The sequence below is a fragment of the Gordonia sp. NPDC058843 genome (assembly GCF_042743165.1).
Classification (GTDB): domain Bacteria; phylum Actinomycetota; class Actinomycetes; order Mycobacteriales; family Mycobacteriaceae; genus Gordonia.
The window spans coordinates 1-104,730 of the sequence record NZ_JBHYNC010000017.1; the positions used below are offsets into that span (position 1 = coordinate 1).

The 104,730-nt window shown below is 68.0% G+C and carries 87 protein-coding genes; 23 read left to right on the top strand and 64 right to left on the bottom strand.

Translation table 11 applies throughout. The features are described 5' to 3' along the window. Window positions 1–328: 328 nt before the first annotated feature. The 25 genes from ACFW3F_RS13290 to hisD form a co-directional block, all read right to left on the bottom strand. On the bottom strand, window positions 329–646 hold the full coding sequence (locus ACFW3F_RS13290; protein WP_388058002.1) for an SHOCT domain-containing protein: 318 nt from the start codon (window positions 644–646) through the stop codon (window positions 329–331). Between the two features lie 47 nt (window positions 647–693). Further along, complete coding sequence (locus ACFW3F_RS13295) at window positions 694–1,152, bottom strand: DUF6325 family protein (RefSeq protein WP_388058004.1); 459 nt, start codon at window positions 1,150–1,152, stop codon at window positions 694–696. 54 nt (window positions 1,153–1,206) lie between these two features. Next, window positions 1,207–3,036, bottom strand: coding sequence for an AMP-dependent synthetase/ligase (locus ACFW3F_RS13300; protein WP_388058006.1), 1,830 nt, complete (start codon window positions 3,034–3,036; stop codon window positions 1,207–1,209). A gap of 108 nt (window positions 3,037–3,144) precedes the next feature. Further along, window positions 3,145–5,130, bottom strand: coding sequence for an ABC transporter ATP-binding protein/permease (locus ACFW3F_RS13305; protein ID WP_388058008.1), 1,986 nt, complete (start codon window positions 5,128–5,130; stop codon window positions 3,145–3,147). Window positions 5,131–5,314: 184 nt separating this feature from the next. Further along, complete coding sequence (locus ACFW3F_RS13310; protein ID WP_388058010.1) at window positions 5,315–5,818, bottom strand: hypothetical protein; 504 nt, start codon at window positions 5,816–5,818, stop codon at window positions 5,315–5,317. Window positions 5,819–5,843: 25 nt separating this feature from the next. Next, entirely contained in the window at window positions 5,844–6,722 is an 879-nt protein-coding gene (locus ACFW3F_RS13315; protein ID WP_388058012.1) for an acyl-CoA thioesterase, read from the bottom strand. Between the two features lie 64 nt (window positions 6,723–6,786). Beyond that, entirely contained in the window at window positions 6,787–8,211 is a 1,425-nt protein-coding gene (gene pyk / locus ACFW3F_RS13320) for a pyruvate kinase (protein ID WP_388058014.1), read from the bottom strand. Window positions 8,212–8,382: 171 nt separating this feature from the next. Then, entirely contained in the window at window positions 8,383–9,888 is a 1,506-nt protein-coding gene (locus ACFW3F_RS13325; RefSeq protein ID WP_388058016.1) for a glutamate synthase subunit beta, read from the bottom strand. Then, the gene (gene gltB, locus ACFW3F_RS13330; protein ID WP_388058018.1) at window positions 9,881–14,452 is read right to left on the bottom strand and encodes a glutamate synthase large subunit; all 4,572 of its coding nucleotides are present in this window, start codon (window positions 14,450–14,452) and stop codon (window positions 9,881–9,883) included. The genes ACFW3F_RS13325 and gltB overlap by 8 nt, the downstream gene beginning before the upstream one ends. Before the next feature lie 295 nt (window positions 14,453–14,747). Then, window positions 14,748–16,427, bottom strand: a complete 1,680-nt coding sequence (gene lgt, locus ACFW3F_RS13335; RefSeq protein WP_388058020.1) for a prolipoprotein diacylglyceryl transferase — start codon at window positions 16,425–16,427, stop codon at window positions 14,748–14,750. A 79-nt stretch (window positions 16,428–16,506) separates the two neighbouring features. Next, complete coding sequence (gene trpA, locus ACFW3F_RS13340) at window positions 16,507–17,316, bottom strand: tryptophan synthase subunit alpha (protein WP_388058022.1); 810 nt, start codon at window positions 17,314–17,316, stop codon at window positions 16,507–16,509. Further along, a complete protein-coding gene (gene trpB, locus ACFW3F_RS13345; protein ID WP_388058024.1) occupies window positions 17,313–18,659 on the bottom strand; it encodes a tryptophan synthase subunit beta in 1,347 nt (448 codons plus the stop codon). The genes trpA and trpB overlap by 4 nt, the downstream gene beginning before the upstream one ends. A 62-nt stretch (window positions 18,660–18,721) precedes the next feature. Continuing rightward, window positions 18,722–19,540 carry an indole-3-glycerol phosphate synthase TrpC gene (gene trpC / locus ACFW3F_RS13350; protein ID WP_388058026.1) on the bottom strand — a complete coding sequence of 273 codons (819 nt, stop codon included), beginning with the start codon at window positions 19,538–19,540 and terminating at the stop codon, window positions 18,722–18,724. 163 nt (window positions 19,541–19,703) lie between these two features. After that, window positions 19,704–20,525 (bottom strand): TIGR02234 family membrane protein, encoded by an 822-nt coding sequence (locus ACFW3F_RS13355; protein ID WP_388058028.1) that lies wholly within the window; start codon window positions 20,523–20,525, stop codon window positions 19,704–19,706. Beyond that, complete coding sequence (locus ACFW3F_RS13360; RefSeq protein ID WP_388058030.1) at window positions 20,522–22,096, bottom strand: anthranilate synthase component I; 1,575 nt, start codon at window positions 22,094–22,096, stop codon at window positions 20,522–20,524. The genes ACFW3F_RS13355 and ACFW3F_RS13360 overlap by 4 nt, the downstream gene beginning before the upstream one ends. Next, window positions 22,093–22,272, bottom strand: coding sequence for a tautomerase family protein (locus tag ACFW3F_RS13365; RefSeq protein ID WP_004021167.1), 180 nt, complete (start codon window positions 22,270–22,272; stop codon window positions 22,093–22,095). Before ACFW3F_RS13365 ends, ACFW3F_RS13360 begins: the two co-directional genes overlap by 4 nt. Window positions 22,273–22,354: 82 nt before the next feature. After that, the gene (hisI, locus tag ACFW3F_RS13370; RefSeq protein WP_388058032.1) at window positions 22,355–22,756 is read right to left on the bottom strand and encodes a phosphoribosyl-AMP cyclohydrolase; all 402 of its coding nucleotides are present in this window, start codon (window positions 22,754–22,756) and stop codon (window positions 22,355–22,357) included. A gap of 43 nt (window positions 22,757–22,799) precedes the next feature. Next, window positions 22,800–23,573 carry an imidazole glycerol phosphate synthase subunit HisF gene (gene hisF / locus ACFW3F_RS13375; protein ID WP_388058034.1) on the bottom strand — a complete coding sequence of 258 codons (774 nt, stop codon included), beginning with the start codon at window positions 23,571–23,573 and terminating at the stop codon, window positions 22,800–22,802. Next, entirely contained in the window at window positions 23,570–24,436 is an 867-nt protein-coding gene (locus tag ACFW3F_RS13380; protein WP_388058036.1) for an inositol monophosphatase family protein, read from the bottom strand. Before ACFW3F_RS13380 ends, hisF begins: the two co-directional genes overlap by 4 nt. Then, window positions 24,436–25,179, bottom strand: coding sequence for a bifunctional 1-(5-phosphoribosyl)-5-((5-phosphoribosylamino)methylideneamino)imidazole-4-carboxamide isomerase/phosphoribosylanthranilate isomerase PriA (gene priA / locus ACFW3F_RS13385; RefSeq protein WP_388058038.1), 744 nt, complete (start codon window positions 25,177–25,179; stop codon window positions 24,436–24,438). The genes ACFW3F_RS13380 and priA overlap by 1 nt, the downstream gene beginning before the upstream one ends. An 85-nt stretch (window positions 25,180–25,264) precedes the next feature. Then, window positions 25,265–25,603 (bottom strand): hypothetical protein, encoded by a 339-nt coding sequence (locus ACFW3F_RS13390; protein WP_388058040.1) that lies wholly within the window; start codon window positions 25,601–25,603, stop codon window positions 25,265–25,267. Continuing rightward, window positions 25,600–26,238: an imidazole glycerol phosphate synthase subunit HisH gene (gene hisH, locus ACFW3F_RS13395; protein WP_388058042.1), complete on the bottom strand. Its 639-nt coding sequence runs from the start codon at window positions 26,236–26,238 to the stop codon at window positions 25,600–25,602. Before hisH ends, ACFW3F_RS13390 begins: the two co-directional genes overlap by 4 nt. Next, a complete protein-coding gene (gene hisB / locus ACFW3F_RS13400) occupies window positions 26,235–26,885 on the bottom strand; it encodes an imidazoleglycerol-phosphate dehydratase HisB (RefSeq protein ID WP_388058044.1) in 651 nt (216 codons plus the stop codon). Before hisB ends, hisH begins: the two co-directional genes overlap by 4 nt. Next, window positions 26,882–28,027, bottom strand: coding sequence for a histidinol-phosphate transaminase (locus ACFW3F_RS13405; RefSeq protein ID WP_388058046.1), 1,146 nt, complete (start codon window positions 28,025–28,027; stop codon window positions 26,882–26,884). The genes hisB and ACFW3F_RS13405 overlap by 4 nt, the downstream gene beginning before the upstream one ends. Then, a complete protein-coding gene (gene hisD, locus ACFW3F_RS13410) occupies window positions 28,024–29,367 on the bottom strand; it encodes a histidinol dehydrogenase (RefSeq protein ID WP_388058048.1) in 1,344 nt (447 codons plus the stop codon). Before hisD ends, ACFW3F_RS13405 begins: the two co-directional genes overlap by 4 nt. Before the next feature lie 40 nt (window positions 29,368–29,407). Between hisD and ACFW3F_RS13415 the strand changes: the two genes are divergently transcribed. The 3 genes from ACFW3F_RS13415 (at window position 29,408) to ACFW3F_RS13425 (ending at window position 32,440) form a co-directional block, all read left to right on the top strand. Beyond that, window positions 29,408–29,674, top strand: coding sequence for a hypothetical protein (locus tag ACFW3F_RS13415; RefSeq protein WP_388058050.1), 267 nt, complete (start codon window positions 29,408–29,410; stop codon window positions 29,672–29,674). Between the two features lie 284 nt (window positions 29,675–29,958). Further along, window positions 29,959–31,731 (top strand): DUF222 domain-containing protein, encoded by a 1,773-nt coding sequence (locus ACFW3F_RS13420; RefSeq protein ID WP_388058052.1) that lies wholly within the window; start codon window positions 29,959–29,961, stop codon window positions 31,729–31,731. A gap of 373 nt (window positions 31,732–32,104) precedes the next feature. Next, on the top strand, window positions 32,105–32,440 hold the full coding sequence (locus ACFW3F_RS13425; protein WP_388058054.1) for a hypothetical protein: 336 nt from the start codon (window positions 32,105–32,107) through the stop codon (window positions 32,438–32,440). 4 nt (window positions 32,441–32,444) lie between these two features. On the opposite strand, the gene nadC is transcribed toward ACFW3F_RS13425, so the two are convergent. From nadC to ACFW3F_RS13445, 4 genes are all read right to left on the bottom strand, one after another. After that, window positions 32,445–33,356 (bottom strand): carboxylating nicotinate-nucleotide diphosphorylase, encoded by a 912-nt coding sequence (gene nadC / locus ACFW3F_RS13430; RefSeq protein ID WP_388058056.1) that lies wholly within the window; start codon window positions 33,354–33,356, stop codon window positions 32,445–32,447. Further along, window positions 33,353–34,426 (bottom strand): quinolinate synthase NadA, encoded by a 1,074-nt coding sequence (nadA, locus tag ACFW3F_RS13435; RefSeq protein WP_388058058.1) that lies wholly within the window; start codon window positions 34,424–34,426, stop codon window positions 33,353–33,355. The genes nadC and nadA overlap by 4 nt, the downstream gene beginning before the upstream one ends. Before the next feature lie 208 nt (window positions 34,427–34,634). Beyond that, window positions 34,635–35,141, bottom strand: coding sequence for a DUF1990 family protein (locus tag ACFW3F_RS13440; protein ID WP_388058060.1), 507 nt, complete (start codon window positions 35,139–35,141; stop codon window positions 34,635–34,637). Further along, the gene (locus tag ACFW3F_RS13445) at window positions 35,138–35,398 is read right to left on the bottom strand and encodes a helix-turn-helix domain-containing protein (RefSeq protein ID WP_388058062.1); all 261 of its coding nucleotides are present in this window, start codon (window positions 35,396–35,398) and stop codon (window positions 35,138–35,140) included. The genes ACFW3F_RS13440 and ACFW3F_RS13445 overlap by 4 nt, the downstream gene beginning before the upstream one ends. An 81-nt stretch (window positions 35,399–35,479) precedes the next feature. Between ACFW3F_RS13445 and map the strand changes: the two genes are divergently transcribed. Both map and ACFW3F_RS13455 read left to right on the top strand, forming a co-directional pair. Then, window positions 35,480–36,253, top strand: a complete 774-nt coding sequence (map, locus tag ACFW3F_RS13450; RefSeq protein WP_388058063.1) for a type I methionyl aminopeptidase — start codon at window positions 35,480–35,482, stop codon at window positions 36,251–36,253. 87 nt (window positions 36,254–36,340) lie between these two features. Next, window positions 36,341–37,117 (top strand): NUDIX domain-containing protein, encoded by a 777-nt coding sequence (locus ACFW3F_RS13455; protein ID WP_388058065.1) that lies wholly within the window; start codon window positions 36,341–36,343, stop codon window positions 37,115–37,117. On the opposite strand, the gene ACFW3F_RS13460 is transcribed toward ACFW3F_RS13455, so the two are convergent. The 6 genes from ACFW3F_RS13460 to ACFW3F_RS13485 are packed head-to-tail and all read right to left on the bottom strand — an operon-like array spanning window position 37,080 to window position 42,262. Further along, window positions 37,080–37,676, bottom strand: coding sequence for a DUF2567 domain-containing protein (locus ACFW3F_RS13460; RefSeq protein WP_388058067.1), 597 nt, complete (start codon window positions 37,674–37,676; stop codon window positions 37,080–37,082). The genes ACFW3F_RS13455 and ACFW3F_RS13460 overlap by 38 nt on opposite strands. Continuing rightward, window positions 37,673–37,912: a hypothetical protein gene (locus ACFW3F_RS13465; RefSeq protein ID WP_388058069.1), complete on the bottom strand. Its 240-nt coding sequence runs from the start codon at window positions 37,910–37,912 to the stop codon at window positions 37,673–37,675. Before ACFW3F_RS13465 ends, ACFW3F_RS13460 begins: the two co-directional genes overlap by 4 nt. Before the next feature lie 33 nt (window positions 37,913–37,945). After that, the gene (bioB, locus tag ACFW3F_RS13470) at window positions 37,946–38,983 is read right to left on the bottom strand and encodes a biotin synthase BioB (RefSeq protein ID WP_388058071.1); all 1,038 of its coding nucleotides are present in this window, start codon (window positions 38,981–38,983) and stop codon (window positions 37,946–37,948) included. Continuing rightward, window positions 38,980–39,765 carry a dethiobiotin synthase gene (gene bioD / locus ACFW3F_RS13475; RefSeq protein ID WP_388058073.1) on the bottom strand — a complete coding sequence of 262 codons (786 nt, stop codon included), beginning with the start codon at window positions 39,763–39,765 and terminating at the stop codon, window positions 38,980–38,982. Before bioD ends, bioB begins: the two co-directional genes overlap by 4 nt. Further along, entirely contained in the window at window positions 39,762–40,943 is a 1,182-nt protein-coding gene (locus tag ACFW3F_RS13480; protein ID WP_388058075.1) for an 8-amino-7-oxononanoate synthase, read from the bottom strand. The genes bioD and ACFW3F_RS13480 overlap by 4 nt, the downstream gene beginning before the upstream one ends. Then, the gene (locus ACFW3F_RS13485; protein WP_388058077.1) at window positions 40,940–42,262 is read right to left on the bottom strand and encodes an adenosylmethionine--8-amino-7-oxononanoate transaminase; all 1,323 of its coding nucleotides are present in this window, start codon (window positions 42,260–42,262) and stop codon (window positions 40,940–40,942) included. The genes ACFW3F_RS13480 and ACFW3F_RS13485 overlap by 4 nt, the downstream gene beginning before the upstream one ends. Before the next feature lie 170 nt (window positions 42,263–42,432). Between ACFW3F_RS13485 and ACFW3F_RS13490 the strand changes: the two genes are divergently transcribed. From ACFW3F_RS13490 to treY, 4 genes are all read left to right on the top strand, one after another. Continuing rightward, on the top strand, window positions 42,433–42,990 hold the full coding sequence (locus ACFW3F_RS13490; RefSeq protein WP_388058079.1) for a TetR family transcriptional regulator: 558 nt from the start codon (window positions 42,433–42,435) through the stop codon (window positions 42,988–42,990). Between the two features lie 184 nt (window positions 42,991–43,174). After that, a complete protein-coding gene (locus tag ACFW3F_RS13495) occupies window positions 43,175–45,355 on the top strand; it encodes an acyltransferase family protein (RefSeq protein WP_388058160.1) in 2,181 nt (726 codons plus the stop codon). Window positions 45,356–45,486: 131 nt separating this feature from the next. Beyond that, window positions 45,487–48,069 carry a glycogen debranching protein GlgX gene (gene glgX / locus ACFW3F_RS13500; RefSeq protein ID WP_388058081.1) on the top strand — a complete coding sequence of 861 codons (2,583 nt, stop codon included), beginning with the start codon at window positions 45,487–45,489 and terminating at the stop codon, window positions 48,067–48,069. Between the two features lie 4 nt (window positions 48,070–48,073). Then, complete coding sequence (gene treY / locus ACFW3F_RS13505) at window positions 48,074–50,389, top strand: malto-oligosyltrehalose synthase (protein ID WP_388058083.1); 2,316 nt, start codon at window positions 48,074–48,076, stop codon at window positions 50,387–50,389. A 93-nt stretch (window positions 50,390–50,482) separates the two neighbouring features. Here the strand turns inward: treY and ACFW3F_RS13510 are convergent, their stop codons facing one another. The 9 genes from ACFW3F_RS13510 to ACFW3F_RS13550 are packed head-to-tail and all read right to left on the bottom strand — an operon-like array spanning window position 50,483 to window position 60,054. Further along, window positions 50,483–51,454, bottom strand: a complete 972-nt coding sequence (locus ACFW3F_RS13510) for a hypothetical protein (protein ID WP_388058084.1) — start codon at window positions 51,452–51,454, stop codon at window positions 50,483–50,485. A 59-nt stretch (window positions 51,455–51,513) separates the two neighbouring features. Beyond that, window positions 51,514–52,686: an MlaD family protein gene (locus tag ACFW3F_RS13515; protein ID WP_388058086.1), complete on the bottom strand. Its 1,173-nt coding sequence runs from the start codon at window positions 52,684–52,686 to the stop codon at window positions 51,514–51,516. Next, window positions 52,683–53,852, bottom strand: coding sequence for an MlaD family protein (locus ACFW3F_RS13520; protein ID WP_388058087.1), 1,170 nt, complete (start codon window positions 53,850–53,852; stop codon window positions 52,683–52,685). Before ACFW3F_RS13520 ends, ACFW3F_RS13515 begins: the two co-directional genes overlap by 4 nt. Continuing rightward, entirely contained in the window at window positions 53,849–54,949 is a 1,101-nt protein-coding gene (locus tag ACFW3F_RS13525) for an MCE family protein (RefSeq protein WP_388058162.1), read from the bottom strand. Before ACFW3F_RS13525 ends, ACFW3F_RS13520 begins: the two co-directional genes overlap by 4 nt. A gap of 14 nt (window positions 54,950–54,963) precedes the next feature. Next, a complete protein-coding gene (locus tag ACFW3F_RS13530) occupies window positions 54,964–55,953 on the bottom strand; it encodes an MCE family protein (protein WP_388058090.1) in 990 nt (329 codons plus the stop codon). Then, entirely contained in the window at window positions 55,950–56,984 is a 1,035-nt protein-coding gene (locus ACFW3F_RS13535; RefSeq protein ID WP_388058092.1) for an MCE family protein, read from the bottom strand. The genes ACFW3F_RS13530 and ACFW3F_RS13535 overlap by 4 nt, the downstream gene beginning before the upstream one ends. Next, window positions 56,981–58,318, bottom strand: coding sequence for an MlaD family protein (locus ACFW3F_RS13540; RefSeq protein WP_388058094.1), 1,338 nt, complete (start codon window positions 58,316–58,318; stop codon window positions 56,981–56,983). Before ACFW3F_RS13540 ends, ACFW3F_RS13535 begins: the two co-directional genes overlap by 4 nt. Before the next feature lie 10 nt (window positions 58,319–58,328). Further along, window positions 58,329–59,195 carry an MlaE family ABC transporter permease gene (locus ACFW3F_RS13545; RefSeq protein WP_388058096.1) on the bottom strand — a complete coding sequence of 289 codons (867 nt, stop codon included), beginning with the start codon at window positions 59,193–59,195 and terminating at the stop codon, window positions 58,329–58,331. Between the two features lies 1 nt (window position 59,196). After that, entirely contained in the window at window positions 59,197–60,054 is an 858-nt protein-coding gene (locus ACFW3F_RS13550; RefSeq protein ID WP_388058098.1) for an MlaE family ABC transporter permease, read from the bottom strand. Window positions 60,055–60,409: 355 nt separating this feature from the next. On the opposite strand from ACFW3F_RS13550, the gene treZ reads away from it, so the two are divergent. Beyond that, window positions 60,410–62,161, top strand: coding sequence for a malto-oligosyltrehalose trehalohydrolase (treZ, locus tag ACFW3F_RS13555; RefSeq protein WP_388058100.1), 1,752 nt, complete (start codon window positions 60,410–60,412; stop codon window positions 62,159–62,161). A gap of 48 nt (window positions 62,162–62,209) precedes the next feature. Here the strand turns inward: treZ and ACFW3F_RS13560 are convergent, their stop codons facing one another. After that, window positions 62,210–62,536: a hypothetical protein gene (locus ACFW3F_RS13560; protein ID WP_388058102.1), complete on the bottom strand. Its 327-nt coding sequence runs from the start codon at window positions 62,534–62,536 to the stop codon at window positions 62,210–62,212. Between the two features lie 218 nt (window positions 62,537–62,754). Between ACFW3F_RS13560 and ACFW3F_RS13565 the strand changes: the two genes are divergently transcribed. Genes ACFW3F_RS13565 through ACFW3F_RS13585 form a run of 5 tightly spaced genes read left to right on the top strand, consistent with a single transcriptional unit; the run spans window position 62,755 to window position 68,991 of the window. Then, a complete protein-coding gene (locus tag ACFW3F_RS13565) occupies window positions 62,755–64,290 on the top strand; it encodes an ABC transporter substrate-binding protein (RefSeq protein ID WP_388058104.1) in 1,536 nt (511 codons plus the stop codon). Between the two features lie 4 nt (window positions 64,291–64,294). Further along, a complete protein-coding gene (locus tag ACFW3F_RS13570) occupies window positions 64,295–65,272 on the top strand; it encodes an ABC transporter permease (RefSeq protein ID WP_388058106.1) in 978 nt (325 codons plus the stop codon). Beyond that, window positions 65,269–66,144 carry an ABC transporter permease gene (locus ACFW3F_RS13575; RefSeq protein ID WP_388058108.1) on the top strand — a complete coding sequence of 292 codons (876 nt, stop codon included), beginning with the start codon at window positions 65,269–65,271 and terminating at the stop codon, window positions 66,142–66,144. Before ACFW3F_RS13570 ends, ACFW3F_RS13575 begins: the two co-directional genes overlap by 4 nt. Before the next feature lie 50 nt (window positions 66,145–66,194). Next, window positions 66,195–67,739, top strand: a complete 1,545-nt coding sequence (locus ACFW3F_RS13580) for an ABC transporter ATP-binding protein (RefSeq protein ID WP_388058109.1) — start codon at window positions 66,195–66,197, stop codon at window positions 67,737–67,739. Beyond that, entirely contained in the window at window positions 67,729–68,991 is a 1,263-nt protein-coding gene (locus ACFW3F_RS13585; RefSeq protein WP_388058110.1) for an MFS transporter, read from the top strand. Before ACFW3F_RS13580 ends, ACFW3F_RS13585 begins: the two co-directional genes overlap by 11 nt. On the opposite strand, the gene ilvA is transcribed toward ACFW3F_RS13585, so the two are convergent. Continuing rightward, complete coding sequence (ilvA, locus tag ACFW3F_RS13590) at window positions 68,984–70,360, bottom strand: threonine ammonia-lyase IlvA (RefSeq protein ID WP_388058112.1); 1,377 nt, start codon at window positions 70,358–70,360, stop codon at window positions 68,984–68,986. The genes ACFW3F_RS13585 and ilvA overlap by 8 nt on opposite strands. Window positions 70,361–70,569: 209 nt before the next feature. On the opposite strand from ilvA, the gene ACFW3F_RS13595 reads away from it, so the two are divergent. Further along, entirely contained in the window at window positions 70,570–71,556 is a 987-nt protein-coding gene (locus ACFW3F_RS13595) for an SMP-30/gluconolactonase/LRE family protein (RefSeq protein WP_388058114.1), read from the top strand. On the opposite strand, the gene ACFW3F_RS13600 is transcribed toward ACFW3F_RS13595, so the two are convergent. From ACFW3F_RS13600 to lspA, 5 genes are all read right to left on the bottom strand, one after another. Next, window positions 71,499–71,768 (bottom strand): hypothetical protein, encoded by a 270-nt coding sequence (locus ACFW3F_RS13600; protein WP_388058116.1) that lies wholly within the window; start codon window positions 71,766–71,768, stop codon window positions 71,499–71,501. The two genes, ACFW3F_RS13595 and ACFW3F_RS13600, sit on opposite strands and share 58 nt — an antisense overlap. Window positions 71,769–71,900: 132 nt before the next feature. Then, complete coding sequence (dnaE, locus tag ACFW3F_RS13605) at window positions 71,901–75,443, bottom strand: DNA polymerase III subunit alpha (RefSeq protein WP_388058118.1); 3,543 nt, start codon at window positions 75,441–75,443, stop codon at window positions 71,901–71,903. Window positions 75,444–75,656: 213 nt separating this feature from the next. Then, window positions 75,657–77,231 (bottom strand): protein kinase, encoded by a 1,575-nt coding sequence (locus ACFW3F_RS13610; protein ID WP_388058120.1) that lies wholly within the window; start codon window positions 77,229–77,231, stop codon window positions 75,657–75,659. Window positions 77,232–77,371: 140 nt separating this feature from the next. Beyond that, window positions 77,372–78,298 carry an RluA family pseudouridine synthase gene (locus ACFW3F_RS13615; RefSeq protein ID WP_388058122.1) on the bottom strand — a complete coding sequence of 309 codons (927 nt, stop codon included), beginning with the start codon at window positions 78,296–78,298 and terminating at the stop codon, window positions 77,372–77,374. Continuing rightward, window positions 78,291–78,956 (bottom strand): signal peptidase II, encoded by a 666-nt coding sequence (gene lspA, locus ACFW3F_RS13620; RefSeq protein WP_388058124.1) that lies wholly within the window; start codon window positions 78,954–78,956, stop codon window positions 78,291–78,293. The genes ACFW3F_RS13615 and lspA overlap by 8 nt, the downstream gene beginning before the upstream one ends. A 40-nt stretch (window positions 78,957–78,996) precedes the next feature. Between lspA and ACFW3F_RS13625 the strand changes: the two genes are divergently transcribed. After that, window positions 78,997–79,944: a hypothetical protein gene (locus ACFW3F_RS13625; RefSeq protein WP_388058126.1), complete on the top strand. Its 948-nt coding sequence runs from the start codon at window positions 78,997–78,999 to the stop codon at window positions 79,942–79,944. A gap of 126 nt (window positions 79,945–80,070) precedes the next feature. Here ACFW3F_RS13625 and ACFW3F_RS13630 read toward each other — a convergent pair whose 3' ends face one another. Further along, complete coding sequence (locus ACFW3F_RS13630) at window positions 80,071–80,550, bottom strand: hypothetical protein (RefSeq protein WP_388058163.1); 480 nt, start codon at window positions 80,548–80,550, stop codon at window positions 80,071–80,073. A gap of 280 nt (window positions 80,551–80,830) precedes the next feature. Between ACFW3F_RS13630 and ACFW3F_RS13635 the strand changes: the two genes are divergently transcribed. After that, window positions 80,831–81,814, top strand: a complete 984-nt coding sequence (locus ACFW3F_RS13635; RefSeq protein ID WP_388058128.1) for an asparaginase — start codon at window positions 80,831–80,833, stop codon at window positions 81,812–81,814. Window positions 81,815–82,048: 234 nt separating this feature from the next. Here ACFW3F_RS13635 and ACFW3F_RS13640 read toward each other — a convergent pair whose 3' ends face one another. The 5 genes from ACFW3F_RS13640 to ACFW3F_RS13660 form a co-directional block, all read right to left on the bottom strand. Continuing rightward, complete coding sequence (locus tag ACFW3F_RS13640) at window positions 82,049–83,437, bottom strand: IS1380 family transposase (RefSeq protein WP_388058130.1); 1,389 nt, start codon at window positions 83,435–83,437, stop codon at window positions 82,049–82,051. A gap of 256 nt (window positions 83,438–83,693) precedes the next feature. Continuing rightward, window positions 83,694–84,170: a cupin domain-containing protein gene (locus ACFW3F_RS13645; protein WP_388058132.1), complete on the bottom strand. Its 477-nt coding sequence runs from the start codon at window positions 84,168–84,170 to the stop codon at window positions 83,694–83,696. Between the two features lie 150 nt (window positions 84,171–84,320). Next, window positions 84,321–86,546 carry a catalase/peroxidase HPI gene (katG, locus tag ACFW3F_RS13650; protein ID WP_388058134.1) on the bottom strand — a complete coding sequence of 742 codons (2,226 nt, stop codon included), beginning with the start codon at window positions 86,544–86,546 and terminating at the stop codon, window positions 84,321–84,323. Window positions 86,547–86,608: 62 nt separating this feature from the next. Further along, on the bottom strand, window positions 86,609–87,052 hold the full coding sequence (locus ACFW3F_RS13655; protein WP_388058136.1) for a Fur family transcriptional regulator: 444 nt from the start codon (window positions 87,050–87,052) through the stop codon (window positions 86,609–86,611). A 137-nt stretch (window positions 87,053–87,189) separates the two neighbouring features. Then, window positions 87,190–88,206, bottom strand: a complete 1,017-nt coding sequence (locus ACFW3F_RS13660) for a ferritin-like domain-containing protein (RefSeq protein WP_388058138.1) — start codon at window positions 88,204–88,206, stop codon at window positions 87,190–87,192. A gap of 279 nt (window positions 88,207–88,485) precedes the next feature. On the opposite strand from ACFW3F_RS13660, the gene ACFW3F_RS13665 reads away from it, so the two are divergent. Continuing rightward, window positions 88,486–90,003, top strand: coding sequence for a Mur ligase family protein (locus ACFW3F_RS13665; RefSeq protein ID WP_388058140.1), 1,518 nt, complete (start codon window positions 88,486–88,488; stop codon window positions 90,001–90,003). Between the two features lie 43 nt (window positions 90,004–90,046). On the opposite strand, the gene ACFW3F_RS13670 is transcribed toward ACFW3F_RS13665, so the two are convergent. The 3 genes from ACFW3F_RS13670 to ACFW3F_RS13680 form a co-directional block, all read right to left on the bottom strand. Then, window positions 90,047–91,513, bottom strand: coding sequence for a CHAD domain-containing protein (locus ACFW3F_RS13670; RefSeq protein ID WP_388058142.1), 1,467 nt, complete (start codon window positions 91,511–91,513; stop codon window positions 90,047–90,049). A 95-nt stretch (window positions 91,514–91,608) separates the two neighbouring features. Next, window positions 91,609–92,505, bottom strand: coding sequence for an MBL fold metallo-hydrolase (locus tag ACFW3F_RS13675; protein WP_388058165.1), 897 nt, complete (start codon window positions 92,503–92,505; stop codon window positions 91,609–91,611). A 156-nt stretch (window positions 92,506–92,661) separates the two neighbouring features. Beyond that, window positions 92,662–93,189, bottom strand: coding sequence for a hypothetical protein (locus tag ACFW3F_RS13680; RefSeq protein ID WP_388058144.1), 528 nt, complete (start codon window positions 93,187–93,189; stop codon window positions 92,662–92,664). A 67-nt stretch (window positions 93,190–93,256) separates the two neighbouring features. Here ACFW3F_RS13680 and ACFW3F_RS13685 point away from each other — a divergent pair, with 67 nt between their 5' ends. Together ACFW3F_RS13685 and ACFW3F_RS13690 are read left to right on the top strand one after the other, a co-directional pair. Beyond that, complete coding sequence (locus tag ACFW3F_RS13685) at window positions 93,257–94,045, top strand: DUF427 domain-containing protein (RefSeq protein WP_388058146.1); 789 nt, start codon at window positions 93,257–93,259, stop codon at window positions 94,043–94,045. A 79-nt stretch (window positions 94,046–94,124) separates the two neighbouring features. Then, complete coding sequence (locus tag ACFW3F_RS13690; protein WP_388058148.1) at window positions 94,125–95,843, top strand: VWA domain-containing protein; 1,719 nt, start codon at window positions 94,125–94,127, stop codon at window positions 95,841–95,843. 29 nt (window positions 95,844–95,872) lie between these two features. Here the strand turns inward: ACFW3F_RS13690 and ACFW3F_RS13695 are convergent, their stop codons facing one another. Continuing rightward, window positions 95,873–97,138 (bottom strand): cytochrome P450, encoded by a 1,266-nt coding sequence (locus tag ACFW3F_RS13695; protein ID WP_388058150.1) that lies wholly within the window; start codon window positions 97,136–97,138, stop codon window positions 95,873–95,875. A 159-nt stretch (window positions 97,139–97,297) separates the two neighbouring features. Here ACFW3F_RS13695 and ACFW3F_RS13700 point away from each other — a divergent pair, with 159 nt between their 5' ends. Further along, complete coding sequence (locus ACFW3F_RS13700) at window positions 97,298–99,199, top strand: glycoside hydrolase family 15 protein (RefSeq protein ID WP_388058152.1); 1,902 nt, start codon at window positions 97,298–97,300, stop codon at window positions 99,197–99,199. Between the two features lie 27 nt (window positions 99,200–99,226). Here ACFW3F_RS13700 and ACFW3F_RS13705 read toward each other — a convergent pair whose 3' ends face one another. Together ACFW3F_RS13705 and ACFW3F_RS13710 are read right to left on the bottom strand one after the other, a co-directional pair. Continuing rightward, window positions 99,227–100,600, bottom strand: coding sequence for a glucose-6-phosphate dehydrogenase (NADP(+)) (locus tag ACFW3F_RS13705; protein ID WP_388058167.1), 1,374 nt, complete (start codon window positions 100,598–100,600; stop codon window positions 99,227–99,229). Between the two features lie 158 nt (window positions 100,601–100,758). Further along, a complete protein-coding gene (locus tag ACFW3F_RS13710) occupies window positions 100,759–100,974 on the bottom strand; it encodes a hypothetical protein (RefSeq protein ID WP_388058154.1) in 216 nt (71 codons plus the stop codon). 171 nt (window positions 100,975–101,145) lie between these two features. Here ACFW3F_RS13710 and clpB point away from each other — a divergent pair, with 171 nt between their 5' ends. Then, window positions 101,146–103,698, top strand: coding sequence for an ATP-dependent chaperone ClpB (gene clpB / locus ACFW3F_RS13715; RefSeq protein WP_388058156.1), 2,553 nt, complete (start codon window positions 101,146–101,148; stop codon window positions 103,696–103,698). 231 nt (window positions 103,699–103,929) lie between these two features. Here the strand turns inward: clpB and ACFW3F_RS13720 are convergent. Further along, a partial coding sequence (locus tag ACFW3F_RS13720) for a DUF222 domain-containing protein (RefSeq protein ID WP_388058158.1) occupies window positions 103,930–104,730 on the bottom strand: 801 nt, incomplete at its 5' end.

Here is a 104,730-nt window from a genome sequence, read left to right on the forward strand (position 1 = left end):
CGGCCTGGCGGCCGTCGTGGACCACGAAAGAACACTCGTGAGTGTCTGAAATCCATGCTCCCTGAGGAGCGAGCTTGTGAGCGTCACGAAGGGTCTCTCGCTGACTCGGTCACCGGACCCTTCGTGACGCGCCCTCCGCAAGCTCCGGGCGCTCCTCAGGAGCAGAGGTGGGTCGCTTCTTTCGGATTAGGGACCAGCGGGCGCTCCTCAGGGAGCAAGGGGGTCGCTTCTTTCGCATTGGGACCAGCGGGCGCTCCTCACGGAGCAAGGGGGTCGGGGAGCAGGGGTCGACGAGCTTCGGGACCAGCAGTTGTGCAGTTCGATCGGATCAGGTCCCGAGGATCTTGGCCTTCTGTGCGGCGAACTCGGCTTCGGTGAGGATGCCCTGCTGATAGAGCGCTCCGAGTTCCTTCAACGCCGAGATCGTGTCCGTCGCGCTCGGTGGCGCGGGGGCCTGTTGGGCTGGCTGTGGCGGTGGCTGGGAGTACTGGGGTTGTGCGTACTGCTGCTGTGCCCGCGGATCCTGGGCGGCACCCCCCTGCTGTGCCCACCGGCTCGCCTGGCGTCGGGACACCCGGTTGCTCACCGCCGTCGCGGTGCCGGAGATGACGGCGGTGCGTGCAACGCCGCGGAGAAGTCCTGGCATGTTCTGTCCTCTCGAGAGTTTCGGGCCGACGATCGCCGGTGGGACTGCTACGCGGGCGTCGACTCGTCGGCGGCGTCGAGTTGCGCGAGCAGAGCGTCCACCGGTATCCGACCCGACGCCACGAGCCGCCCACCGTTGTTGCGGACGGCCGTGGCGAACGGTGCCGCCCACGCGTTCTCCCAGACGAGAACGGCCGCACTGGAACCCGGCTCGATGATCGTGGCCGCCTCCGCGAGATCGGTGTCGTCGAGCAATGAGGTCGCCGCCCCGTCGAAGATCGCGAATTCCGCGCCGAGCGAATTGATCTCGAGTCGCGCGACGGCACCGTCGGCGTCTTTGGTGAGGAAGACGATGTCGATCAGTCGCACGATCCCTCGATCGATCACATCGATCAGATGTGGAAGCGCCTCACCGGTCGGTTGCCGACCCGACCACTCGACCACGATGTAGTCGATGGGTCCGAGTTCTCGATCTGCCGCCTGGTCGACACCTGCTTGGTCGTCCAATGCCTTCTCCTGTCTCGTGCCGGTGGTGTGACCGTCGCGGACGTCCGCGCCCGGTCACGACCGCAGGTCCACCACCGACTGCCCCGGTTGCGTCTGGTACAGCTCGCCGATCTCGTTCGCGTACTTTGTCGCGATCGGCTTGCGGCGCAACTTCATCGTCGGGGTGAGCTCGTCGCCGCCGGGGTCCCAGGCGGTCGGCACGATGGTAAAACGCTTGACCTGCTCCACGCGGGACAGTGACCGATTCCCGGCACGAATTGCCACCGCCACTTCTTCCACCACATCCGGATGCGCGGACAACTCGGTCAGGTCGGCACCGGAGAGATCGAGTTTCTTGGCACGCGCTGCCGCCGCATCGGGATCGAGCACCACGAGTGCCGAGACGTACGGGCGGGCATCACCGATCGCGGCCACCTGGCCGATCAGCGACGATGCTGCCTTCATCGCGTTCTCGATATTGGTGGGCGACATGTTCTTTCCCGACTCGTTGATCATGAGTTCTTTCTTGCGATCGACGATGGTGACGTTGCCGTCATCGTCGATCGTCGCGATGTCACCGGTCGACAGCCATCCGTCGGCATCGATGGTCTCGGCGGTCTTGTCGGGTTGCTTACGGTAGCCACGCATCACCACCGGTCCGCGGACGAGCAACTCCCCGTCGTCGGCCAGTCTCACCTCCATGCCGCGCACCGGCTTGCCGACCGTACCGATCCGGAGATTGTCACTGGTCGTCATCGTCGAGACGCCGGTCGTCTCCGACATCCCCCACACCTCCAGTACCGGAATCCCGAGACCCAGGAAGAACTTCAGGACCTCGGGCGGGATCGCGGCCGCTCCCGAACCGGCGAAGGACACCTGGTCCAGCCCCAGCGCGGTACGGACCTTGTGCAGTACCAGACGGTCCGCGAGACCGTGCGTGATGCCGCCCGAACCCGCGCCGTCGACCTGGGCCTGAGCCGTCGACGCCCCGACGCGGAAAGCCCACCCCGCGAGCGCCTTCTTCACCGGGCTGGACTCCTCGGCGAGCTTCGCCTCGATGCCCGCACGGATCTTCTGCCAGACCCGCGGCACACCGAAGAAGAAGGTGGGATGTACATCGGGAAGGGCGGCGGCGATCTCGCGGGGGTCGGGCACCGTCGTGATCTGGATACCCCGCATCATGTTCGCCGCATGCGAGGACACACGGTCGGCGATGTGCGCGGCCGGCAGGTACGAGATGACCCGGTCGTCGAAGCCCGCCTGCACGATCTCGGCGAGCGCCGTCATCTCCGCGACGATGTTGCGGTGGGTGATCTCCACGCCCTTGGGGGGACCCGTGGTGCCCGAGGTGTAGATCAACGTCGCCAGGTCCTCGGGTTCGACCGCCTGCCAGGACGCGGTGAAGTCGAATCCCGCCGGCGCCGGTGTCTGTTCGACGTCGGCGAGCGAGATGGCGCCCGCCGCCACGCCGTCGACGATCACCGTGGTGGACACATCGGTCGCGGCGGCGGCGATCACCGGTAGGAACACCTGCTCGGTGACGACGACCGAGTTCTCGGCGTTGCCGAAGAGGTACTCGATCTGCTCGGGCGAGCTCGTGTTGTAGATCGAGAACGGAACCGCCCCCAGATGGAGCGCCGCGGCATCCACCAGATGGAATTCCGGACGGTTCGTCAGCATGATCCCGACGGTGTCACCCCGCCCGACACCCAACGCCGCGAGTCCGCCGGCGATGGCCTCCACACGACGGGCGTACTCGGCCCATGTGATCTCCTGCAGGCCGCCGACGGTACGAAGTGCGATGGCGTCTGGCCGTACGGTGACCGTCTGCTGGAACGCCGCGGGGAGAGTCGCGACCGCGACGCCGGTCTGATGAGGAAACGTGATGGTTTCTGCAGCGGTCATGGGAGTCCTCGACTTGCCGAAGTGAAGTGTTGCACGTCACAGTAGCGAGTGGAAGAGGGCGCCACCCCCAGATCCGGCGAATGGTAACCGGATGGCAAAACACACAGATCAGGACTGTTTGTCCAGCGAAGGACCCTCGGCGAGGGATTCGAGGTTCCACCCCCCGCCACCGGTCAGTTCGAGCAGATCGGTGTGGTGCTGATCGGTGGTGCTGCGGTGACTGACCGAGACCAGGATGGTCTCCGGCAACTCCGTGCGGATCAGCGAGTACAGCGAGTACTCGAGCCCTTCGTCGACGGCCGAGGTCGCCTCGTCCATGAACACCGCCTGCGGTCGGGTGAGCAGTATGCGCGCGAAGGCGATGCGTTGCTGTTCGCCTGGCGAGAGCACCTTGACCCAGTCCTCCTCGTCGGCGAGCCGATCCACGAGGTGCGGGAGGAACACCTTCTCGAGCGCCACCTTGATGGCCTCGTCACCGATGTCGTCGGGTAGCGCCGGGTAGGCGACCGCTGTGCGTAGATCCCCCAGCGGGATGTAGGGCATCTGGGAGAGGAAGAGGGTGTGTTCTCCCGGGGGCCGCGCGAACTCACCGTCGATGAACGGCCACAGACCTGCGAGACCTCGGAGGAGCGTCGTCTTACCCGAGCCCGACCGTCCCTTGACGACAAGAGCCGCTCCGGGGGCCAGCGAGAGAGTGAGCGCACTGATGAGATCGTCCCCGTTCGGCGTCTTCACGTCGATGTCCGAGAGGGCAACGGCACGTTCACGATCCACGGTCGTCACCTCGGCCAGAGTGCGCGAACGCGCATCCGCATCGGCGAGGCCGTCGAGACGGATGATCGAGGCTCGCAGAACGGTGAAGTCGTCGTAGGCGTTCCGGAAGAACGAGAGCGCATCGTGCATCTCGGCGAACGCCGACGATGTCTGCGACACGTCGCCGAGTTTGATCTGCCCGTCGAAGAACCGTGGCGCCTGGACTATGTACGGGAACACCACCGAGAGTTGGGTAACGCTGAAGTTCCAGCCGACGAACGCCAGCTGGACATGGATGATCTGCCAGAAATTTCGCACGACCGCACGGAATCTCGTCATGAGGTTCTTGTGTTCCACGCGCTCACCGCGGTAAATGGCGACGTTCTCGGCACCGTCGCGGATGCGGACCAGCGCGTAGCGGAAGTTCGCGGTCAGGCGTTCGCGCCAGAAGTTCAGCCGGATCAGCGGGCGGCCGATGGCGAACGCGACGACGCTGGCGACGAGCACGTACACCAGTACCAGCCACATCATCATGCGCGGGATCTCGACGCCGAACACGGTCAACGGTCCGGACAGATCCCAGAGGACCATCGAGAACGAGACGATCGAGACGCACGCCGGCAGGACGCCGTTCGTGGATGACCCGCCCCCGCCCCAGAACAAGGAGGAGCCCGACGACACGACCGTGGTGATGTCGGCTTCGATACGTTGATCGGGGTTGTCCACCCCGGGGTGTATGTCGACTTCTCTTCGCTGCGGATCGGACTTACCGCGCCCGAATCGTCTGCGCCGCAGCAGCCCTGCGCTGAGGTCGACAAAGCGGTTGCGGTAGAACGCGCGTCCGGCCATCCAGTCCGCGGTGGCGCCCTCGGTGAGCCAGTAACGCAGCCGGATCTCGAACGCCGCGCCCACGTAGATCTCGATCATCGTGCGAATCACATGGATTGTCGCGAGGATGCCGAACACTGCCATCGAATGCCAGAAGGCGTCTTTGCCCATCTCGAGCATTTCCGCGCCTTGGGGCCCTCCCGCGGCCAGGCCCTCGCCGGCTGTCTGGAGCGAGGTGAAGAGGTCGTTGCTCCAGTACGAGACCAAGACTGTCACCCGGACGCCGAACAGCGACAACAGGGTCAGTGCGATAACGAGACCCCAAGCCGCGACCCGCGTCTCACGCCCGGTGAAGAACCCGCCGATCACCCGCCACAGCGGTCCGCCCCACCGGCTGAACCGGGACAGCAGGTAACCGATGACGAGGACCGCCACGGCCGAGATCGCGAACGCGATGGCCAACCATTTGAGACTGGCCCACACCTCGTTGCCCCAGTCGATGCTGTACTCCACGCACACTCCTCGCTTCGGACATCACGACGGACATCCCGGTTCGCCATCTCGGGTGGTTGTCATCGAGGTTTCGGCCGCCACAACGGGTTCGGCCACACCGATGATGATCCGGCGCAGTTTAACCCGCCGTTCACCCGGTGTCCGGGCAACCGGGTCGACGCCGCGTCGCGCCACCCTGGAGGAGTCAGCCCAGCGGGCGGAGTACCGCGCCCTGCTGGAGTGCTGCCGTGGAGACCGACTCCGTAAATCGCCCGTCGGCGTCGCCGACGGCGACCAGATATCCGGCCTCGGTGTACTCCACACCGCTCACCTCGAAGGTGAGCTGACAACCGTCGTCGCCGCGGAGGAACACCGACAGCGTGGTGGTGGCCACCTCACCGCCGGCGGCGGCGTAGAGGACGACCCGGGCACCGCGGGCCACGGTGCCGCCGTCCGGCAGGGCCGCAACCTCGGTCAAGCAGTCCGCGACCACCCCGCCCTTGGCGGTGAACTCCGGCGTCGTCAGGAGTCCCGCGATGACTGCGACGCCCACGACGAGCGCGAAGACGATCATGGCGATCGAGGTCGTGACGATGACCGGCACCCGCGTGCGCCGCTGCCACGTCCGCCGCGGGAGCGGAGGGCCGGGTTCCAGCCACATCTCGTGGGCGGCTCCACGGTGCGCGTCCGCAGTTCTCCCCTGGTCCATCAGCTCCCCCTGCAGACCGCCGCGATCACTTCTTGGGCGGGAAGTACTTGATCAGTGCCTCCTGCACGACCGACGTCGCGAGAGTGCCGTCACGCATCCAGAATCGGCCCGAACCCATTCCGCGTGACCCGGTCGCGACCGGCGACCGCGTCGCGTAGAGCAGCCAGTCGTCGAACCGGAACTCGCGGTGGAACCACATCGAATGATTGACGGTCGCGGCGAACAACCGGTCCATCCCCCACGAGAGGCCGTGCGTGGTGATGATCGAGTCCAGCACCGTGGTGTCCGAGGCGTAACACATTGCGGCGACGTGCATCACGGGGTCGTCGGGCATCGTGCCGTCGGCCTTCATCCACACCCGGTTGTCGGTCAGCTTCTCCCCGGCGTCCTTCGCCTTCCAGCTCGGGTCGTTCGCGAAGCGGATGTCGATGGGATGCAACGCGTTGACAAAGGTCGCTATGCGGTCCTCGTAACCTTTGAAATGCTCACCGAGAGTGGGCAATTCCTCTGGATACGGCACCTGCGGGATCTCCACCGCGTGTTCGAGTCCGGACGTGTTGTCCTGGAAGGCGACCAGCATCGTGAAGATCTCTTCACCGTCCTGCTTGGCCGTCACCTGACGGTTCGCGAACGACCTGCCGTCGCGGAAGCGATCGACGTGGTACTCCATCGGCTTGGTGACGTCCCCGCCACGGATGAAGTGTGCGTGCAGGGCGTGGATGGGCGGGTTGCCCCGGCTCAGGCTCCGCGATGCCGCGACGACGCCCTGGCCGAGCAGCTGACCGCCGAACGTCCGGGCGGTGACCTGCTCGGGGTGGTGCCCGATGAACAGGTCGTCGTCCTGACGCTCGACGTCGAGCAAGGCGAGAAGTTTGCCGAGATCGCCGGCCTGTTCCACGGTCATGCCTCACACCCTAGAACTCCGACGGGTCGGCGTCGTCCACCGCCCCGAGCGGGAGCAGGCGTCGTCAGTGGTCCTGCTCGCCGATCCGGTGCACGTGGATCAGGTTGGTCGAACCGACCGTGCCGGGCGGGGCCCCGGCCACGATCACCACGACATCGCCCTCGCTGAGCCGGCCGATACGCAGCAGCTGATGGTCGACCTGGTCGATCATGTGGTCTGTCGTGTCGACGTGGTCGACGATGAACGTCTCGGTGCCCCAGCTCAGGGCGAGCTGGCTGCGCACCGCCTGGGTCGGGGTGAACGCCAGCAGCGGCAGTCGCGAGTGCAGGCGGGCCAGCCGGCGAACGGTGTCGCCGGACTGCGTGAACGCCACCAGGGCCTTCACCTCGAGGCGTTCGCCGATGTCGCGCGCCGCGTAGGAGATGACGCCGCGCTTGGTACGCGGCACGTGGGACAGCGGAGGCACATCGCGGGGGCCGGTCTCGACCGCGCGGCAGATGCGATCCATCGTGCGCACCGTCTCGAGCGGATGCTTGCCCACCGAGGTCTCCCCCGACAGCATGACCGCGTCGGCACCGTCGAGAACCGCGTTGGCGACGTCGGACGCCTCGGCCCGGGTCGGGCGCGAGTTCTCGATCATGGAGTCGAGCATCTGCGTGGCCACGATCACCGGCTTCGCGTTCTCGCGAGCCATCTGAATGGCCCGCTTCTGCACCAGCGGCACCTGCTCGAGCGGCAGTTCGACGCCGAGGTCACCGCGGGCGACCATGATCGCGTCGAAGGCGAGAACGATCGCCTCGAGGTTGTCGATCGCCTCGGGCTTCTCGAGCTTCGCGATCACCGGGACCCGACGCCCGACGCGATCCATCACCTCGTGGACCAGTTCGATGTCAGACGGGCTACGGACGAACGACAGCGCAACCATGTCGACGCCGAGGCCCAGCGCGAATTCGAGGTCGGCGATGTCCTTCTCCGACATGGCGGGCACCGAGACACTCATCCCGGGAAGCGACAGTCCCTTGTTGTTGCTCACCGGACCGCCCTCGGTCACGGTGCACACGACGTCGTTGCCCTCGACCGCGGACACCGCGAGGCCGACCTTGCCGTCGTCGACGAGCAGCCGGTCGCCGGGGCTCGCATCCTCGGCGAGTTGTTTGTAGGTGGTCGAGACGCGGTCGTGGTCGCCCACGACGTCGTCGACGGTGATGCGTACCTGCTCACCGGTCTCCCAGACGGTCGAACCGTCGCAACCGTCGAAACGGCCGAGCCGGATCTTGGGTCCCTGGAGATCGGCGAGGACGCCGACGGCCTTCTCGGTGGTGTCCGAGGCCTTGCGGACGCGCGCATAGACGGCCGCATGGTCCTCATGCGTACCGTGGCTGAAGTTCATTCGGGCCACGTCCATGCCGCTTTCGACGAGCTCTTTGAGACGCTCGTCGCTCGCGGTGGCCGGGCCCAGGGTGCAGACGATCTTGGTTCGGCGTGTCACAAGAACACCTTAGTCCTCCCGGGCGGTGCATCTCCATGTCGCCGGCGACTCGTCACCGGTACGCCACCAACTGTTACCGCTGGTGACGGCCCGCTACCGCCGAGTATGAAATTTACTTAACTTGTTGCGGCCGCGCGTGTTCGGCGAGGTACGTCGGGCAACCGCGTCGCCTCAGCGCACCGTCAGCGGTAGGGACGCCGGACGGACCGGCGAGGGCAGATCCGATTCGCCGACGAGGAACTCGTCCACCGCACGCGCGGTCGACCGGCCCTCCGCGATCGCCCACACCACCAGCGATGCGCCCCGATGAGCGTCGCCGCAGACGAACACGCCCGGGGCGTCGGTCTGCCAGTCACTCCCGCAGGAGATGACCCCGCGCCGGTTCGGTTCGAGCTCGAGACCGGTCAGCAGCGAGCCGCCGCGCACCCCGGCGAAGCCGATCGCGAACAGCGCCAGCTCACAAGGGATCTCGAACTCCTCGCCCACCGGCTTGATCTCTCGCCGACCGTCGGCATCCCGGGTGACCTCCACCTCCGCGAGCACCATCGTCGTGACGTTGCCGTCGTCGTCGCCCTCGAAGCGCTGGACCGCGACCTGATGCAACCGTTCGCCGCCCTCGTCATGCGCGCTCGAGGTCCGCATGATCAGCGGCCAGGTCGGCCACGGCGACCGCTCGTCGTCGCGCTCGCCGGGCAGTTCCGGGTTGTAGTCGAGTTGCACGACGGACGCCGCACCCTGACGGTGCGCCGTACCCAGGCAATCGGCTCCGGTGTCGCCGCCACCGATGATGACGACGTGCTTACCAGCCGCGGTGATCGGTGACGGCCCGTCGCCTTCGCACTCTTTGTTGGCGGGCACGAGATGCTCCATGGCCAGGTGGACGCCGTCGAGCTCCCGGCCGGGCACCGGATTGTCACGCGCCTCCATCGCACCGATGGCCAGAACCACGGCGTCGTGGGTAGCACGCAGGTCGGCGACCGACAGGTCGGTCCCCACGTCACAGTTCGTCACGAAGGTCGTTCCCTCGGCGCGCATCTGGGCGATGCGGCGATCGATGTCGGACTTCTGCAGCTTGTACTCGGGGATTCCGTAGCGCAGCAACCCGCCGAGGCGGTCGTCGCGCTCGTAGACGGTCACGTCGTGCCCTGCGCGGGTGAGCTGTTGTGCCGCAGCAAGTCCTGCCGGGCCCGAACCGACGACCCCGACCGATCTACCGGTGGTGGACTCGGGCGGCTCGGGCCCGATGACACCCTCGGCCCACGACTCGTAGGCGATCGTCTTCTCGATGCGCTTGATCGTCACACTGCCGCCGGTGGCCTGCTCGGAGATCGACAGCACGCAGGCGGCCTCGCACGGCGCCGGGCACACCATCCCGGTGAACTCCGGGAAGTTGTTGGTCGCGTGGAGTCTGCTGCTCGCCGCATCCCATCGGCCGCGGCGGACCAGGTCGTTCCATTCCGGGATGAGGTTGCCCAGTGGACATCCCGCGGTTCCGGAGTGGCAGAACGGGATACCGCAGTCCATACACCGGCGGGCCTGTGCGCTGACCTCGTCGAGGACCTCGATCGGATTGTCGGCGTGCTCGTACACGTCCTCCCAGTCGTGGACGCGTTCGGCGACCGGACGGTACTTCGCTTCTTTCTTCGGGACCTCCAGGAACCCGCGCGGATCAGCCACGTGCCGCCTCCATGATCGCTGAATCGACATCGCGCCCTTCGGCTTCGGCCATTCGGGCCGCGTCGAGGACACGCTTGTAATCGGTGGGCATCACCTTGGTGAACGCCAGGCATCGACGAGGCCAGTCCGACAGGATCGACGCGCCGATCGCCGACCCGGTCAGATCCGTGTGCGTGGCGATGGTCTGCTTGAGCCAGGCCAGGTCCTCCGGGTCGGGACGCAGCAGTTCGACCATGGCCATGTTCACCTTCGCGGGATCGAGATCGTGGACGAACGCCATACCGCCGGACATGCCGGCCGCGAGGTTGCGTCCGGTCGGCCCGAGGACGACCACCCGGCCGCCGGTCATGTACTCGCAGGCGTGATCGCCCACCCCTTCGACCACTGCCGTCGCGCCCGAATTGCGGACGGAGAAGCGTTCGCCCACACGGCCTCTGAGATAGACCTCACCCGCGGTCGCGCCATAGAGGATCGTGTTGCCCGCGATCACCTGGTCCTCGGCGACGAACAGGGAGTCGGGATTCGGGGTGACGACGATCTTGCCGCCGCACAGCCCCTTTCCGACGTAGTCGTTGGTGTCGCCGGTCAACCGGATCGTCACACCGGGCGGCAGGAACGCACCCAGCGACTGTCCGGCCGAGCCCTCGAGCCGGACAGTTATCGTGTCCTCGGCGAGGCCATCTGCGCCGTACCGACGGGTCACCTCCGAACCGAGAAGGGTGCCGACCGTCCGGTTCACGTTGCGCACCGGCAGTTCCAGCGTCACCGGATGTGCGTCCTCGAGTGCACCCTCGGCGAGCTGGATCAGGGTCTGGTCGAGCGCACGGTCGAGGCCGTGTTCCTGTCCCCGCACCCGACGGGTCGGGCCCTTGTCCTCGACCTTGCGGAAGATCGGACTGAGGTCGAGGCCCTTGGACTTCCAGTGCGCCACAGCGGTGTCGGTATGCAGGCGCTGCGACTGCCCGATGGCGTCGTCCAGCGTGCGATAACCCAGTTGCGCCAGGTACTCCCGGACATCTTCGGCGATGAACCGGAAGAAGTTGACCAGGTGGTCGACCTGTCCGGTGAAGCGCGACCGCAGCTGCGGGTTCTGGGTCGCGACGCCGACGGGGCAGGTGTCCAGATGACAGACACGCATCATGATGCAACCGGCGACTATCAGCGGAGCGGTGGAGAAACCGTACTCCTCGGCTCCGAGCAACGCCGCGGTGATGACGTCGCGCCCGGTGCGCAGGGCCCCGTCACACTGCACCGTGATGCGGTCGCGCAGGCCGTTCAGCATCAGTGTCTGCTGGGCGTCGGCCAGGCCGATCTCCCACGGCGTGCCCGCGTGTTTGAGCGAGGTGAGGGGCGACGCCCCGGTCCCGCCGTCGTGCCCGGAGATGAGGACGACGTCGGCGTGCGCCTTGGACACACCCGTCGCGACCGTCCCCACCCCGACCGCACTGACCAGCTTCACGTGGATCCGCGCCTGCGAGTTCGCGTTCTTCAGGTCGTGGATGAGCTGCGCGAGATCCTCGATCGAGTAGATGTCGTGGTGCGGCGGCGGCGATATCAACGCGACGCCCGGCGTCGAGTGCCGGGTCTTGGCGATCCACGGATACACCTTGTAGGCCGGGAGCTGACCGCCCTCACCGGGTTTGGCTCCCTGCGCCATCTTGATCTGGATGTCGGTGGCGTTGATCAGGTAGTCACTCGTCACACCGAACCGTCCCGAGGCGACCTGCTTGACCGCACTGCGGCGTTCCGGGTCATAGAGGCGCTCGACGTCCTCGCCGCCCTCCCCCGAATTCGAGCGGCCGCCGATTCTGTTCATCGCCATCGCGATGGTCTCGTGGGCCTCCGCGGAGATCGACCCGTAACTCATGGCGCCGGTGTTGAAGCGCTTCATGATCTCCTCGACCGGCTCCACCTCGTCGAGCGGGATCGGTTCGCGCGCATCGAGATCGAAGTCGAACAACCCGCGCAGGGTGCCTCCCTCGCGCGAGAGCCGATCGACTTCCTCGGAGTACTTCCGGAAGATCTCGGTCCGGCCGGTCTTGGTGGCGTGTTGCAGCAGGAAGATGGTCTCGGGAGAGAACAGGTGGAGTTCGCCCTCGCGGCGGTACTGGTACTCCCCGCCGACCTCGAGTCGACGGTAGACCTGCTCGGTGGGATTCTCCGGGAAGGCCCGATGGTGGCGGATGCGCACCTCTTCGGCCAGTTCGTCGAGTCCGACGCCCTCGATGCGCGACACCGTGCGCGTGAAGTACTCGCGCACCACCTCCGAGGACAACCCCACAGCCTCGAAAGCCTGTGCGGCAGTGTAGGAGCTGATGGTCGAGATACCCATCTTGCTCATCACCTTCAACACGCCCTTGCCGAGCGCCTCCAGGTAGTTGCCGATCGCCTTGGCTCTCGTCACGCCGGTCAGCTCGCCCTCGGCGATCAGGTCCTCGATCGTCTCCAGCGCCAGGTAGGGGTTGACCGCGGCCGCACCGAACCCGATGAGCGTGGCGATGTGATGGACCTCGCGGGCATCGCCGGACTCCACGACCAGCGCGACCCGCGTCCGCTCCTTGGTGCGGACCAGGTGATGGTGCACGGCCGAGGTGGCCAGCAGCGATGGGATCGGCGCGTGATCGGAGTCGGTCAGACGATCGGAGATCACCAGGGTGGTGTGCCCCTCTGCGATCGCCTGACTGGCCCGCAGGCGCAGGTCCTCGAGGGCCGCGGCGAGACCCGCACCGCCCTCGGACACCTCGTAGAGCGCGCGGAGGACCTTCGCCGACAGCCCGGGATTGTCGCCGTCGTCGTCGATGTGGACGAGCTTGGCCAGCTCGGCGTTGTCCAGCACCGGCCAATGCACCATGATCTGCCGGCACGACGCCGCGGTCGGGCGGAGCAGGTTCTGCTCCGGACCCATCACACGACTCATCGAGGTGACGATTTCCTCGCGGATCGCATCCAGCGGCGGGTTGGTGACCTGGGCGAACAGTTCGACGAAGTAGTCGTAGAGCAGCCGTGACCGCTGCGACAGGACGGCAACCGGGGTGTCGGTCCCCATCGACCCGAGCGGTTCGTAGCCCGACGCCGCCATCGGGGTCAGGAGCACCCGAAGGTCTTCCTCGGTGTAGCCGAAGGAGATCTGCCGGCGGACCACGGTGTCGTGGTTGGGTTGAAAGACCGGCCGGTCGGGCAGCCTCGCGATGTCGAGCAGACCGGCGTGCAGCCATTCGTCGTAGGCCTCGGCGTTCATCAGCTCGCTCTTGAGCTCCTCGTCCGGGATGATCCGGCCCTGCTCGGTGTCGATGAGGAACATCCGACCGGGTTCGAGCCTGCCCTTACTGATCACGTCGTCGACCGGGACGTCGAGGACTCCGGATTCGGAGGCGAGGATGATGCGGCCGTCGCGTGTCTGCCACCAGCGGCCCGGGCGCAGGCCGTTGCGGTCGAGGACCGCGCCGACGACCGTACCGTCGGTGAACGTGACACAGGCAGGTCCATCCCACGCTTCCATCAGCGAGGCGTTGAACTGCAGGAACGCCCGGCGGCGGGGGTCCATGTCGGGGACGTTCTCCCACGCTTCGGGCACCATCATCATCACCGCGTGGTGGACGTCGCGACCGCCGAGGTGCAGGAGTTCGAGCACTTCGTCGAGCGACGCCGAATCGGAGGCCTCCGGTGTGCAGATCGGGAACGCACGCTTGAGATCTCCCGGGATGAGATCGGTCTCGAGGAGGGCCTCCCGGGCACGCATCCGGTTCCGGTTGCCGCGCACGGTGTTGATCTCGCCGTTGTGGGCCACGAACCGGAACGGATGGGCGAGCGGCCACGACGGGAAGGTGTTGGTGGAGAAGCGCGAGTGCACGATGGCGATCGCGCTGAGGCAGCGGTCGTCGCGCAGATCCTCGTAGTACAGCGGCAGTTGCATCGTGGTGAGCATGCCCTTGTAGACCATCGTGCGACTCGACAGCGACGGGAAATACAGGCCGGTCCCCGCTTCTTCGATCTCCGGCGTCACCCGCTCGGCCTGTTTGCGGAACGGATAGATGAAGCGGTCGAGGGCCAAACCGGCGATGCGTTCGGCGCCGGGCGCCGGATCGACGGTGACGAACAGCTGCATCATGTACGGCATGCATGCGACCGCCGTCCCGCCGACGTCGGCGTGCTCGTGGTCGACGGGTAGATTACGCCAGCCGAGGACGGTGATGCCCTCGTCGGCGGCGAGCCCCTCGACCCGCCCGATCGCGGCCCGGCGCAGATCGGGATCCATCGGGAGGAAGCACGTTCCCGCGGCGTAACTGTTCGATCCGTTCGCGGCGGGCTCGGGAAGAGCAAAGTCGACGGTGGCGCGCAGCAACTCGTCGGGGAGCTGGATCAGTATTCCCGCGCCGTCGCCGCTGTTGGTCTCGGCTCCGGCCGCACCGCGGTGCTCGAGGTTCTCCAGTGCGAGCAGTCCATCGGCGACGATCGAATGCGAACGGCGACCGTGGATGTCGGTGACCATGGCCACCCCGCACGAGTCGACCTCGGCCTCCGGGTCGTACAGACCCTGCTTGGCCGGGAGCGCAGAAAACAGCATCACTACCTCCACTCGAACCGGAGACCGGTTCGCTGCTGAGTGTCCAATGGGACAGCACTGGCCCGTGGAGCATTGCGCGGCGTACGAATGACCGTGCCGAGATCGGTACCGGGCTGAGTCAGAACCGTTGAGCGCTCACGCGCTCTGGAACGGTCGGTACCGGGCGGAGGGATCGCGCACCGTGAGACCCGATCCTATCCGAACACCCCGGCAGCCGTCGTCGAGCGCGACCTGTGACGCCGGTGACCACGGCCATGGGGTGCCCGGCGCGGAGCCGGTGACCGGACCGGAGAATTCAGGACTTGTCCCCGGTGGACCCGGTACCCGAGTCCGACGGGGTGTCGTCGTCCGACGGGGTGTCGGCGTCCGACGGGGTGTCGGCGTCGTCGTCGACCTCAGGACTCGGTGAATCTGTCGTCTCGTCGGCAGTCGGTTCCTCGGGAGCCTGACCAGCAGTCTCCGGCCCCGGCTGTGTCCCCGGCTCTGTCCCCGGCTCTGTCCCCGGCTCGGCCTCGACCGGGTCCGCCGGTACCTCGTCGGCCTCGACCGGCTGATCCGCCCGAGTGTCGGATTCGGGAGTGTCGGCGTCGGTGATGTCGGCGTCGGGGGTGTCGGATTCGGTGGTGTCGGATTCGGTGGCGTCTGGCTTGCCCTCGCCTGATGCTTCGCCCTCGCCGAGAGGACTGTCGGACGATTGCTCCGGCTCCGGCGTCACGGGTGTCGTCGCGTCAGGATCAACAATCGCGTCAGGCTCCACAGTCGCATCGGGCTCACCGTCGTTCTCCGAAGCCACCGGCGCCGCAGCGGGGACGGGGTCGTCGGCGGAAGCATCGGGGTCGGCAGCAGCTGCGACCTCGTCGGTGTCGCCGTCGTCGCTGGCGCCGCTGGCGTCGCTGTCGCCACTGACGTCGAGCGCAGGGTCCCCTGCCGTTCGGTCCGTGTCGTCGGCGTCGAACAGGGACGAACCCGCCGCGCTCGGCGTGACCCCGGCGGCGATCACCGGACTCGACTGCGGTTCGACGTCCTCGTCGTACCAGTCGTCGACGTACCCGGCCACGCCCTGCTCAGCGAGTTCGGCGGCACGGTCGTCGTGGTACATCTCCAGACCCTGTTCGCGCCCCTTGGGCGCGACCACGAAGTAGATGATGGCGGCGAGGAACACCAGCGCCGCGGTGAAGAGGTTCGGTCGGATACCCGCGATGTCGTTGGCAACGGCAGCGCGGTCGTCGCGGAGCAGCTCCACGAAGAACCGGCCGAGGCAGTAGCCCGCGACGTACAGCGCGAACAGCCGACCGTGCCCGATGCGGAAGTAGCGGTCGACGACCACCAGCAGCACGACGATGAGCACATTCCACAGCAGCTCGTAGAGGAACGTCGGGTGGACCACCGCGACCACGACGCCGTTGGAGACCCCGTCGATCAGGCCGGGGTCGGAGAACCCGGCGGCGTTCTCGCGTTCGTAGATCTCCAGGCCCCACGGAAGCGTCGTCTCACGGCCGTAGAGTTCCTGGTTGAAGTAGTTGCCGACGCGACCGATGGCCTGCGCCAACAGGATCGGCGGTGCGATGGCATCGCCGAAGGCGGGCAACCGGATGCCGCGGCGACGAGCGCCGATCCACGCACCGACCGCACCGAGCGCGACCGCGCCCCAGATACCGAGACCGCCGTCCCAGATCTTCAGGGCGTCGATCGGTTCCTTCAGGGCGTCGGCACCGAAATATGTCTTCCAGTCGGTGATGAGGTGGTAGAGCCGACCACCGATGAGGCCGAACGGGACCGCCCAGATCGCGACGTCGAGAACCTCACCGTCCTGGCCGCCGCGCGCCATCCACCGTCGGTTGCCCCACCAGACGGCGACGACGATGCCGACGATGATGCACAGCGCGTACGCGCGGAGCGGAAACGGTCCGATGTCCCACACGCCCTGGGGCGGACTGGGGAGGTAGGCCAGCATCGTCGAGGTCGGCGCGGTCACGCTGCCACCCTAGCCGACCGGCCCCGCCGTCCCCCGCCTCGACCGGGACCGGCCGTGCCGATCAGACCGTGCGGTCGGGTCAGACCGACGCCCGGTGCGAGCGGACACCCTCGGCCAGCTCGGACACCAGGGAGGCCAGTCGATCCTGGCCGGCCTTCGCCGCGGTCACCAGCGCCGATCCCACGATCACTCCGTCGGCGTACGACGCGATCTGGGCCGCCTGTTCACGGTTGCGCACCCCGAGACCGACGCCGATCGGGATGTCGGAGTACTCCCGCACCCGCGCGCACAGCTCGGGAGCCATGTCCGACACCGCATCTCGAGCACCGGTCACGCCCATCGTGGATGCCGCGTAGAGGAATCCACGGGACGCGTCGACAGTGAGGGCGATTCGCTCGGTCGTCGACGATGGCGCGACGAGGTAGATGCGGTCGAGTCCGTGCCGGTCGGACGCCTCGTGCCACTGCGCCCCCTCTTCGGGGATCAGGTTCGGGGTGATCAGTCCTGCGCCGCCGGCCGCGGCCAGATCGCGGGCGAAGTTCTCGACCCCGTACTTGAGAACGGGGTTCCAGTAGCTCATGACAACGGCATTACCGCCGGCGGAGGTGATGGCCTCGACCGCGGTGAACACGTCGCGGACGCGTACGCCGTTCGTCAGGGCCAGGTCGGCGGCGTCCTGGATCGTCGGGCCGTCCATCACCGGGTCGGAATAGGGCACACCGACCTCGATGATGTCGCAGCCGGCTTCGACCATGGTCCGGAACGACGCCAGCGACTCCTCCACGGTCGGGTAACCGACCGGGAGATAACCGATCAGCGCGGCGCGGCCCTCCTCGCGGCAGCGGGCGAAGACGGGGCCGAGCTTCGACGGGGTTGGCTGTGCGCTCATGCCTGCTCTCCGGGTTTCTGGACGTCCGACGAGGCCGACAGGGTGGCCTCGTCCTGCGACGGCGGGGCGTCGAACAGCCCGAACCAGCGTGCGGCGGTGTCCACGTCCTTGTCGCCGCGTCCGGAGAGACTGACCACGATGATCGCGCCCTCGCCGAGTTCCTGCCCGAGTTTCAGTGCGCCGGCGACGGCATGTGCCGACTCGACCGCGGGGATGATGCCTTCGCGGCGGCTGAGCAGCGCGAGCGCGTCCATCGCCTCGGTGTCGGTGATCGGCCGGTACTCCGCGCGCCCGGTGTCCTTGAGGTACGCGTGCTCCGGGCCGACCCCTGGATAGTCCAGGCCCGCCGAGATCGAGTGGGATTCGATGGTCTGACCGTCGTCGTCCTGCAGCAGATAGGAGTACGCGCCCTGGAAGGCGCCGGGCGTCCCACCGGTGAAAGTCGCTGCGTGACGGCCGGTCTCGACACCATCGCCGGCGGCCTCGAACCCGACGAGCCGGACGTCCGCGTCGTCGATGAACGGATGGAAGATACCGATCGCGTTGGAACCGCCACCGACACAGGCGGTCACCGCGTCGGGTAGACGGCCGGCCTTGTCCAGGATCTGCACGCGTGCCTCGAGTCCGACGATGCGCTGCAGATCGCGGACCATGACCGGGAACGGGTGCGGGCCGGCGGCGGTACCGAAGCAGTAATACGTGTTGTGCGCGTTGGTGACCCAGTCGCGCATGGCCTCGTTGATCGCGTCCTTCAGCGTCGCCGAACCGTTGTCGACGGCGATCACCTCCGCGCCCAGCAGTCGCATGCGAGCGACGTTGAGCGCCTGCCGGTCCGTGTCGACCCGCCCCATGTAGATCACGCACTCGAGACCGAGGAGTGCGCAGGCGGTGGCAGTGGCGACGCCGTGCTGACCGGCGCCGGTCTCGGCGATGATGCGGTGCTTGCCCATCCGCTGGGCCAGGAGCGCTTGTCCGAGAACGTTGTTGATCTTGTGAGAGCCCGTGTGGTTCAGGTCCTCGCGCTTGAGGAAGAGCCGCGCGCCACCGGCGTGCTCGGAGAGTCGCCGGGCCTCGTACAGCGGAGACGGGCGACCGGCGTAATCGCGCTGCAGGCGGTCGAGTTCGGCCAGGAAGTCGTCGTCGGAGCGCACCTTCTGGAAGGTCGTGGTGACCTCGTCGATGACGGCCATCAACGCCTCGGGGACGTGACGCCCGCCGTAGACGCCGAAGTGCCCTTGCTCGTCCGGTTCGACGGAGGTGCGCGTCGTCAGACCGACGCTCGCGGTCGGGAGCGCGCTGGCCCCGGAGACATCGGTATGAGCGGGATCAGGACGAGCGGTCACTTCATCTCACAGACGATCGGGCCGACAGGATCACGTGGACCGAGACCGGCCCGGATGCATTGTCAGCGAACAGGTTTCGGGCACGACGGGTGAGTACCCGCGGTGACGAGCTCACGGACGGCGGCGCGCGGGTCACCGCTGGTGACGAGACCTTCGCCGACCAGCACCGCATCGGCACCCGCACCGGCGTAGGCCAGCAGATCCGCGGTACCGCGAACACCCGACTCCGCGATGCGGATGGTCTCTGTGGGCAGACCGGGCGCGATGCGCGAGAAGGTGTCGCGTTCGACCTGCAGGGTCTTGAGGTTGCGCGCGTTGACGCCGACGACGGAGGCACCGGCTTCGAGGGCGCGGTCGGCCTCCTCCTCGGTGTGCACCTCGACGAGGGCGGTCATGCCGAGGCTCTCGGTCCGGTCGAGAAGCGAGGCCAGGACGTTCTGCTCGAGGGCGGCGACGATCAGCAGGATGACGTCGGCTCCGTGGGCGCGGGCCTCGTGGATCTGGTAGGTGCCGACGATGAAGTCCTTGCGCAGGACCGGGATGTTCACCGCAGCGCGGACGGCGTCGAGGTCGGCGAGCGAGCCGCGGAAGCGGCGCTCCTCGGTGAGCACGCTGATGATCCGCGCACCACCGTTCTCATACGCGCGGGCGAGTTCGGCGGGGTCACCGATGCTGGCGAGCTCCCCCTTCGAGGGACTCGCGCGCTTGACCTCGGCGATGACACCGATGCCCGGCTGGCGCAGCGCGGCCAGCGCATCCTTGGGTGCGGGAGCCTTGGCCGAGGCCGCCTTGACCGACGCGAAGTCGACCACGGCCTCGCGAGCCGCGACGTCGGCTTTCACTCCCTCGATGATCGATTCGAGAACGTTGGGCACGCTCACAGCGACTTGCTCCCTTCCGCTCGAGGTGTGTTCTCAGGGTAGACGGGCCGTCCGGGCCTGCTGCGGCCGGGTTGGCCGATCTGTGACCTCATCGCGCCCGTGTGTGTGCGCCGGCGTCCGGAGCCGTGCTGTGAGCCCGCACACTTCGACATCCGCACGTGGGTCAGCGTCGGTCGGGATCGGTGGGGTCGGTCGGGTCGATACCGGTGTCGAGCGCGTCCCACATCATGCGCTCGTTCGCGCCGGGCGGCGTCGACCCCGCCGCCGACTCGGCATCGTCTGTGGACCCGGCATCGTCTGCGGACCCGGCGGGTTCGGGTTTCGCGGAACCGGACTCGGTCTCCCGCCTCTCGGCGGCCTTGCGACGCTCGTAGTCGGCGAAGATCTCGGTCTCGATCTCCTCGCGGCGGGCGGCGGGGGTGGTGTACTTCGACGACGGGGTCACCCCTTTCGCGACCCGTAGGAGCGCGACCGCGGCGCTCACCGCGCACAGGGTGCCGACGAGGACGACGAGTGCGGCCAGGGCGTTGGTGTCGACGAAGAGCACGACGTAGCGATCGGGAAGACTGCCCGCATCCGCGGCGTAGTCCGAATCGGCGCCGCCGGTGAGCAGCGAGATCGCCGGGAGGGCTGCCAGGACCCCGCCCACGGCGACGAGGATCGCGACGACGCGGAGAGCCCAGCCACGCACCGACAGCGCGGCGGCGATGCCCGCCAGATAGACCAGCGCGAGCGGGGTGAGCCAGGGACTCCAATCCCCGCCGTTGACCTCGAAGGCACGCTGCGGCGACAACCCGTCCTCGGCGGAGATGGTGGCCCAGGTCATCCGGCTCGCACCCCAGAAGGCGGCCGCGGCGGCCGCCATGAGCACGGCCGCGACGACCTGTAGCCGTCGGACGGACTTTCGGCGCAACGCCTCGACATCCAGCCCGGCGCCGGCTCCTGACCCTGGCTCGGCTCCTGCGCCTGACCCGGCAGCGGTCATAGGGTCTCACCCACCCGTCGCATCGTCGACGCGGCGGCGACCGCGTTGAGCACCGCGGTGGCCTTGTTTCGCGCCTCGTTGTACTCGTACTCCGGCTCACTGTCGGCCACCACACCGCCACCGGCCTGCACGAACGCCTTACCGCGTGCGAGCAGAGCAGTGCGGATGGCGATGGCGGTGTCGGCGTTGCCCGCGAAGTCGATGTAGCCGACGATGCCGCCGTAGAGACCGCGGCGGGTCATCTCGTGCTCGTCGATGAGCTCCATCGCACGCACCTTTGGTGCTCCGGTGAGGGTCCCGGCCGGGAAACAGGCCGTCACGGCGTCGAGGGCGTGCTTGTCGTCGCGGAGCGTCCCCGACACGGTGGAGACGAGGTGCATGACGTGGCTGTAGCGCTCGATGTGTCGATAGTCGCTGACCTTGACCGTGCCGGGCACGCACACGCGCCCGAGGTCGTTGCGTCCGAGGTCCACGAGCATCAGGTGTTCGGCGTTCTCTTTCTCGTCCTCGATCAGGTCCTTGCCGAGCAGCTGGTCTTCCTCCTCGGTCGCGCCGCGCCAGCGCGTCCCCGCGATCGGGTGCGTGGTCGCGACGCCATCCGCCACGGTGACCAGCGCCTCGGGGCTGCTGCCGACGATGGTGAACGGCTTGCGCGCGATCGCATCGGGCGAGCCGGAGTCGCTGTGCTCCTCGGTGCCAGGCATCCGCAGCAGGTACATGTACGGACTCGGGTTGGACGCGCGCAGCACCCGATAGACGTCGATCGGATCTGCATCGGAGTCCATCTCGAAGCGCATGGACGGTACGACCTGGAACGCCTCGCCCGCCTCGATCTCGCCGACCAGGTCGGTGACGATCTCGCCGTACTCCGCGAGGGACCGCTGCGCGGAGAACTCGGGGCGCGGCCGGTCGAAGGTCGACACCGTCGACGGCGCGGGTGCGGCGAGCGCCTCGGTCATCTGGTCGAGCCGGGCGAGGGCGTCGGCGTAGGCGTGCTCCACCCGGTCATCGGAACCGTCCCAGTTGACCGCGTTGGCGATCAGGGTGATCGTGCCCTCGTGATGATCGACCGCGGCCAGGTCGGTGGCCAGCACCATCATCATGTCGGGGAGACCGAGGTCGTCGACCGTGGTCTCGGGAAGACGTTCGAGCCGCCGGACCATGTCGTAGGCCATGAAGCCGACGAATCCACCGGTCAGCGGCGGCATCCCGGGCAGCGGGTCGGTCTGCAGGAGGCGCAGCGACTCCGCCAGCACCTCGAGTGCGTCGCCGCCCTCGGGCGCTCCGACGGGCACCGAGCCCCACCAGTGCGCCTGTCCGTCGACGACGGTCAGGGCCGACGGCGCACCGGCACCGATGAACGACCAGCGGGACCAGGACCGCCCGTTCTCGGCGGATTCCAGCAAGAAGGTCCCGGGACGGTCGCCCGCGAGTTTGCGGTAGGCCGACAGTGGCGTCTCGGAGTCGGCGAGGACCTTGCGGGTCACCGGCACCACGCGGTGATCACGCGCGAGGTCGAGGAACTCCGGAAGAGTCGTGGTGGCGGCCGCTCCGCCGGTCGTGGCGGTCATCCGAGCGGCTCGCCGCCGACGCCCCACTGATTGCGCGGCACCTCCGTGATCGTCACCCAGACCGAGTCGGGGTTCTTGCCGGTCGCCTTGGCGTAGGCCTCGGTGACCGCGGCAATCGTCTCGCGTTTCACGCGATCGGACAGTCCCGGCGTCTGCGAGATCTGGATGAGGGGCATGGACGCACCGCCTTTCGAAGGTCTCGAGCTGTGACGTGCTCCCGGGAGGTCTTCCCCGGGACTCGTGTCTGGAGGGTCCCACCTATTCTGCTGGGTCCGGCGAGCCCTGCCCGGTGTCGGCCCCGGAATCGGGCGCCGCGTCCATCCCGAACGTCAGCGACTCGGTGTCGAAGCAACTGTGGTTTCCGGTGTGACAGGCCGCGCCGACCTGGTCGACGACCAGCAGCACGGTGTCCCCGTCGCAGTCGATCCGGGCGTCGTGCACGTACTGCGTGTGCCCGCTGGTCTCCCCCTTCACCCAGTACTCCTGGCGTGACCGCGAGTAGTAGGTCCCCTTCCGGGTGGCCAGGGTGCGCTCGAGTGCGACGTCGTCCATCCAGGCGACCATCAGCACCGTCCCGGTGCTGCGCTCCTGGGCCACCGCGGTGAACAGGCCGTCGGCGTTGCGCTTGAGTCGCGCGGCGAGATCGGGGTCGAGTGCCATCAGCGACCTTTCTGATCGGTACGAGGTCGTGGGACGCCGCGAGTCATCGGACGGTGATCCCGGCGTCGCGCATGGCTGTCTTCACTTCGGCAACTGTGAGTTCGCCGAAGTGGAAGACCGAGGCGGCGAGAACGGCGTCGGCACCCGCCTCGACGGCCGGTGCGAAGTCCTCGATGCGTCCGGCGCCGCCGCTCGCGATGACCGGCACCGACACGGCCGCACGCACGGCACTCAGCATCCGCAGGTCGAAGCCCTGTTTGGTGCCGTCGGCGTCCATCGAGTTGAGGAGGATCTCGCCGACGCCGAGGTCCTGACCGCGGATCGCCCACTCGACGGCGTCGATACCGGTGCTCTTGCGGCCACCGTGTGTGGTGACCTCCCAGCCCGAGGGCGTGGGGTCCGACCCCTCCGGCACGGTCCGCGCATCCACCGAGAGCACGATGCACTGCGATCCGAAGCGACGGCTCATCTCGGCGAGCACCTCCGGCCGGGCGATGGCCGCGGTGTTGACACTGACCTTGTCCGCGCCGGCGCGCAGCATGGTGTCGACGTCGTCGACGGTCCGGATACCGCCGCCGACGGTGAGCGGGATGAAGACCTGATCGGCGGTGCGCTTGACGACGTCGATCATCGTCGACCGTCCCGAACTCGACGCGGTGACGTCGAGAAAGGTCAGCTCGTCCGCGCCTTCCCGGTCGTAGCGCTCGGCCAGTTCGACCGGATCGCCGGCGTCGCGCAGGTTGGCGAAGTTGACGCCCTTGACCACACGGCCGTCGTCGACGTCGAGGCACGGGATGACCCGGGTCGCCAGCGTCATCGTTGAACCTTCCTCGGGGTGGCGGATTCTGGGGTGTCGGAATCTGGGGTCCATTCCGGGACCGTCTCGCCGATGACACGCATCAGCCCGGCGTGCACCGTCGGGCTACCCGCGACCAGCGACGGTGAGGTCACCGTCCACGGGCGGCCCGCGATGTCGGTCGCCACACCGCCGGCGGCGCGGACCAGTGCCGCGCCCGCGGCGTTGTCCCACGGGTGCCGGCCGAAGGCGATCGCCCCGCCGAACACGCCCGCCGCGGTGAACGCCATGTCCACACCCGTCGAGCCCGTCATGCGGATCCGGGCGGCACGGGTACTCAGTTCGCGAAGCAGATCGGCCCGGCGCGCACCCGGGTATCTGCCGCCACCGCGGGCGTCGAACGGCCCGAAGGCGATGGCCGCCTCGGCGAGTTCCATGTCGGGAACCGGCGGGGCGGGCTCGCCGTCGACCAGCAGCGGGCCGTCGACGTGCGCGGCGTACCGGCGTCCCACGAGTGGCAGCCAGGTCATCCCGAGGGTGGCCTCACCGTCCACCACGAGACCGAGGAGGATGCCGGTGAGCGGCAGCCCCGCGGAGTAGTTGAAGGTGCCGTCGATCGGGTCGAGAACCCACACCGGTCCGTCGACGACGTCGGCGCCGCCGAACTCCTCACCATGGACCGGGATCTGGGTGCGGTCGGCGAGCTCGGCTCCGATGTGCCGTTCGAGATCCAGATCGATCTGGGTTGCGAAGTCGGTGCCGCCCTTGTTGATCGCACTCGGCGCACCCTGACCGTCGACGAAACGCTCGACGGCGGCGTCGAGGATCGACCCGGCGGTGTCGAGCAGCCGGGGCAGGTCGAGGCTGGTGTCCGCTGCGCTCATCAGACCCCGGCGACCGCGGTCAGCGCCTCCGGCAACGTGAAACGGCCCGCGTAGAGCGCCTTACCGACGATGGCGCCCTCCACACCCTGTCCGGTGAGGCCGGCGATCGCGACCAGATCGTCGATGGCCGAGACGCCACCCGAGGCGACGAGCGGGGCATCGGTCGCCGCGGCGACCTCGGCGAGCAACTCGAGGTTGGGGCCCTGCAGCGTGCCGTCCTTGGACACGTCGGTGACCACGTAGCGGGCGCAGCCATCGCGGTTCAGTCGCTCGAGGACCTCCCAGAGATCGCCCCCGTCGGTGACCCAGCCGCGTCCGCGCAACCGGTAGGAGCCCCCGTCGCGGATCACGTCCAGACCGACGGCGATGCGGTCGCCGTGCTCGGCGATCGCGCGGGCACACCACTCCGGGTTCTCCAACGCTGCGGTGCCGAGGTTCACGCGGGTACAACCGGTCGCGAGGGCGGCGGCCAGCGAGTCGTCGTCGCGGATGCCGCCGGACAGCTCCACCTTCACGTCGAGTTCGCCGACCACACCGGCCAGCAGTTCGCGGTTGTCACCGCGGCCGAACGCGGCGTCGAGGTCGACGAGATGGATCCACTCCGCGCCGTCGCGCTGCCACGCCAGCGCGGCGTCTCGCGGCGAGCCGTAGGAGGTCTCGGTACCGGCCGCGCCCTGGACCAGGCGGACCGCCTGCCCGTCGGCGACGTCGACGGCGGGAAGGAGTTCGAGGGTGCTACCCATGGGTGAATCTGTCCTGTCTGTGCTGGATCGGGCGTGTTCGGCTGTGTGGACGACGATCGGGTTCGGGGGCGAGGGTCAGGCCGGGTCAGGTGGGGCGGTGACCGTCGCGCGCAGCGATCAGGTCCGCCCGGGCGCGTTCGACCATGCGGTTGGCAACGGTACCGATCGCGGCGATCATCGCCGCCACCGCCACCAGCGCGGCGACGAGTCCGGCGATCGGCGACCAGCGTGCGCACAGCGCGATGATCGGGACGGACACGATCAGGACCAGCACGCCCGCACCGAGAGCGTAGAAGGCGAGTTTGGCGATCGAGAAACCGGTGGACGCCGGCGAGGCACCCGCCGGCACGGACTCGGACGGGCCCCCGCCGTGCCCGTAGCCGTACCCGTCGTCGTGGCCCGGGCGCGGCGTGCCGTCGGTCACGAGAGTCCCCGAACCCAGTTCTCCAGCAGGTGGGCCCCGGCGTCGCCGGACTTCTCGGGGTGGAACTGGGTCGCCGACAGCGGTCCGTTCTCGACCGCGGCGAGGAACCGGCCGCCGTGCTCGGCCCAGGTGAGCTTCGGTGCATGCAGTGGCGAACCGACGTTGTCCATCTCCCAGGTCTGTGCGGCGTAGGAGTGCACGAAGTAGAAGCGGGTGTCGGCGTCGAGCCCGTCGAACAGGACCGACCCCTCGGGTGCGTCGACCGTGTTCCACCCCATGTGTGGCAGCACCGGCGCGGGCAGCTGCGTGACGCTGCCCGGCCACTCGCCGCAGCCCTCCGCCTCGACACCGAACTCGACGCCGCGATCGAAGAGGATCTGCATGCCGACGCAGATGCCCAGAACCGGTCGGCCCCCGGCCAGTCGCCGACCGACGATCCGGTCGCCCTTGACGGCGCGCAGCCCGTCCATGCAGGCGGCGAATGCGCCGACACCGGGCACGACGAGTCCGGTGGCCTCCAGCGCAGTGGTGAAATCGGACGTGACGGTCACCTGTGCCCCGGTCCGTTCCAGCGCGCGCTGCGCCGACCGCAGGTTCCCCGATCCGTAGTCGAGGATGGTGACGTCGGCGCTCACAGCGCGCCCTTCGTCGAGGGCACGCCGGTGACACGTGCGTCGTATTCGGTTGCGGCACGCAGCGCGCGAGCCACCGCCTTGAACTCCGCCTCGGTGATGTGGTGCTGGTCGCGGCCGTAGAGCACCCGGACGTGCAACGCGATTCGGGCGTTGAGCGCGATGGACTCGAACACGTGCCGGTTGATGACGGTCGAATACGGCACACCCGGGTAGCCGCCGATCACCGCGGTGAGCATGTGCTCGGGCTCGCCGGTGTGGACGCAATACGGTCGGCCCGAGACGTCGACGACCGCCTGGGCCAGGGTCTCGTCCATCGGGATCCAGGAGTCACCGAAGCGACGGATGCCCTTTTTGTCGCCGAGCGCCTGACCCAGCGCCTGGCCGAGGACGATCGCGGTGTCCTCGATGGTGTGGTGACCCTCGACCTCGATGTCGCCCTTCGCCTCGACGGTCAGATCGAAGCTGCCGTGCTGACCGAATGCCGTGAGCATGTGGTCGAAGAACGCGATACCCGTCGAGATGTTGGTCACGCCCGTGCCGTCGAGGTTCAACTCGACGGAGATCGAGGACTCCCTGGTGGTCCGTTCGACCTTCGCGATGCGTGGTGCCGGGTTCCCGGAAGCGGTGCTCGCTGGGGCGTTGGTCACTGCGTGTTCTCCAGATCTGTGGTGGCGAGCGTGCGGCTGACGTCGAGGAAGGCGTCGTTCTCGGGCGCGAGCCCGATGGTCACCCGCAGATGGCCGGCGATGCCCACGTCGCGGATCAGGACGCCCTGGTCGAGGTAACGCTGCCACGACGCCGCAGCATCCCGGAACCCGCCGAACAGCACGAAGTTCGAGTCGGAGTCGACGACGCGATAGCCGAGGCCGGTCAGCTCCGCGACCACGCGGTCGCGTTCGGCGATGATCGCGGCGACCCCGGCGAGGGTGTCGTCGCTGTGACGTAGCGCCGCTCGCGCGGCGGCCTGGGTCAGCACCGACAGGTGGTACGGCAGCCGCACGAGCTGGATGGCGTCGACGACGGCCGGCGCGGCCGCGAGGTAGCCGAGGCGTCCGCCCGCGAAGGCGAACGCCTTGCTCATCGTGCGGCTGACGACGACCTTCGCCGGGAACTCGTCGATCAGTTCCACGGCGCTGGGTGCCGCGGAGAACTCGGCGTAGGCCTCGTCGACGATGACGATGCCCGGGGCGGCCTCGACGATCCGGCGGAGATCGGCGAGCGGGATCGATCCGCCGGTCGGGTTGTTGGGTGACGTCACGAACACGACGTCGGGCTCGCGGTTGGCGACTTCGGCGACCGCATACTCGGTGTCGAGCGAGAAGTCTCCCGCCCGCGCCGCCACGAGCCAGGTGGTGTCCGTGCCGTCGGCGATGATCGGGTGCATCGAGTACGACGGGACGAAGCCCAGCGCACTGCGCCCCGGCCCGCCGAAGGCCTGCAGGAGCTGCTGCAGGACCTCGTTGGAACCGTTTGCCGCCCAGAGGTTCTCGACGCCGAGCCGGACACCGGTCGCGTGACTCAGGTAGGCGGCCAGGTCGGTCCGCAGGGCGACGGCGTCGCGGTCGGGGTAGCGGTGCAGTTCGGCGGCGGCCTCCCGCACCGATGCGGTCACGTCGTCGATCAGCGCAGGCGACGGCGCGTGCGGGTTCTCATTGGTGTTGAGGATCACCGGAACCTTGAGTTGCGGTGCGCCATAAGCACTCTTGCCGCGCAGGTTTGCACGCAACGGCAGGTCGTCGACGGTGATCGCGCTACCCGGTGCGTCTGTCACCGGATCGGCGGCCGTCACCGGCCCGAACTCCCCGCGAAGCGCTGCTTCACGGCGTCGCCGTGACCGGGGAGGTCCTCGGCGTCGGCGAGCGTCACCACCTTGTCGGCGACCTCGCGCAGCGCGGCCTCGTCGTAGTCGATGACGTGAACACCCTTGAGGAACGTCTGCACCGACAGGCCCGAGGCGAACCGGGCCGAACCCGACGTCGGCAGAACGTGATTGGAGCCGGCGCAGTAGTCGCCGAGGCTGACCGGCGCGTACGGGCCGACGAAGATCGCACCCGCGTTGTGCACGCGGTCGGCGACCGCAGCCGCGTTGCGGGTCTGGATCTCGAGGTGTTCGGCGGCGTAGGCGTCGACGACGGCGAGCCCGGCCTCGAGGTCGTCGACGAGGACGACACCCGACTGCTCCCCCGACAACGCCGTCGTGACCCGCTCTCGGTGCTTGGTGGCGGCCACCTGGGCGTCGAGCGCGGCGTCGACGGCGTCGGCGAGGGCGGCGCTGTCGGTGACGAGCACCGAGGCCGCGAGGACGTCGTGTTCGGCCTGACTGATGAGATCGGAGGCGAGGATGCCGGGATCGGCGGAGTCGTCGGCGAGGATGGCGATCTCGGTGGGTCCGGCTTCGGAGTCGATGCCCACCACGCTGCGGCAGAGGCGCTTGGCGGCGGTCACATAGATGTTGCCGGGTCCGGTGATGAGGTCGACCGGGTCGAGGACCGCGTCCGGCGCCTCGGCCTGCGCGGTGTCGACGCCGCCGTAGGCGAGGAGGGCAATGCCCTGGGCGCCGCCTACCGCCCACACCTCGTCGACACCCAGCAGCGCGCACGCGGCGAGAATCGTCGGGTGCGGCCACCCGCCGAAGTCCTTCTGCGGGGGCGAGGCGACGACGAGCGACCCGACGCCGGCCTCCTGAGCGGGGACGACGTTCATGATGACCGACGACGGGTAGACGGCGTTGCCACCGGGAACGTAGAGGCCGACGCGGCGGACGGGGATCCACTTCTCGCTCACCACGCCGCCCTCGACAACCTGGGTGCGGGTGGTCTCCCGGCGCTGGTCGGCGTGGACCTTGCGGGCCCGGGTGATCGACTCGCGCAGTGCGTCGACGACCTGCGGGTCGAGCGTGTCGAGCGCATCGGCGATGACCGTCGCAGGTACACGCACCGACGCCGGGCGTACGCCGTCGAACTTCTCGCCGTAGTCGAGTGCAGAGGCGGTGCCGTTCTCGGCCACCGAATGCACGACCGGTGTCACCGTGTCGAGGACGGCATTGACATCGGTACCCCCGCGGGGCAGCGCACGACGCAACTCGGCGAGTGTCGGCGTGCTACCGCGCAGGTCAATTCGGGCGAGCATGATCTCTCCTGGTGGCTGACGAAATACCCAACAAGGATACGTGTCGGGTGCCAGCGGGTTTCTGGTGCGGGTGATGCACAGGATCTCCGCGAAAGAGCTGCGGCAGTATGGTCCGGTATCCGGGCGAAATTGCCGCAACAATCAGCCGAGCTCGCGAACCGTTGACTGTGCGCTGTTTTTCGTCGACTGTGCGCTGTATTTCGCCGACTGTGCCGCCGAAACCCACTCTCGCCACCTGCTTGTCGGGGTCACCGCGCGACGCGTGTCCGATCTGCGAACGCCGCCGTCTCTCTACTGCCTGCTGTGAGCGCACGACGACGCGGCCGGTGCCGTGACCCCGATACGAGGACACCGTTCTCGGCGTACTCCCCGAGCACGGCGGCGCGGTGCTCAGCCGGGTGAGGAGGACGGGCTGTTCGCGGCGTCGGTGACGATACTGGGGCTTCTACCATGGACCACCGACAGTTCCAGCCGTCCGCACATCAGATCAATAGATCTGCGCGACAACATATTTCGAACCCACCACCGCCCGATTCTCGTGTACACTCGAACATACATTCGCAGCAATAGTTCTCGGGGGAGGTGACCGTCATGACCGACACCACACACGTCGACGGTTCTCTGCCGACATCTCGTGCGGCCGAGCTCGTAGCCGAACTACACCGGATCATCGACGAACTGCAGACCGTCGACCTGGGCCCGTGCTCGGATACCGAGCTCGTCGAGGTCGCCGCCGACACCGAGAAAGCCATCGCCCGCCTCACCTACACCGGTGACCGGCAACTCGTCACCATCGCCGACCGCGACCTCCCCCATCGCACCGGGCACCGCAGCATCACCGCATTCATGACCCACCGACTCCGGGTATCTGACCCGATGCGCCGCAACAACCAACGCGATGCCACCGCCACCCACCTCACCCACACCGGCGAAGCCCTCGAACCCGAACACCCCACCCTCGCCACGGCCTTGGCCGACGGCCGCGTCGGCACCGCCCACGTCCGCGCCGTCATCGACGTCCTCGACCAGATCCCCCACGCCGTCGACCACGATGTGAAGGTCGCGGCCGAACGACAGATGGCCGGGATCGCCGAAGCCCACACGCCCGCCGACATCACCCAGTTAGGTGCCCGGCTGCTCGCCCACCTCGATCCCGACGGCACCCTCACCGACCATTCCGAACGCAAGCGGCGCCGCAACCTGTGGGTCAACCGCCAACGCGCCGACGGCACCGCCAAACTCACCGGCACCCTCACCCCCGAACTCGCCGCCCGCATCACCATGCTGTTGGCCGTGTGGGCCAAACCCGGCATGAACAACCCAGGTGATCCAGATTCGCCGACCGGTTCGGTCGACGACGCCGACCCCGACCAACTCGCTGCCGCTGTTGACCGCGACGACCGCACCCCCGCTCAGATCAACCACGACGCGCTCAACGCGCTACTGAAAGCTGTCCTCGAGGACGGGCTGCTCGGGAGATCGCACCGCGGACTACCCGTGCAACTGATCATCAAAGCCGACCTCGACGACCTCGCCCGTGAAACCGGGCTCGCGACCACCGCCACCGGCACCCTGCTGCCCATCCCCGACCTCATCGAGATGGCCACCGATGTTCAACCGTGGTTGGCGATCTTCAAGAACCACACGGCCGTGCCGCTGTACTTCAGGCGCGGCAAACGTCTCGCCACCCGCGCACAACGCCTCGTCTCCTTCGCCCGCCCCGACGGCGAGGTCTGCTCCGCGCCCGGCTGCGACCAACCCGCCACCCACGTCGAAATCCACCACGCCCAGAAGGACTGGGCCAAAGGTGGTCTCACCGACATCGACCAGCTCGCCCCCGCCTGCCCGCGCCACAACCGGATGGTCGGTGACCAGCCCGGCCAGTACACCACCCGGATCGAACGGTCCGGACCCGACGAGGGCCGCTGCCTCTGGCGGTTGAACGCCGAACCCGGCGCGCCACCCAACTCCGAGCGCCTCAACCGCCGACCCGACATATCCCGGCGGTTCGCAGAACATCTGAACACCGTGCGCGACGAGATCCACGGACCACCACCCCGAGGGTTTCGCAGGCTCGGTCGCCGGACCCTTCGTGACGCGCCCTCCGCAAGCTCCGGGCGCTCCTCAGGGAGCAGGGCTACCACGCCCTCCGCAAGCTCCGGGCGCTCCTCAGGGAGCAGGGCTACCACGCCCTCCGCAAGCTCCGGGCGCTCCTCAGGGAGCAGGGCTACCGCGGATCAAGCGCGCCACTCATGGCTGAACATCAGCCACGTCATCGACGTGCGCCCACCACGACCCGGACCACCCCAACCCAGGCCCTCCCTCGTCGAAGCACACCTCATGACGCTCCTCGCCACCCTCTGACTCTCGGGCATCGGACACTTGCGGTACTGATGCCCTGGGCGCGACGGGCACGCGCCTCAACGCGGGCGTGAACCCCACCCGCGAACGGTGGGGACTCCTCGGTGGTGCGTACTCAGTCGCGCTCCAGCTATCACCGACTCGCGTGATCGGCGCAACGGTGTGCTGCTCGTCAGCAGGCATCTCGGAAGGAAAATCCTTGCGAAAGAGCATCTCTCAGCTCACCGACATTCGGCCGAGGTCGAACGGTTCCGTGCCGATGCCCGTTCGATCGACCGGCCCAGTCTGGCGTCCCGGGATGGCGACTCGTCGTCGGAAGCGGCTCGAAACCGAAATCTCGTCGACCGGAGCGGTCGAGGTCGCTACCCTCCGACGCGTGTCCGAACCACAAGCGCCGCTGTCCCTCTGCTGCCTGCTCTGGGCGCACGACGACGCGGCCGATATCGAAAGGCTCCGGGCCCTGACCCGATACGAGGACACCGTTCTCGGTCTGCTCCCCGAGCACGGCGGCGCGGTGCTCAACCGGGTGATCGGCGACGGACACGACGGCACGCCACACGAGGTGCAGATCCTGCGCTTCGCCGATCGCAGCGCACTCGACGCCTATCTCGCCGACCCACGCCGTGCGGCGCTCGCGGGCGAACGAGATCGGGTGATCGCCCGTACGGAGGTCTTCGAGGTCGACGTCCGCGACAGCAGCGCCGGCAGCTGAGCGCTTACGGCGCCGGGATGTCCAGCCCGAGGTCCAGCACGGTGACCGAGTGCGTCAACGCCCCGACGGCCAGGTAGTCGACGCCGGTACGGGCGTAGTCGGCGGCGACGTCGAGCGACAACCCGCCGGAGCTCTCCAGCTTGGTCTCGGGTGAGCGGGTGTCGCGACGCTGGACGGCCATCTGGGTCGCCCACGGTTCGAAGTTGTCGAGCAGCACCAGCTGCGGTCGGAGTTCGAGGACCTCGTCGAGCTGGGACAGCGAGTCCACCTCGACCTCGACGGGCAACCCGGGGGCTGCGGCCCGCACGGCCCGCAACGCGGCCGCGACCGACCCTGCGGCGACGACGTGGTTGTCCTTGATGAGGGCGGCATCGCCGAGACCCATCCGGTGGTTGACTCCCCCACCGGCGCGCACGGCGTACTTCTGGAGATGCCGCAGGCCCGGAAGTGTCTTGCGCGAGTCGCGGATTCGCGCGTTTGTGCCCTCCACCGCCGCCACCCAGGCCGCGGTGGCCGTGGCGATCCCGGACAGGTGCGAGATCAGGTTCAGCGCGGTCCGCTCCGCGGTCAGCAGCGCCCGCGTCGGGGCGTGGACGGCGAGGACGACGGTGCCGGGTTCCACCCGGGCGCCGTCGTCGAGCCGAGCGGTGATCGTGTACTCGCCCGCGCCGATCACCTCGTCGAAGACCGCCTCGACAACGGGGACACCGGCGATGACGCCGTGCGCACGGCTGACGATCGCCGCGTCGACGACCGCGTCGGCGGGAACCGTGGACGCGGTCGTGACGTCGGGCCCGTACCGCAGGTCCTCGTCGAGGGCGGTCCGGATCAGTGCGCGGACCTCGTCGGTGACCGCGGCGCCCAGTTCGCCACTCGCAGCCTGACCGACGAAATCGTCGCTCACGCCAGCGCTCATTCGCCCGAGCCGGGGTTGCCGATCGCGATCATCCGCTCGACACTCTTGCGCGCCTTCTCGGCGACATCGGCGTCGACGAAGACCTCGTCGCGACCCTCGCGCAGGCACCGGAGCAGGGCGGCCGGGGTGATCATCTTCATGTAGGGGCACGACGCGCGATCGTTGACGGCCTGGAAGTCGACACCCGGTGCGGCCTTGCGCAACTGGTGCAGCATGCCGACCTCGGTGGCGACGAGGACCTGCTTGGCCCCGGTCTCCCGCGCGGCGTCGAGCATGCCTCCCGTCGACAAGATCTTCACCTTGTCCTCGGGCACGAAACCCTCGCCGGCCAGGTACAGCGCCGAGGTCGCACAGCCGCATTCCGGGTGGATGAACAGGTCGGCATCGGGGTGGGCGTTGGCCTGCGCGGTCAGCTCGTCACCGTTGATGCCGGCGTGGACGTGGCATTCGCCTGCCCAGATGTGGATGTTGTCGCGACCGGTCTCGCGCTTGACGTGTGCGCCGAGGAACTGGTCGGGCAGGAACAGGACGTCACGATCAGGATCGATCGAGGCGACCACGTCGACGGCGTTCGACGACGTGCAGCAGATGTCGGTGAGCCCCTTCACCTCGGCTGTGGTGTTGACGTAGGACACCACCAAGGCGTCGGGGTACTCGGCCTTCCAGGCCCGCAGTTCGTCGGCGGTGATCGAGTCGGCCAGTGAGCACCCGGCACGCTCATCGGGGATCAGGACCCGCTTCTCCGGGCTCAGGATCTTGGCGGTCTCGGCCATGAAGTGGACGCCGCAGAATATGATCTCGTCGGAATCGACCTCGGCGGCGATCCGCGACAGCGCGAGCGAGTCGCCCACGTGATCGGCCACGTCCTGGATGGCCGGGAGCTGGTAGTTGTGCGCGAGCAGCGTCGCGTTGCGCGCCTTGGCGAGACGACGCACCTCCTCGGCCCACTCCGGGGTCGGCTCCACCCCGGTGTAGCCACCCGGCGCGTCGTACCACGTCGCATCGATGAGCGCCGGGTCCGCGCCTGTGGGGGCGGTCATCGCCGCCGGGCGATCGCTGGTGATGCTCATTGCCACTCCTCTGGCCACCCGGCAACGTGTTACGTCGCCGGGACGCTGGTTCCCCAGATCACGGGCCGTGTGTCCGAGGTAGGTTTTCGACTGTTGGTCGAAAACGCTATGCATCGTAACATTCGCCACACCCGGAGCATTCCCACGTCTGCCTACGGCCAGGTCACCGCCCGGCCGCCCGAACCGGCGCGCAATCCACCGACTCAGGTCACCGACACATCAGGGCGTCGAGATAACGCTCCGTGATTCGCGACTGCGCCAGGCGCCCGACGGGGCCGCCCAGCCGGGTGAACCACCGCCCCGGGCGCGAGAAGGCGACGATGTGCCCGACTACCGTGTCGTCGGCGAGCCACTCCACCCAGAAGCGTTCCTCGCCGATCTCGGGGTGCCCAGGGAGCGTCCCGTAGGCGAAGCCTCGCTCCCGCGGTGTGTCGATCACCTCGATGACCCGGCACCGCGCGGTGATCCCGAGTGGACCGACCCCGACCCGCAGGCCGACGTCGGCGCTGACCATTGCCGCGGGGGTGGCCGCGTCGACCCCGAAGCCGGCACGACGATGCATGTCCCAGTCGAGGATCCGTTGCCCGGCCGAGGCGAAACACTCGGCCCCCGAACCCACGACCCGCGACCGACGTAGATGGTGATAACCGGGCGGCAGCGCGCCCGATGTCGCCCCGACCTCGTCGTAGGTGAGTGCCGATCGGTTCGGGATCATCCTGCTCGCGCCACCTCGGCGTCGAGAACGAGTGCCAGATCGTCGAGCGAGGCGCCCAGCGCGCGGGCGAGGGCCGCGATCGTGGCGAAGGCGGGTGTCGGCATGCGTCCGGTCTCGATCTTGCGCAGGGTCTCCGGTGAGATACCCGCGCCGAGCGCGACGTCGCCGAGTGAGCGGTCACCGCGCAATTCGCGCAGACGGCTACCGAGCCGACGGCCGGCCGCGATCTGTTCCGGGGTCAATGGGTTGCGCACCATGTGGCGATACTAGCGGCTCCGGTATACAAATACCGACGGCGGTGGTATTTCTATACCGCACAGTGACACGAGAGGACGAAAATGGTCGAACTGAAATCTCCCGCCGAGGTGGCCGCCATGGGGGCGACCGGCGCCTTCATCGCAGATCTCCTGGACGATCTCGCGGGTCGCGCCGACGTCGGGGTCAACCTACTCGACCTCGAGGAGCGCGCGCGAGAACTCATCGACGAACGCGGCGCGAAGTCCTGCTACTGGGACTACACACCGTCATTCGGCCGCGGACCCTTTCGCAATGTGATCTGCCTTTCGGTGAATGATGCTGTGCTGCACGGACTCCCGCACGATTACACTCTCGCCGACGGAGATCTGCTGTCGATGGACATCGCGGTCGCCGTCGACGGCTGGGTGGCCGATTCCGCGCGCAGTGTCATCGTCGGCACCCCGCGGCCGGAAGACCAGCGCCTCGTCGCGGCCACCGAGGAGGCGCTGAGCGCGGCCATCGACGCCGCACGTCCCGGCGGCCGGATCGGGGACATCTCGGCGGCGATCGGCGCGGTCGCCGCCGCGCACGGGTACCGGGTCAACACCGAATTCGGCGGACACGGCCTCGGGCGGACGATGCACGAGGACCCGCACATCGCGAACGTGGGCCGGGCCGGTCGCGGAATGAAACTCCGCCCGGGCCTCACCCTCGCACTCGAACCCTGGTTCACCCTCGGTTCCGAGCGCATCAAGTTCGACGCCGACGGATGGACGATCCGGTCCTTCGACGGTTCCCGCGGCGCCCACAGCGAGCACACGATCGCGGTCACCGAGGGCGAGGCGCTGATCCTGACGACCAACGGGCGCGGATAGTCGAGGTCACCAAGTGGCTTCGACACGGCGCCTCGCTCGCGCTCGGTGCCGGCTCAACCAGCAGGACGGCGCCCTACAATCGTGCGCATGCCATCCGCCGGGTCCGAGCCGCCCATCGCCGCCGGTACGACCCTCCGGGTAGAGGTCCTGAGTGTCGTGTTCCAGATCCGGGTGCCCCAGATCCGAGTGCCCCAGATCAGCGTCACCCAGGACGCCGCACCCGACCCCGAGTGCCGTTCGGACACCACCGATCCGTCGCTGTGCGTCCTGGTGTCGCGGTCCGCAGACGGCGTGTGGACACTCCCGGGCGGCGGGGTCGGCGCCGACGAGACGTTGTCGGCGAGCGCACGTCGACTCGTCGCGGACTCCCTCGACGTCCGCGAGATCGCACATCTGGAACAGCTCTCGGTCTTCTCCGATCCGCGCCGGGTGCCCGCGGTCCGCACCATCGCATCGACCTACATGGGCCTCGTCCCCTCCGACGCCGCTGCGACACCGCCGGACGACGCCGCGGGTTGGTTCGCCGTCGACGAACTACCGCCGCTGGCCTTCGATCACACCGAGATCGTCGACGCGGCCCGGCATCGGCTCGCCGCGAAGCTGTCCTACACCAACATCGCGTTCGCTCTGGCGCCGGCCCGGTTCCCGATGTCGGCTCTGTCCGAGATCTACTGCGCTGCACTGGGTTACCCGGTGGACACGACCAACCTGCTCCGCATCCTGAGCCGGCGCGCAGTGGTGGTGGCCACCGGCACCGTCGGCAAGACCGGCCGCAGCGGCGGACGCCCGCCTGCGCTCTATGCCTTCGCCGAAAAGGAGTTACGCGTCACGGATGAGTTCGCGACGTTGCGCCCGCCGATGTGAACACATCCGCTGACGGCTCCTCGTCGTCGAGGTCGCCGACGCCGAGATCGGCGGTCCGCGAGGACAACACGCACACCAAGTACACGATGGCGAACGCGAACGGGGCGCAGATGAGCAGCGTCCAGGGTTCGCTCGAACCCGAACGCGTCGCGCCCTCGAGCCACAGTTCCGGCGCGACCCGGTAGATGGCATCGACCGGTAGCGCGGTCGGATCGTCGTCGAATCGCAGACCCGCGACCCACATCCCCACCGATGCCGCCAACGCCGAACCCGCCACGGTGGCGAGTGCCGGCCACACGAACCCACTGACGCCGCGCCACGCCCGTGCCGCAAGCCAGACGGCGACGGCCGCGACGGCGCCGTAGACGAACATCGTCACGGCGAAGGCCCCCACCCCGCCGAAGTCGGCGGGGATGCCCTCGCGGCGGAGACCCTCGAACACGACCCCGGTGGTCGGTGGGGTGAACAGGGCCCAGACCACCCCGGCGACCGCGCCGAACACCGCCACACCGACCGTGACGGCGGCCAGTCGCGAGACCGAACGCACCGGCGGATTCATCGGCGTCCCAGCTCGGTCGAGTCGACGGTGCCGTGCCGCGAGCAACGTGCGTCCCATCCGTCGGGCCGTACCTGGACCACCATCCGGCGTCCGCATTGCCCACAGAACCGAGGAGGTTCGAGACCGAGCCGAGCGGCCGGCGGAACGGCGTCGGGAGCCTGTAGTTCCAGTTCGAGTCCGGTGAAGACACCGAACCGGCACGGCTCGGCGAGTGGACCCGGGACGGTGTCGATCATGAGAACACGCTACCCATCGCTTCGACGAGCTCGTCAGATCGTGTCGTTCAGCGACTTGATCGGCATCGACAGATCGCTGAGGAGGTCGAGGTCGTCCTCGGCCGGGCGGCCGAGGGTCGTCAGGTAGTTGCCGACGATGACGGCGTTGATGCCACCGAGGATGCCCTGCTTGGCCCCGAGGTCGCCGAGGGTGATCTCGCGCCCGCCGGCGAAGCGCAGGATGGTGCGCGGCAACGCGAGACGGAAAGCGGCCACCGACTTGAGGGCCTCCGCGGCGGGCAGCACGTCGAGGTCGCCGAACGGTGTGCCCGGCCGCGGGTTCAAGAAGTTCAACGGCACCTCGTCGGGCTCGAGGGTGGCCAGTTCGGCGGCGAACTCGGCACGCTGCTCCAGGGACTCACCCATGCCGAGGATGCCGCCGCAGCACACCTCCATGCCCGCCTCGCGGACCATGCGCAGGGTGTCCCAGCGCTCCTCCCAGGTGTGGGTCGTCACCACATTCGGGAAGTGGCTGCGTGCGGTCTCCAGGTTGTGGTTGTAGCGGTGCACGCCCATGTCCCGGAGCTGGTCGACCTGCTCCTGCGTGAGCATGCCCAGGCTGCAGGCGATCTGGATGTCGACCTCGTTGCGGATGGCCTCGATACCCGCCGCGACCTGACTGAGCAGACGCTTGTCGGGACCGCGGACAGCGGCGACGATACAGAACTCCGTGGCGCCGGTCTTCGCGGTCTGCTTGGCCGCCTCGACCAGCGAGGGGATGTCGATCCAGGCACTGCGCACCGGCGAGGCGAAAAGACCCGACTGCGAACAGAAATGGCAGTCCTCCGGGCAACCGCCGGTCTTCAGCGAGATGATGCCCTCGACCTCGACCTCGGGGCCGCACCAGCGCATCCGCACGTCGTGGGCCAGCTGGAGGAGTTCGGTCAGCCGGTCATCCGGCAGCCGCAGAACCTGCAGGACCTGCTCCTGATCGAGAGGCTCGCCGCGGTCGAGCACCTGGGCGCGGGCGATGGCGAGGATGTCATCCGACGCCGGGGCCGAGGTGGCGGCGTCTACTGTTGCCTGGGTCACTGGTGATACTCCTTGGATGGATGTCCCGATGAGGGAACGATTTGCGGCGTCCGGACGAGCTGTTCCGGACGGCTGGGAGAAACGGTGGAAAGCCATCTGTCGTCGAACCAGGTCGACGCGCGGCGGCGGAAGTCAGCAGGTTCGAGGTCGGCGGCGCCTGCGGGAAGGACTGCGACGACCGGAACACCGGTCACCCGGGGCAGGTCCGTTCGGTTGCAGTGCATCGCGAGGTCGGGATCCTCGGGCCACCAGCCGATCACGAGTCCGGCGGGTCGCAACCCACGCGCCCGCACCGCGTTCACGGTGAGCTCGGCGTGATTGAGCGCACCGAGTCCGGGTGCCACGACGATCAGGACCCCATCGGCGGTGTCCGGGTTGAGCGTGGTCACGGCGATGTCGAGGATCGTGGCCGATTCCCCCAGTCGCACCAGCACACCGCCCGCACCTTCGACGAGGGTGAGGTCGTGCGATGCGGCGAGCTCGTCCACGGCGCCGATGATCACCGTCGGGTCGGCCAGTGGCATCCCGGCGCGCCTCGCGGCGGTGTCGGGGGCGAGGGGTTCGGGATAGCGGAACAACTCGACGGCCGTCAGGTCGCCTGCGAGGCGCCGTACCTCTGCGAGGTCGCCCGGCTCGTCGGGGCCGACCCCGGTTTGTACGGGTTTGCACACGGCCGTCGAACCGCGAGCAGCCGCGGCGAGTGCCGCGGTCACGACGGTCTTCCCGACGTCGGTCGAGGTCCCGGTGACGGCGAGGACCGTGCCTCGTGTCGCGGCGCTCACCGTGCACCGACTTCGCGCAGGGCCGCGTCGACCACGGCGGCCACATGGTCGAGGGCTTCGGCGTCGAGATCGGCGCGGACCGTGATCCGCAGTCGGGACGTACCGACCGGAACCGACGGTGGACGGAAACAGCCGACGAGGACCCCGCGGTCCCGGCAGGCCGCCGCGGCGGCGACCGCACGCTGTGGATCCCCGACGACGATCGAGATGACGGCAGCAGCGGGTTCGTCGACACCGCAGGCGCGCGCGAGCCGACGAGCGTTGTCGCGCAGGGTGTCCGGGAGACCCGGCGCGGTGCGCAGGATCCCGAGGGCGGCGTGCGCGGCGCCCACCGCGGCCGGGTTGAGTCCGGTGTCGAAGATGAATGTGCGGGCGCAGTCGACGAGATGCGAACGCAGCAGCTCCGATCCGAGGACCACTCCGCCCTGGGCGCCGAGCGATTTCGACAGGACGGTCGTGACGACGAGATCGGGGGCTCCCGAGAGACCCTGCTCGGCAACCAGTCCCCGCCCGCCCGGCCCGCGCACACCGAGGGCGTGGGCCTCGTCGACGAGGAGTGCAGCGCCGTGCGCGCGGGCCGCGGCGTACAGATCCGCGACCGGGGCCGGTTCACCGTCGATGCTGTACACCGAGTCGGTGACGACCAGCGCACGGCTCTCGGGCCGCTCGGCGAGGGCTCTCCGGACGGCGTCGTGGTCGCCGCGGTCGACGACCACCACTCGGGCGCGCGACAGGCGGCAGCCGTCGATCAGCGACGCGTGGGTTCCGGTGTCGCTCACGATGAGGTCGCCGCGCCTCGCCAGCGCGGTGACGGCACCGACGTTGGCCAGGTAACCCGACGAGAAAGTCAGGGCGGCAGGGAATCCGAGGAAGTCGGCGAGGTCGGCCTCGAGGTCGATGTGCGCCTGCGTGGTACCCACGACGAGGCGCGACGCCGTCGAACCCCCACCCCACCGTTGCGCGGCGTCACGTGCTCCGGCGACGACCGCGGGATGCGTCGACAACCCGAGGTAGTCGTTGGAACCGAGATTGACCTCCCCGGCATTGACACGCCGGACGTGGGGGCGACGATGCAGCCCGGCCTCGTCGCGCTGGGTGGCGGCGCCGGCGAGCCACGCCAACCCGACGTCTCCCCCGGCGACGACAGCCGGGTCCCGCTGCGTCTGAACAGAGGTCATGACCGCACTCCGGCGAGCGCGCGGTCACCGACGGTCGCGTGCACGGCCGCGGACACTCCGCGCACGATCACCGCGATGTCCTCGGGCGTGCAGATGAATGGCGGCATCGTGTAGACGAGAGTGCGGAACGGCCGCAGCCAGGCCCCGGCCGCGACGGCGGCGTCGGTCGCCGCGGCCATGTCGACCGGGCGGTCGAGCTCCACCACCCCGATCGCTCCGCGGACGCGCACGTCGACGACGCCGTCGAGGTCCCGGAGTGGTTCGAGACCGTCGGCGAGTCCACGCTCGATCGACGACACTCGCTCGGCCCAAGGCGTTTCCAGAAGCAGCTCGATCGCCTCCACCGCGATCGCACAGGCCAGGGGGTTGGCCATGAAGGTCGGCCCGTGCGCGAGACCGCCCGCCTCCCCCGCGCTGATCACCTCGGCGATCCCGGTCGTGCACAGGGTCGCGGCGAGAGTCAGGTAGCCGCCCGTCAACGCCTTGCCCAGACACATGATGTCCGGCGTCACGCCTGTGTCGCCGTCGGTACCGGGAGCCGCGTCGGCCGCGAACAAGGTGCCCGTACGGCCAAATCCCGTTGCGATCTCGTCGAACACGAGGAGGACTTCGTGGCGGTCGCAGATCTCACGGAGTGCGCGCAGGTACCTCGCGTCGTGGAACCGCATCCCGCCCGCACCCTGGACGACGGGCTCGACGATGACCGCGGCGAGCTCGTCGCGGTGCGCGTGAACGGTTCGCTCGAGCTCGTCGACATACTCGGCCCGGAAGTCGGCCGGCGGCGCGTCGACGAAGATCTGGCGCGCGAGGACCGCCGACCACATCGAGTGCATGCCGCCGTCGGGATCACACACGCTCATCGGGGCGAAGGTGTCGCCGTGATAGCCACCGCGCCATGTGAGCAGACGGGTGCGACCGGACCGACCGCGGCTGCGCCAATACTGCAGCGCCATCTTGACCGCCACCTCGACCGACACCGACCCCGAGTCACAGAAGAACACCTTCTGCAGACCTGCCGGGGTGATGTCGACGAGAAGCTGTGCGAGCCGGGCGGCCGGTTCGTGGGTGAGGCCGCCGAACATCACGTGCGACATCCGGCCGAGCTGAGCCGCCGCGGCGGCATCGAGCCGTGGATGCCGGTACCCGTGAATCGCCGCCCACCAGGAACTCATGCCGTCGACGACCGACCGGCCGTCGGCGAGTTCGAGGCGGACACCGGATGCCGAGGTCACCACGAGTGGCTGGGTGGGTGCGGGCATCGAGCCGTACGGATGCCAGATGTGATCGGCGTCGACGCGACTGACGGTTTCGTGATCCACGCTGCACCTTTCTGGTTGCCAAGGCTCGAAGTGATGGCTGTGTCGACCACCGGGCTGCGGCGGCCGGCCTGGACACCGTCCAGGATTCCTGAACACCGTACAGGTACCCCTGGACGCTGTACAGGCCCACCGGTGGCCGTGCAGATCTCGGGATCACTACGCTGACGCGGGTGAGCAACAGTCGGACCGACGTCCTGCGCGCCGCCCGCGACATCCTGGGCGAGCACAGCCTGGCCGACCTCTCGATGCGACGGCTCGCCACCGAGCTCGGGGTTCGCCCCAACGCGCTGTACTGGCACTTCCCCAACAAACAGACGCTGCTGGCAGCGCTCGCCGATGACATCCTGGGTGCGGTCACGATTCCCGACACCGGGCTGGCGTGGGACGACCGCCTCGATCGGCTCGCCGCCGGAATGCGCAGCGCGCTGCTCGAGGTGCCCGACAGCGCCGAGGTCGTGTCGTCGAGTTGGGCCAGCGGCCTGTCGTCGAAGGCGATCACCGCCGACATCATCGCCGCAGGCTCGGCCGGGGGGCTGTCGGTGCGTGATGCCGAGGCGGTCAGCACGGCGCTGTGCCAGCTCGTCATCGGACTCACCATCGAGGAACAGACACGCGCGCAGATGGAGCGCCTCGGCGTCACCGGACCGTCGGGCCGTGACTTCGCCGGCGAGTTCCGCGATGGCCTGGCCATCATCCTCGACGGGGCACGGACGCGCCGCTCGCGGTGATCCCCGTCCGTGCCCGGGACCACCGGTCACCGAGCACCCGGCCCGCCGAGTGTCACATTCGTCGGAATCGGTATTTCACAGCTTCGGCGAGTACATTGCTACCCGGTCATCCCGGCCCGGCCCGCCGAGACCGATCTGTCCCCCACCGGAAAGAACACGCTCTGTGGCATCGACGACGCGAGTAGTGGAGCCGGAGTCGTCCCCCTCGACGCCGACGACGCCCGCCTACCGCACCGACCTCGATGGTCTGCGCGGCATCGCCATCGCCCTCGTCGCCTGCTTCCACGTGTGGTTCGGCAAGGTCTCTGGCGGCGTCGACGTCTTCCTCACCCTCTCGGGGTACTTCTTCGTCGGGTCGCTGCTGCGGCATGCGATCTCCAGTCAGGCACCGCACGTCACGTTCCGCGACACGCTCAACCCGTGGCCACGGCTCAAGCGCCTCCTCAAACGGCTCCTGCCGGCACTGTTCACCGTGCTCATCGCGGTCACGGTACTGACGCTGCTGATCCTTCCGCAGACCCGATGGGCCAACGTCGGACGCGAGGTCATCGCGAGCGCGCTCTACTACCAGAACTGGTATCTCGCGCAGAACTCACAGGATTATCTCGCCGCGAGTTCGGCGAACAGCCCGCTACAGCACATCTGGTCGATGTCGGTACAGGGCCAGTTCTTCGTCCTGACCCTGCTCGTCGCCCTCGCGTTCGCGGCGCTGCTCAAACTCGGCGCCCGGTTCGCCCGACCGTTCGCCGACCCGCGGGTCATCAAGTTCCTCGTCGGCGGCGCAGTGTTCGTCGTCGCCCTCGCCTCGTTCTACTGGGCGCACCGCGGCCTGGCGATCAACCAGCCATACAACTACTACGACACGCTCTCGCGCCTGTGGGAGCCGCTCGCCGGCGGCCTGCTCGCGATCTGGTTGCCGTCCCTGCGCGTCCCCAATTGGCTGCGCAACCTCGCGACCGTCGTCGCGCTCGTGCTCATCGTCAGCTGCGGATTCTGGATCGACGGTGTGAACGCCTACCCCGGCCCCATGGCGCTGGTGCCGGTCGGTGCGACGCTGCTGATCATCTGGGCGGGCGCGACCGCCCTGCAGAAGCCCCCGCACGGTAGCCATGCCGCCGTGTCCACCGACATGCCCGTCACCAACCGCTGGCTGGCGAGCCGGTGGCCGGTCTGGCTCGGGACCATCGCGTATTCGCTGTACCTGTGGCACTGGCCGCTGCTGATCTTCTACCTGACCTGGCGTGACAAGAACCATGCGAACTTCGTCGAAGGCGTGCTCATCCTCGCGGTGTCGGTCGGCTTGGCGTGGCTCACCAAGCGCTACATCGAAGACCCGTTGCGCGGTGGCGACCGGTCGGCTCTGACACGCGGCACACGTGACGGCCGCACCCGATGGCTGTCCTACACCTCGGTCGTCACGTCGGTCCTCGTGGTCGGCACTCTCCTCACCGGCGTCGGAGTCACCGTGTGGGAACGTCACGTCGCCAACATCGTCGTCGACACGAAGAACCTCGACCCGAGGTCGTATCCGGGTGCCCGGGCGCTGCTCGACGGCTGGCCGGTGCCCGCCCTCGACCCGCAACCGTCGGCGCTGGAGGTCATCGCGGACTTCCCCGAGACCTCCACCGACGGATACATGAGCGACTTCACCGACAACGAGATCCACGTCGGCGTCTACGGCGACCCGACCGCGACGCGCACCATCGCCCTGGCCGGCGGATCGCACGCCGAGATGTGGATCTCGGCGCTCGACACGCTCGGCAAGCGCAACGGCTTCAAGGTGAAGACCTACCTCAAGATGGGGTGCCCGTTGTCGACGAACCGGGTTCCCAAGCAGCGCGGCGTGCCCTACCCGGAGTGCTACGACTGGGGACAGCGCGTCATCGACCGCGTCATCGCGGACAAGCCGGACGCGGTTCTGACGAACTCGACGCGACCCCGGGACTACGAACCCGGCGACTGGGTGCCACCGGACTACGTACCGATCTTCGACCGCTTCCTCGACGCCGGGGTGCCGGTGTTCGGCATGCGTGACACGCCGTGGCCGAAGAACGCCAAGGGCACCATCGACACGCCGATCTGTCTGGCCGACGGCGGCGACGCCGAGAGTTGCGGGTCGAATCGCGCCGCTGTGCTCGAGCCCGAGGATCCCGCCGGCGCGCTCGCCGCGACGCGGCCCGACTTCCATCCGCTGGACATGTCCGACGGCATCTGCACCCCGGATCGCTGCCCGGCCATCGTCGGCAACATCACCGTCTACAAGGATCCCCACCACCTGAGTGCGACCTACGTCCGCAGCCTCACCGACGAACTTGAGCGGCAGATGGCCGCACAGCTGCCCTGGACCGGTCCCGGGGTGCCGTGACCCCCTGCGGTCCGAGCCCGATCGCCGACCGACCGGCGGTCTCGGCGGTGTCCCAGTGGCGCGGCCCACACCTGAACCGACCGTCGACGTCCTGAGATGACCGCCCGCGTCAACGGGACTAGGGTCGACCCATGACGTCGCCGAAGGCGGGTAATACCGAACCGCCAGCCCCCGGTGAACAGCCGGGCGATCCCGGCTCCGACCCGGAGCCCCGCGAACCACAACTCGACACCACCTCGACGACAGCAGCACCTCCGAGCGGCGGCACCGCGATCTCCGACCCGGTTCCCATGCCGTCCGACCCGATCCAGGCCGAGGCCCTGGTTCAGCCGGAGCCGACGCCGATCCCGGTGTGGCCGGGCACCCCCTACCCCCTCGGCGCCACCTATGACGGTGTGGGAACCAACTTCTCGCTGTTCTCCGAGGTGGCCGATTCGGTCGAACTGTGTCTGATCGACCGCGACGGTCACGAACGCCGCATCCGGCTCGAAGAGGTCGACGGCTACTGCTGGCACTGCTATCTCCCCAACGTCGGACCCGGTCAGTTCTACGGCTTCCGCGTCTACGGACCGTATGACCCGTCGCAGGGACTGCGGTGCGACCCGAGCAAGCTCCTCCTCGACCCGTACGGCAAGGCATTTCACGGCGAATTCGACGGCGATGCATCGCTGTTCTCCTACCCGCTCCCCACGCCTCCCGAGGACGCCGGCGAATCCGCAGCAGGCGACGCATCCGGGGCCGACGCAACCGGGGCCGACGACACCGGGGCCGACGACACCGAGCCGGTACCGGAGCACGCCGGCGAGGAGATACCGGAGTCCGCCGAACCCGACGGTGCGGCCGACCCGGACACCGACGATGCCGTGCGCGCCGAGACCGGACAGCCCGACAGCGACGACGCCGTACCGCCGGAGGACAACGCCCCGGATGCCGGACCCGACCCCGAGCCGGTCAACCCGATGCCCCAACTGGATTCACTCGGCCACACCATGGTCTCGGTGGTGATCAACCCCTACTTCGACTGGCAGAACGATCGGTCACCGAATCGTCCGTATCACCAGACGGTGATCTACGAGGCGCACGTGAAGGGTATGACGGCGACCCACCCCGACATCCCCGAACACCAGCGCGGTACGTACGCAGGCCTGTGCCATCCGGTGATCATCGATCACCTCAAGGAACTCGGCATCACGGCCATCGAGCTGATGCCCGTGCACCAGTTCATGCAGGACTTCGTCCTGCGCGACCAGGGCCTCCGAAACTACTGGGGCTACAACACATTCGGCTTCCTGGCGCCACATATCGAATACTCGTCGACTCCCGACCAGCCGGCGAGCGCGGTGACCGAGTTCAAGGCGATGGTCCGCGAGTTCCACAACGCAGGCATCGAGGTCATCCTCGACGTCGTCTACAACCACACCGCCGAGGGCAACCACCTCGGTCCGACCGTGTCGTTCCGCGGCATCGACAACGCGGCCTACTACCGCCTCGTCGACGGCGATCCCGAGATGTACATGGACTACACCGGAACGGGCAACAGCCTCAACGGTCGTCATCCGCACACGCTCCAGCTCATCATGGACTCGCTGCGTTACTGGATCCTCGAGATGCACGTGGACGGATTCCGGTTCGACCTCGCGTCCACACTGGCCCGTGAACTCCACGACGTGGATCGGTTGTCCGCGTTCTTCGATCTGGTTCAACAGGATCCGGTCGTCAGCCAGGTGAAACTGATCGCCGAACCCTGGGACATCGGTGAGGGCGGCTACCAGGTGGGCAACTTCCCGCCGCTGTGGACCGAATGGAACGGCAAGTACCGCGACACCGTGCGCGACTACTGGCGCGGCGAGCCGTCCACGCTGGGCGAGTTCGCCTCCCGGCTGACCGGGTCGTCGGATCTGTACGAGGCGACCGGCCGGCGGCCGCTCGCGAGTATCAACTTCGTCATCGCCCACGATGGTTTCACGCTGCGGGACCTGGTGTCCTACAACGAGAAGCACAACATGGCCAACGGCGAGGACAACCGGGACGGCGAGAGCCACAACCGGTCGTGGAACTGCGGCGTCGAAGGACCCACCGACGATCCCGAGATCAACGCGTTGCGCGCGCGTCAGCAACGGAACGTCCTGGCGACGCTGTTCCTGTCGCAGGGCACCCCGATGCTGGCGCACGGAGACGAGATCGGTCGCACCCAGCAGGGCAACAACAACGTCTACTGCCAGGACTCCGAATTGTCCTGGATGGACTGGACACTCGCCGAGGAGAACGCCGACCTGCTGGAGTTCACCCGCAGGGCCATCGCGCTGCGTACCCGGCACCCGGTGTTCCGGCGTCGTAAGTTCTTCGGCGGCAAGCCGATCCGGTGGGGCGATCAGGCGCTGGACATCGCCTGGCTCACCCCCGCCGGCGAAGAGATGACCGCCGAAGACTGGGACAGCGGGTTCGGCAAGAGCCTCGCGGTGTTCCTGAACGGAAACGGTCTGGGCGAGAAGGACGAACGCGGCGAACCGGTCGTCGACGACTCCTTCTTCATCTGCTTCAACGCCCACTACGAGGACATCGACTTCACGCTCCCACCGAACTGGTACGGCAACGAATGGGTCGGCGAACTCGACACCACCCACCCCGTGGGCGAGACCGAACTGACCGCCGCCTCCGGCGAGTCGGTGACCGTCGGCGCGCGCTCGGTGCTGGTCCTGCGAAAGACGTCCTGAATCCATGAGCAACCGTCCGACCCCGCATGCGACGTACCGGCTCCAACTGCACGGCGACTTCGGGTTCGCCGAGGCGGCCGAGACCCTGGACCATCTCGTCGACCTGGGGATCAGCCACGTCTACCTCTCCCCGATCGGCACCGCCTCGGCCGGCTCGACGCACGGTTACGACTGGTTGCCACCCCCAGCTGTGGCCCCCGCACTCGGCGGACTCGAAGGCCTGCGCGAACTCCGTTCGGCGGCAGCCGAACGCGGGCTGGGCCTGATCATCGACATCGTCCCGAATCACACCGGGGTGGCCGATGCACTCGCCAACCCGTGGTTCGCCGATCTCCTCCGCCACGGCCCCGCATCGAAGTACGCGAACTACTTCGACGCCGACTTCGACGCCGACAACGGTGCAGACGGAAAGCTGGCGCTGCCGGTCATGGCCGCCGACGGCGACCTCAGCCCTCTCGAGATCGACGACCACCAAAACCTGCGGTACTACGATCACGCGTTCCCGATCGCCCCCGGTACCGAGCGGGACACACCGCGAGACGTCCACGACCGCCAGCACTACCGGCTCGTCCCGTGGGACAGCGGGCTCATCGGGTACCGGCGCTTCTTCACCGTGAACGAGCTCGCCGGACTGCGCCAGGAGGACCCGGAGGTCTACGACGCCACCCACCAGTGGTTGCACGAGTTGCTCGACGCCGATCTCATCGACGGCGTACGTGTGGATCACCCGGATGGTCTGTGGGATCCACAGGACTACCTGCGCCGCCTGCGCGCCGACCTCGGTGAGGACCGTCTCCTCTACATCGAGAAGATCCTGGCGCCGGACGAGCCACTCGAACCGACGCTGCCGGTCGAGGGCACCACCGGATACGACCACATGCGCGTCATCGACGCCGTGTTCGTCGCGCCGGCCGGTGTCACCCAGCTCACCGAACTGCACGAGCGGATCACCGGTACCAGTGGCGACGCGCGGTGGATCGAGGCAGCCGAACACGAGCGGAAGCTGCGCACGGTACGCGACTCCTTCCCGGCGGAACTGAGGCGCCTCGTCCGGGCGATCACCGCGGGCCGGGACGGATCACCCACTGCTGACCCGGACTCGATCGCGACGGCCTGCGCCGAACTGATCGCCGCGCTCGGGGTGTATCGAGCGGACTATCCGTCGCTGCGCCCACGCCTCCTCGCCGCGGCCGCACGCATCGCCGACAGGAAGCCCGAGCTCCGTTCGGCGCTCGATGTCGTCGTACGCGAGACGGCGGTTGCGGGCGAGGCGACCTCACGCCTGGCGCAGACCTGCGGCGCGGTGACGGCCAAGAGCGTCGAGGACAGCCTGTTCTACCGTACGGCCAGGCTCGTCTCCGCCCAGGAGGTCGGCGGAGATCCGGCGAATCCGGTGTTGTCGCTCAACGAGTTCCACCACCACAACACCGAGCGAGCGGCGCGCTGGCCGATGGCCATGACGGCGACGTCGACGCACGACACCAAACGCGGAGAGGACGTCCGCGCGCGGATCGCGGTACTCGCACAGGTCCCCGACCGCTGGTCCCTGCTGGTCGAGACCATCTGGCGCGACTCCGACATACCGGATGACCTGACCTGTTATTTCCTGCTGCAGAACATCTTCGGGGTGTGGCCCACGGACGGACGGATCACCGACGAGTTACGCGGACGGCTCGTCGAGTACGCCCGGAAGGCGACTCGCGAGGCCGGGCTCCGAACCACGTGGACCGACATCGACGCCGAGTTCGAAGATGCCGTCCAGACGTGGATCGGCCAGGTCACCACCGGGGACCTCGCGGCCTCGATCTCCGAACTCGTGACCCGGATCGCATCGGCGTGGGAGCAGGAAGCGCTGGCGCGCAAAGCCATCGCCATCCTCGGCCCCGGGGTCCCCGACATCTATCAGGGCACCGAGTGGTGGGAGGACTCCCTCGTCGATCCCGACAACCGGCGACCGGTGGACTTCGGACGCTCGACCGAGCATCCGAAGACCCGACTCGTGCGGGCCGCCCTCCGCGCCCGGACCGCGCACCCCGATGCGTTCGGCGTGGCGGGCACCTATCAACGGCTGACCGCCGACGGACCCGCCGCCGACCACACCGTCGCCTTCGCACGTGGCACCGAGGCCGGCCCGTCGGTCGTCGTCCTCACCGCCCGATTCACCCACAGCCTCGACGACGAGTCGGCGGCCGCGACGACGATCACCCTGCCCCCGGGATCGCGGTGGCGCGACGAACGAACGGGGTCGGTGCACGAAGGAACGATCGACCTGGGTGCCGTGCGGAACGAGCACCCGGTGGCGATTCTCGTACGGGACTGACGCACACATCCATCACAGATGCGGCACATGACGAACGCGCCACCGAATCCGGTGGCGCGTTCGTCATATTCGGAGTGGATGTGCGGCTGAGGGTCAGCCCGCAGGTGCGGGAGCGGGGGCCGGCTGCGGCGCCGGCGATGGCTGCGGAGCGGGCGCGCCACCGGCACCCGGGAGCGACTGCGACGGATCGATCTGCCCGCTGGGACTCCCCGGCGGACCGTCGACCTTCGACACGAGCCACTTGCCGTCTTCCTTGCTGAGGTCCAGGCGGAACACCATCAGGCTGGTCCCACCGCTGGGCAGCTTGGCGCTGCGGCCGGTCACCTCCGCCATCACCACCGTCTTCGCGGTGTCGGCATCGGCGCTCTCGACGGCGACCACACTGATCGTCGAGGACACCTCGATGTTCAGCGACTCCACATTCGCCTCGGTGTCGGCACGCTCCTGCTCGAGACGGCTACGCAGCTCCCCGGTCGACAACGGGCCCAGGAGTTCCTTCGAGTTGCCCGCGTTGTCGGCGTTGAGGGTCGTGACGAGCTTGGTGACGAAATCGGCCGAGGCCGTCTTCGAGTCGGCGAACGCGTCGGCCTCCCGCTGGAGGTCGTAGGCGCGCCAGCCCAGGAACGCGACGAGCGCAACCAGCGCGACCGCCACGACGGCGGCCAGGACCTTCTTGATCCCGCCACTCGTGACCGTGAACGAGATCTCCTTACGCCCCGCGGCGCCTGTCGACGATGCGGTCGACGGCTCGTCACCCGCGGCGTCCGAGTCGTCGGCCGCGGTCGGCTTCGTGATGCTCACCGACGAGCCGGCACCGGTGCGGCGGGCGGACTTGCCCCGCGGTGACGCTGCGGCGCCGGCGCGGGTCGAGGCCTGTGCGCTCGTGTCGTCGCCCGCCGCAGGGGTCTCGTCCGTCGCCGTACCGGTCTGATCGGATTCGGGGCCACCGCTCTCGGGTGGGACGGTGTCCGCCTCCTTCTCGCCCCTGGGGTTCACGTCGGTGTCGTTCACGTCGGTGTCGTTGGGTTTCGGGTCGTTCGGTTTCGGGTCAGTCGGGTCAGTCATCTACAGGTCACGCAACTTGTCTGTCGTCGTCGAGTGGCCGTCAATTGTCGAGCGGCCCATCACTTGTCGAGCGGAACGGTACGGGCGTTCGGGTCGTAACCCGGCGGCGGTCCCGCTGTGTCATCGCCCGGCGGGCGCGGCGCGTTGGCCGAGCCACGGATCTGCTGGCGCGGATCCTCGGTCACACAGTACAGATTGGTCGGGATGGACAGCTCGAGGATCTGTGTGGGCCGTCGGGGTGTCACCGGGTAGTTGCAGCTCGGCCGCGGGTAGATGGAGGCGAGCGCCCACCACGCACCGTCGTGGAACATGGTGAGGCTCTTGACACTGGCATCGCGGATGGCGGGGAACAGCGTCGCGAGGGCCGGCGCGCGCAGTGCGCCCTGCTCGGCGATGTCGACGAACTGCTTCGTCACGTCGGTGATCGGATCGGTCAACTGATTGATGGACCCCGCCAGGCTCGTGAACTGCGATGGACCCCGGTCGAGGAGTTCGCGGAGTTCTTTGTCCGACGCGGCGGCCGCGTTGACCAGCGAGCTCAGACCGGCCACGGTCGTACCGAGGTCGGGCTGGATCTGCGCGGTCGTCTTGAAGATGGTTCCCGCGTTCTGGATGAACTTGGTGGTCTCCGGCAGGGCCGTGTACAGCTTCGCGAAGATGGTGCCGCCCGAGTCGAAGATCACCGACAGATCGTTGCTGCCGTCCTCGTCGTAGAGCGCGATCTTCAGATTGTCCACTGCGGAGCGCAGTTTCGCCGGATCGATCTGGTTGATCAGCTCCAGGGAGGACTCGAGCAGTTGCGAGAACGGCACGGTGACTTCGGTCTGGTCGGCCTGGATGACGTCACCGTCCTCCAGGTAGGGACCGTCGGAGGTGTCCGGCTGGAAGTCGACGTACTGCTCCCCCGCCGCCGACAGACCCAGCGCCGCGACCGTGGTGTCGCGGTTGATCTTGTACCGGTCGTCGACCGTGACGACGACCTCGACCGAGTCCGGCTGCACGCGAACCGTGTCCACATCGCCGATGCGAGCACCGCGCAGCGTCACTCCCGAGGTCTCCTGCAGACCGCCGGAGATCGGGAACTCGATCGTGACGGAGTACTTGTCGGCGAACGGCTGCCATCGGAGGACGCCCAACGCGAGGTAGGCGAGGCCGACGACCATGACGAGGACCAGAGCTATGTTGCCCACGAGTACCGAATTCCTGCGTAGGACTCCGAACACGCCGCTCATCCGCAACACCCCCTGGTCCCGGTGATCCGTGCCAGCAGGCGGGTGAGCGTCTGCTGCAGCGCTGCCGAACCCTCGTCGACGTCTTGGATCTCGGGCAATCGGCTCGCGGAGTCGAACCCGACGCCGGGGGTGAGCCAGTAGACCTTCGCCGAGACGGCGGCCGCACTGCCGGACGTGGACTTGACCCACTTCGGCGTGAGCGTGTGCAGGTTGTCGGCGAGCGACCCGAGCGGACCCGCAGCCTGACGAAGCCCGGCCAGAACCGTCGAGAGATGACCGAGCATCTCGACGAGGTTGTCCTGGTCGGTGTCGAGGAAGTCGTTGGTGGCCGCAGTGACCTGCTGGGTCTTGTCCAGCGTCGTCAGGATGGTGGCGATCTGCCCGTTCAGTGACTCGAGCGCCGGCCCCAGCTTGTTGATCGACGCCATGATCTGCGCGCGTCCGTCGGCGAGTTGTCCGGTCAGCACCCGCGTGGTCGCCAGCGATCGGTCGACCGCCGCCGAACTCTGGTTCAGTTTGCGGATGCCGGTCGTCAGGCCACGGATGGCACCGTTCAGATCCGACGGGTTGGTGGCCACCGCGCTGCTCAGTTCGGTGAGGATGACGGTCAACGAGTTCAGCGAACCGCTGTCCACCACACCACTCATGCTGATCAGCAGGTCCTCGACCGTCGCCGCGGCCGACGTCGGACCGGTGAGCGTGTCGCCGTCGACCATCAAACCGTCGCGGGCCTCCAGAGGCGGCAGCAACGCGACGAAGACATCGCCGAGCGGCGTTGCCTGGCGCAGTTCTGCGCCGGTCCCCACCGGGAGCTTGGACTGTTCGCTGACCTCCATCGTCACCAGGGCCGTGTAGTCCTTGGCAACGAGATCGGTGACCTGCCCGACATCGGTTCCGTTGAGCTTGACCTTCGCGCGGGTCGGAAGGTTCAGCGCATTGTCGAACTTGGCCGTCAGCGTGATCGAGTCACCGATGTCACCCGGTGCGGGTAGCGGGATCTGTTCGACCGTGAGGCTCGGGAGCAGTCCGCAGCCGGTGAGTCCCATCAGCGCGGCGAGCAGCAACGCCGTCACCCCGCCCCGACGGAGCCTGGCGCGGGACCGCGTCGGAGACGGCCGCCTGGGGGAAGCCGGACGGTCCAGCGAGTCCATCGTCGCCGTCCTCATTTCGTCAGCTCCAGCATTGCCGAGTAGATGCCGAGATCAGGTCCGAAGTCCTTGAGCTTGCCCGTGCGGCAGCCGTCCTTCTGCAGGTTGATCGCCTCGCAGAACTCGGCGAGCAGTTCGTTGTCGACGAGGGACTTGTCGAGCAGGGCCTGTGCGCGCCACGCTCCCTGCTCGGCCGAGATCGAGTTGCTCAGGTTCTGGAAGAGCAACGGCCCGACGTCGATGGTCTCGACGACCTGCCGTGAGTAGTCGCCCAGGTTCGCGGTCAGCGCGGCGAGCCGGTCGAACGACACCGACATCGTGTTGGTGTTGTTCTGCAGGAAAACGGTCGTGTTCTGCAGGGTCTGGTTGAGGTTGCCCAGCGTCGCGAGGAGACCCGGGGCCTGGTCACCCAGCAGCTCCGACACCTCGTTCACCGACTTCGAGAAGGCCGTCATCTTCGGATAGTTCTGGACGAGCGTGGTGGTGAGTCCCTCGATGGTCTCGATGATGTCGACGAGGGCATCGCTGTTGCCCGCCACCACGTCCGACGCACCGCCGAGTTCGTCGAGTGCGGCCCGGATCTCTTCACCGTTGCCGGTCGCGATGCCAGAGGTGATGTCGATCATCTCGGCAAGCGGGCCGGGACCGGCACCCTCGCCCTTGAGCGCCACGACCAGACCGTCGATGGCGTCGAACAGTTCGCCGACCGACACCGGCGCCTTGGTCTCCTTCAGGACCGAACCGTCCTCGAGCTTCGGTCCGCCGGCGTAGGCGGGTGACAGCTCGACGTGTCGGGTGGTGACGATCGAGGTGTTCACGATCGCTGCCGTTGCGTCGGCCGGCACCGGCACGTCGTTGTCGATCGTCATGGTCACCTTCACCCGGTCGCCCTGCGGCTCCACCGCCGTGACCTGACCGACCGGCATGCCCAGGACGGCCACGTCATTGGTCACGTAGAGACCCGCGACGTTGTCGAAGTAGGCGGTGACCTCGATCGCCTGGCCGACCGCGGCCTTCCAGCTGCCCGGGATCATCGAGCAACCGGAGAGTCCGAGAACTCCGAGCAGCGCGACCCCGATCAGCAGGATGGGGCGCCGGATTCCGTTGGCTCTCATCGTCGTGGTCCCGGTCAGCATCCGTCCACCACCCGAGCGAGACACAGCCAGTTGTCCGGGAAGATTCCCCACGGCAGGTAACCGTTCGCGTATGGCCCGTCGCCGATGACGTTGTTGGTCAGACGGGCGGTGACCGGCAGGATCTCCAGCAACTTGCGGAGATTGTTGCGGTTCTTCTCCAGACCCTGGGTGATCGTGTTGAGGTTTGCCATGATCGGGGCGAACTGGTTGGCGTTCTCTCCGGCGACCGCGCTCGCCTGCTCGGTCAGTTCGGCGATGCCGTCGAGCATCCGGGTCACGAGTTCCTCACGCGCGACGATCTTCTGGGTGAGGTCGCGCCCCTGCCCCACGATCACCGCGAGCTGGGCCTGGTTGTCGTTGACGATGGTGGTGATCGTCTTGGTGTCGGCGATCAACTGATTGATCTGGTCCTTGCGGTTGGTGATCACCTTGGACATCTGTGTCAGCGCCTCGAACGTGGGCTCGGTGATGGCCGGCACCCCGGCGAGCTGTCGGTTCAGGGTCCGGATGCTCTCCGACAGCGTCTTGTCGTCGATGCCGGTCAGGATGGGCGCACCCGCCTCGATGGTGCGTTGCAGATCGTAGGGCACGGCCGTCTTCTCGATGTGACCGTCGGGTGCATCCTCGGGCGAATCACCCAGCGACACATCGACGTACCGCTGGCCGAGCAGGGTCGACATCTTGATCTCCGCCGAACCGTTGGAGGTCACCCGTACGTCGCTGTCGACCTTCATCGTGATGGCCACGTGATCGCCGGCGAGCTGCGTGTCGGTGACCTCACCGACATCGATGCCTGCGACCCGCACCTTGTCCCCCGGACGGAGTCCGCCCGCTTGGGAGAAGTCGCCGGTGAGGGTCTTCTTACCCAGGTGGGCACCCGCGAGAGCGGTCACACCCAGCAGCAGCGCGACGATGACGACGGCGCCGATCAGACCGAACCACACCCGTCGGTTGTCGCGAAAACTCTTGCGGAACCAGCTCATCGGCACACCACCGAGTGATTTGTGCCGCCGATCTTGTTGATGATCCCGGGCGGTAGCAGGACGTCGCCGATCGCGATGTCGAGATCGCATGCATAGATGTTCAAGTAAGCGCCCTCACCGAGCACGAGCGGGAAGTGACCGAGGAAGACCGGGGCGTCGACCGCCATCCGGTCGAGTTTGGCACCGTTGCTGATCAGCGTGTTGGTCGCGATCCGACCGTCCGTCGCGGCGTCGGCGAGACTCTCCCGGCTCTCGCTCAGCACGTCTGCGAAACCGCTTGCGGTACGACCGATGTCGGTCACCGCGCTGCCGAAGGCCGCCGAGTTGGAGTTGAGGTTGGCGATCAGCGCCGACATCGACTCGATGACGGTGCCCAGCTGTCCACCCTGCCGCGACAGGTCACGCATCACCGCGCTCAGGTTGTTGATGATCGCGCCGAGCACGACGTCGCGATTGGCGGTGTCCTCCGCGAGGCGACCGACCTCGGCGACCGTGTAGCTCAGCGACACCGAGTTGCCCTGGAACGCTTCGATCAGACCCTGCGACAGGGCGTTGACCTGCTCGGGCGTGAGCGTCTCGAAGACCGGCTGGAAACCGGCCAGCAGCTTGGTGACGTCGAAGGAATCCTCGGACGGGAGCTCGAGCGTGGAACCCGGGTCGAGCGGCCGACTCTCCCGACCCTCTTCCAGCGTCAGGTTCAGATAGCGCTGGCCGATGAGGTTCTGGTAGCGGATCGCACCGCGGGTGTTGCTGTACACCTGCTGGTCGTTCTGCACCTCGAACGTGACCCGGGCGCGGCCGTTGTCGAGTTCGATCTGGTCCACACGACCCACGCGGACACCGGCCATGCGCACGTCGTCGCCCGTCGAGAGGCCGGACGCGTCACCGAAGAAGGTGGTGTAGCTGTTGGTCGTCCCCGACACCGAGCGTTCCAGCGTCGAGAAGATCACATAGGTGACCAGCAACGCGGCGATGCCGAAGATCGTGAACCCGATCAGCGGTTTGCGGATCGACTCCGATGCCGCGCTCATCGTCCTCCTCCTTGACCGTCGCCGGCCCGGGCCGGGTCGGCGGCACTCCGCACATCGAGTGACTGGACCAGCGGTCCCAGCATGATCGTGTCCGCTGCCGACGGGGTCCGGCGCAACACGGTGCCGAGCGTCTTGTTGTCGGCATCGGTGGTCACGTTGCCCACCGGCTTGTTCCGACGCATCCCGTCCGAGGGGTAGACCGACAGCGGACCCGACATCGTCGGCCCCGTACCGGTCCCCGGTCCCACACAGCCCGGGCCGCGCAGCGTGCCATACGGGCCACCGTCGTACACCGGACAGTTCTGCCGGGTGTAGCGCTGAAAGGCGCCGAAGCTGATCCCGGCGTTGAGCTGCACATGCCCGTTGACGCCGGTGAACACCGTCAACACCCGGGCGGCCAGGTTGTTGAGTGCGATCACGGCCTGGGGAAGCGAATTCGGCTCGAGCACGAGTGCACCCAGCATTCGATTGAGGTCGGTGACGAGGCGCTGACCTCCGTCGCCGTTGCGGGCGAAGAGAAGTTGGGTCTGATCGAGCAAACCCTGACTCGCCGTCAGCACCGCGGTCAGATCGCGCTGCTTCTCCGCGATCGTGATCGCCGGGATCACGCTGCGTCCCAGGGTGTCGAGGAGTTGCGGGGCCGACTGCGAGAGTCCGGTGAGCGCGGCGTCGAAGTTGTCGAACCCGGGAGGTGCGCCCGGCGGGAACTGGGCGTTGATCGAGTCGAAGTAGTTCCGCAGCACGCCGACGAACGACCCGAACACCGATCCGCCGCCCTTCAGCGCGTCGGCGATGACCCCGAGCACCTGCGCCAGTTCTTCCGGCGGCACGGCGTCGAGGATCTGCTTGAGTTCGTTCTGGGCGTCCTGCAGTTTGATGGTCTCGAGCGAGGTGTCGGCCGGGATCACGTCGCCGGCGGCCAGCCGATCGTCACCCACCTCGGTGGGCGGGACCAACTCCACCGAGTTGACGCCGAACAGGTTCGACGGAACCGTGCGCGCGGTCACCGATGCGGGGATGCCCTCGGCCTGCGCCGGCTCGATGTCGATCTCGACGTTCTTGACGAGATTGGCGGCGTCGGCCTGCGAGGAGTCGTCGACGGCGATGGACTTGACCGTCCCGACGATCAGCCCGTTGTACCGGACGTCGGCACCGTTGGAGAGCCCGTCGCCGACGTCGACGAGGTCGGCGGTGACGGCCACGGTCTTGCTGAACGTCCCCTGGTACCGCATGAACAGCAGCACGAAGATGACCAGCAGGACGAGCAGGAAGGCGATGCCGCGCAGCACATACTGCAGCAGTGAGGGATTGCGCCCGTCGGTCGCGATGTTCACGGTGTCCCCCTCATCCTGAGATCTTGATCCCGGGCGAGGTGCCCCAGAACACGAGTGTCATGACCAGGTTCGCGAACACGATGACGATGATCGCGAGTCGGATGGCATGTCCGGCAGCAATTCCCACTCCTTCGGGTCCCCCTGAGGCGAAGTAGCCGTAGTAGCACTGGATGAACGTGGTCAGCAGGACGAAGACGATGACTTTGAGGAACGAGAACAACATGTCCCACGAGACGAGGAACTGGTTGAAGTAGTACAGGTAGGTGCCCTCGCCCTGCCCGCTCTGGACCATGAACATGAACTGGCAGGCGAGGTAGTTCGCGGCGAGTGACACCGAGTACAGCGGGACGATCGCGAGGACCGCCGCGAGCATCCGGGTGGTGACGAGATACGGCAGGGGTCGGATCGCGATCGCCTCGAGCGCGTCGATCTCCTCCGCGATCCGCATCGAACCCAACTGCGCGGTGAACCGGCAGCCGGATTGCGCGGTGAACGCGGTCGCGGCGAGCAGCGGTGCGATCTCGCGGGTCGTCGCGAACGCCGACAGGCCACCGGTCACCGGAGACATGCCGAGGAGGTTGAGAGCGGTGTAGCCCTCGATCCCCACGGTTGCGCCACCCATGATCCCGAGGATCACCATGACGCCGACGGTGCCGCCACCGACCACGATGGCGCCGTTTCCCCACGCCACGTCGGCGAGCAGGCGCCACACCTCTTTGCTGTAGTGCCGGAACGCCAGCGGCACCGCGACGATGGAGCGGACCAGGAAGGTGATGAGGTGACCCATCGCGGCGAGCGCATCGCGCGGACCGCGGTACACCGACTTGGCGGCCTCGAGCGGCCGCAGGGCCGGTGGCACATACCGTGACGCGGTCATCTCACACCACCTTCGACGGGAACAGGATCGCGAACAGCTGCGTGAGGATCACGTTCACCGTGAACAGCAGCAGGACCGAGTTGACGACCGCTGCATTCACCGAGTTGGCGACGCCGGCGGGTCCACCCTTCGTCGAGAGGCCGCGATCGCAGGCGACAATCGCCACGATCGCGCCGAATATGACGGCCTTGGCCAAGGCGAACATGAGGTCCGCGGTGGTCGCGAAAGACGCGAAGGTCCCGGTGTAGCTACCCGGTGTGCCGCCCTGGAAGTAGACGTTGAAGACGTAACCGGTGATGAACCCGACGAAGCAGACGAATCCACAGAGCAGGAAGCTGACCACCATCGTCGCGAGCAGACGAGGCGAGATGAGGCGCTCGATCGGGTTCACGCCCATCACGCGCATCGCGTCGATCTCGTCGCGGATGGTGCGCGAACCGAGATCCGCGGCGATGGCCGACCCGACGGCACCGGCGAGGAGCAGCGAGGTGACCAGCGGGGCACCCTGCCGGATCACGCCGAGACCGGTGGCGGCACCCGAGAACGAGGTGGCGCCGACCTGGCCGGCGATGTTGGACACCTGGATCGACACGATGACGCCGATCGGGATCGCGACCAGGAGCGTCGGGAAGACCGAGGTGCTGGCCATGAACGCGCACTGGCGAACGAACTCGCGGAACGGGAATCGCCGCTTGAACAGGTCGGCAAAGAGTGTTCGGAACACCTCGACGAACATGCCGAGCTGACGTCCGAAGGTGTCGAAGGAGGCGACGACGTGGCCGTCGAACCACGACCGAACCGCCCCTGGTCTCTTCCGACTCACCTCCTCGTCGTCCGAGGTGACTGCGTTAGTGCTCAATCCCTACCCTTGCGTCTCGGCTTACCCGTTCACCGGCCGTCAGGTCGCGATCGCGCGTGTCGTCGTCGACGCGCGTCCTCGTTTCCGCAGAACCTCTCCGCGTGCCCCCCGTGGGCAGAAGCGCCGCGGGTAACATACCCCATTCCCTCGGTCCAAATGTGTCCGGCCTCACACTAGCGCCCGACTGCAGCTGTCCGAGGTCCGACATACCTTGCATGATGTGACGAATCCCCCGACCGCTACCGCTGTTGCCCAGAGCACAATAACTTGGTCGGCCGACCAACGGGAACAAAACCTACCACTTTGTTCCAACGTGGGTCCTTTTCGATCACCACGATCAGTGGGCGAGATCCGCGTGTGGGCACCGAACGCGCAGGTAGTCGAGCTGGTCATCACCACCGAGGCGGGTGCCTCGCCGGACCGGATCGCCATGTCCGCCGCGCCCGGCGGGTGGTGGCAGGCCGACACCGTGCCGGGTGCCGGCGGTGACGAACTCCGCTACGGCTTCTCGATCGACGGCGGACCGCCGCGTCCCGACCCGCGATCCGTCCGCCTGCCCGAGGGCGTGCATCAACTGTCCGCGCTGTTCACCGTCGACGAGGACACCTGGACCGACGCCGGCTGGGCCGGCCGGGACATCCGGGGTGCGGTCGTCTACGAGCTACATCTGGGCACCTTCACATCCGAGGGCACGCTCGACTCGGCGATCGACCGGCTCGACCATCTCGTCGGCCTGGGCGTCGACTTCGTCGAGTTGATGCCGGTCAACGCGTTCAACGGCGTACACAATTGGGGTTACGACGGCGTCGGCTGGTACGCGGTCCAGGAGAGTTACGGCGGGCCCGCCGCGCTGGCCCGATTCGTCGACGCCTGCCACGCCAAGGGGCTCGGCGTCGTCCTCGACGTGGTGTACAACCACCTGGGCCCGTCCGGCAACTACCTACCCGACTTCGGGCCCTATCTCAGCGAGGGGACGACGTCCTGGGGGTCGTCGGTCAATCTGTCCGGTCCCGATTCCGACGAGGTCCGCGCCTTCATCGCCGGCACCGCTCTCCGATGGTTCACCGAGTTCCACGTCGACGCGCTACGCCTCGATGCCGTCCACGCCCTCACCGATCACCGCGCCGTCCACATCCTCGAAGAGCTCGCGGCGGCCACCGACGATCTCGCCGCCGAACTCGGCCGCCCCCTGTCGCTGATCGCCGAGAGCGACCTCAATGATCCGCGCATGATCTCCCCGCGCACCGTCCACGGGCTCGGCCTCACCGCGCAGTGGGACGACGACATCCACCACGCGATCCACACCCTGGTGTCGGGCGAGCGGCAGGGGTACTACGGCGACTTCGGCAGTTACGACTGCCTCGCGAAAGTACTGACCGGCGGCTTCTTCCACGATGGCACCTACTCGTCCTTCCGGAGACGACACCACGGACGGCCGATCCCGACCGACACGGTGCCCGCCTCGGTCCTGCTCGCCTACACCTGCAACCACGACCAGATCGGCAACCGGGCGATCGGCGACCGTCCGAGTGCCTATCTCGACGGCGGACAGCTCGCGATCAAAGCTGCGCTGGTCCTGCTGTCCCCCTTCACCCCCATGCTGTTCATGGGTGAGGAATGGGCTGCCGCAACACCATTCCAGTTCTTCACCTCCCACCCGGAACCGGAACTGGGCCGAGCCACCGCGGACGGTCGCAAGTCCGAGTTCGCCGAACACGGCTGGGACAGCGAGGACGTGCCGGATCCGCAGGACCCGGCGACGTTCGAGCGGTCGAAGCTGGACTGGACCGAACTCGACGAGCCCGACCATGCCCGGATGCTCGACTTCTACCGGACGCTGATCGCGTTGCGGAAAGCCGAAGCGGCACTGCATGACCCGACCTTCGGGTCGGTCTCCGTCGAATTCGACGAGGCGTCGGGATGGTTCGCGATGCATCGCGGCGACTGGTCGGCGGTCTCCGTTCCCGGTGCCGAGCCGGTCACCGTACCCCTCGCGCTCGACGTCGAGGTGGCATGGCATCCCGTCCGATCCGAGCGCACCGGACTCGTCTCGCCGGGGCACAACGTGATCGTCGGACGCCGGGGTTCGACCCACGACGTTCCATAGCCCGGAGCCGCGAGTACCGCGGCTCCGGGCCATGAAATCGGGACGGGGTCAGACGGCGTCGCCGCCGTCGATGCTCCCGAAGTCGCCGACCTCGACGTTGCCCTCGTCGTCGACGGCGGTGTCGAAGGTGCCGTCGCCATCGGTGTCGGCGACCGCGATGTCGGTGTGACCGTCGGCGTCGGTGTCGGCCTCGATCACGTCGATCTCGCCGTCGGCATTCGTGTCGTAGGCGATGGAGTCGGCCTGGCCGTCGCCGTCGGTGTCGAGGATCGCGTCGGTCGTGCCGTCGCCATCGACGTCGGTGAGTGCGGCGTCGACGGCTCCGTCACCGTCGGTGTCGATGAGAACGGCGTCGGCAGGGATCTGAGTGCTCATGGGGAAGTCCTTCCAAGTGGTCAAGCACTGCTGTTGTCGTGCAGTACTTCTGGGCGGTTCATGTACTTGGAGGCGGCGCCGGGCACGAAAGTTCCCGCCGATCCGGGAGTCGTTCGGACAGTGGACCCGACAGGGCCGGGCACGGGTCCCACGCACCCCTGTGTCAGCATCTATTGCAATTGACAATCATTTGCAATAGAAACTCGAGGGTGCTCACCATGCGTTCGAATCGCCTACCCGCGTTGCTGGCCGCCGGCCTGATCGCGCTCACCGCCTGCGGCTCCGGTGGCGGCGACGCCCCGGAGAACATCCAGATGGTCGCGGGGCGTATGGCGTCCGGTGTCGATCCCGTCGACGACCAGAGTTCCAGTTATCTGCGCAGCTACGGTGCCGCCGAAGCCCTCACCAAGATCCAGGCGGACGGCACCGTGGCTCCCGAACTGGCCGAATCGGTGTCGCAGACGGCTCCGAACCAGTGGACCGTCACGGTGCGGACCGACGCACAGTTCTGGAGTGGCGCACCCGCCGACGCCGCCGCCGTCGCCTCCTCGCTCGAGCGCTCACGGACCAACAGCACCCTGGCACAGGGATTGCTCGACGGCGTCGCGATCTCGACACCCGACGACCGGACCATCGTGTTCACCGCAGACGCGCCGTCGCCCTACCTCGACTACGCGCTGGCCCACTACTCGATGGTGATCCACAACGTGCGCGCATACGACGGCGCCGATCCCGCCGATGCAACGGTCGCCGATCTCACCGGCCCGTTCCGGCTGACCGGTTTCGAGACCGAGCGGTCGGTCACCCTGGTACGCAACGACGACTGGTGGGGTGGCGCGGTCTCCGCGCCCGGCGTCGACGTGGAACTGGTGACCGACGAGCAGTCACGCGCCGAGATCGGGCTGGCCGGTCAGGCTGACATCGTGGACATGTTCCCCAGCGGACGGGCCGAGGAGGCGCAGGGCGCGGGCCTCGACGTCGAGTCGGCCGCCGGCGCCACCACCGTCGCCGTCTACCTCAACCAGAACTCGTCGCAGGCACCGGCACTCGCCGACCAGCGAGTGCGTCAGGCTCTGGGTTGGGGAACCGATCGCGAGAAGGTCGTCGCATTGGCCACCGACGGACTGGCCGCGCCGCTGCCGTCATGGCTGGCCTCCAACCCGGCGTATCCGCAGGCCGACGAGAGCGGTTTCGTCTCCTACGATCCCGAGCGTGCCCGTGAGCTGCTGGACCGGGCCGGCTGGACAGTCGGACCGGGCGGTGTGCGCAGCAAGGACGGGCAGCCGCTTCGAATCCGCATGCTGACCTTCGGCACCGAAGCCGCCACCGGCGAAGTCCTGCAGGCGCAGTGGCGTGAACTCGGCGTCGACGTGGCAGTCCGGAACGTCGAATCGAGTCTCGCCACCCAGTCGATCAAGTCCGGGGACTGGGATACGGCCACCCAGGCGTGGACAACGGTCGGCAGCGCCCCCTCGCTCATCGGCAACCAGATCGCACCCGACGGCGCGGCGAACCACGGCGGTTACGACGTGCCGGTGATCCCCGCACTGCTGCGACAGGCATCGACGGCACCGACCCGGGACGCCCGCGATCAGGCGATGCTCGAGGTCAACGAGGTGATGAACACCGTGGTGCCGTCCGTTCCGGTACACACCCGGGTGGCTGCCGTCGGACTCGCCGCCGATGTCGACGGCTTTCAGCCGCATCCCCTCCAATACGAGAATCTCGTGAACTCGAAAATGTCGACGTCCTGATCCGATGCGACCCCCTCACCCGGCCATCGCCGCGGCCGCCAGATTCCTGGTCGGCACGTTCGGGCTTCTGCTGGTCGCCTCGGTGCTGATCTTCACGCTCGTGCGTTCAGCGCCGGGCGATCCGATCGAGATCGAGTTCGGCTCCACCGGTGCTGATGCCTACCTCACCCCCGAGCAACAGGCCCAGGCCCGCGAACTGCGCCGCGACGAGCTCGGCCTCGACGGTCCTGTCGTGTTCCAGTACCTACGGTGGCTCGAACGGGTCGTCCAGCTCGATCTGGGCATCTCGTATCGGACGGGACAACCGGTCACCGAAGAGATCCTGTCCCGACTGCCGGCCAGCATCGCGCTGGGCGCCGCCGGTTTCGCGGTCGCCATGCTGCTCGCGATCGCGATGGGGCTCCTGGGCGCTCGACGACCGGGTGACGCCTCCGATCACGCGATCCGACTCGGGACGCTCGCGATGGCAACCGTACCCACGTTCCTGTCCGGCACGATCCTGTTGCGTTGGGCCGCCGGGCAATTCGACTATCCACTGGCCGGGGCGGCAACCGTGGCGAAGGTGTGGTTGCCGGCCCTCGTGATCGGGCTGTCGAGCATGGCCACGATGTCGCGCCTTCTGCGTGCGTCGCTGATCGCAGAGCGCTCCAGACCGTACGCGGCCGCCGCGGCCGCTCGGGGCGCCGGACCCAGCACAGTGCTCCTCCGGCATGTGGGCCGCCCGGCCCTGACCCCGGTCCTCACCCTTGCGGGCCTGGCGTTCGCCGGCCTCATCGCCGGGTCGGTGATCACCGAGACCGTCTTCTCCTGGCCGGGCGTCAGCGCCTACGCGGTCGGCGCCATCGCCGATCAGGACTACGCGGTCGTCCAAGCCTACGTCCTGCTCGTCGTCGCGGTGGTGGTGATCGTCAATCGTGCGGTCGACGCCGTGCAGAACGTGCTCGATCCCCGCGTCGCCCAACGAGCCGAGGTTCCCGCATGACCGCGGGATCCGTCGCCGCGGAGGTTCCCGTCGCGAGACCACGGAGACGGTCGGTCCGCGCCGGGCGCGGCCTCGCCATCACCGGCGCACTGCTGCTCGGCGGCATGATCCTGCTCGTCCTCGCCGCCCCGTACGTCGCGCCGTACGACCCCGCAGCCCAGGAGATCGGCCCGGTCCTCGCCGGACCCAGCGGCGAACACTGGTTCGGCACCGACCGGTTCGGTCGGGACGTGTTCTCCCGGGTCCTCTGGGGCGGCCGCGCGACGCTGCTGGCCTGTGCACTCGCGGTCGCCGGCGTCGTGGTCTTCGGAGCCGCGGTCGGCGCGCTGCTCGCCGGGCTCGGTCGTCGAGCCGATGTCGCCGCACGCGGGGTCCTCGATCTGCTGATCGCGTTCCCGTCCATCGTCGTGGCCCTGGCCTTCGTCGGACTCCGTGGCCCGTCCCTCGCCACCGCGCTCCTGGGGGTCGCCGTGGTGCTGTGGGCACCGTTCGCGCGATTGTCCCGCGCGGTCGTGCGCTCGGCGATCGCCGAACCGTCGGCGGTCGCCGCACGCGCGGTCGGCAGCGGACGCCTTCGCCTCCTCCGCTACGAGGCATGGCCGCGCGTTCGTGGCCCACTGGCCGTGTTGGCCGCCGTCGAAGCGGCGCAATTGATCAGTGTCGTTGCCGGATTGAGCTTCCTGGGCCTCGGCGCGCAGCCACCGAGCGCGGAATGGGGTGCCATGTTGCAGGATGGCCGCGCATCACTCTGGGCCGCGCCGCACCTGGTGATCTGGCCGGGTGTGGCTGTACTGGTGACCGTCCTCGGCCTGGTGCTGCTCGCCGAAGGACTCCGCGACATTCTCGATGTGGATTCGACGGGTCACCGGTGAACACGTACACGAGGCACGATGCCGACACTCCTTCGCGAACAACCGGTCACGTGCTGCTGGTCCGTGGCCTACAGGTCCGGAGAGGAGGTTCAGATATCCTGCGCGACATCGACTTCCACGCTCATAGTGGACGCATCCACGTCGTCCTGGGCGCGAGCGGCAGCGGGAAGTCGACGCTGTTGCGCTCGCTCGTCGGCCTGGTGCCCACACCGTCGAGGACCCGCGCGGACCTCATGCAGCTCCGGGTCCCCGCCGGCGATTTCGATCTGACGTCGTCGCGGCGGCTCGCCGACGTACGCGGCGTCCACATCGGACTCGTCGGTCAGGACCCGGCGCTCGATCTGACTCCGTTGCGCCGTGTCGCCTCGATCGTCAGGGAGACCACCGCAGGACATGCCGAGGTAGCCGACGTGCTCGAACGGTGCGGGCTCCCCTCCGGTCGCGACATCGAGCGCAAGTACTGCTTCCAGCTCAGCGGGGGCATGGCGCAGCGACTCGCGCTGGGGCTTGCGACCGCCCGAGGGCCGGAGCTGCTCCTGGCCGACGAACCGAGCACCGCGCTCGACGCCATCTCACGTGCCCGCCTCGCCGAACACCTACGTGCTGCCGCCGACGAGGGCTCGGCGGTGGTCCTGGTGACCCACGACGTCGGACTGGCACGTCTGCTCGCCGACGACGTGACGGTCCTCGCCGACGGCGAGATCGTCGAGACCGGGCCCGCTCGGCGAGTGCTGGACGAGCCCGTCGCCGAGGCGACCCGTCTCCTGGTCCGACCCCGCGCACCACGAGCGCGCCCGCGGCCCGCGCGCGCCCCCGTTCGACTCGATGCCCTCGACGTCACCGGTCTCCACGCCGGATGGGACGGACACGCGGTACTCCGTGACCTGTCGCTCCGCATCGGTGCCGGCGAGGTGGTCGGACTCGCGGGCCGGAGCGGCGCCGGTAAGTCGACTCTCGTCGCGTGCCTCACCGGGCTCCTAGCGCCCGACGGTGGAACGATCCGCATCGGCGGTCTCGATTCTGCGACCACCTCGTGGCGTCGTCTGCGTCGTGAGGTCCAGTTGGTTCCGCAGGACCCCCGGGGCTCCCTGAATCCGTGGCGGCCGATCGCCGACCAGATCCGGGATCCGCTCGACGTGCACCGGGTCGGCCGTCGCGCGGAACGCAGCGCTCGTGTCGACGAACTGCTCGATCGGGTCGGATTGAGCGGCCATGGAGGTCGCCGACCGGGAGCCCTGAGCACCGGACAGTGTCAGCGCGCGGCGATCGCACGCGCACTCGCCCTCAGACCCCGGCTGCTCATCGCCGACGAGCCGGTCACCGCCCTCGACACCGCGCTGCGCGCGGACATCCTCGAACTCTTCGCCGAGATCATCGCCGGCGATCAGATGTCCGCGCTGATCATCTCGCACGACCTCCACGTGCTGGAGTACCTCGGCGACCGCGTCGCGGTCCTGGACGACGGTCACATCATCGAGGATCTCGCGGCGCAGTCGATACGGGTGGACGCGCGTGCGCCGTTGACCGCCGAACTGCTCGCCGCACTTCCACCACTTGTCGGCAACGATTCCCCGGAGGTGGTGCGTGCTCGGTGAACTCCGTGCGATGAGTCCGGCCGCCCGGCTGCTCGTCGTGAACCAGACCGGCGTCAATCTCGGCTTCTACATGGTGCTGCCGTTCCTGGCGTCCTACCTGCTCGACGACCTGGGGATGGCCGCGGCGACGGTCGGGCTGGTGCTCGGCGCCCGGGCGCTCAGCCAGCAGGGTCTGTTCCTGCCCAGCGGCATCGCGGTCGACCGCTTCGGGCCGTGGTACTCCATAGTCGCCGGGTGCGCATTACGCGTCGTCGCGTTCGCCGGGCTCGGCCTCGCCGACGATCCGGTGATCGTGGTGGCCGCGGTCCTTCTCATCGGCGTGGCGGGCGCGCTGTTCAACCCGGCCGCGCGCACCTACCTCGCGCTGGAGTCCCCGGACCGTCGAGCCGAGGCCTTTGCGGTGTTCGAGGTCTTCGGCAACATCGGCGCCCTGCTCGGTCCGGTCCTCGGGGCACTACTGCTGTTGGCCGACTTCCAGACGAGCTGCTTGCTCGCCGCGCTGGTGTTCGCCGTGCTGACCATCGCGCAAGTGCTCGTACTGCCGCGCGCGGGCCGTACGGGCGAACCGACCCCGGTGCTTGTCGGCCTTCGAGAAGTGCTGGCGGACAGGCGTTTCGGCCTACTGGTTGTCGCCATGTCGGCCTACCTCGCACTGTTCAACCAGTTGTACCTGACCATTCCCGTGGAGGCACGGCGCGTGACGGGCAACGGTGGCTCGATCGCGGTGCTCTTCCTCGTGTTCAGCGTGCTGGGGATTGCACTGCAGGTGCGGATCACCCGGTGGTGTGGTCGGCGCTGGTCTCCGGGGACGTCCGTCGCCGTCGGCCTCGCCACGATGGGCGTGTCATTCCTCCCGCTGCTCGTCAGTACGGCCCTCGTCCCCGCGGCGTCATCGGACTCGACGATCGTGCATGCGTCGGTGCAGGCCATCCCGGTCGTACTGGCGACCATCGTCTTCACGGTCGGCGGACTCATGGTCGTGCCGTACGTCGTGGTGTTGCTGTCGAGCCGCAAGGGTGATCGCCTGCTGGGCACCGCCTACGGCTGGTATTACCTCGTGGCCGCGGTCGCGACGATGATCGTCGCGTGGCTGTCGGGCGCGTTGATCGGCGTCGAGGGCAGCCTGGGCCGATCGCTCTCCTTCGCGATGCTCCTGGCCGTCGGACTCGCCGGCTCGGCGGGGGTGTACGTGTCGTCTCGGGGCGTCCCGCCCAGGTCACCGAACCACCAGACCGTGGACGTTCCTACGTGAGGTAGGCGTAGGCCGGGGAACCCGGTTCGAGCCGCTCGCAATGGAGTCGGGAGTGGGCCATTCGATCCATGAGCCCGCCGAGCCCGTCACGGTGTCCCAACTCGACACCGACCAGGGCGGCACCGGTCTCCCGGTTGTTGCGCTTGACGTACTCGAACATCGTGACGTCGTCGTCGGGCCCGAGCACCTCGTCGAGGAACCGGCGTAGTGCGCCCGGCTCCTGCGGGAAGTCGACGAGAAAGTAGTGCTTGAGCCCCCGGTGCACCAGCGACCGCTCGATGATCTCGCCGTACCGGGACACGTCGTTGTTGCCCCCGGAGACGAGGCACACCACGGAGGCATCCGCCGGGAGGCGAAGTTTGTCGAGGATCGCGATCGCGAGCGCACCCGCGGGTTCGGCGATGATCCCCTCGTTCTGGTAGAGCTCGAGCATCGCCGAGCAGATGGCGCCCTCGTCGACGTGGGTGATGTGCGCCGTTCCCGGCACCGGCGCGAACCGCTCGTCGGGCATCACCCGCACGGCCGGGGTCGCGGTGATCTCGGCGAGAACCGGATGGTCGGTGACCGTTGCGCCCAGGTCCGACAGCACCCGGTGCCCGATGGCGCCGATCCGTTTGACGGCCGCGCCGTCGACAAAGGGGTCGATCTCGGCGAGCGTGACCGGACCGCCGTTGACCAGCGCAGCGCTCAGCGACACCGCACCGGTCGGCTCGACGCCGACGATCGTGACGTCATCGGACAGGCCGCGGAAGTAGGTCGCCATCCCGGCCAGGCATCCCCCGCCGCCGACCGGCGCGACGACGATGTCGGGGACACGACCGAGCTGTTCGACGATCTCGTGCGCGATGGTCCCCTGCCCGGCTGCGGTCCGCGGGTCGTCGAACGCGTGGATCCACACCGACCCGGTGCGCATCACGTCCTCCTGAGCGGCAGCCGCAGCGGCGTCGTAAGTGTCTCCGACGGCCCGGAGTTCGACGAATTCGCCTCCGTGCCAACGGATTCGGTCTCGCTTCTGCTTGGGCGTGGTGGTCGGGACATAGATGCGTCCGGGCACACCCATGCTGCGGCAGGCGAACGCGACACCCTGGGCGTGGTTACCGGCACTGGCCGCGACGACGCCACGCGACAGTTCCTCGGCCGACAGCTGCGCCATCACGTTGTAGGCGCCCCGCAACTTGTACGACCGGACGGCTTGCAGATCCTCACGCTTGAGGAAGATCTCGGCTCCGGTATCGGCCGACAGCCGCGGACAGATCTCGAGGGGGGTACGCGCCACCGCGTCGGCGATACGGATCGACGCGGCTTCGATCGCGTCTACCGACAGAGCCTGCTGATGAACCGGGACGTGGTGCGTACTCACGACTGCCATGTTCTCACTGTCCACTCTCGTTCCGGTGCCGCGGGTTGCGGCGACACCGTCATGACGCCCGGACGAATCGCCATCGCGCCACATTCGCCCGAACGGAGGCGTAACACTGGACGGGTGCGTTTGACAGCGACCCGGACGGGAATCTCCTCGACGACCGTTCCAGCTCGTCACCATCGACGGCGACCAGCCTCACTCACCAGGGAGCAGCCATGACAGCTCGTCGAGCCTTCCCGACCAACACCCGGCGATTCTCGCGTCTGGCCGCCGTGGGTGCGGCTGCCGCGCTGGCCGTCGGCCTCGGTGCCGCGGTGGACCCCGCACCGGCCACCGCAGCCCCGGTGTGCGCGGGAGCCGGCCAGCCGGCACGCCTCGTCGGCTCGGTACCGGGCGCGGCGCTCGAAGGTCTGACCGTCGATGCCGGCGGTCGGCTCTACACCACCGACCTCGTCACGGGCCGTGTGTATCGCCTCGCGGGACCGGGCGCGCCCGCCGTTCCGATCGCCCGCGTACCGGGCGGAAGCGGAGCGGGGGCGCTCGCGTGGACGCCGGGCGGCACCCTGCTGGTCGGCTATGGCGCCGACCCACGCGTCTTCGTCGGCGACGCCCTGCGACACGCCTCCATCGCCCGCCTCGACGTCAACACCCGCGCGCTGCGCCCCTGGGTGTCGGGACTCTCGGCGGCCAACGGCATGGACGTATCGGCACGCGGAAATGTCTACGCCACCAACGACTTCGGCAATCTGATCGGGCGGGTTGGTCCGAACGGTGCGGTGCAGGCGGCGTGGGGAGCGCTACCCAGCGCCAACGGTGCGGTCCTCGGCAGCGGCGACGGGTGGCTCTATGTGTCGCGGACGTTCGTGAACCCGGGCGTCAGCCGGATCTCCACCACGAATCCGCGAGTCGTGCAGAATCTGCTGAACGTCGGTGCGCCGTCGACTCCGGACGGGTTGACCCTGGATTCGCGCGACCGTCCGATCGTGCCGTTCAACGCCACGGGTGAGATCGTCCGTGTCACCTCGCCGGGCAGCTACTGCGTGCTCGCGACCGGCCTACCGACCTCGAGCGTGGTGTCCTACGGACGTGGGAACCGCGGATTCTCCGCCGGGCGCCTGTTCCGCGCCGGGTTCGACGGTCGGATCTACGAGATCCCGGGCGGGTTCGACGCCGGAGCGACGGCGGCCGTCCCCGGCAGGTAGCGCTCGCCCCACCACACGGCGAGCAGGGTCAGTCCGCTCGCCCAGGCGGTGACCTCCAGCGACCCGACGAGCACGAGGCTCACCAGGGCGACCGCCGCGGCTGCGACGAGCGCGTGGACCTTGTGCGCGGGCCACTGCACGCCGAAGACGTCGACGGTGCGGGCTGCCCGCGGCTCACGATGGCTCGCGTCGACATCGATCAGGGTCGTCATCTCGAACCACTCCCTCACTGGCCGCGTGCACTGGACGTGTCGACGAGTGTAGCGGAAGGCGAAGGAAAATGTTCGGGGACCCGAATCCTGGGTCACGGCTACGGGAAGTCGTGCACCCAGGACACCCTCATCTCAGCTCAGGCAACTGGGCCCCAGGAGTGCCTTGAGGTCCCCCATCAGCGCCGAACTCGGTGCCACGCGTAACGACTCGGTCAGTTTCAGCTGGGTCTGCCGCTTGTCGCTGACCAGAGTGACGTGCACGTCGGCCATACCGGGGTGCCGGGTCAGCACCTGCTTGAGCGCGGCGACGCGATCGGGAGTACACAGCCGCGCCGACAGCGTCAGGGCGACGGGTTTGGTCGCCCCGGCGGTTTCCAGGTCCGGCACCGCCAGGTCGTTCGCGCTGATCATCATGCTGTCGTCGCGCAGGTTCACACGCGCCTTGATCAGGACGATGTTGTCGGCGACGATGTCCATCCCGTACGCGACATAGGCCCGAGGGAAGAAATAGACCTCGACACCACCGACCATGTCCTCGAGGGTGACCGCGGCCCACGGCTCGCCCTTCTTGTTCACCCGCCGGGTCACCGAGGAGATGATGCCGCCGATGGTGATCTGGGCGCCGTCGGAGACGTTCCCCTCGAGCAGCGTCGAGATGGAGGTGTCGGTGTGCGCGGCGATCGCATGCTCGACGCCGCTCAACGGGTGACCGGACACGTAGAGCCCCAGCATCTCTCGCTCGATGGCGAGCTTGTGCTTGGTGTCCCACTCCTCCTCGGGCACCTTGACCGCGAAGACCTCGGCCATCGAGTCGTCGGCCCCGCCGGCGTCGCCGAAGAGGTCGAACTGGCCGATCGCCTCGGCCTTCTTGGTACCGATGACCGATTCGACGGCCTCCCCGTGCACGAGGAACAGGCCCTTGCGCGGATGTCCGAGTGAGTCGAATGCCCCCGCCTTGATCAGCGACTCCGTGACCTTCTTGCTGCACGCGGCAACGTCGATCTTGCCGAGATAGTCGGAGAAGTTGGTGAACTTCCCCTTCTCCTCGCGCGCGGCGATGATCGACCCGACGACGCCGGAGCCGACGTTGCGGATCGCAGCGAGACCGAACCGGATGTCCTTGCCGACCGCGGCGAAGTTCCGTTGCGACTCGTTGACATCGGGCGGCAGCACGGTGATGCCGAGCTTGCGGCAGTCGGCGAGATAGATCGCCGCCTTGTCCTTGTCGTCACCGACCGAGGTCAACAGTCCGGCCATGTACTCGGCGGGGTAGTTGGCCTTGAGGTACGCGGTCCAGAACGACACGAGGCCATAGCCCGCGGCGTGCGACTTGTTGAACGCGTAACCGGCGAACGGAAGGACGGTGTCCCACAGCGCGGTGATCGCTGCCTGGGAGAACCCGTTGGTGCGCATGCCCTCCGCGAAGCCGTCGTAGGCCTCGTCGAGGATCTCCTTCTTCTTCTTGCCCATCGCGCGACGCAACAGGTCGGCCTGGCCGAGCGAGTACCCGGCGACCTTCTGCGCGATCTGCATGATCTGCTCTTGGTAGACGATCAGGCCGTAGGTCTCCGACAAGATCTCCTTGAGCGGTTCCTCGAGCTCCGGGTGGATCGGCCGGATGTCCTGCAGGCCGTTCTTACGCTTGGCGTAGTCGGTGTGGGCGTTCACCCCCATCGGTCCCGGACGGTAGAGCGCGAGAACCGCGACGATGTCCTCGAAGCCGGTGGGCTGCATCATCTTCAGCAGTTCGCGCATGGCCGCGCCGTCGAGCTGGAACACACCGAGCGTGTCGCCGCGGGCGAGCAACTCGTAGGTCTTCTCGTCCTCGAGCGGCAGCTCGTCGAGGTCGAGGTCGATGCCCCGGTTCAGCTTGATGTTCTCCAGGGCGTCACCGATGACGGTGAGGTTGCGCAGCCCGAGGAAGTCCATCTTGAGCAGACCGATGGCCTCACACGACGGATAGTCCCAACCGGTGATGATCGCGCCGTCCTGCGCGCGCTTCCACACCGGGATCGCGTCGGTCAGGGGCTCCGACGACATGATCACCGCACAGGCGTGCACACCCGCGTTGCGGATCAGTCCCTCGAGTCCGATCGCGGTGTCGTAGATCTTCTTGACGTCCGGGTCGGTCTCGATCAGCGTCCGGACCTCGGCGGCCTCGCCGAACCGCTCGTGCTCGGGATCGGTGATACCCCAGACCGGGATGTCCTTGGCCATGATGGGCGGCGGGAGCGCCTTGGTGATGCGGTCGGCGATGGCGAACCCCGGCTGGCCGAACTGGACGCGCGCCGAGTCCTTGATCGCGGCCTTGGTCTTGATGGTGCCGAACGTGATGACCTGGGCCACCTTGTCGCTGCCCCACCGGTCGGTCGCATACCGAACCATCTCGCCGCGACGACGGTCGTCGAAGTCGATGTCGATGTCGGGCATCGACACGCGCTCGGGATTGAGGAAGCGCTCGAAGAGGAGTCCGTGCGGGATCGGGTCGATGTTGGTGATGCCCAGGGCCCAGGCCACGAGGGAGCCGGCCGCAGAGCCACGGCCCGGGCCGACCCGGATGCCGACCTCGAGGGCATGGCGGATCAGGTCGCCGACCACCAGGAAGTAGGCGGGGAACCCCATCTGGATGATGACGTCGAGTTCGTAGTTGGCGCGCTGCAGGTATTCCTCGGGCACCTCGGTGCCGGCGAAGCGACGCTCCTTGAGTCCCTTGGCGACCTCCTTGCGCAGGAAGGTCTGCTGGGTCTCGCCGTCGGGCACCGGGAAGACCGGCATCCGGTCGCGGTGGGTGAAGACCTCTTTGTACGACTCGACGCGTTCGCCGATCTCCAGGGTGTTGTCGCAAGCGCCCGGCACGACCGAATCCCATTGCTCGCGCATCTCGGCGGCGGACTTCAGGTAGTAGCCGTCGCCGTCGAACTTGAACCGGGTCGGATCGGAGAGGGTCTTGCCGGTCTGCACACACAGCAGGGCCTCGTGCGCGGCGGCATGCTCCTTGGTCACGTAGTGGCAGTCGTTGGTGACGATCGGCTTGATGCCGAGTTTGCGGCCGATCTCGAGCAGACCGTCGCGGACGCGCCGCTCGATCTCGAGTCCGTGCTCCATCAACTCGAGGTAGAAGTTGTCCTTGCCGAAGATCTCCTGCCACTTCGCCGCGGCCTCGAGCGCCTCGCGATCGTGACCGAGCCGAAGCCGCGTCTGCACCTCACCGGACGGGCAACCCGTCGTCGCGATGATCCCCTCGGCGTGGGCGGCGATCAGATCCTCGTCCATCCGCGACCACTTGCCGAGCTGTCCCTCGATCGACGCCAGTGACGACAGCTTGAACAAGTTGCGCAGCCCGGTCGCGTTCTCGGCGACCATGGTCATGTGCGTGTACGCACCCGAGCCCGAGACATCGTCGCTCTTCTGCTCGCGGGTACCCCACTGGATTCTCTTGGTGTCGAACCGCGAGCCGGGGGCGATGTAGGCCTCGATGCCGATGATCGGCTTGATGTCGTTCTTCACCGCGGTGTTGTAGAACTCGCTGGCGCCGAACATGTTTCCGTGGTCGGTCATGCCGATCGCGGTCATCCCCAGGCGTTTGGCCTCGGCGAACAACGGGGACACCTTCGCCGCACCGTCGAGCATCGAGTACTCGGTGTGGTTGTGCAGGTGTACAAACGAGTCCGTCACGGCGCCTCTTCTGTCGAGATCAGTCTGTAGATGTCGGTTCAGTGGTCAGATGTCGGTTCGATCGGCGGTCATCGGCACACGGCAGTCTCCCCATGGCGTGTGAGGTCCGGGCCGGGGTCCACTCTAGGCGCGTGCACCGACACCTCCGGGCTGCCACTCCGGGGCGTGACGGATGGGACAACTGTGGTACCACGGCGGCGTCGGCCACCGGGCTCACAGCGCCAGGAACACGACGATGATCGCGATCAGCAACATCACGGCGACGACGGCCAACACCACGGGCAGTCTGTTCGACGCAGGACGTCCCGACCCGGCGGGATTCCGCGGGACCGAGCCGCCGGGACCCGGCCGGGGGGCGATGCCGGGGCCACGCGGGGGGCCGGGGAGGTTCGGCTGGGCGGCGTCGGGCCGGAGGTGGTCGTTGCTCTGCCGGAAAGGGTTCGACGGGGGGTGCTGCCAGACCGCCGGGTCGGCGCCGGTCGTCGGCCTCGAGCCCGGCCCCGGTCGGCCACCTGCACCCGGCCGCGATCGTCGATCGGGGCGCGGCGAGCCGACCGGACCCCGGTCCGGCGACCTGCCTGTCGGCGCTCCACGCGCCGGGGCCGCGCGCTGCGTCGCCTCGTGTGCGGGGTCCTGGTTCGCGGCGGGCGGACCGGGACGGGATCGGCGACGATCCACGGGCGTTCGGTCGGCGGGCGTTCGGTCGGCGGGCGTTCGGTCGGCGGGCGACGGTGTCGCCCGGCCGGGCTGCCCGGGCGTCTCCGGGGCCCACCGCGAGCCCGGTACGCCAGGCCCGGCCACCTGACCGGGAATCCCGCGGATGGTCTCGGCGTCGAGGTCGGCCACCGACCTCGGCCGCACACTCCGGAGGCTCGTCGCGAGAGCGTCGGCGAACTCCCGGCAACTGGCGAAGCGGTCGTCGGGCCGTTTCGCCATCGCCCGGGCGATGACGGCGTCGGCCTCGGGCGAGAGTCCGGGTACGAGCTCGGAGACCCGCGGTACCGGTTCCTTCAGGTGCGCCCCGATGACCGCGCCGTTGTCGCGGTCGTCGAAGGGCACGCGCCCGGTGAGGAGGTGAAAGGTGGTGGCGGCCAACGAGTACTGGTCGGTCCGGCCGTCGAGTCGACGACCTGTCAGCTGTTCGGGCGAGGCGTAGGACAGCGTCGCGAGGACAGTGCCGACCGAGGTGAGCGCCTCGGTCTCGTCGGACAGCTTGGCGACCCCGAAATCCGTCAGCAGGACCCGCTGCTCGTCGAACGACGAGTCCTCTTCGTCGACTTCGGCGAGCAGGATGTTGGCGGGCTTGACGTCGCGGTGGAGCAGTCCGCGCCGGTTGGCGTGGTCGATCCCCCGCGCCACCTCCGACACGATGTGCACCACGCGCCGCGGGGCGAACCGGCCGCGTCCGGCGAGTTCGCGCGCGCAGTCGGTCCCGGGTACGTACTGCATGGCGATCCACAGGAGATCGGCCTCGGCCCGATTCGACGCCGACGGTGTCGGGGTGTCCGAGTTCGGCGTCGTCGACCTCGCGGACACCGGCACGTTCGCGCGTCCGCGATTGAAGACCGTGACGATGTTGGGATGGTCGAGTGTCGCCGCGACCTCGGCTTCCCGCAGGAACCGCCGACGGAAGTTGCTGTCGGTCAGTCCCGCCGAGGCCTTGAGCACCTTCAGTGCGTCGTACCGGGGCAGCTCCGGATGCCGGGCGAGGAACACCGCGCCCATGCCGCCGCTACCGAGTACCCGGTCGACGCGGTACCCGGCGACGAGTGTTCCCGGCTCGAGCACCCCCTCAATCTAGGCGAGTTCGGCAGGGATGTCGCCCACAAGCGGCCGATCGAACGGCCTGGTCGTCGCCGCGAGCCCGGGGCCACCCAGCCGTCCGGGCCGAGACACCGGGCCCACCGGCATCCGGGCCCGGATGCCGCCTACGTCGCCCGCAAGACCTCCAGGGCGTCCTGCAGATCCTCCGGGTAGGACGAGGTGAACTCCACCTGCCGACCGTCCGCGGGATGGGCGAATCCGAGTGACCGCGCGTGCAACCACTGGCGTTCCAGACCCAGCTTCTTGGCGAGGACCGGATCGGCGCCGTACGTCGGATCGCCACAGCACGGGTGATGCAACGCGGAGAAGTGGACCCGGATCTGGTGTGTGCGGCCGGTTTCGAGGTGTACGTCCAGCAGCGACGCCGCCGCGAACATCTCCAGGGTGTCGTAGTGGGTGACACTCGGTTTGCCGTTGGCGGTGACCGCGAACTTCCAGTCGTTCCCGCGGTGACGGCCGATCGGGGCGTCGATGGTCCCCGACGGCGGGTCGAGGTGTCCTTGGACGAGGGCGTGGTACCCCTTGTCCACGGTCCGCTGTTTGAAGGCCCGTTTCAGCAGCGTGTACGCCCGCTCGGACACCGCGACCACCATGACTCCCGAGGTACCGACGTCGAGACGGTGGACGATGCCCTGGCGCTCGTGCGCACCCGAGGTCGAGATGCGGAAGCCCGCGGCCGCGAGGGCCCCGATGACCGTCGGCCCACTCCAGCCGACGGACGGATGCGCGGCCACTCCGACAGGCTTGTCGACCACGACGATGTCGGAGTCGTGGTAGATGACCTCGAGGTCCTCGACCGGCGTCGGTTCGACGCGCAGCGGTTCCTCCGGCTCGGGCAGCGTCACGTGCAGCATCGTGCCCGCGGCGAGCTTGTGGGACTTCCCCACCGCCACCCCGTCGACGACGACATCGCCGTCCTCGGCGAGAGTGGCGACGATGGTGCGCGACAGCCCGAGCATCCGGGAGACGCCGGCGTCCACGCGCATCCCGTCCAAGCCGTCGGGCACCGGCAGGAAACGCGACTCACGCATGGGCGCCACCCTCGGTGGCCGCGGGGTCGCGCTCGTCGCGGCGGTCACGTCGCGCCGCCCAGCCCGTACGGGTGCCGTCGTAGTCGAAACCGAGCGCCGAGAGCACGACCAGCAGGATGGCGCCGCACACGACCGCCGAGTCGGCCACGTTGAACACCGGCCACCATCCCACCGACACGAAGTCGACCACGTGACCCTGAAGAGGTTGCGGTGACCGGAAGATCCGGTCGATGAGATTGCCGATGGCGCCGCCGAGGACGAGCGCCAGACCCGCGACCCACCACCAGGACCGCAGCCGGCTGCTGTAGCGGATGATCACGAGGACGACGACCAGGGCGATGATCGAGAGCACCCAGGTGTACCCGGTGGCGAGCGAGAAGGCCGCCCCGCTGTTGCGCACCAGACGGAGGGTCACGAAGTCACCGATGATCTCCACCGGGCGCATCGGATCCAGCGTGGCGACCGCGATCGACTTCGTCAGCTGGTCGAGGCCCAGGATCACGAGCGCGACGCCGAGCACCGCGATCGTCACCTTCGGCACCCGACGGCCGTTCCGACCGCCGGAGGTGTCGGTGTCATCGGCTCGGCGGTCGGCCCCGGGTTCGACATTTCCGTGCGGGTCCGCATGCTCTCTACCCGTCAGGGGTTGGTCATCCACAGCATCATTGTCCACGACTCGTCGAATACCCTGGCTACCCGTGTCCCCGCATCCCCGTCGTCTCCGGTCCGTCGTCTCGTCGATCGCGGCGGTGACCGCGCTGTCGGTACTGGTCGCGGGATGCTCGTCGGACGCCGAGGAGACGACCGGCGCCTCGGCGTCGAGCACGACGGCGGGCTGCAGCACCGACTCCCCGTCCCGAGCGGCGGGCGCGGCGCCGGTCCCGATCGCACCGGCGACGGTGACGCTCGTCGACGCTGGTGACGGTGAGCGCCGGGTGCCCATCACCGCACCGGATGTCGACACCACCCAGTCGGTGACGCTGGTGACGACCTCGCAGGTCGCCTCGCCGGGCAGCGCGGACGCCCAGACCGTCGAGATGCCCCTCGCGGCGCGCTTCGGCTGCGCCGACCTCACCGACCTCGAACTCGACCTCGGCACGGTCACGTCCCCCGACACGACGCTCAACGACGCGTTGTCGGCGATGACCGCGGCGAAGGCCGGGCTCACGCTCGGTCCGGGCTATGCGCCCGTGTCGCTGCGGATCGCACCGCCGGACGCGGCGGGCGGCGAGGCTCGCCTCGCGGTCGAACAGGCACTGGTGTCGGCGTTCAACACCGCGGTCGTGCTGCCGGCCGAACCGGTCGCGGTGGGTGCGACGTGGCGGAGCGAACGGGTCGTCGCGGCCGCGGCAACGGTGACACAGACGATCGACGCACGGCTCACCGCCTGGGACGGCAACCGGCTGACCATCGACTACACCCTGGACGAGACCCCGGTGAACTCGGTGTTCGCGATCCCCGGGGGCGGTGACAGCCTCACGATCAGCCGCTACAGCTACGCCGGTGAGGGCACGGTCACCGTCGATCTGACCCGTGGCCTTCCCGTGTCCGGCGAGGCCACCTACCGGGGAGCCCGTGAACTCGTCGGTGCCGACCCGGGCCGACCATTGCTGCAGCAGACCGGGTTGTCCGTCACCTGGCGCTGAACGCCGACGACCCCGGCTCGCCGACGAGTTCTCGGCGATCCGGGGTCGCGGATCATGGTGTGCGAGTGGCGGACCGGAAGACGCCGTCAGTGGCGCCACTCCACTCGGTGGCGAGTCGGCGAGACGTCAGCTCGCAGGTGCGCACATGGCGCTCTCGACCTGGTACAGGCCGAGGAGGTTGCACACGGTCTCGTTCGAGAGCTTCCAGCGTCCGTCGTCGTAGACGATGGTCGACTCGGCGTTGGTCGGCGGGTTGCCTGCGGTCTCGATCCGGACCTTGACGCGAGCCTTGTTGGGCCCGGCGCTGATCACGGGGTTGACCAGGACCCAGTCGACGTCGGAGTTCTCGGCACGCGCCTTGACCAACTCGTCGAAGATCGCCGGGTCCTTCTCCGAACCCTCGACGAGCTCGACCTTCTCGGCCCGCGGAATGTCCGGATCGACCGCCTTGTCGACCAGTTCGTTGAGGGCTCCGATCGACGGCGGATTGCTGCCGTCGGTGATCTCGGAGCCATCGCCGCCCGCGGCCGCGGTGTCGGCGCTGGTGAGCGTCGGTGCTGGCGGCGCGTCGGCGTCGTCACTTCCGCAGGCCGCAACGGTGGTCATCAACGCTGCCGCGATCATGGTCGCGCCAAGAAACTTCCGATACTTCAAGGATCTCCCTCACTGTGTTCTCGGGCTGGGGTGCGCCGGTGGGCGCTCTCGTACCGCGATGCCGGACGTGTCTGCCGGGTGGGACCCGGCGACGGCCCACACCACTATGCCAAATGGTGAGCGCTGCGGGCCCCGGGTACCGTCTGCACGCTGTCGTCGCCCCGGCTGGGCGACGGTCGCCGAGGAGGCAACGCTTGACGCACCCGCCGGGTTCCGGTGACCCTTGGGCACCATGACCGCCACCCGCGCCGCCGGCGCCCCCATCACCGTGCTGATCAGCACCGGAGGCACCATCGCCGCCCACACCACCGACGACGGCGCGGTCCCTGCGCTCGGCTCCGCCGAACTCCTGACCGCCACCGGCACGACCGACACCGGGCCGGCGATCCGCACCGTCGATCTGATGTCGGTGGACAGTTCGGCGATGACCGTCGCCGACCAGTTCGCGGTCGCCCACGCGATCGCCGATGCGCTCGCCGACCCCGCGGTCCGCGGAGTGGTGGTCACACACGGGACCGACACGATGGAGGAGACGGCCTTCCTCGCCGACCTCTTCGCCGCCGACGAACGGCCGGTCGTGTTCACCGGCGCCATGCTTCCCGCCGACGCCCCGGGGGCCGACGGGCCGGCGAATCTCGCGGCCGCGCTGGCCGCGGTCGACGACCCGGCCGCCCGCGGCCGCGGGGTCCTCGTGGCGATGGGCGGCAGACTGCTGCCGGCGCGGGGGCTGTTCAAGGTCTCCACCACCGACCTCGCAGCCTTCGACACCGTGCCGGGCGCCGAACTCGGGGACTCCTCACCGGTACCGCGGCGAGTACTGACCGGACCGGTGCCGGCCGGGCGGGCCGCTCGGGTCGACGCCTTCACCCTCTATCCGGGCGTCTCGCCGGGATTGATCGCCGCATCGGTCGCCCAGAACGCCGCAGGGCTGGTCCTGGCGGCCACCGGTTCCGGCAACACGCATCCGGACATCACCGCGGAGGTGGCGCTCGCCGTGCAGCACGGGCTGGCCGTCGTCGTGACGAGTCGTGTCCCCTACGGCGAGGTGACGGCAACCTACGGCGGGGGCGGCGGCGCCGTCGATCTGCGCCGGGCCGGGGCGATCGTGTCACCGTGGCTGCGTGCGCCCCAGGCCCGGATGGCCCTGATCGCCCTGCTGACCGCCGGGCACGACCACAGGTCGATCTCGGATTTCTTTCTCGCGCAACACTTCTGATCCGACAAAGCGAAGAGACGCTGGTGCTGGAGCGGAAAGACTGCACAACCCCTGGTCCCTATTCCGAAAGAAGCGACCCCCTGGTCCCTGAGCCTGGATCCGTGGATGGGGTTTCGGGCGGGTGGGGTTGGGTGTGTGATCGTCGGTTTGTGTTGTGGGCGTGGGGTATTCGCTGATCTGGGTCAGCTCTTTCACTGGGGTTCCTGGTCGTGGGTGGGCGGATGGAGTGCAGGGTCAGGTGGTGTTGGTCGCGGCCCACAGCGTGGTGAAGGCGTGTTGGGTTGGCCAGTGGCGGGGTAGGTGCAGGATCGGTGTTCGTGCTGGTCGGGCCAGTCGGGCGGGTATCGCGATGAGGGTGCGGCGCAGGGTTGCTCCACGTGCGGCGCGGAGTCTGGGAGCGTTGGTGAGTGCGGCGAGGGTGCGCATCAGGTTGTGGCTGATGGCGGTCAGCGCCAGCCAGGCGGCGTTGGCGCCGAACCGTCCGGAGGGTAGGTGTGCCAGGGGTCCGTCGATGAGGTCGGCGAACACGGTTTCGATGATGGCGTGGCGGCGGTGGGTGATGTCGGCGGTGACGGTGTCGTCGGTGGTGTTGGTGAAAAACGAGTGGTATCGCCAGGCGGGCATCAGGGTGTCGGTGCCGGCGGGGTGGTGAGCTGTGACCCGGCGCACGATGAGTCGGGCGGTGACCGGTTGTGATGACTGGGGTTGCACGGTGTAGGTGGTTTCAGCGACTTCGGCATCGGAGATCAGTTCGCCGGTGTCGGGGTCGGTGACCGCGCCGGGATAGTGCACCGGTGTCCAGGCGTCGCCGCCGATGGCGGTGATGGCGCGGGTGATCGCGGTATTAGTACGCAAGACCAGCGAGAACGTCGCTCCCAGGCGTTGGCAGGTGCGCATCACCGCGGCGGTGCCATACGCGGAGTCACCGCGTACGGTGATCTCCCCGGTGGCCCCGCAGTGGCGTGCCGTGGTCAGGGTTTCAGCGATCATTCGTGCTGCCCCGTTACCGGAGGCGGTGCGGCCGGCGCGCAGCCAGGCGTTGGCGATCACTGGTGGATGATCGGGAGCGGACAGGGTGGTGATCAGCGGGGACAGACCTTTACGGAGGAGTTCACGGCCGGCGATTTTGGCGTGTCCGTAGGAGGCTCCGGCTTTGTGGTAGCCGTAGACTGGGCGCAGCAGCGAGTCGATGTCGACAAACACCCGGGACCCGTCGGTGGGTAGTAGGCCTGCGTGCGCGCACATCGCTGGTAGTGCCCGGGTCATCACGGCGTTGAGCGCTCGGGCATGTCCGGGGGTGAACTCGCGGAGCGTTTGTCCGATCGTGGCTGGGGCGTACACGCGGTCGAACAGGCGGGTGTGCCCACCAGCGCGGACCTTTCCGAGGTCGTCGATACTGTCGGCGCCGCAACAGAATCCGGCGATCACGGTCAACAGTTTCGCCTCAAGGTTGGCTCCGGCCGAGGGGATCTGGGTGGTCCCGAGATCGACCCGTTCGCCTAGCAGGGACGCCAACCCGGTCGATTCGGCCACCGCCATCACCGGTACCAGTCCGGCGTGCGACACCAGATTGTCGTCGTCGAAGACAGCGGACTCGGCGGAGAACGTATGCGATACTTTCACTGAAAGTGCCTTCTGAGCTGGAATGTTTTGTGTCTCAACACCACCAATCATTCCAGCTCAGAGGGCATTTTCACGTTATCGACACCCCGCACCCATCCACGGATCCAGGCTCAGGGAGCAGTACGGTGGTCGCTTGCGCTCCTCGCACCTCAGGGAGCGGAACGGTGGTCGCTTGCGCTCCTCGCACCTCAGGGAGCAGAACGGTGGTCGCTTGCGCTCCTCGCACCTCAGGGAGCAGAGGGCCGTTCGCTCGGCGTCAGGAGGCGTCGGTCGCACAAGGGGGTGCCGGAGCGTCCTCGGAGAGCGGCTTGTTCAGCGGCATCAGGTACAGGACGTCGAGGACGACCGGGGTGGTCCCGAGGTTGGTTCCCTCATGGGTGTTCGCCTTGCCCCCGGGTTCGGAGATGATGTCCCCCGTTCGGTACACCACCGGCTTGCAGTCGGAACCGGGGTGGGTGAGGGTGCCCTGCCGGACCAGGCCGTAGAGCGGCCCGTCGTGGTAGTGCCAGCCCGTGGTGCCGCCGGGGGCGATGGTGATCTCGCGGACCTCGACGTGGACGCCGTCGGGGACGAAAGGCAGGAGATCGGCGGGGATCTCGGCCTCGGCCAGGGTGACCGCGGAGATTCCGGACGAGGGCGTCGCATTCGCCGTCGGCGACGACATCGCGAGAGGAGTCAGGAGAGCTGCCGCGGCGGCGAGCGTCGCGACAGAGGTGCGCAGAAGACGTGTCATCGCTCGACCGTACGTGGTCGAGGGGTGCGCTGCCCCTCGAATCGGTCATCCGAACCCGCGACGACGTGCATTCTTCGCTCACTGTTTCCGTTCCCGCCCACCGAAATCGGGTGAGCGGGAACGGAAGGTGTGAGCGGGAGTGCCGCCGGATCAGGCCAGATCGAACCGATCGTTGTTCGAGACCTTCACCCACGCCTTGACGAAGTCGTTGACGAATCGCTCCGCCGAGTCGTCCTGCGCGTAGACCTCGGAGAGGGCGCGCAGCTGCGAGTGCGAGCCGAACACGAGGTCGCTGGCGGTCGCCGTCCACTTGGCGTCACCGGTCGTGCGATCGGTGCCCTCGTAGACGTTCTCCTCCGAACCCGACTTCCATTCGGTGTTCATGTCGACCACGTTGCGGAAGAAGTCGTTGGTCAGCACACCGGGACGATCGGTGAACACACCGTGCTTCGCGCCGCCGTAGTTGACGTCGAGCACGCGGAGTCCGCCGATCAGCACCGTCAGCTCGGGAGCGGTGAGGTCGAGCATGTAGGACCGATCGAGCAGGAGCGACTCCAGCGGAGTCTTCTCGCCGTCCTTGCTGTAGTTGCGGAAGCCGTCGGCGCGCGGTTCGAGCACGGCGAAGGAATCCACGTCGGTGCTCTCCTGGGACGCGTCGGTGCGGCCGGGGGTGAAGGGCACGGTGACCGGGAATCCGCCTGCTTCGGCGGCCTTCTCGATCGCCGCAGCGCCACCGAGGATGATGAGGTCGGCCAGCGACACCTTCTTGCCGCCGGAGGCCGAGTCGTTGAAGTCCTTCTGCACCTGCTCGAGAACGGGCAGGGCCTTGGCGAGTTCGCCCGGCTCGTTGATCTCCCAGTTCTTCTGCGGCTCGAGGCGGATACGGGCGCCGTTGGCCCCGCCGCGCTTGTCGGTGCTGCGGAAGCTCGCCGCCGAGGCCCATGCCGTCTTGATCAGCTGGGTCTGCGACAGCGATTCGAGCAGAGTGCTCTTGAGAGAAGCGATGTCGGCGTCGTCGATCAGTTCGTGGTCGACGGCAGGCACCGGGTCCTGCCAGATCTGCGGCTCGGGAACCCACGGGCCGAGGTAGCGGTCCACCGGTCCCATGTCGCGGTGGAGCAGCTTGTACCAGGCCTTCGCGAAGGCCTCGGCGAGCTCCTCGGGGTGGTCGAGCCAGCGACGGGTGATGTCGGCGTAGATCGGCGACTCGCGCAGCGCGACGTCGGTGACCAGCATGGTCGGTGCGCGCCCGGGACCACCGAACGGGTCGGGGATCGTGCCCGCGCCTGCCCCGTCCTTGGCGACGTACTGCCAGGCACCGGCGGGACTCTTCGTCAGCTCCCACTCGTAGCCGTACAGGTTCTGGAGGAACCCGTTGCCCCACTGGGTGGGCGTCGAGGTCCAGACCACCTCGAGTCCGCTGGTGATGGTGTCCTCGGCCTTTCCCTTGCCGTAGCCGGACTTCCAGCCCAGACCCTGCTGCTCGATGGGTGCTCCCTCGGGCTCGGGTCCGATCAGGTCGCCGTTGCCTGCGCCGTGGGTCTTGCCGAAGCTGTGACCGCCGATGATGAGCGCGGCCGTCTCCTCGTCGTTCATGGCCATCCGGCTGAAGGTCTCCCGGATGTCCTCGGCGGCAGCCAGCGGATCCGGCTTGCCCTCCGGGCCCTCGGGGTTCACGTAGATGAGACCCATGGTGGTGGCGCCGAGAGGCTTCGCGAGTTCCCGTTCACCCGAGTAGCGCTTGTCGGTACCGAGCCAGGCATCCTCCGGTCCCCAGAAGACCTCCTCGGGCTCCCAGATGTCCTCGCGGCCGAAGCCGAACCCGAAGGTCTTGAAGCCCATGGATTCCAGCGCAACGTTGCCGGCGAAGACGAGGAGGTCGGCCCACGAGAGCTTGGTGCCGTACTTCTGCTTGATGGGCCACAGCAGGCGGCGGGCCTTGTCGAGGTTCGCGTTGTCCGGCCAGCTGTTCAGCGGTGCGAAGCGCTGTGCGCCCTGACCGCCGCCACCGCGGCCGTCGAAGATGCGGTAGGTGCCGGCGGCATGCCAGCTCATGCGGATGAACAGGCCGCCGTAGTGGCCGTAATCGGCGGGCCACCAGTCCTGCGAGGTGGTCATGAGCGAGACGAGATCGGCCTTGAGGGCCTCGACATCGAGCTTCGCGAACTCCGCCGAGTAGTCGAAATCGTCACCGAGGGGATTGGAGAGCGAGGAATGTGCGTGCAGGATCGAGAGGTCGATCTGCTCGGGCCACCAGTCCTTGTTGGTCAGCGGCGCATGACCTTTCGGCTCCGGCGACGAGATGACCGGATTCTCGCTCTCGCTGTTGCTACGGGTCTGCTCGTCGGGATTGGGCGGACGGCTGTCGGAGGTCACGACATTCCTTTCGGTGGTGGAACTGGCGGGCTGTTGATCACGGACGTGATCGGGTCGGGGTGTCAGGTCGGGGCTGTACTGACGCACTCGGGGCAGAGTCCCCAGAAGATGACCTCGGCTTCGTCGAGTGCGAAGCCGTGGTCCTCGGAGGGGGTCAGGCATGGGGCTTCCCCGATTGCGCAATCCACGTCGGCAATCGCGCCACAGGCGCGGCAGACGACGTGGTGGTGATTGTCTCCGGTGCGAAATTCGTAGCGCGACAACGAACCCGACGGTTGGATTCGGCGGATGAGGCCGCGCTCGGTCAGGACGTGCAGCACATCGTAGACGGCCTGACGTGAGACCTTGGGAAGGGTCTCGCGAACCGCATGGTAGATCGTGTCCGTGTCGGCGTGTGGGTGATCGTCGACGGCGTGCATCACCGTCACCCGCGGCTGGGTGACACGAAGATCTGCGGCCCGGAGTTGCTGGGCATAGTCCGATGTCGATGCCACGTCACCCACCATAGGGCGCCTCCCGGGGTTCTCGCAGGGTTTTTCTGGATCTGATCCAAATTCTCCGGCCGGACGCTCCGGTGCCCGGAGCGACAGCGACGGCCGCCATCTCGTCGATGGCGGCCGTCGGGGTTGTTCGGTATGTCAGATCAGCTGTCGATGCCGACCAGTTCCTTGGCGATCTCGGCGAATCGGATCTCGATGGCCGAGACCACGCGCTGACGGTTCTTGTGTGCCTCCTCGTAGGCGAGGGTGACGCGCAGGTCGGCCGGCTTGTCCAGCTCCTTGACCGCGGCAACCGCATCGGCGACGTTGAGGTCGACGTATCCCTGGATCGGGAGGTCCTCCGCCTCAACGGTTCCGGTGATCTCGCGGAGCTGATGGAGTGCATCTGCCGCACCCTTGGCGCCATTGTCTCGCGCACTGTCCTCGACCGCCTCGAGGGCGGCGTCACGACCGGCGGCGACGGTCTTCGACACCGCGGAACCCGCATTGCTGACGGCGTCCCCGGCCCGAGCCGCGGTATCGGCGGCGTCGTCGACTGCACGACCGAAGCGGTTGCGCAGTGTTTCAACGGGATCGGGCAACTGCCGAGCGAATTCGGCGGTGCGATCGATCGCCCACGATGCTCCGACCGCAGGTGCGGTCAGCGCTCGGGCGGCAATACCGCTGGCCCATTGCGACGGGCCACGTCGCAGTGCGGTGGGTCCGCCGAGAGCTTCCTCGGCCAGAACTGTCGTGAGCCAGTGCACGGTCGCAGTGTGTGCGTCGATCAGGCGATCGGCCAGTGTGACCAGCGCCTGGTCTTCCTGCCCGGTCGCGAGTGCCTTGAGGTACGTCGCACGGGCGACGAGACGCTGCTCGAGTGCGAGGTCGTCGAGAAGTGCCTCGTCGAGCGGTTGGGTCTGCTCGGCGAGCGTCTTCGCGGCGGCGCCGACCCGGCCGAGAACCGGGCGGATGACGTCGACGAGTCCGCCGCGCTCACGCAGTGCGGCCTGGATCGCGTCGGCCCGCTTGCGGGCGTTCTCGGCGTTCTGTGCGAGCTCCTTGCGGATCGCGTCGGTACGCGCTTGCGCCTGCCGGGTCTCGGCGATCTGGATCTCGGTGTGTGTGAGCGCGAGGATCGCGCGAAGTTGCTGGTGGACGGTGGTGGTGGAAACAGTCATCGGATGTCTTGCTCCCCTCTTTGTCCGACGTGTGGTCGTTCACACCGAGTGTTGCCAGAACGAGCGGGTATGTAACACTCCTTCCGGAATTGGTGTCGTGTCGATCGTCGAAGTTGCTGTCCCGCAAACGAATTTGTCGATTGTGAGGCGAGTCACACCATTGCTGGATCTGCACGCTATGTCCGCTACGGGCGTATCGGGGGCGCCGCCGGCGGGGTGTCCCTGCGCTGGTGGGAACGGGGGGTTTGACCGCCCGGGACCACCGGGTACCCCCGGCTGATGGAAGTCCCGGCCCGCGCGGGCCCTCGCACCGACCGGTCGCCGATCCCGGGGCCGGCAGTGACGGTCGACGGGATCGCCGCGTACCTGGGCACACCTGTGGTCGGCGATCACGGTGCCGGGCCATCGGTCATCCGTGATCTCGATGATGATTCGAGGACGATCCGTCCCGGCGACGCCTACCTCGCGGTTCCGGGCACCCGCTGGCACGGGCTCGACTTCGAGCAAGAGGTCAAAGCGGCCGGCGCTGCGCTCGTCATCAGTGATCGCCCGTCATCGGTACTGCCCACCGTCGTCGTCGACGACCCGCGCGGGATCATGGGACCGCTCGCCGCCTGGTTTCACGGCGATCCGTCGCGGGATCTGCGCGTCCACGGTGTGACCGGCACCAACGGCAAGACCAGCACGGCGCACTTCCTCGACGCGGCGCTCACCGCGGCGGGGGAGTGCAGCGGGCTCATCTCCGGCGCTCGCATCCGGGGTCCCGGACACGACCTGGTCCCGGCGCGCACCACCCCGGAGGCGCCGATGCTGCAGCGCACGCTGGCCACCTTCCGGCGCCACGGTGTCACCTCGTGCGCGATGGAGGTCTCGTCGCACGCCGTCGACCAGCGTCGCGTAGACGGCACCGCCTTCCGGGTGATGGCCTTCACCAATCTGACCGACGATCATCTCGACTATCACGGATCGATGGAGGCGTACTTCGCCACGAAGGCGGCAATGTTCACGGCGGAACGGACCCGCGTTGCCGCCGTCATGGTCGACGACGAGTGGGGTGCGCGACTGGCCGCCCGTGCCACGGCGGAGACCTGGACCTGTTCCACCTCCGACCGGTCGGCCGATGTCGTCGCGAGCAGGGTCCGAGCCGGACGCCTCGGAACGGAGTTCACGGCCCACACCCCCCACGGGCGAGTCGACATCGGCCTGCAGGTGCTGGGTCCGCACCAGGTCGCCAATGCGCTGCTGGCGCTCACGTGCCTCGCCGCCGACGGCGTCGACATCGCGGCGGCGGCGGAAGGGATGTCCGCGGTGACCGGGATCGGCGGACGATGTGAGCCGGTGTATGCCGGTCAAGCCTTCCGCGCGATCGTGGACTACATGCACAACACCGCGGGGCAGCGCGCCATGTTGCCCTACCTGAGGTCGCTGACCAGTGGACGTCTGATCCTGGTCATCGGCGCGACGGGCGGTCGGGACCCGGGCAAACGCGAGCCCCTCGGTCACGTGGCCGCACGTCACGCCGACCTCGTCGTCGTCACCGACGAGAGCCCCGAGGACGAGGACCCCGACGCGATCAGGGCCGGAGTGCTCCGCGGTGCCCGAGGTGCGGGTGGCGCCGTCGTGGTCGAGAAACCCGACCGGCACGATGCCTTCGCGTTCGCGGTGGCGACGGCACGGGCCGACGACACGGTCGTGGTGACGGGACGGGGCAGCGACACATTCCAGAGGTATGGCGGACGCACGCTCTTCTTCGACGACCACACCGAACTCAAGCGGGCGATCAGCGCGGCTCTCTGACCCGGTCTCTCGCGGCGCCGGCGATGCGGGTGAGACGTTGCGGTCAACCGCGGTCGGCGAAGACCTCCGACCGGGCGGCCGCCGCTGCGTCCAGTTCCCGCTGGTAGAGGATTCCGTAGGTGAATCCGTTCTCGCCGTTGCGAACTCCGGCGCTCGCCCCTAACTCACGGAGCGCCGCCGCCGCCACTGCCGCGTCCTGGTGCTCGCCGAGCACCGTCTGGATCTTCTTGTAGCGCTTGACCTGTCCGCGGCCGGCCGACTTGGACACGACCGGGCCGGCGAGCTCACCGGCGTACCGCGCACGTTTGGCGGCCTTGCGGGCGCGGTGGAAGTCCTCGTCGTGTCCGGTGGACAGAGCATGTGCGAGTCGCTTGTCGGCCTTGCGGGCCGCGCGGGCTGCGGTCCGCTGGACGTCGGCGCGTTTCGTGCGTGCAGAGGAGAGCGGGACGTCCACGCGCCACGTCGCGAGCGTGGCGAGCAGCCGCCGGTAGCGGTCGGAGGTCATCTCGTCCACGACGGTCTGCCGATGGTGGTGCTGTTGCGCGGAGAGTTCCTCCTCGATCCGTGCTGCCACCGGGCCGAGTACCAGTTCGTCGGGCAACTCGGCGATGGCGGCGGCGAAACGTGCCCGTAGGACCTCGCGATCACGCACCTCACCGAGGACGCCGGCGAACCAGCGGAGCTCGTCGTCGAGTGCCTGACGGCCAACGGTTTTCGACCCCTCTGTCCTCAACCCCTGGGGGTCGAAGAAGTGGGCGCCCGTCCGGAGGGTGCTGCGTAGGCGACGGATCGCGACCCGCACGGCGTGTACCGGACTCTCGCCTCGTCGGAGAGCCACGTCACCGGCGAAGATCGCGGCGAGCTGTTCCCGGACGTAGTCCGCCACGGCGGCGGCCGCCGGCGTCAGACCGTCGTGGGTCGCCGGTTCGTGTCCGACCGCTCGCTCGAATGTCGACGACGCCGACGACGGTCGTGCGCCGGCGCCGATGAGTCGTTTGCGGACATTCTTGGGGACTGTGGACGACTCCGTTCCGGGCGTCACGCTGATCTCGCGCCATGACGTCGCCGTGGCGACGGGACCGGTCACGGTCGCCGACACCGAGTCGTCGATGACCTCGTAGGCGAGCTCGTGATCCGCGTCGAGGTGCCGGCGGCGTGTTCGGTGCGTGTGGACTATCGCCGCGACGGTCAGTGCGTTGCCGAGGCGGAGCCCCCACAACCGGTCGTCGATCTCGGCCGGCACGGCAGTCGACGGGGCGTCGATCAGCTCGGTGGTCTGTCCGTCGGGCGCCGGCACCGTGACCCGCCATCCGGACGTCCGGGCGTCTCCCTCGCCGTATACCACTGTCACCCCGTGTGCCAGCAGGTCGCGGTCCGCGGTGTCGTAGTAGGTGTCGGTGAACTCGGCCGAGCGGATGTCGACGGTGTCGGTGGCGCTGCCGTCGAATCGGGGGATCGCCACGTCCAGGCCGAGGTCCCAGGTGTTCTCGCGTGCGCTGTCGGTGTGCATCGTCGCTCCTCTACGGTCTGATTCGCTGATCCCGAGAGGGTGACCGAATCGGACATCGGATAAACGTCGGCCCCGATCGAGCTGCTGGGGACCGGTCACACCCGGTGGAATCGCCCGTCGTCGGTACGCGCGATCTGCCCGTGTCGGCCTAGGCGTTCGAGGTGGAGCTCGGCGGTGCGCTTCTCCACGGCGTCGACGAAGGGCAGCTGGACATGCGGACGGTAGACGAGCCGCTCGACGACGATCTCCTCAAGGGTGCGCGGACGCTGTAGCAACTCCAGCAGTCGATCGTCGCGTCGGTGTATGACGCCTTCGTAGTCCGCGAGTCGGGACCGGAAGTCGTCGGCGCCGGTGACCACGCCCTTCTGATGGAAGGTGCCGTACCAGCGCGCGTCGATGTCGCGCACCCGTGCAATCGACGCGAGGTAGTCATCGACGCTGCTCCCGACGTCGCCGTACATCGGACCGAACGAGGTGAGGTCGATGTCGGCGAGATAGAGGAACCCGGTGGGCTCGACGAGTACGCCGGAATGCCCTGCGGTGTGGCCGGGAAGATGGACGACCGTGGCGGTGACGTCGCCGAGTTCGAACACGTGCCCGTCCTCGACACCGGCCGCGTCGGGAAATCCTGGAGTGAGGTCGAAGGTGTCGCCGATCTGGGCGTCGACGCCGGCCCGCTGCTCGTCGGTCAGGCCGTAGTTGTCGAGCAGGACCTGCAGGGACCGTACGCCGTCGACGTCGGAGTCGTGCGCGAACTTGTCTGCGGAGAAGTGCCGGAGGCCGGCGATGTGATCCTCATGCGCATGGCTGATCATCACCGCGTCGGGTCGGACGGGATCGTGGTCGACTTCGAGCGACGGATCGACGACCAGGGTCCCGGCGGAGCCGCGGACCACGACGGTGTTGCCGTAGGGAAACGCGCCGCCGTGCGACGACGCGAGCACGGTCACCTCGTCGTAGCGGTTCTCGATGAAACTCGGTGCGAGGGTCACGTCGTCTGCGTACCCCGGCAGCGAAACCCTGTCAACGCCGCGGCCCGCCGGCGGGATCTTCGAAGCCGTCGACGGACTGGTCACCTGCTCATCGTCGCACCGGCGGGTCTCCTCGAGTCGTGCCGTCGAGTCTCCAAGCGATCACCGATCGGGACGTCACCAGATGTCCGCCCACGACGGACGGTCGGGCACGTCTATCGCGGTCGACGTCCCGTGAATCAGCAACGGAGCCGACCCACCTTCGGTCAGACGACGATGCAGCGACTCGAGCTGTGCCTTCCGGGGTGCGATGACCACGTAGTCCTTGCGCACCTGTCGGGCTTCGCCGGACGCCGGGTGGACGAGGTCGACGGTGAGTCCGAGGCGGAACCGGTCGACGAATGGTCGGTGTTCGCGCCGCATCTCGCTGCGCACGATCGTCCCCGACGCCCTCCGGCCGGCTTTCCGCAGGTGTGCTCGCCGCGCGCGCCACACGACCCACAGCACCTGTGGCCACAGCACGAGCGTCGCGATCATCCCGATGATGAAGCCGTAGACCAGACCGGCCTCCGGCAGAATCCGATCGCCCAGCCACATGCACGCGCGCAGCATTCCCGAGAAGAAGAACGCCGACCCGACCGCTACCGCTGCCATCCACACGATCTGTTTCGGCCCCGCGATCGTGCGTCGTCTCTCCCCACCCATGACGTCGGACCGTACCGGGCGCCAGGGCGACCTGGCGCATGCGGCACGATCGGAGGACGATCGGACCATGGCAACGTCGATGGACGAACTCACGATGTCCCAACTCGGTTCGCTGCGTTGGGTGGACATGCGTAGGCGGGTGCGCGCGCTGGTCGACGGACGAGTCGTCGTCGACTCGGCTACTGCCCTGCAGGTCTGGGAACCGTACCGGGTGGTCGGATGCTATGCGGTGCCGATCTCCGATGTGGCTGCGCCGCTGGTCGATTCGCAGAGAGTCGACGCTGCCACCGAGCACCCCCCGATCCTGACGCCCGATGATCCGTTCGTTCTCCACACCACCGCCGGCACGGTCTACGATCTCCGAGCCGACGGTCGGGCTCTGTCCGGCGCCGCGTTTCGGCCCGACGATCCGGACCTTGCCGATCACGTTCTGCTGGACTGGTCGGCCTTCGACGAGTGGCGCGAAGAGGACGAGTCGGCGATCGGTCATCCGCATGATCCGTTCCAGCGCATCGACTGTCTCAGCACCAGCCGTCATGTCGTGGTGCGGGTCGGCGACACCGTGGTGGCGGAGAGCCGACGCCCGACGCTGCTGCTGGAAACCCATCTGCCGCCGCGTCATTACCTTCCGCGCGAGGACGTCCGGATGGACCTCCTCGTGCCGTCGGACACCGTCACGGTGTGCGCGTACAAGGGCGAGGCGAGTTACTACTCGGCTGTCGTCGGCGACGACGTGGTGGCCGACGTCGCGTGGACCTACACCAACCCGCTGATCGACGCTGTCCCGGTCCGCGATCTGATCTGTTTCTACGACGAGCGGGTGACACTGACCGTCGAGCCGTCGGAGCAGCCGTGATCCGCCGAACAGACTAATTCCGCTGGCCTGCAGTCGGATCTGCGGCGTCGACAGTGGGTTGACGGTAGCGTTCGTCCACGTGTCGACCCCTGATCATCGATCCCGCGTGCGGCGGAGTACGTCGAGTCAGCTCATCTCGTTGATCGGTCTGGTCATTGCCGTTCACCTGATGGCTGGTTGCGCGATCGGGATCGACGGCACCCCGTCGGCTGTGCCGGATCGGCGGGTCATCCCAGACCCGGTGCCGACAGTTGTCGTCCTGGATGCGTCCGATTCGATGAACACCGAGGATGCACCGGGGCGCAGACTGGTGGCCGCGCGTGATGCGGTGTCCGCGCTGGCAGGTGGACTGCCGCCCGAGACGCTCTTCGGTGTCGTGACGTTCGGTTCGCAGCTGGCGGCGGCGACGACGCCGGCGGTGCAGGGCTGCCGGGACGTGACGACGACGGTTCCGTTGGGTCCGTTGAATGTCGCGGGTCTGCGGAGTGCTCTCGGTGAGATCGAGGCGCGGGGGTTCACGCCCATTGCGGCGGCCCTCGATGCGGCTGCCGCCCAACTCCCGGACACCGGCCCGGCGTCGATAGTGCTGGTCTCCGACGGTGAGTCGACGTGTGCGCCTCCACCATGCGAGACGGTGGCCGCTCTGCACCGTGCACGACCCGATGTCACCGTGAGCGCCGTCGGGTTCCGAACCGATGATCCGTCGCTGACGTGTGTCGCCGAGAACGGCGGCGGTCTGTTCGTCACCGCGGACAATGCCGCCCAACTCAGTGCTCGGCTCAGCGCTGCGCAGAACGCGGAGGCCGCAGCGCAACGGCTTTCGCCCACATCGCGGGGTGGCGTGTCGATCGGGGAGAATCTGTCGTCGATTCGTCGGGACAATCCCGGGTTTCCCGCGACCGGCCGCGTGGAGGGTGATCGCACTGTGTATGTGTGGCTCGACTGCGACTACGTGTTCAACGACGACGTGCTCGTGGAAATCGCACCGGGAGATCCACCCGGCAGTGCCGGCACGACGATCGACGGTGTTTCTCGTGGCACTCCGGGGTCGCGTGCCGTCGAGTTGTACGGTGAGCCGCTCGAGGACTCCGATGGCGTTGCCCTTTTCGCCGCGGACACCTCTGCCGGGACAGGTTACCGAGTCGGCTATGAACGGGGTGCCGACATCTCGCGGGGCGTGGTGACCTGGGTCGTGTTGTGCGCGTGTCTGCCCGAGCAGCGCGGCTCCGGGGGCGGCGCGTCAGGGGGGCCGGAAGAGGTCGAGGTGGTCGCTGTCGACCCGGCCGGGCGGCCTGTCGACGGTTTCGCTGTCGGGACTGGTGGCGGCTCCTGGACATCCGACACGATCGAGTACTGCACCAATGCGCTCGGGGCCGCCACGACCGGTGTCTATCGATGCGGGACCACCGCAGACTCGGCAAACGCCTGCTGGCCATCTGCAGGGAGGTTGCTGTGCACGTCCGATCCTTGGACGAAAGAGCTTCGACCGTACAGCTATTCGGGCTCTCTACCGGCCCTCGGCGAACCGGACCCCGACGTCTTCCCGTGGGCGTTGGAGCTCGCCGATGGCCACCGCTGCATTGCTCGGAGCGGCGGCGCATGGCCGATCCCGCCGACGGGTTTCGAGTTCGGGTACAGCTGCCGCAAGGACGCGAAGTACTCGTTCGTGCTGTACCGCGCCGGGCAGCCCGAACTGTACGACAAGTCGGGTGCCGACTGGACGGTCTACTTCGGCGATGGGGAGTCGACGCCGACGCCGGTGAAGGTGACCAAGGCGTACTTCGCCGCCGCGCGGTGAGGTGCCAGACGTCTGGTGTTCCCGGGTCTTCAGCGCAGTGCGTACCGGATCGGTAGGTGCTTGAGTCCACCCACGAAGACGGTCGCTGCCAGCTGGGGTGTTCCGGCCAGTTCGATGGAGTCGAGTCTCGGGATCAGTTCGGCGAAGAAGCTCTTCATCTCCATTCGTGCCAGCGCGGCGCCGAGGCAGAAATGGACCCCGTAGCCGAACGACAGGTGCTTGTTGGGGAAGCGACCGACGTCGAAGGTGTGGGGTTCGTCGAAGACCTCCTCGTCACGATTCGCCGATGTGTATGCGAGATAGACCGATTCGCCCTTGGCGATGGGTACCCCGCGCACCGACGTGTCCTCGGCGGCGGTGCGCATGAACTCTTTGACCGGCGTGGTCCAGCGGATCATCTCCTCGACGGCGGTGCCGATCAGGTCGGGCTCCCGGCGTAGGCGGTCGAGTTCGCCGGGGTTCTCGATCAGCGCACGCAACCCGCCCGAGATCGCGTCCTTGGTGGTGTCGTGTCCGGCGCTGGCGACGATCACGTAGTAGGACGCGGTGTCGACGTCGGACAGGGGCTCACCGTCGACGAGGCCGTTGGCGATGGCGGACGCCAGATCGTCGGTCGGGTGCGCACGCCGGGAGGCGGTCAGTGTGTTGAAGTAGGCGAAGAAGTCCAGGAGCGTCGCCATCCGCTCCTCGAGCGTTGCCCCGCGCCGGTACTCGACGTCGTCGGCGCCGAACAGCTCCTGCGTGAGCTGGTGCATTCGCGGGAAGTCTTCTTCGGGGAGACCGAGCAACGACAGGATCACGTACAGCGGGAAGCCGACCGCGACCTCCTCGACGAAGTCGCACTCCGGACCGATGTCGCGCATCCGGTCGACGTACCGCTTGGCGAGCTCGTCGACGCGGGACTGGAGGTCGCGCAGCGCCTTCGGCCGGAACCAGTCGGTGCCGATCGCGCGGACCTTGCGGTGGTGTGGATCGTCCATGTGGATCAGGGTGCGCAGTCCGGCACCGGATTCCAGCTGCGCCCTTGCCACGTCGTCGGCAGCGGCGGTGGTCAGCACGGGCCGCGGTTCGCTCAACCACAGGTTGTTGTCGCGCTCGATGTCCATGATGTCGGCGTGCTTGGTGATGGCGAAGAACGGTCGGTAGGGCCCGTGGTCGACGCGCGGCACCGGGTCGTTCGCCCGGAGATGGGCCATGGCCGCGTGCAACCGCGGCTCGTCGGCGTAGGCCGTGGCGTCGGCGAAGATGTTCGCGGCGTCGTCGGTCGTGCTCGTGCTGGCCCCGCTGGTGGTCACCGGTGCGTCCTTCCGTCGAGTGCGTTGCTCCGAGTGTCCGATATCGGCGCGTTCCAGATCGGCAGATCGGCGAACCCGATCGCTGGACGGTGGATGCTCGACGGCGTCGAGATGACTGCGACACGGGTGACGGCCCATCCAGGACGACGCAGGCATCGAATGGCCGCCATGAGGACCCCGACCGATTCCGGCGAGGACGCGACCACACATTCCCGATGCGACGGTGCGACCACCGGCGACGCCGCAGCGGCCGGAAACTACTTGCCGATCGCCGATCACGGTGTCATCGGCGACCTCCGCACCGCGGCCGTCGTGGGGGTCGACGGGCGGATCGACTGGTTCTGCTGCCCACGGTTCGACTCGCCCAGCGTGTTCGGCTCGCTACTCGACGCTCGACAGGGCGGCGGGTGGACCGTGGAACCGGTGGACGGCGACGTCACCACGCGGCAGTTCTACCTTCCCGACTCCAACGTGCTCGTCACCCGCTTTCTGAGCGAGGACGGTGTCGCCGAGGTGCAGGACCTGATGCCGATCGCGAGACCGCACGACCCCGACCACCAAACGAGGATCATCCGTCGGATCTCCTGTGTGCGGGGCTCCGTGCGGTTCCGGGTCACGGTCGCCCCGCGATTCGACTATGGCCGTGTCGCACACTCCCTCGTCGTCGAGGACGAACGTCGGGTTCGCTTCGAGACCGACGACCTGGTGCTGCACCTCGTCTCGACCGTCTGCATCGATCCGGTCGACGACCGGGACGCGCGGGCCGACTTCACCGTCGAGACCGGCGAGTGCGTCACGTTCGTCCTCGCGCCCGACCCCGTCGGGCCGGAACTGCTCGACCACGACAGTTCTCCCGCCGTCGTCGCCGCGACGGTCGCGTTCTGGCAGGACTGGGTCTCACGGTCCTCCTACACCGGTAGGTGGCGGGAGATGGTGCATCGGTCGGCACTCACTCTCAAACTGCTGACGCACGAACCATCCGGCGCGGTGGTGTCGGCCGTGACCGCCGCGCTTCCCGAACAGATCGGTGGCGAGCGGAACTGGGACTACCGCTATGTCTGGATCCGCGACGCCGCGTTCACCCTCTACGCGCTGCTCCGGCTGGGGTTCACCGACGAGGCCGGCGCGTTCATGGACTGGCTGACCTGCCGGTTCGACGACGGTGCCGATGAGCCGGGAGATCTGGGGCCGCTGCGGTTGATGTACACCCTCGACGGGGATCCGCCGCCGGCCGAGACCGAACTCGACCACTGGGAGGGTTACCGGCAGACCTCGCCGGTGCTGATCGGGAACGCCGCCGCCGACCAGCTCCAACTGGACATCTACGGCGAGCTCATCGACTCGGTGTACCTGTACAACAAATACGGACCGGGGATCTCCTACGGGTCGTGGACGCATCTGTGCACGGTGGCCGGATGGCTCGTCGACAACTGGGATCGCCCGGACCAGAGCATCTGGGAGGTGCGCAGCAAGCCGCAGGACTACGTCTACTCACGCGTGATGTCGTGGGTGGCCCTCGAGCGGATGATCCGGATGAGCCGGCAGCGCGGCCTACCCGGCGACGTCGCCGGCTGGATGAAGGCCCGTGACGACATCTTCGTGCAGATCATGGAGCGGGGCTGGAACGACGACGTAGGAGCGTTCGTCCAGACTCTCGACTCCGACCGCCTGGACGCGGCGCTGTTGCTGATCCCCGCCGTGAAGTTGTTGTCGCCCACCGACGACCGCTTCGTCCGCACTCTGGAGCGGATCGAGCAAGAACTCGTGAGCGACTCCTTGGTGTTCCGATACGACACCGACGGCGGGCACGACGGCCTCGACGGAGCCGAGGGGACGTTCTCGCTGTGCTCGTTCTGGTACGTCGAAGCGCTCACCCGGGTCGGCCGTCTGGCCGACGCGCGGCTGGCGCTGGAGAAGATGTTCACCCACGCCAACCACCTCGGGCTCTATGCCGAGCAGGTCGGTCTCACCGGTGAACAGCTCGGGAACATGCCGCAGGCATTCACCCACCTCGCGCTCATCAGCGCGGCGATCAACCTCGACCGGCGCCTCGGCGGGTAGGCCAAGGCGCCGATCAGCTGTCCGCGCTCAGATCCAGCCGGATCCGCCGCACAGGTCGTCGGCGGTCGCGGGGCCGGTCGAACCCGCCGCATATGGTTGCGGCGCAGGCGGATTCTCCAGCACCGGCGCGGCGACCTCCCAGACATGTGCGAGGCCGTCGGGCCGGGTGAACAGAGACCGGTCGCCGCGCAACACGTCGACGATGAGCCGTGCGTAGGGCGACAGGCCGTCGGCCACCTCGTCGAGTTGTTCGGTCATGTGGGCGACGGAGAGATCGGTCCCCGAACCCGGTTCCTTGACGGTGACGGCCAGATCGATGGCACCGTCACCGGCGAGGTCGAAGGTCAGCACGGTGCCGTCGTTCGGGGTGTCGGTCAGCGGACCGTCGGCCGGGGCCCGGAAGACGAGGCTGAGTCGCTGAGAGCTGTGGTCGAGCATCTTGCCGGTGCGGAGCAGGAACGGGACGCCTCGCCAGCGGTCGGTGTCGACCCAGAGGCGCACCGCCGCGAACGTCTCGGTGGTGGAGTCATCGGGGATGCCGTCGGTGTCGCGGTACCCCTCGTACTGGCCGAAGACCACCTCGGCGGGGTCGAGTGGACGGAAGGCCGCGATGACCGACTCGCGGGCGTCGAGCAGGTCGTCGGCGCCAAGGGACACCGGAGGCTCCATCGCGGCTTCGGCTGCCACCTGGAACAGGTGGGTGACGACCATGTCCAGAAACGCGCCGGTGGCGTCGTAGAACGCGGCGCGGTCGGCGATGTCGAGGGTCTCCGGGACGTCGATCTGGACCTCCGCCACGTGTTCGCGGTTCCACACCCCGGTGAAGAGTCCGTTGGCGAAGCGCAGGACGTGCAGGTTCTGGGTGCTCTCCTTCCCCAGGAAATGATCGATCCGGTAGATCTGCTTCTCGTCCAGCGATTCGTGGACCGCTTCGTCGAGGGCCCGGAAACCGTCCGGAGACGTACCGAACGGTTTCTCGTAGACGACCCGCGAGTCCTTCGCGAGATCGTGCGCGGCAATGGCTTTGGTGTAGTCCACGAACGTGGTCGGAGGAAGGGCCAGATAGTGGACCAGTTGCGCCGTCGTCCCGACGGTGTCGCGGGCTGCGTCGATCACCTCCAACAGGCGTCCGGGATCATCGGCGGTGAACCCGCCGCCGGCGAAGCGGATGCTCTCGGCGAACGACGCCCAGTCGTCCGACGAGACCGACCCGTCCGAACCGAACTCCTCGATCGCGTCCTTCACGTGCTGCCGGAACTCGTCGTCGGTACGGTCGCCCCGCCCGTTGCCGATGAGCTGCCATCCGCGGGGGAGCAGCCCGCGCCGGTGGAGTTCGTACAGCGACGGCAGGACCATTCGTTTGGCCAGGTCGCCGGTCGACCCGAAGAGGATGAAGATCACCGCCGCGTCGTCACCCGCATCGGTGTCGGACGGTGTCGTGTTCTCCCGTGGGGAGTTGTCTGCGGTCACCCATCCATAGTGCTCGAAACACATGCGCAGAGTGCGGAATGAGGACCGGATTTGCGGCACTCATCCCGCACTGTGCGGAAAGGGAATCGCTAAGCGGGACTGATGAACGTAACTGCCGTCTTCGTCGTCACGACCACGTGCCGTCCGTCGATCTTGGTGAGGGTTTCCGACTCGGAGGAGTCGGGACTCGCGAACCCCGGGTAGGCGACCGACCAGGTCTCGTGTCCGGTCGGGATGTCGAAGGACTGCAGTCTGCCGTCGAGAATTGCGATCCATCGCTTGCTGGGGCCAGGTGGATCGAACACCGCGTACACAGGGGATGTGCGGAGGCACAGGTATGAACCGGCGACGGATTGCCTGTGAGCCAGATCACAACATATGTAGACATGAGCGGAATGGACTCAACTTTGTTGGCGTTACAACCTCCGTATGGCTCATACTTGAGCCTGTTGGACTAAAGAGAAAGGTACACGCGAGTGGACAGCTTCACCCCCACCACCAAGACGCAGCAAGCACTGAGCTCCGCTGTGCAGGCGGCGGCCAGCGCTGGAAACCCCGACGTGCGACCGGCCCACATCCTCGTGGCACTGCTCGATCAGTCCGACGGCATCGCGTCGCCGCTGCTCAAAGCGGTGGGCGTGGACCCGTCGAGCGTTCGTGCGCAGGCCCAGGGATTGGTCGATCGCATGCCGACGGTGTCCGGCGCCAGCTCGACGCCTCAACTATCCCGCGAGTCGATCGCGGCCATCACCGCTGCCCAGCAGCTGGCCGGTGAACTCGACGACGAGTACGTCTCGACCGAGCACGTCGTCGTCGGCCTGGCGACCGGAGACTCCGATGTCGCCAAACTGCTGCACAACCTCGGTGCGACACCGCAGGCCCTGCGCGAGGCGTTCGTCGCCGTGCGCGGCAGTGCGAGGGTCACCTCCGAGGATCCCGAATCGACCTACCAGGCTCTCGAGAAGTATTCGACCGACCTGACCGCGGCCGCCCGCGAGGGCAAGCTCGACCCGGTCATCGGCCGCGACACCGAGATCCGGCGCGTCGTGCAGGTCCTCAGCCGTCGGACCAAGAACAACCCGGTCCTCATCGGTGAACCCGGCGTCGGCAAGACCGCCATCGTCGAAGGACTCGCCCAGCGCATTGTCGCCGGCGACGTCCCGGAGTCGTTGCGCGGCAAGACCGTCATCTCCCTCGACATGGGTTCGATGGTCGCCGGTGCCAAGTACCGCGGCGAGTTCGAGGAACGGCTCAAGGCCGTGCTCGACGAGATCAAGGGTTCGGCCGGACAGGTCATCACCTTCATCGACGAGCTGCACACGATCGTCGGTGCCGGTGCGACAGGCGATTCCGCGATGGATGCCGGCAACATGATCAAGCCGATGCTCGCCCGCGGGGAGCTGCGACTGGTCGGTGCCACCACTCTCGAGGAGTACCGCAAGTACATCGAGAAGGACGCCGCCCTCGAGCGCCGCTTCCAGCAGGTGTACGTCGGTGAGCCCTCGGTCGAAGACGCCATCGGCATCCTCCGCGGCCTCAAGGACCGGTACGAGGTGCACCACGGTGTGCGCATCACCGACTCCGCGTTGGTCGCCGCCGCAACGCTTTCCGACCGATACATCACCTCGCGCTTCCTGCCCGACAAGGCCATCGACCTCGTCGACGAGGCCGCGTCGCGGTTGCGGATGGAGATCGACTCGCGTCCCGTCGAGATCGACGAGGTCGAGCGAATCGTCCGCCGACTCGAGGTCGAAGAGGTCGCCTTGGAGAAGGAGACCGACGCGGCGTCGAAGGATCGACTCGAGAAGCTGCGCGCCGAGCTGGCCGACCAGAAGGAGAAGCTCAACGAGCTCTCCGCCCGGTGGCAGTCGGAGAAGACCGCCATCGACGCGGTCCGCGACCTCAAGGAGGAGCTGGAACGCCTTCGCGGCGAAGCTGATCGGGCTGAGCGCGACGGTGACCTCGGGCGCGCTGCCGAGCTGCGGTACGGCAAGATCCCCGGCCTGGAGAAGGAACTCGAGGCCGCGATCGAGAAGACCGGCACCGATCCGTCGCAGGACGTGATGCTGCAGGAGGAGGTCGGACCCGACGACGTGGCCCAGGTCGTGTCGGCGTGGACCGGAATCCCGGCCGGACGCATGCTCGAGGGTGAGACCGCCAAGCTGCTGCGCATGGAGGACGAACTCGGCAAGCGAGTCATCGGACAGAAGGCCGCCATCGGTGCGGTGTCCGACGCGGTGCGTCGAGCACGCGCAGGCGTCGCCGACCCGAACCGACCGCTCGGCTCGTTCATGTTCCTCGGCCCCACCGGCGTCGGCAAGACCGAGCTCGCCAAGGCGCTCGCCGAGTTCCTGTTCGACGACGAGCGGGCCATGGTCCGCATCGACATGAGCGAGTACGGCGAGAAGCACAGCGTCGCACGGCTCGTCGGTGCCCCGCCCGGTTACGTCGGGTACGAGGCCGGTGGCCAGCTCACCGAGGCGGTACGGCGTCGTCCGTACACGGTGGTCCTGTTCGACGAGATCGAGAAGGCCCACCCGGACGTCTTCGACGTGCTGCTGCAGGTGCTCGATGAAGGTCGCCTGACCGACGGCCAGGGACGAACGGTGGACTTCCGCAACACCATCCTCATCCTGACCTCGAACCTCGGTGCGGGCGGCGACAAGGACCACGTCATGATGGCCGTGCGCTCGGCGTTCAAGCCGGAGTTCATCAACCGTCTCGACGACGTGGTGATCTTCGACGCGCTGAGCCCCGAGGAACTGGTGTCGATCGTCGACATCCAGCTCGGCCAGCTCAAGAAGCGCCTTGCGCAACGCCGCCTCGACCTCGAGGTGTCGACCAAGGCCAAGGAATGGTTGGGCGCACGGGGATTCGACCCGCTGTACGGTGCGCGCCCGCTGCGCCGGCTGGTGCAGCAGGCCATCGGCGACCAGCTCGCCAGGCAACTCCTGTCCGGAGACATCCGCGACGGAGACGTGGTGCCGGTCAACGTCAGTGCCGACGGCGAGTCGTTGGTGCTCGGCTGAGTTCGTAGTCAGACAGAGTTCGTAGTCAGACGGAGTTCATCGCAAGACAAAAGGGCCCATCCTCCGGGATGGGTCCTTTTGTCGTAGGGGACGGCGGCATCCGGGCGATGACAGTGTGAGGCAGATGGAGGAGGTGCCGATGACTGGCGAACTTCGTCTCGACTGCTGGACTTCGATCGAGGTCCGTCGGTCGAGTTGGATTCGCCGGTGGGCGATTGTGATGCGGGGGGCTCAGCGGGTGGCGAGGAGCCACATGAGGTGTGCTTCGACGAGGGAGGGCCGCGGTTGGGGTGGTCCGGGTCGCGGTGGTCGGACGTCGATGACGTGGCTGATGTTCAGGCGCAGATCATCGGGGCGTGACTGTTCGGGGCGCGGCTGGTGTGGGCGTGGGTGAGCGCCGGACCGGGTTGGTGGTCCGTGGATCTCGTCGCGCACGGTGTTCAGATGTTCTGCGAACCGCCGGGATATGTCGGGTCGGCGGTTGAGGCGCTCGGGGTTGGGTGGCGCGCCGGGTTCGGCGTTCAACCGCCAGAGGCAGCGGCCTTCGTCGGGTCCGGACCGTTCGATCCGGGTGGTGTACTGCCCGGGCTGGTCACCGACCATCCGGTTGTGACGCGGGCACGCCGGGGCGAGGTCGTCGATGTCGGTGAGACCACCCTTGGCCCAATCCTTCTGGGCGTGATGCATGTCCACCTGGGTGGCGGGTTGATCGCAGCCGGGCGCCGAACACACCTCACCGTCGGGGCGGGCGAAGGAGACGAGACGTTGTGCGCGGGTGGCGAGACGCTTGCCGCGCCCGAAGTACAGGGGCACGGCCGTGTGGTTTTTGAAGATCGCCAACCACGGTTGAATATCGGTGGCCGTCGCGGCGAGGTCGATGAGGTCGGGGATGGGGAGCAGGGTGCCGGTGGCGGTGGTCGCGAGTCCGGCTTCACGGACGAGGTCGTCGAGGTCGGCTTTGATGATCAGTTGCACGGGTAGCCCGCGGTGCGATCTCCCGAGCAACCCGTCCTCGAGGACAGCCTTCAGTAG

Excerpts from the sequence above, each read along its gene's own strand:
- ACFW3F_RS13670 (WP_388058142.1), bottom strand. The coding sequence starts at position 91,513 with ATGCACACCGACAGCGCACGCGAGAACACCTGGGACCTCGGCCTGGAC.
- ACFW3F_RS13420 (WP_388058052.1), top strand. The coding sequence starts at position 29,959 with ATGACCGACACCACACACGTCGACGGTTCTCTGCCGACATCTCGTGCG.
- ACFW3F_RS13380 (WP_388058036.1), bottom strand. The coding sequence starts at position 24,436 with ATGAGCGCAGCGGACACCAGCCTCGACCTGCCCCGGCTGCTCGACACC.
- ACFW3F_RS13525 (WP_388058162.1), bottom strand. The coding sequence starts at position 54,949 with ATGAGAGCCAACGGAATCCGGCGCCCCATCCTGCTGATCGGGGTCGCG.
- ACFW3F_RS13310 (WP_388058010.1), bottom strand. The coding sequence starts at position 5,818 with ATGGACCAGGGGAGAACTGCGGACGCGCACCGTGGAGCCGCCCACGAG.
- map (WP_388058063.1), top strand. The coding sequence starts at position 35,480 with ATGGTCGAACTGAAATCTCCCGCCGAGGTGGCCGCCATGGGGGCGACC.
- ACFW3F_RS13360 (WP_388058030.1), bottom strand. The coding sequence starts at position 22,096 with ATGACCGCCACGACCGGCGGAGCGGCCGCCACCACGACTCTTCCGGAG.
- ACFW3F_RS13685 (WP_388058146.1), top strand. The coding sequence starts at position 93,257 with ATGGCAACGTCGATGGACGAACTCACGATGTCCCAACTCGGTTCGCTG.
- hisI (WP_388058032.1), bottom strand. The coding sequence starts at position 22,756 with ATGGCACTCGACCCCGATCTCGCCGCGCGACTCAAGCGCAACGCCGAC.
- ACFW3F_RS13570 (WP_388058106.1), top strand. The coding sequence starts at position 64,295 with ATGCGACCCCCTCACCCGGCCATCGCCGCGGCCGCCAGATTCCTGGTC.
- ACFW3F_RS13575 (WP_388058108.1), top strand. The coding sequence starts at position 65,269 with ATGACCGCGGGATCCGTCGCCGCGGAGGTTCCCGTCGCGAGACCACGG.
- ACFW3F_RS13630 (WP_388058163.1), bottom strand. The coding sequence starts at position 80,550 with ATGACCACCGTTGCGGCCTGCGGAAGTGACGACGCCGACGCGCCGCCA.
- ACFW3F_RS13595 (WP_388058114.1), top strand. The coding sequence starts at position 70,570 with ATGACAGCTCGTCGAGCCTTCCCGACCAACACCCGGCGATTCTCGCGT.
- trpA (WP_388058022.1), bottom strand. The coding sequence starts at position 17,316 with ATGAGCGCACAGCCAACCCCGTCGAAGCTCGGCCCCGTCTTCGCCCGC.
- ACFW3F_RS13520 (WP_388058087.1), bottom strand. The coding sequence starts at position 53,852 with ATGAGGACGGCGACGATGGACTCGCTGGACCGTCCGGCTTCCCCCAGG.
- ACFW3F_RS13355 (WP_388058028.1), bottom strand. The coding sequence starts at position 20,525 with ATGACCGCTGCCGGGTCAGGCGCAGGAGCCGAGCCAGGGTCAGGAGCC.
- gltB (WP_388058018.1), bottom strand. The coding sequence starts at position 14,452 with ATGCTGTTTTCTGCGCTCCCGGCCAAGCAGGGTCTGTACGACCCGGAG.
- ACFW3F_RS13440 (WP_388058060.1), bottom strand. The coding sequence starts at position 35,141 with ATGATCCCGAACCGATCGGCACTCACCTACGACGAGGTCGGGGCGACA.
- hisD (WP_388058048.1), bottom strand. The coding sequence starts at position 29,367 with ATGCTCGCCCGAATTGACCTGCGCGGTAGCACGCCGACACTCGCCGAG.
- ACFW3F_RS13300 (WP_388058006.1), bottom strand. The coding sequence starts at position 3,036 with ATGACCGCTGCAGAAACCATCACGTTTCCTCATCAGACCGGCGTCGCG.
- nadA (WP_388058058.1), bottom strand. The coding sequence starts at position 34,426 with ATGAGCATCACCAGCGATCGCCCGGCGGCGATGACCGCCCCCACAGGC.
- ACFW3F_RS13315 (WP_388058012.1), bottom strand. The coding sequence starts at position 6,722 with ATGACCGTGGAACAGGCCGGCGATCTCGGCAAACTTCTCGCCTTGCTC.
- ACFW3F_RS13510 (WP_388058084.1), bottom strand. The coding sequence starts at position 51,454 with ATGACTGACCCGACTGACCCGAAACCGAACGACCCGAAACCCAACGAC.
- treY (WP_388058083.1), top strand. The coding sequence starts at position 48,074 with ATGAGCAACCGTCCGACCCCGCATGCGACGTACCGGCTCCAACTGCAC.
- ACFW3F_RS13545 (WP_388058096.1), bottom strand. The coding sequence starts at position 59,195 with ATGACCGCGTCACGGTATGTGCCACCGGCCCTGCGGCCGCTCGAGGCC.
- ACFW3F_RS13445 (WP_388058062.1), bottom strand. The coding sequence starts at position 35,398 with ATGGTGCGCAACCCATTGACCCCGGAACAGATCGCGGCCGGCCGTCGG.
- ACFW3F_RS13480 (WP_388058075.1), bottom strand. The coding sequence starts at position 40,943 with ATGACCTCTGTTCAGACGCAGCGGGACCCGGCTGTCGTCGCCGGGGGA.
- ACFW3F_RS13465 (WP_388058069.1), bottom strand. The coding sequence starts at position 37,912 with ATGATCGACACCGTCCCGGGTCCACTCGCCGAGCCGTGCCGGTTCGGT.
- nadC (WP_388058056.1), bottom strand. The coding sequence starts at position 33,356 with ATGAGCGCTGGCGTGAGCGACGATTTCGTCGGTCAGGCTGCGAGTGGC.
- ACFW3F_RS13560 (WP_388058102.1), bottom strand. The coding sequence starts at position 62,536 with ATGAGCACTCAGATCCCTGCCGACGCCGTTCTCATCGACACCGACGGT.
- ACFW3F_RS13615 (WP_388058122.1), bottom strand. The coding sequence starts at position 78,298 with ATGCGTGAGTCGCGTTTCCTGCCGGTGCCCGACGGCTTGGACGGGATG.
- hisF (WP_388058034.1), bottom strand. The coding sequence starts at position 23,573 with ATGACGCTGGCGACCCGGGTCATCCCGTGCCTCGACGTCGACGACGGC.
- ACFW3F_RS13365 (WP_004021167.1), bottom strand. The coding sequence starts at position 22,272 with ATGCCCCTCATCCAGATCTCGCAGACGCCGGGACTGTCCGATCGCGTG.
- ACFW3F_RS13680 (WP_388058144.1), bottom strand. The coding sequence starts at position 93,189 with ATGGGTGGGGAGAGACGACGCACGATCGCGGGGCCGAAACAGATCGTG.
- ACFW3F_RS13530 (WP_388058090.1), bottom strand. The coding sequence starts at position 55,953 with ATGAGCTGGTTCCGCAAGAGTTTTCGCGACAACCGACGGGTGTGGTTC.
- ACFW3F_RS13665 (WP_388058140.1), top strand. The coding sequence starts at position 88,486 with ATGGAAGTCCCGGCCCGCGCGGGCCCTCGCACCGACCGGTCGCCGATC.
- priA (WP_388058038.1), bottom strand. The coding sequence starts at position 25,179 with ATGGGTAGCACCCTCGAACTCCTTCCCGCCGTCGACGTCGCCGACGGG.
- ACFW3F_RS13660 (WP_388058138.1), bottom strand. The coding sequence starts at position 88,206 with ATGACTGTTTCCACCACCACCGTCCACCAGCAACTTCGCGCGATCCTC.
- ilvA (WP_388058112.1), bottom strand. The coding sequence starts at position 70,360 with ATGGCAGTCGTGAGTACGCACCACGTCCCGGTTCATCAGCAGGCTCTG.
- ACFW3F_RS13515 (WP_388058086.1), bottom strand. The coding sequence starts at position 52,686 with ATGAGCGGCGTGTTCGGAGTCCTACGCAGGAATTCGGTACTCGTGGGC.
- ACFW3F_RS13700 (WP_388058152.1), top strand. The coding sequence starts at position 97,298 with ATGGCCGCCATGAGGACCCCGACCGATTCCGGCGAGGACGCGACCACA.
- ACFW3F_RS13600 (WP_388058116.1), bottom strand. The coding sequence starts at position 71,768 with ATGACGACCCTGATCGATGTCGACGCGAGCCATCGTGAGCCGCGGGCA.
- ACFW3F_RS13535 (WP_388058092.1), bottom strand. The coding sequence starts at position 56,984 with ATGAGCGCGGCATCGGAGTCGATCCGCAAACCGCTGATCGGGTTCACG.
- ACFW3F_RS13455 (WP_388058065.1), top strand. The coding sequence starts at position 36,341 with ATGCCATCCGCCGGGTCCGAGCCGCCCATCGCCGCCGGTACGACCCTC.
- ACFW3F_RS13635 (WP_388058128.1), top strand. The coding sequence starts at position 80,831 with ATGACCGCCACCCGCGCCGCCGGCGCCCCCATCACCGTGCTGATCAGC.
- ACFW3F_RS13645 (WP_388058132.1), bottom strand. The coding sequence starts at position 84,170 with ATGACACGTCTTCTGCGCACCTCTGTCGCGACGCTCGCCGCCGCGGCA.
- ACFW3F_RS13290 (WP_388058002.1), bottom strand. The coding sequence starts at position 646 with ATGCCAGGACTTCTCCGCGGCGTTGCACGCACCGCCGTCATCTCCGGC.
- glgX (WP_388058081.1), top strand. The coding sequence starts at position 45,487 with ATGACGTCGCCGAAGGCGGGTAATACCGAACCGCCAGCCCCCGGTGAA.
- ACFW3F_RS13565 (WP_388058104.1), top strand. The coding sequence starts at position 62,755 with ATGCGTTCGAATCGCCTACCCGCGTTGCTGGCCGCCGGCCTGATCGCG.
- ACFW3F_RS13655 (WP_388058136.1), bottom strand. The coding sequence starts at position 87,052 with ATGGTGGGTGACGTGGCATCGACATCGGACTATGCCCAGCAACTCCGG.
- ACFW3F_RS13460 (WP_388058067.1), bottom strand. The coding sequence starts at position 37,676 with ATGAATCCGCCGGTGCGTTCGGTCTCGCGACTGGCCGCCGTCACGGTC.